The following is a 115,343-nucleotide window of genomic DNA, read 5'->3' as shown; positions in this document are numbered from 1 at the left end:
AGAAAGAAAGACACGCGTCCGGTAGAATCACCCCAATTCTTCAGTGGAAACGCCAACCCGCTGTTGGATTTCATTTTTGTGGCCGACCCGACATCGGTGGAATACAACGGAAGGCTCTATGTGTATGGAACCAATGACACCCAGCAACTGGACAGTGTGGGAAAATACGGCAAAAACACATACCAATACATCCCATTCACTGGTCATGCTGTCCACCGATGACATGGTAAATTGGACTTATCACGGACTGATTGACGTAAAGGCCCTCTCGCCATGGGGTATAGCCTCATGGGCGCCATCCATCGTATCGCGGGTGGAATCGGACGGTAAGACGTATGCTGGTGAGCCAGTTCACCCAAGGATTAGGCCACTGCAGGGCTCCTTTCGACCCGGGTGCCGTGATAGATGACGAAGGTACAGGATGGTTGTCATTCGGTGGAGGCGGAAAGGGGGAAGTCGGCACCGACTACATGCCCGAAGATGCCCGCATTGTCCGCTTGGGCAAAGACCTGATTAGTCTGGACAGCGAGATAGTAGAGATAAAAGCTCCCTATCGTACATGACTTCGCACACGCCGCTCGACACCGACAACTGGCAGTATGTGGACAACTATTTCAAGAATCCCGGAGACTATTCATATGATAAGCACTACGCATTCGACCATCACTACAGATTCTCTCTGAAAAAAGCATGCTCCGACTATGTAGTTTCCAATAAAAAATGTATCTTGCGGAGATTTATTAAATACGATATGAACATGAAACCCTATCTAATCCCCTTCTTTGCAACTGTTGCACTGACCGCAACCGCTCAACAAAAAAACGAGATTACCAGCGTCCTCGAAATACTGGATGTAACTAACGGTAACCGGACCGTCGTAAAAGAATTTCCCTACCGGATTGAAGCTCCCAATTGGACGCCCGACGGGCAATGGCTGCTATACAACAGCGAAGGAAAGCTTTACCGCCTTTCCCCCACCTCGCCTGCCGAACCGGAACTGATAAACACCGGATTTGCCCAAAACTGCAACAACGACCACGTCCTCTCGACCGACGGACAGCAGATAGCCATCAGCCACGGGACGAAAGAAGACTATAAATCGCGCATTTATACACTTCCCATCACGGGCGGCACTCCCCGTTTAATAACACCTATGGCTCCCAGCTACCTCCACGGTTGGAGCCCCGACGGCAAAGAGCTTGCCTATTGCGCCGAACGAAACGGCAACTATGACGTCTATACCATCCCGGCGGAAGGAGGTGAAGAAACCCGCCTGACCACTGCCGAAGGTCTGGATGACGGACCGGAATATTCCCCCTGCGGACAATACATCTGGTTCAATTCCGTACGCACCGGACTCATGCAAGTCTGGCGCATGAAGGCAGACGGCTCCGAACAGACCCAGATGACCTTTGACGAAACCCGTAACTCCTGGTTCCCCCACATCTCCCCTGACGGAAAATCCGTTGTATTCATCACCTACTACAAAGGTGACCTGGAACCGGGAGAGCACCTGGCAAACAAGAACGTAGAGCTGCGCCTAATGCCCGCAAACGGTGGAGAACCCAAGACATTGTTAAAGCTTTTCGGCGGACAAGGCACCATCAATGTCAACTCATGGGCACCGGACAGCAAACGCATAGCCTTTGTCAGCTATCGAATTAACTGATATGACTTGATGGTTTTCACTCCATTTTTTACTAACTTTGCCCGACTAAAGATGCAGTAAAACAAAATGGAAAAGAAGAAAATCATTATCGGAACATTCGTCGCACTGATTCTTATTGGAGCAGCTTGTGCAGGAACAGTATACTACTATCTGTTTGCCCCGCAATTCCATCCGAAAAAGACAGTCTATATCTATATAGACCGCGACGACACCGCCGACTCCATATATAATAAGGTGGAACAACAAGGCCATCCTCGAAGCTTCACCGGCTTCCGCTGGATGGCCCAATACAAGAAATATTCCGAAAATATACACACCGGACGCTACGCCATCCGGCCGGGGGAAAACGTATATCACGTATTCAGCCGTCTGTACCGCGGATATCAAGAACCTACGAACCTCACCGTCGGCAGCGTACGCACACTGGACCGGCTGGCACGCAGCGTAGGCAAACAGCTCATGATAGACTCCACCGAAATAGCCGGATTGATGAACGACTCCGCATTCCAACAAAAACTGGGATACAACAAAGAGACCCTGCCCTGCCTCTTCATCCCCGAAACCTACCAAGTCTATTGGGACATGAGTGCAGAAGAGTTCTTCGAAAGAATGCAAAAAGAGCACCAGAAGTTCTGGAACCAGGAACGCTTAGACAAAGCCACCGCCATCGGAATGACCCTGACGGAAGTCTGCACCCTCGCCTCCATCGTTGAGGAAGAGACAAACAACAATCCCGAAAAACCAATGGTGGCAGGGCTCTACATCAACCGCCTGCACACCGGCATGCCCCTGCAAGCCGACCCTACCATCAAATTTGCCTTGCAGGACTTCGGCTTGCGGAGAATTACGAATGCCCATCTGGCAGTAAAGTCACCCTACAACACCTACATCAATGCCGGACTACCTCCCGGTCCCATACGCATCCCCTCACCCATCGGGCTGGATGCTGTGCTGAATTATACGAAACACAACTACCTCTATATGTGTGCCAAAGAGGACTTCTCGGGCACCCATAACTTTGCATCCAATTATGCCGAGCACATGAAAAATGCAAGAAAATATTGGAATGCATTAAACGAAAGAAAGATTTTTAAGTAATTTGCTGATAAAATAAAAGCAAAATCCTATATTTGCGTCAAATATTAATCCATGACTAACACTTAAATATTCAGATATGAGCAAGCAACTCTTACTTGGCGATGAAGCCATTGCACAAGCTGCATTAGATGCCGGACTTTCGGGTGTATATGCCTATCCCGGCACTCCTTCTACGGAAATCACCGAATATATTCAGATGGCACCGATTACTGCCGAAAAGAACATCCATAACCGCTGGTGCTCTAACGAGAAAACTGCGATGGAGGCTGCCCTGGGCATGTCCTTTGCAGGCAAGCGTTCACTGGTGTGCATGAAGCACGTGGGTATGAACGTAGCTGCCGACTGTTTCATCAATTCCGCCATTACCGGAGTAAAAGGCGGTCTGATAGTCATTGCTGCCGACGACCCCAGTATGCACTCTTCACAGAATGAGCAGGACAGCCGTTTCTATGGCGACTTCTCCCTCATCCCGATGTACGAACCAAGCAACCAGCAAGAAGCATACGACATGGCGTACAACGGATTCAGCTTCTCCGAACAGACCGGCGAACCCATCCTGATGCGCATGGTTACGCGCCTGGCACACTCCCGTTCCGGCGTAGAGCGCAAGGAGCAACAACCGCAGAATGAGATTTCCTTCAGCGAAGACCCGCGTCAGTTCATCCTCCTGCCGGGTAATGCACGCAAACGTTACAAAGCATTGCTGCAACGCCAGGACGAATTTATCAAAGCTTCTGAAAACTCCGCTTACAACAAATATACCGACGGCCCCAACAAAAAGCTGGGTATCGTGGCATGTGGCATCGGCTACAACTACCTGATGGAGAACTATCCCGAAGGTTGCGAATATCCGGTACTGAAAATCGGACAATACCCGTTGCCCAAGAAACAGCTGATGCAGCTGGTAGAAGCATGTGACGAGATTCTGGTACTGGAAGACGGACAACCGTTCGTAGAAAAACAGCTGAAAGGCTATCTGGGCATCGGCATCAAAGTAAAAGGCCGTTTGGACGGCACTCTTTCACGAGACGGAGAGCTGAACCCGGACAGCGTGGCACGTGCCGTAGGCAAGGAGAACAAGGCTGAATTCAGCGTTCCTTCTCTGGTAGAGATGCGCCCGCCCGCTTTGTGCGAGGGTTGCGGCCATCGCGACATGTACACGGTGCTGACCCAAGTATTGAAAGAAGAATATCCCACTTATAAGGTGTTCAGCGACATTGGTTGCTACACGCTGGGAGCCAATGCCCCATTCAACGCCATTAACTCTTGCGTGGATATGGGCGCCTCCATCACCATGGCGAAGGGTGCTTCGGATGCCGGCCTGCATCCTGCCGTAGCCGTCATCGGCGACTCCACCTTCACCCACTCGGGCATGACGGGACTGCTGGATTGCGTCAACGAAAACGCCGACGTCACCATCGTCATCTCCGACAACGAAACCACCGCCATGACCGGAGGACAAGATTCTGCCGGCACCGGACGTCTGGAAGCCATCTGCGCCGGCATCGGTGTAGCTCCCGAACACATCCGCGTCGTAGTGCCCTTGAAGAAAAACTACGAAGAGATGAAGCAAATCATCCGGGAAGAAATCGAGCACCACGGCGTATCCGTCATCATCCCCCGCAGAGAATGTATCCAAACATTAGCACGCAAAAAAAGAAACAAGTAAAGCCATGAAAAAAGACATCATACTTTCCGGCGTAGGAGGACAAGGTATCCTCTCCATCGCCACCGTAATCGGCAAAGCAGCCCTCAAGGACGGACTCTACATGAAGCAGGCAGAAGTACACGGCATGAGCCAGCGAGGCGGCGACGTGCAGTCCAACCTGCGCATCAGCGACCAACCCATCGCTTCGGACCTCATTCCCACAGGAAAATGCGACCTCATCATCTCCCTGGAACCGATGGAAGCACTGCGCTACCTCCCCTACCTCAGCCCCGAAGGTTGGCTGGTGACCAATGAAGCCCCCTTCATCAACATTCCCAACTATCCGGCAGAAGAAGACATCAAGGCCGAAATCAACAAGCTGCCGCATAAAATCATGCTGAACGTAAACGAAGTGGCAAAAGAAGTCGGCTCTCCCCGCGTAGCGAACATCGTACTGCTGGGCGCCACCATCCCCTTCCTCGGCATCGACTACGCAAAGGTGCAAGACAGCATCCGCGAAATCTTCCAACGCAAGGGCGACGCCATTGTAGAGCTGAACCTCAAAGCGTTGGCTGCCGGCAAAGAGATTGCTGAAAAACTGATGTAAACTATAATTGACTCTAAATTTCAACATACCATGAATAACAAATACTGGGAAGAAGAGATTGAAACGATGCCCCGTGAGCAGTTGCGCGAACTGCAACTGCAACGGTTAAAAAAGACTGTCAGCATTGCCGCCAACTCTCCTTATTATAAAAAGGTATTCCAAGAGCATGGCATCACTGCCGACAGCATCCGGTCTATAGAAGACATACGTAAGATACCGTTTACTACCAAGGCCGATATGCGCGCCAATTATCCTTTTGGATTAGTAGCAGGCGATATGCGTGAGGACGGAGTACGTATCCATTCTTCCAGTGGCACTACGGGCACGCCGACGGTCATCGTACACTCCCAACACGATTTGGACTCTTGGGCTAACTTAGTGGCACGCTGCCTCTATATGGTAGGTATCCGTAAGACGGATGTTTTCCAAAACAGCTCCGGTTACGGCATGTTCACCGGAGGACTGGGCTTTCAGTATGGAGCCGAACGTCTGGGTGCGCTGACTGTTCCTGCCGCTGCCGGAAACAGCAAGCGTCAGATAAAGTTCATCACCGACTTCAAGACCACTGCCCTGCATGCCATTCCCAGCTATGCCATCCGCTTGGCAGAGGTATTCCAGGAAGAAGGGATGGACCCCGCCGGCACAAGTCTGAAAACGCTTGTTATCGGTGCCGAACCCCACACAGACGAGCAACGCAGAAAGATTGAACGCATGCTTGGCGTCAAAGCCTATAACAGCTTTGGTATGACTGAAATGAACGGTCCCGGCGTAGCCTTCGAGTGCACCGAACAAGACGGCATGCACTTCTGGGAAGATTGCTACCTGGTCGAAATCATTAACCCGGAAACCGGCGAACCCGTACCGGAAGGTGAAATCGGCGAACTGGTACTGACAACGCTGGACAGAGAGATGATGCCCCTCATCCGCTACCGTACACGCGACCTTACCCGCATCCTGCCCGGCAAGTGCCCTTGCGGACGTACCCACATCCGTATAGACCGCATCAAAGGCCGTAGCGACGATATGTTCATCATCAAGGGAGTCAATATCTTCCCCATGCAGGTGGAAAAGGTGCTGGTACAATTCCCCGAATTGGGCAGCAATTACCTCATCACGCTCGAAACGGTCAATAACCAGGATGAGATGATTGTGGAAGTTGAACTTAGCGACCTCTCTACTGACAATTACATCGAGCTGCAAAAGATTAGCAAAGCCATTACCCGCCAGCTGAAAGACGAGATTCTGGTAACTCCGAAGTTACGGTTGGTAAAGAAAGGTTCCTTGCCGCAGAGCGAAGGAAAAGCCGTCAGGGTAAAAGACTTACGGGACAACAAATAAACTTAAAAAAACTCTTTTCAAAACAGACCATCTGTTCACCCGATACAGATGGTCTGTCTTGTATAAACACATCATCTATCTTCCCTTGACACATCATCTGTTTCAGCATCACGTATCATCGTTTCACAATCACCCACATCCGCATAAAACGAAAGAGGAACGGTTATCCAAACAGATTACCGTTCCTCTTTTATAGAAAGCCGCACCGATGATGTGATGAAACTCCGTATGACATGATTTGAGTGCTCCTCCTCTTTGTAATCCACCGACTCAAGAGTTACCCCGAAGGGCGTGGCCCGCCATTGAGAAGCGAAGCTTGTCTCGGTATTTCATAAAAATTGATGAGTTTCCCGATCCAATCAATGCGGCTATTTTTTCTATAACAAAGGTAATGAGTTTCTATGAAAGAAACAAGTAAAAGCAGTAAATTGTTTCAAGTCCTTTTCAAGTTTTAACCCCTCCCCGGAGTATCAGAAAACAAAAAGTGCTGACTACCAAAAGAGTAATCAGCACCTCGTAATTTATCTGCTAACTGTTTTTATGCAGCCTTTGCTTTAGCAACGATAGCCTTGAAAGCTTCCGGATGGTTCATCGCTAAATCAGCCAACACTTTGCGGTTGATTTCGATACCAGCTTTGTGCAAAGCGCCCATCAGCTTAGAGTAAGACATACCTTCCAGACGAGCGGCAGCGTTGATACGCTGAATCCACAAAGCACGGAAGTTTCTCTTCTTGTTCTTACGGTCACGGAACGCATAGGTCAAACCTTTTTCCCAAGTATTCTTGGCAACAGTCCAAACGTTCTTTCTTGCACCAAAGTAACCTCTGGTCAATTTCAAAATTTTCTTTCTTCTTGCTTTAGAAGCAACATGATTTACTGATCTTGGCATAGTTTTACTTGTTTTTGAATGTTAGCGCCGTTACTTCACGCAGCGGACTTAAAGCTAATGCATTCGGTTAATAACTTTAATACTTTTGTACGCTTTTCAATTACTTCATTGCTAAGAGCTCTTTCACCTGGCTTACATCTGTTGTACTAACAAGTGTAGAGTAGCACAAGTTTCTTTTCTGCTTCTTAGTTTTCTTAGTCAGGATGTGACTATGAAAAGCGTGCTTTCTTTTGATTTTACCTGTTCCGGTAAGAGTAAATCTCTTTTTAGAACCGGAGTTAGTCTTCATCTTTGGCATCTTTTTTAAACTTTTTAATTATTAAATTATATGGCAACGCACTATACCTATGGCGTTACTCACTTCTTTATTCTTCTTCGGTTTCAGCCGACGCAGCCTTTGGCGCATCTTCTGCAGGCTTGGGAGCCGCGCTCTTCTTAGGTGCCGCCACTTTCTTCGGAGAGAGTTGGATTGTCATTCTCTTTCCTTCCAAAACCGGCATCTGGTCTACCTTCGCATAGTCTTCCAAATCATTGGCAAAACGGAGCAGCAACACTTCACCTTGCTCTTTGAACAAGATAGAACGGCCTTTAAAGAATACGTAGGCTTTCACCTTATCGCCATCTTCCAAAAAGCCTTTGGCATGCTTCAACTTGAAATTATAATCATGGTCATCAGTCTGAGGTCCAAAACGTATTTCCTTCACGTTCACCTTCACCTGCTTTGCCTTTTGTTCTTTCTGACGCTTCTTTAACTGATAAAGAAATTTAGAATAATCAATAATACGACAAACAGGGGGTTGTGCATTTGGAGAAATCTCCACGAGATCCGCTTCATGTTCTTCAGCAAGTCTTAAAGCCTGCGCTATCGGATACACTTTTGGTTCTACTTCATCGCCCACTATGCGGACTTCTTTGGCCCGGATTTGTTCGTTAATCCGATGTTGCCCTTTTAAGCTGTCATTCTTCATTAAATAACGTTTACTTCCAGTTTGTTTCTTATTTACTATTCCCAAATTAATGTTTTTGTTAAGTAAAAGCGAACTTTAGAACATCTAATATATGCTATGCTTCTACAATTGGGCGCAAAGTTACCATTTATTTATCATATTCTGAACTTCTTCGTTCATTTTTTTGGCAAATTCTTCAAATTTCATGGTTCCTTTATCACCTTCTCCCTGCTTGCGGACAGCAACTTCCTTGTTTTCAGCCTCCTTTTCACCTACAACCAGCATGTACGGAATACGCTTCATCTCATTGTCACGAATCTTACGACCAATCTTTTCATTGCGTTCATCCACAATGGCACGGATGTCATATCGCTTCAAATATTGTTTCACTTCATGCGCATAGTCGTTGAACTTCTCGCTGATAGGCAGGATGGCAACCTGGTCAGGAGTCAGCCACAACGGGAACTTACCGGCCGTATGCTCAATAAGCACAGCCACGAAGCGTTCCATGGAGCCGAACGGAGCACGGTGAACCATTACGGGACGGTGCTTCTGATTGTCGGCACCGGTATATTCCAGCTGGAAACGTTCCGGCAGGTTGTAGTCCACCTGGATGGTACCCAGCTGCCAACGGCGACCGATGGCATCCTTCACCATGAAGTCCAGTTTAGGACCATAGAAAGCGGCTTCTCCATATTCTATTTTTGCCTTCAGCCCCTTTTCTTCACAAGCTTCGATGATGGCGCGTTCTGCTTTTTCCCAGTTCTCGTCGCTACCGATGTATTTTTCGCGGTTCACCTTGTCACGCAAGGAAATCTGTGCCTCGAAGTTCTCGAAGTCCATAGATTCGAACACGATGGAGATAATGTCCATGACACGGAGGAACTCATCCTTCACCTGGTCCGGACGGCAGAAGATATGCGCATCATCCTGCGTAAAGCTACGTACACGTGTCAGACCGTGCAACTCGCCACTCTGCTCGTAACGGCAAACCGTACCGAACTCTGCCAAACGCAAAGGCAGGTCTTTGTAAGAACGGGGTGAGTTCTTGTAAATCATACAGTGGTGAGGGCAGTTCATCGGTTTCAAGAAGTACTCTTCCCCTTCTTCCGGCGTATGTATGGGCTGGAAGGAGTCCTTACCATATTTTGCATAATGGCCGGAAGTGATGTAAAGCAATTTGTTGCCGATGGGTGGACACATTACTTCCTGATAATCGTAACGGGCCTGGATGCGGCGCAAGAAATCCTGCAAGCGGATACGCAGTGCAGTACCTTTGGGAAGCCACATCGGCAATCCCTTACCTACGGTGTCAGAGAACATGAACAAGTCCATCTCCTTACCGATTTTACGGTGATCGCGCTTCTTGGCTTCTTCCAGCAGAACAAGATACTCATCCAGCATCTTCTTCTTCGGAAAGGTGATACCATAGATACGGGTCATCATCTTACGGTCTTCTTGTCCACGCCAATAAGCACCGGCAACGGAAGTCAGCTTAATAGCCTTGATAGGAGCTGTGGTCATCAAGTGAGGGCCACGGCACAAGTCGGTAAATGCACCCTGCGTATAAGTTGTGATGTGGCCGTCTTCCAATTCGGAAATCAGCTCGCATTTATAAGTTTCTCCACGGTCACCAAACATCTTCAAAGCATCTGCCTTGGCAATGTCTTGTCTGACAACCGCTTCTTTCTTAGCCACCAGTTCAGCCATCTTTTTCTCAATGGCCGGCAGGTCAGCTTCCTTGATAGTCGTTTCACCCGGGTCCACATCATAGTAGAAACCGTTTTCGATAGCAGGACCTATACCGAACTGGATGCCCGGATAGAGTTCCTGCAAAGCTTCGGCCAGCAGGTGGGCACTGGTATGCCAAAAGGCATGCTTACCCTGCTCATCCTCCCATTTATAAAGAACCACTTCAGCGTCTTGCATGATAGGACGCCCCAAATCATAAATTTCTCCGTTCACGCCACAAGCCAGCACATCTTGTGCCAATCGAGAACTGATGCTTTCTGCAATCTGCAGTCCCGTTACTCCTTCGTTATATTCACGAACAGAGCCGTCTGGAAATGTTATCTTTATCATAGTTTATATGTATATTTCATTTTTCAGAACGCAAAAATAGCTAATTCTTTTTGATATTCTATTTTTTAACAAAAAAATGTTATTCACGTGTATCTGTAAACCTCTTTATGATATTATAGGCCGACACAATACCCAACTCTCCTGCTTTACTCAAATCGGCAATACCTTGTTTGTTATTCCCCAGGAAGATGTGCGTCAATCCACGGTTAAAGTATGCTTCAGCAAAATCGGGGCTCAGCTCAATCGCCTTGTCATAATCCGCCAAGGCGGCACGATAATCCTTCAGCAACGAAGACACATTGCCACGGTTATAATAGCCATAGACAAAATCAGGAGCCAATTGGATAACGTGGTCCAGGTCATTCTTTACAACTTCATAATCGATGGCCATCACTTCTGGCTTCTTCATTTCCGTTGTACCCGAAGTGGCGCCTTCACTCATTGTGGCTTCGGCCTTTTTATATTCCAGTTGCTTATAACGCACCAAAGCACGCATAAAGTATGCCGGAAAGAAAGTGTCGTCCAACAAGATACTCTTTGTAAAGTCATCTATGGAACTGGCAAAATCCTGAACCAGATAGAAGTCCAGACCTCTCATGAAACGTTTCTTGGCGTTCTTCTCGTCAGCCACCACATCAGACGTATGAGCGTCTATCAAAGCAAAGTGGAAGCGTACTTGTTCCTCCGTCAGCGGAGCTTCCATATTGGTGATGCGCAGTGGCTTCGGGAACAGTTTCGAATGGTTCAGTTCCTCAATATACTTATGATAATGTACGATACGCTTCACATCGCTCAGTTTCTCATAATAAGTCAAAGCATACATCGGCTCGAGCTTGATGGTCACATTCCGGTCTTGTACACGTCCGCGATAATCGCTCTTATAACGCTGGTCAACTTCCGAATCGTCCGCTATTACAATTTTCCGATAATTTTCCATATTCTTGTCGGATTTCTTACGGGTCTTCCCGCCATCTCCATTGGAGTTCCCCGAAGAATTATCCGCAACATCCTTACTGTCGCCACCTTCCTTTTTGTCACCGGAAGAAACACCGTTACGCTTGTCTATCTGCATCTTCATGATTTTGAACTCATCCTGCTCGGCTCCTTTACAGTCGCCAATCTTTTTACGGGCTTCGGCACGCTGATAATAGCCGGCCATAAAGTTAGGATATTCTGCAATCACTTTGGAATAGTCACTGATAGCTCCCCGGTAATCCCCCGTCTGCGCACGTAACAAACCACGATTGAAAATGGCCATCATATTATCCGGTTCCATCTTCAACACAAAATCAAAATCCTCTATCGCCCGGTTGTCATCGCCTACCTGGGCACGCAGCAAACCGCGGTTGTAGTGCCCGAGAAAATTATTCGGATCAATATCCAAAGCCAAATCATAGTCACTCATGGCGCCTCTCAAATTATTCTGATGGAAACGCGCCAAGGCACGGTTGATATAGTTACCGGCATTCTTTGCACTCAGATGGATAGACTGGTCCAAATCAGCTTCAGCCTCTTTATATTTCCCCTGCTGGAGGCGTACAATGGCTCTTGCCCCCCATCCATCCGGGTCATAACGGTCCATATCGATGGCTTTGTCAAAATCACGCAAAGCTTGTATCGTATCATTCTGTTTCAGGGAGACTTCCCCGCGCATCAGATAGGCACGTGTATATCTGGGGGCAATTGTCAGAAGCGTACCCAAATCTTCCTTAGCCGCCTCATAATCTTCTTTCTGAATATGGCAAAGGGAAAGATTATGCCAAAGCACCACATTCTCCGGGTCGTATTTGATGGCAGTTTTATAATCTTCAATCGCCTCGTCAAACTTGTTCTGACGGATACGTGCCAATCCTCTGATTTGGTAAGCACCTACCACAAAAGGGTTCCGCTGAATCGCAGCATCACAATCACTCTCCGCTCCCTGATAGTCATCCAAATTGATTTTTGCCAGTCCACGGAAGAAATAAGGCTCATATAAATAAGGTTTCGCGTTGATTACCTGATTAAAATATTGGATAGAAAGCACGTAATCCTCAAAATACAATGCATTCCGAGCAATGGTCATCACCCGTTCCGTATTGATTTGTGCATACAACAATGTGGGTAACAGCAAAATAGCCGTCAGTATTTTTTTTATCATCTTGTTTTATAAATGCTTGTAAACGAAACAAAAGTAACGTTTTTCGTTTACTTGTCGGGATTAGCGGAACACTTTTTATATTTTTTGAGCCTTTTATACCATATTATATGGTTAAACTTATTTCTTTACGGTTTTCACCTTATAAGTGCAGTGTGCCTTGCCTTTCAACATGGCATTCAGTTTTCCTTTAATCATCTGCTTGCGTAACGGAGACAAATGGTCGATGAACATCTTTCCTTCCAGATGGTCGAACTCGTGCTGCATCACGCGTGCCAGGTAACCTTCGATAATCTCATCGTGCGGTTCCAAGTTCTCGTCCAGGTATTGCACGCGTATTTTGTTGCCACGCTTCACTGATTCATGAATTCCTGGAAGGCTCAAGCAACCCTCGTCCATAGAAACTTCCTCACCGGACACTTCCAGAATATGGGCATTGATATACGCCTTGCGGAAATCTTTATATTCTGGCAAATCATCAGACAAGACATCCAGATTAATGGTTACTACGCGGATAGGCAAACCTATTTGCGGTGCAGCAAGTCCCACACCTTCAGCATTGTCCATCGTTTCAAACATATTCTCAATAAGTTCTTTCAAATTCGGATAGTCCGGGGCAATATCCTCTGCTACCTTTCTCAATACGGGCTGGCCGTACACATAAATGGGTAAAATCATTTCCTTTACTACAAATTACTAATTACAAATTACTTTCTATACATTATAAAAAAGAGAAACGTTTGTTCTCTAAATAAGTTTGCAGAATAATAGTTGCACTGATTTCATCCACCAGTGCTTTATTTTGGCGATCCTTCTTTTTCAATCCGGCCTCAAGCATCGTCCGATGAGCCAGAACAGAAGTAAAACGCTCGTCTACATATTCAACCGGCATGTCAGGCAGTTTCTTCTTCAGCGAACGGACAAAAGGTTCGATATTCTTCATATTTTCCGAAGCCTCATTGTTCATCTGCTTAGGAAAGCCTACCAAGATACGCTCTACCGGCTCCTTAGCCACATAATCAAGAAGAAACTGCAACAATTGGTGTGTAGGCACAGTTGTCAGTCCATTCGCAATCATCTGCAATGTATCACTCACGGCTATTCCCGTGCGTTTCCGACCGTAGTCTATGGCTATTATTCTACTCATAATGGGCTACAAAATTACGATTAAAATTTGAATTCCGCCGTTAATCTTACATATATAATACAGAAAAGGGATGTCTGATAGTATCAAACATCCCCTCCTCTGATTTTTTCACTAATTATTTCAAATGAATTTTGTATGTCAACCCTCCACTGAAATATTTCATCCTCTGCATTTCCACCTGCACATGCAGATGCTTGAACAACAGATAAGTGGCTCCCAAGGCAAAGTCCTTGGAGTCATATTCCGCTATCATCCTTAACTGCGGATGAAAGGACGGATTGTAGGTGACACCCAGTGCAAAGCCATTCAGCTTGTACTCCTTGCGGTCATTATACAGATAGGAAAGATGCACGCCAACCTCCTCTTTACCCGCAACGGGTATCTGCTTGGAAGCGGCAATATAGAAACGGCTGTAATAGCCGTTACCTTCCGTAGTGCTAACTTGACCGCCGCCAGAGGAAGTGAACGGGTCAGATGTCCCCAGCACCACGGCCGGCATGTATTTCCAGAACTGCCCCTCCTTCAACACACGCAGACGGGCGGAAAAGTAACGGTCCTGGTTCGTGAATCCGCTGTACCCGTATGGCTTCAATCCTAACGCCTCTGCCTTGAAAAGTGTACACGTGTAGGCTATCTCCAGAAAGGGAAAGATAGTTACACTCAAGAAATAGTTGTAGGTATGATAGTACCAGGTGGGTGGTGTGAGCTCCTTGTTCAGGAAATTACCGCCGACCATGAAGGTCTTGTCACGCTGCATCTCCGCAGAGGGTGCATGCAACAGCCCAGTCGTACCATACGTCAACTGGGAAAAGGCTGAAAGGGAAAGGCTGCAAAAAAGAACGATAAAGAATAGCTTAAACTTCATCATCACATATAAATTCAGTCGCTGATAAAAAATGGATTGCTTTATAACATGCATCGGACATAGTACCAAAAAAGGCGTCTGAGTCCCAGACGCCTTCATTTTTAGAGTCTATTTGTCACTTGGAGTATATTATTCCAGGATAACTACGCGGTTCAGGAAGTTCTTGCCGAACATATTGGCAGTACCACCGAATCCAACGAGTTCGAGCTGGTCTTTGTCAACACCCTGAGCAATCAAAGCATCGTAAACAACCTGAGCACGCTTTTCAGACAGCTTCTGGTTCCAAGAAGTGCTACCGGTAGCCTTGTCAGCATAACCTGCAACCTTGTACTTCTTGTCCGGATTAGCCTTCAGAATCTTAGCAGCCAATTCGATGTTAACCTTACCATAGTCGTCCAGACGGGCGCTACCAATCTTGAAGAAGATAGCACGCGGCCCGGCAACTTCAACTTCCTTAGTCACTTCCTTAACTTCAGGTTTAGCGTTGGCCAGTGCATTCTTGCAGTTAGCCAGGTCAGCCTGAGCCTGAGCCAGTTCACTTCTATATCTGTTGATTTCTGCATTGACTGCGTCTTCGTCAATCTTAGAAACCGGAATAAACTTCTTACCACCGAAGATGTAGCTAACACCTGCAGTCAAAGTTCCAGTACCTTCAGCCTTGCGATGGCTGCTGATATTGCCGAATACAGACGGAGCGATAGCACCGCGAGCTTCTACGTCAATAGCCCACTTAGTGTTGATATTGAACTTCAAGCCCAAACCAGCAGAAGCGCCTACACGTGCTCTAGCCTTTTCATCCCCATCAGGAATCATTGTTCCATCGTTTTGAATCAGCACATTAGCTGACTTTGCAACAGTTACTTGAGGACCCAAAAATCCATAAACTTCGAAGAAACGGTTAGGATTAACGCCTGCGAACAATGTAGAAAGATTGATCATTGCATCAATGTTACCACCAAAGTACGTCTTATTATGTTCCCAATACGAGTTATCCAGACACAAGTGCTGAGTAACACCATTGAACTGAGCGCGTACACCCCATGTCGGAGTAATCAACTTACCAACTGATACGCTAAAATGCGGAGCCAATTTATTGAAACCATCATTGTTGATAGCGTGGACACCACCACCTACACTCACGAAAATATTATCGCTCCATTTCGGAGTGTAGTAGTTCGTTTTTTCTTGTGCATTCAGATTTGCTGCACAAGCGCCTGCTAATAATAAGGAGGCTATTACTAATTTACTTTTCATTATTCCTTTAGTTTAAAATTAAAATAATAACTAAAACGATTTTAGTAAGCTGTACCGTCACCATTACCACCACCAGCATTGTTTCCATTGCCATGACCGTGACCATGATCATGAGTAATTGAAACAATATCTTGTGTTGCAGTTGTATTAAGTGCAACCTTAATATTTACACCAGGAATATTATATACCACACCATCTACTGTTGCTGAAACATTATTTACAGAAGTCTGATAGTTTGTAGTAGCTTTCAAAGTAACAGTTGTATAAGGTGCAATTGTTACTTTTTCTGTTCTAACTACTGCAGTAAAACCGGTATTAAGACCTTCTACAGCAGCTTTCAACACAGCTTTCAGTTCTTCATTAGACAAAGCCTTAGTAGCAGGTATATTTGCATCAATCCAAGTTTTTACCTCATCAATGTTAGTAACTGTTTGACCGACATATGCTGTATATGACAATTCTTTGTCTTGAGGATTGGGGCCATCATTGGTATAACTTCCACCATCTACAACCTGACCTATTTCAGGCTTTATAGTCTCAGGATCAGGAGTAGGATATACATCCTTAGCGGCATCTGTTATTTTCTGCAAGAAAATGTTTACTGGAACAAAAGCGAATTGTCCTTTATTCAAAGCAGGAATCACAGCTTGTCCTTCGCCTGGTAAATAATCTTTTTTTGTAGCAGTAAACTTTCTTGTTTCAGGTGCAATTTTACCATCAGCACCAGCCTTCACTTCAGTGTCACCTGTAATATTAAGGCCTTCTGTTATGATAGAACGATCCCCCAAATCATATACAGTAACAGCAATGGTAGCACTTGCAGGATCCAATTCCACAGGTGCAACATTGAATTCTTCCTTTTCGCAGCTTGTGAACATCACACTCGTCAAAGCTACTGCAGCCAATGCTAATTTAGCATTTACGCCACTTAAAAAACTTTTCTTTTTCATCTCAATTAATTAATTAAAAATTTAACAATTCTGACTTAATAAAATATGGGTTAAAACTATTCTCTTCCATTATATTATCACTTGCCTCTGCCTTGTATTGCTTATAATAAGTCCTTTCATTACCCGCATTATATACAATGCCCATATGGGCAGAGGTATTTACACGCGGTATATACCCTCTTCTCTTATACTTATAAGGAGGCAATGATACCTGAAACCGGAATCCTCCATTCGCCTTGGCATGCTCTGCCTTCATGGCATAAAAGCCGATTGAGCAATAACGGAAATGACGAATCATATCGAATCTGACCCCCTTTTCCTTCATTAGATACTGTTCAGCCTTCAGTGTGAACTGTGTATTAAATCGCGGCCAATAGAAATTTCCCCCCAAAGACCACGTCACACGCCATAATGAAGGATCATATTGGAACTTAAATCCGTCCCAACGTCCAGCTCCCGTATATCCTATTCTTGCCAACAAAGAAAAGCGCTCATCATTAAAGGGTCGAAAGAAATCTACATCAGCACCATATCGGTTGCCACTAAAATAACCTACTGAGAATTTACCAAAAACGTTATAAGGCAATCGAAAACGTTGTGAAAGAGTCAGAAACCCCGGATGAACCTTTCCTTCCCGAGCTCCATATCCATCATTATAAATTGGTATCTTCACTTGTGCCGTTAGTTTCATTCCTTTCCATAACGAAATTTCTATTGCAGGACTCAAATCAAACAAGACCTGATAAATCTGCGTAATAATCACGTTCTTGAAAGAGAATTCCGGATACACCAATATATCAATCTTGAACAAAGAGCTATTTTTCAACTTTATTTTCCGTGCATTCTTCCAAGTATCACCCAATTCATAGCTTACATTCCAGTCATCACGTTCTGCTTGGAGCACCGAATCACCCTTTATAGGATGATAATAAAGAGAAATCTGGGGTACATTATTATCCAGAACTATTATGCGGCATGACTTTTCTTCCGGAATACACCTGCTAACAAATGGGCTTTTTATCTAAAACACAGACAATCCTTTGCTTCTCTCCCTTTGTTTGTCTGCTGTTGCATAGGGAATTAATGACGCCTAACGGCCATGAACAACTCTGCTAATGGTCGTCAAGCGATTGCTTTATGGTCGTAAGCAGGGTTGTTCATGGCTGTTAGGTGTCACTAACTCCAAGGCTTTTACGGATGAAGTACGTAGCCCGCATCTATTGTGGATAGGGCGCAAATGTATTGTACAACAACTTAAAGGATATTAGACGGCATTATTCATAGCCGTGAGTTAGGAATCATCCGCTTGAACGGCTCACTCTCCCGGTACTTTTCATAGCCTCTGCGGAATGCCGAACTGATTGATTTATGTAGCTCTTGCGTAATATTATGCTAGTAAACAGATTGTTACTACAAAACTCAGGCGTTTCAGACAAGTGGAAGCTAAATTTGCTTCCACCTTTTCGGATTGCTTCCACCACAGGGCAAATGCCGATGGATAGGGGGATACAGGAGGTGGGTGGAAGTGTGGAAGCAAAGTGATGGAAAATAAATTTCCAGAGAAAGTTTCCGCCGTCATAGCAATAGCCACACTCTTGATAGTTTAATTGTTTCTGGCTTATTATTATATTTGTTCTTTCAGTAACGTGGCGTTCTATACTGTAAATATTTGATAGCTAATAAGGTAATTATAAAAAAGACAAGAGTGATAGAACATGAAAACAATTTTTAGGATTGACTTTTGTTACTGTTTTGTTACTACTAATAATAAACTGTATGTTTTTATTTAAAGAATATGAAAAAACAATTGAATTTAAAAGAGCCAATAAAGGTGAGAACAAAAAAATTGGTTAATGGATGCCAATCCATATATCTGGATATTTATATGAATGGAAGGCGACAATACGAATTCTTAAAGTTGTATATTATCCCTGAACATAATCAAGCTGATAAAAAAAGAAATGCCGAGACGCTAAATTTGGCAAATGCGATAAAGGCTCAGAAGATTTTGGAAATATATAATCAAGCTTACGGATTTAATCATAGCAGATTGTCCAATATGAAGCTGACTGGCTATATGAAATTAATAGCAGAACAAAGTGTGAACAATAGAGTACGGAAAAGTGCCATACATGCTGTTGTATGCCATTTGGAAAGGTATACTCCGAATGGAATATTGCTAAGAAAGGTGGACAAGACTTATTTGTTGGGTTTTATAGATTACTTGAAGAAAACAAAACAAGAACATTGTAAGAAGGAAAAGACATTACATGTTAACACCCAATTCTATTATTTGAAAACGCTGCGATACTGCTTGAACAGGGCCGTATCTGAAGATTATATAACTGTTAATCCGATGAATAAAATAAAGAATGAGGACAAACCAAAACGTAATCGAACAGAAAGGGATTATCTTACTATAAAGGAATTGACCAGATTGGTTCATACTCCTTTTTATAATATCTTATTAAGGAAAGCATTTCTATTCAGCTGTTTTTGTGGATTGAGGCATTGTGATATTATTGCATTGAGATGGGAAGATATACGCTATGATGAAAATGGCAATGCACTATTGAGTATTATTCAGAAGAAGACGAAAGAAGCCATATCGCTTCCACTCTGTTCGGAAGCCATAAAACATCTGCCAGACAGAGGAAATGCACCAGAAACGGAAAAGGTATTTGCCGGATTGGTCTCACTGGGACGAAGTAATGTGATTTTACACAAATGGGTTGAACAAGCTGGGATATCAAAGCATGTAACATTTCACACAGCGCGCCACACACATGCAACAATGATGCTGACATTGGGAGTAGATTTATATACAGTCTCCAAACTATTGGGACATACCAATATACAGACAACACAAATTTATGCAAAGCTTGTAGATGAAAGTAAAAAGAAGGCTATCGATTTAATTCCTAATATATCATAGGGGTTGGTTAAATGCGAAGTGCAATTTGTCATTCTCTTTAATTCTTGCAGATATTTCTTCTATTTATCCTTTCTACAGAGATAAGTGAGTTAGCCAAAACTGCTAAAAATGACTATTTGGCACAAAAAACAACATTCTGTATAACAATTACGTACAACTATATTAAGGATTTCAAGATAGCTAATATACTTCATATAAACAATCTGAGTCTTTATTAGGGGCTTTTGAGGAAAAAACAACATTATTTCGTTTTTTCATATAAAAATCTTTGGTATTATTAAAAATGTGTCTATTTTTGCACCATATTTTGTGTTATACGGACACAAAAAATGGTTGAAAAAGATGAGGTATAAAAACTCTAACATAAGAAAGTGCCTAACAACTAAAACAATAGCACAATGTGCAGCGTTCTTTTTATACTGTTTGCTTCCTTTGAAAGGGATTTGCCAAACGGGGGAAAGTACTGTAAATGCTTTAGTGAAAATGGGATTTGAAAATGTTGGATGGACAGAAGATGGCAATGAACGTGTTTATGTTCTGCAGAACTCTGCATATCGTTTGCAAGGTGTAGGCATAGGCAAAGCGGTGGATGTTATCCAAAAGATGGGTTTACCGGAAGAAAAGTCATGCCGAATAATAGTTCTGGACAATAATGTACCCCAGATTTCTCTTTATTATCATCCTATAAAGGGTGATTCGGTGCTCCAAGCAGAACGTGATGACTGGAATGTAAGCTATGAATTGGGTGATACTTGGAAGAATGCACGGAAAATAAAGTTGAAAAATAGCTCTTTGTTCAAGATTGATGTATTGGTGTATCCTCAATTAGCTTTCAAGAATCTGGTGATTACACAGATTTATCAGGTCTTGTTTGATTTGAGCCCTGCGATAGAGGTTTCGTTATGGAAAGGAATGAAACTAACGGCACAAGTGAAAATACCGGTTTATAATGATGGGTATGGAAAATATGAAGGTAAGGTTCATCCGGGAAATTTGACTCTTTCACAACGCTTCAGGTTGCCGTATAATGTGTTTGGCAAAGTGACTGTCGGATATTTTAATGCGGATCAATATGGATTTGATGTGGATTTTTTTAGGCCTTTTAATGATGAGAGATTTTCTTTATTGGCTCGAATAGGATATACTGGAACCGGATATTGGAATGGATTTAAATTGCATTATGATCCTTCTACATGGGTTGCTACTTGGTCTTTGGGGGGTAGCTTTTATTGGCCGCAGTTCAATACCCAGTTCACGCTGAAAGCTGAACAGTATCTAATGAAGGAAAAGGGGGTCAGATTTGAAATGGTTCGTCATTTCCGTTATTGCTCAATCGGCTTTTATGCCATGAAGGCAGAGCATGCTAAAGCGAATGGAGGATTCCGGTTTCAGGTGGCATTGCCTCCTTATAAGTATAAAAGGAAAGGATATGTACCGCGTGTAAATACCTCTGCCCATATGGGCATTGTATATAATGCGGGTAATGAAAGGACTTATTATAAGCAATACAAGGCAGAGGCAAGTGATAATATAATGGAAGAGAATAGTTTTAACCCATATTTTATTAAGTCAGAATTGTTAAATTTTTAATTAATTAATTGAGATGAAAAAGATTAAATTCTTAAACGGCATAAATGCAGTGTTTGCACTTGCCGTAGTAGCTTTGGCTACAGCTTTCACTTCTTGTGAAAAAGAAGAGTTCAATGTAAATATTGAGCCTATCAATGCGCAAGCTACTATCAGTCCGATTGTACTTGCTGTAGAGAATGGCGTTACAACTGATGTAACAAGTGTTGCTACGGTCACTATCAGTCCGTCAGCTACGTTTACTGGTAATCCTACTTTGGCAGCAACTACAGCTACGGTTACCGCTTCTTATAATGATATGAGTGTAGAAGTTAAAGTTGCTGTTCCTGCATTGCAAGCTGGCCAGTTTGCTTCTTTAACTCCGACTATTATTCTTCAAAAAGAAACAGCAGAAACAAAAATCGTTGTAGATCCTCAAGAATCTACAAATACTGAGAATAAGGAGGGTTTTGAAGATAATACGACAGATTACTATTACTATACAACAGGAAAATATCTTAATAAGTCAGGAAATAAGGTATTGGAAGATACAAAGGTGATCAATACAACAGATTTACTTGAAATCGGAGCTATTAATTCTTTCTTTAGTACTCTTAAAGATACTTATAAAGAGGAAGAAGTTGAGATAGATAAGGAAATTCCGGTTTATGCTCACTCTCGTACGATAATTAATGTCGCTTATACTGTTGTAACTACTGATTATAAGATTGTTAAAAAAGCTGATGCTAATACAAAAGCAGGGGAAGAAATTTTAGCTTCTATGAAGGTTAAAAATTTTGCGACTGCTTTAGGAGACATCCTGGTTGATCAACAGATTCCTGGTCACAATCACGCTCCTGCAGGTCATGGTCATGGCCATGGTCATGGTGGAGATAATGCTGGTGGCGGTATTGTTGTTGCTGATTAACAGAACGTTTAGTTGTTATTTATCTTAAACTAAAGAGAAAATGAAAAGTAAATTAATGATAGCCTCCTTACTATTGGCAGGCGCTTGTGCAGCAAATCTAAGTGCACAAGAAAAAACGAACTACTACACTCCGAAATGGAGCGATAATATTTTCGTGAGTGTAGGTGGTGGTATCCACGCCATCAACAATGACGGTTTCAATAAGATTGCTCCGCATTTCAGCGTATCAGTTGGTAAGTTGATTACTCCGACGTGGGGTGTACGTGCTCAGGTAAACGGTATTACTCAGCATCTGTGTTTGGATGATGCTTATTGGGAACACAACAAGACTTATGTAGGTGGTAACATTGATGCAATGATCAATCTTTCTACATTGTTCGCAGGCGTTAATCCTAACCGTTTCTTCGAAGTTTACGGTTTCTTGGGACCTCAAATTTCTGTAGCAAAATCTCAAAATGTGGATGTTACAATTAGTGCTGACGGTACTTCGCAGTCTATGACTCCTGCCGGTGAAGCTGAAATGCGTGCACGTATCGGTGCTTCTGCCGGTTTGGGCTTGAAGTTCAATATCAACACCAAGTGGGCTATTGACGTAGAAGCTCGCGGTGCTATCGCCCCGTCCATTTTCGGTAACATCAGCAGCCATCGCAAGGCTGAAGGTACAGGCATGCTGACCGCAGGTGTTAGCTACATCTTCGGTGGCAAGAAATTTGTGAAGGCTTCCAATATCGACGAAGATGCTATCAATGCGGAAATCAACAGATATAGAAGCGAACTGGCTCAGGCTCAGGCTGACCTGGCTAACTGCAAGAATGCACTGGCCAACGCTAAACCTGAAGTTAAGGAAGTGACTAAGGAAGTTGAAGTTGCAGGTCCGCGTGCTATCTTCTTCAAGATTGGCAGCGCCCGTCTGGACGACTATGGCAAGGTTAACATCCAGTTGGCTGCCAAGATTCTGAAGGCTAATCCGGATAGGAAGTACAAAGTTGCCGGTTATTGCGATAAGGCTACCGGTAGCGCTTCTTGGAACCAGAAGCTGTCTGAAAAGCGTGCTCAGGTTGTTTACGATGCTTTGATTGCAGAAGGTGTAAGTAAAGACCAACTTGAGCTCGTAGGATTCGGAGGTACTGAAAACATGTTCGGCAAGAACTTCCTGAACCGTGTAGTTATCCTGGAATAATAACTCCAAGTGACAAATAGACTCTAAAAATGAAGGCGTCTGGGACTCAGACGCCTTTTTTGGTACTATGTCCGATGCATGTTATAAAGCAATCCATTTTTTATCAGCGACTGAATTTATATGTGATGATGAAGTTTAAGCTATTCTTTATCGTTCTGTTTTGCAGCCTTTCCCTTTCGGCCTTTTCCCAGTTGACGTATGGTACGACCGGGCTGTTGCATGCACCCTCTGCGGAGATGCAGCGTGACAAGACTTTCATGGTTGGCGGTAACTTCCTGAACAAGGAGCTCACACCACCCACCTGGTACTATCATACCTACAACTATTTCTTGAGTGTAACTATCTTTCCCTTTCTGGAGATAGCCTACACGTGTACACTTTTCAAGGCAGAGGCGTTAGGATTGAAGCCATACGGGTACAGCGGATTCACGAACCAGGACCGTTACTTTTCCGCCCGTCTGCGTGTGTTGAAGGAGGGGCAGTTCTGGAAATACATGCCGGCTGTCGTGCTGGGGACGTCCGACCCGTTCACTTCCTCCGGAGGGGGGCAAGTCGGCACCACGGAAGGTAACGGATATTACAGCCGTTTCTACATTGCCGCCTCCAAGCATATACCCGTTGTGGGTAAAGAGGAGATTGGTGTCCATCTTTCCTACCTTTACAACAACCGCAAGGAGTACAAGCTGAATGGCTTTGCACTGGGTGTCACCTACAATCCGTCCTTCCATCCGCAGCTGAGGGTGATAGCGGAATATGACTCCAAGGACTTTGCCTTGGGAGCCACCTATCTGTTGTTCAAGCATCTGCATGTGCAGGTGGAAATGCAGAGGATGAAATATTTCAGTGGAGGGCTAACATACAAAATTCATCTGAAATAAGAAATAAGAAGTAACCCAAAGTCTCAGTGACTCCATTAAAAAAGCAGCTAAAGTATGACATCCAACTTTAACTGCTTTTATTCTAATATACCAATTTTACATTGTCAATCCACAACGAATTACCGGGAGAACCTATGTAAGCACCGCCATGGCTGGAGGTAAACTGTAACAACAAATGAGTAGGCACATCATCTTCCGTTCCCCAGGCAACCTCCTTAATAGGTACGCTCTCTCCTTTACTATTAACTGCATAGCGTTCTTCAACCTGAAGACGCATCATGTGGGCCTTGTACGCAGGGTCACCGGTGATATCACCGTACATGATGGAATAAGTGGCATTATTATGCCAATCGGTAGTAGTATAATATCGTACGACCATCGTTCCTACACGCTTGGCATAGATATTCCCCTTCTCATCTTCCCAACGCTTTTGCAGAAACAGATTCACTTCCGGGAAGTCCTTTCCCTCAACATCTGTGATACGGCTAAAGCCCGTTGCACGGATACGCTTCTCGCGGTCGGACATCTTTACTTTATAATCAAACTGTATGGCGATAGGTTTCTTTGTGAACGGTATGCCGGAATTCAGCATTTTCTGCGGATTTTTAGTCCCCTTGATAGGTTCGTGCACCTCACCCAGAAACATAGAGCCGGCAGCCAGCACCGTGATATCCACTATTCCAAAAACTTTCACACTCTCCATACGGGTGTCCATACGGGCGCAGAAACCATTCCCTCTCTTTTCCGGGAAAACAGAAGTATTAGTTTTCGTGATACCGGCTACCCGCGCCATCACATTGGATGTCGCCCACGGCGAACCTCCCATATTCTTGTATGCCTTGGTTTCAGTGATAGTAGCAGTAGGCCCGATGGCATACACATTCTTCGTGGCACCGCCGATAATACCGGATTCCTTGATTTGGCGGTCAATCCATTGATCCATATTTCCGAAAGGAATCATCTCTACCTCGTGCTGCTGCGCAGAAACGACTCCGCAACAAAGCATGGCAGACAGCACTCCCAACATACGAATTTTCTTTTGAATCATTTCTCTCATTGATAATTGACAATCATTATAAATCGTACTTCCACTGTTCCAGCGCAAAATTCCAGTTATCCTGAACCAACTGCACTGTACGCTCATCATACTTGTATTTATTCTTCTTATATCCTTTCTTTCCACCTACATACTTCTCAATATCGACACGCGCCTCTACAAAGCCCGGAATGGACAAAGCCTTGTAGATATATTCAGTCATTCCCATTGCATCCGCTTCGAAGTCCTCAAACTTCACCTCTATCAAGTTTCCTTCAGGAATGCATGCCTTGTCCGCTTCGTACTTATGATACAGTTTGGCATAAATGGACAAAATATTCTTCTCAAGCTCCTCATGACTGATATCCTGCAGTTTCAACGGCTGAATGGTGTTAGTAAAGAAACTACGTGTGCTTTCGAAAACAGTATAAGGATTACGCATCAGATAGATAAACTTGGCATTGGGGAACATCTTGACAAGCTCTTTCACACGTCCCGTATGAGGCGGATTCTTACTAAGAAACTGGGTTCCGTTCGTATTCCAAAGAGAAATCTTTATCAGTTTGACGAAAGTCTCCTCAAATACTTTCAGCTCTTTCTCTGTGATGTCATCAAACAGCAGGTATTTATCGGCATACTCTTGCTGATATTCGGGCAGGAACCAGAAATTATAATAGGTGTAGGGCATCATATTTGCCAAAGCAAACTCCTCTTCTTGCGGAAGGTCAACGGCAAGTTCCATATTGTCCGTGGGACGTTTGTCCGGCATCAACCAACTCATGTTCTTCTTGAAGAAAGGCTGCCCCCACATCATAAGATGCGGAAATACAGTCTGGTATGTCGTGTTGTAGCCGAAATGCTTGTCGCAGGAGAAAACATTATGCACAAACGTAGTCCCGCTACGCCAGTGTCCCAAAATGAATACCGGATCATGCTCCAAGGGCTTATCTGCCAGGAGCTTTTCATAGCGTCTGTCCTGCAGAGGAGCCAAAGTGGACAGCAGGCGGCAGACGGCTTTTGTCAGCCGATACTTGCCTTTGTAGGCAGCACCGATGTCACGACCGCCCGTTATATCCTTGAATGTTTTCCAATCCGCACCTACCAGGGTGTTTATCGGAAGCTTATTGAATTCTAACAATCCCATTATTATCTTTATATTAATATGTTATGGTTTTCTTCCGGTGATACCGAGAGAGAACTGCAATACTTATAAAGAAGTACTGCGCTCTATCCGTACAGCCACGCCCTGGCGTTCCAGCTCTTTCACAGCCTTTTCTATAGCTTCGTAATGTTCGGGAGCTATACCCAGCTTAGGCAAATTCAGTATAGGCAGGTCCTCAGCTAAGTGCATGTCCTTATCCTCCACCCTATCGATAATCATACCTACAGCACTGGTATTGTTGGTTATCGGGTCTATCAAGATAAACGAACCGGTAGCCTTATTCTGCCGATAAGGGTCAAAGAAAAGCTCTTTGGCAGTGGTCAGCACCACGCGCGCAATCTGATTGAGCTGCATCGGCAATGTTTCCTTGCTCAACTTTCCGTTGTCAATGGAAAGATGCTCCATCGTATTGACATCCACTTTATACTTGATGCTGTCGATGCGGGTGCGGCTTATATTGGTGGTCTGTTTGATGAAGAATGATTTGTTGATATCCATCGGCTCTTCATCCATCCAAACCAGCATCGTTTCAAAATTGCGGTCCATGACGGGCAGGTTATCCGGATGTACCAGCATTTCCCCTCTCGACACATCTATTTCGTCCTCCAAAGTCAAGGTGACGGACTGGGGCGGAAAGGCGTAATCCAATTCGCCGTCGTATGTAACTATACTCTTGATATGCGACTTCTTACCGGAAGGCAATGCCATCACTTCATCTCCCTTACGAATAATACCCGAAGCCACCTTACCGCAAAAACCACGGAAATCGAGATTGGGACGCAAGACGTATTGAACCGGGAAACGAAAATCCTTCAAATTATGGTCGTTGTCAATATGTACCGTCTCCAGAAAGTCAAGAAGTGAAATACCCTCATACCAAGGAGTACGTTCCGATTTCTCCACCACATTGTCGCCATCCAAAGCTGACAGCGGAATGCAGTTTACGTCAGGAATACCCAATGGAGCTATAAACTTCCGATATTCATCGACTATCTCATTAAAACGTTCTTCGGAAAAATCCACCAGGTCCATCTTATTGACAGCAAGCACCACATGCTTGATGCCAAGCAACGACACCAGAAAAGTATGCCGGCGCGTCTGCGTAATGACACCCATACGTGCATCCACCAGAATAATTGCCAAGTTAGCTGTAGAGCCCCCGGTAATCATGTTGCGTGTGTACTGCTCGTGTCCCGGAGTATCGGCAATGATAAACTTACGGTTGTTGGTCGAGAAGTAGCGGTATGCCACGTCGATGGTGATGCCTTGTTCGCGCTCTGCCTTCAAGCCGTCCAGCAAAAGGGCGTAGTCAATGTGGTCGCCGGCATTTCCCATGCGCTTGCTGTCGCGTTCCAGTGCGTCCAGCTGATCCTCATATAGTTTCTTGCTGTCGAACAACAGACGGCCTATCAATGTGGATTTTCCGTCATCCACAGAACCGGCAGTCAGTAAGCGCAATAAGTCTTTCTGCTCATCCTTATCAAGAAAAGCCTTTATATCAAGTGTAGAATCGTTCATCCTTAATGATTTAATTTTTAATTCTTAATTTTTAATTCCTTTAGAAGTATCCCTCGCGCTTCTTCTGCTCCATGCTTGCGTCTTGGTCGAAGTCAATGACACGGGTCGTCCGTTCACTCTTGGTGGTGGTCATCATTTCCTCGACAATCTTCTCGATGGTATCGGCATCGCTTTCCACAGCACCGGTCAACGGCCAGCAACCCAGCGTACGGAAACGCACCATACGCATCTTTATCTGGTCGCGGTACTGTTCCGGCAAGCGGTCGTCATCCGCCATTATCAGATTTCCGTCAATCTCCACACAAGGACGTTCCTTGGCAAAATACAACGGCACAATAGGAATATTTTCCAAACGTATATATTGCCAGATGTCCAGCTCCGTCCAATTACTTAACGGAAATACTCGGATACTCTCTCCTTTATGTACCCGGGCATTATAAATATCCCACAATTCGGGACGCTGATTTTTGGGGTCCCATTGATGGAACTTGTCACGGAAGGAGAAAATACGCTCTTTGGCACGTGACTTCTCCTCGTCGCGACGAGCACCACCGAATGCCGCATCAAACTTATACTTATCCAATGCGTGGAGCAAAGCCTGCGTTTTCATCAGGTCCGTATGCACCTTGCTGCCATGCGTAAAAGGCCCGACACCTGCATTGAAAGCTTCCATATTGCTTTCCACTATCAGGTTCCAACCATACTTCTTGGCATACTCGTCACGGAACTGTATCATCTCCTTAAACTTCCACTTGGAATCGATGTGCATCAACGGGAACGGCACTTTGCCGGGAGCAAACGCCTTTTCGGCCAAGCGCACCATAACCGAAGAATCCTTGCCGATACTATACAGCATCACCGGATTTTCAAACTCCGCTGCCACTTCACGGATAATATGAATGGACTCTGCTTCGAGTTCCTTCAAATGGCTCAATTTATATTCTTCTTTCATTATATCTTATTTCTTCTGAATTCTTGGTAAAATGAGTTCCAACAGTTTATTGACCGATTCTTCCAGGCTGAGAACAGAGGTATCCAACGTCAGAGCCGGATGAGCCGGTTCCTCAAAAGGCGCGGAAATACCTGTAAAATTCTTGATTTCTCCCTTACGTGCCTTGGCATAAAGTCCCTTCACGTCACGGCGTTCACACTCTTCAAGCGGGGTACTGACATAAACTTCCAGAAAATCGTCTTGTCCGATAATATCAGCCGCCATTTCACGAATATCGTTATTAGGACTGATAAAAGCCGCGATTGTTATAACACCCGTATCAAGAAAGAGTTTGGAAACTTCGGCTATACGCCGGATATTCTCCACACGGTCGGCCTCCGTAAAACCGAGGTTATTGTTGATGCCACTGCGGATGTTGTCACCATCCAGGATACGGCAAAGCAATCCTCTTTTATGAAGTTCGCGCTCCAAGGCAATGGCTATCGTACTTTTGCCGGAGCCGCTCAAACCGGTAAACCAAACCATCACGCTGTGCTGCTTCAACAAGTCTTCTTTGTCTTTCCGCATCAGCATTTTGTCAAATATCGGATATATGTGGTTGTTTTCTTCCATATGTTATTATTTCTTCTTTTTTTAAAATGGCCAAATTAAAGGAATCAAGAAAATGGATATCAGGAAAGTAATGATATTCAAAGGTAACCCGATGCGTACAAAATCCGTGAACTTATAGTTACCGATACCTTGTACAATCAAATTAGTCTGATACCCTATAGGAGTGGAGAAGCTGGCAGAAGCCGCCATACAAATTACAACGAAGAAAGGCATCGGACTGACTCCCATCTGTGAAGAGATGGAAAGTGCCAACGGGAAAGCGAGTGCCGCGGCCGCATTGTTCGTAATCAGTTCTGTAAACAAGTTCGTTATGATAAACACAGCAGCCAGCAACACGTGGGGGCCATAATGATGGCTCATGCCTATAATGAAACGCGCCACAGCATCTGCCACTCCGGAATTCACCATCGCCTTGCTGATAGCAAAAGCACAAGCAATCGTTATCAGAATATCCCAAGATATATATTTGGTATACTTGCGGGCCGGAAATATCTTTGTCCAGGCCATAATGATAGTAGTAATGGAAACGAAGAAAAACATATCCAACTTGATTTCCGGAAAAGCTTCCTTGACAACCGGAAGTTCACCAACCGTTGCACCCACTATCATCAATATCAGCAAAACCAAGGCAAACCAGCGCTTTCCCTTTCCGGGCACCGGTTCCGTATCCTTGCCATTGGCCAGCAACACGAACACCGAAGATTCCCCCCAGGTCTTTACAAAAGAGTCATCAGCCATCACCACCAGCGTATCCCCTTCGCGGAGATATTCATTTTCCAGATTTCCGACAATGCTCTGACCGCTACGCTTAATCTCCTTCACTTCGGCCCCATAATGCCGCTTGAAGTTAAAATCACCAAGTTTCTTGTTGATACCGGGAAAACGGGCGCCGAGTACAGCTTCCACCCGATGTAAATCTCCATGCTCCTCCGGTTCCTCATCCAGCTTTACCGCATCCGTACGAACATCCGGCAAAAGCCTTGAGGAAAAAGCGAACAGATAAAGGATGCCTGCAATCGCGACGAAAATGCCCACTTTACCCAACTCGAACATAGTAAAGCCTTCATATCCGGCTTCCAATATCATACCATGCACCACCAGATTGGTCGACGTCCCTATCAGGGTGCAGATTCCGCCAAGTATCGTCACATAAGAAAGGGGTATAAGGAACTTGGTAGCAGGCAATTTTACAGATTCGGCCCAACGCTTGATAATGGGAGCAAAGATAACAACCACCGGAGTATTGTTTAGAAAAGCTGAAATAAAAGCAATGGTGGGCAACATACGGAACTGCGCTTTAAAGACCGTAGTCTTACCTTGGGGAAGCAGCTTCTTGATTACTTGCCCCAAAGCACCCGACTGCCTGATGCCTTCACTGACCAAAAACAGCATGGCAACAGTCATCATCCCCTTATTACTGAACCCTTCCAGCATCTCCTTAGGAGTGAGGATACCTGCACACAAGAACAATACTACGACAGAAAAGAGCACCATGCCCGGACGCATTTTATCCAGAACCAAGGCAATCACCATGCCCAACAATGCCAGCAGCACAAACAATATCTCAAATGTCATAAAGTCGTTATTTTATTTCAGTATGCTTGGGTTCTACGATAAACCACGGATTCAGCAAATCCTCCTTATTATATTGCAAAGGTTCTTCCTTCCCCGCCTGATAAATTTCCATTCCGGCAGCACGTGCAATAGCATGCCCAGCCGCCGTATCCCATTCCATCGTAGGGGCAAAACGAGGATATACATCAGCCTTGCCTTCAGCTACCAGACAAATCTTGATGGAACTTCCACTTGATATAAGCTCAACTTCCGCATGGCTGCATTTCATTTTCTCGATATAATCTTCTGTCTCGGGCGTCAGATGCGAACGGGAAGCCACAATTACAAACCGTTCGTGCACGCTTGTTTCCGGCAGCCGGACAGCTTTCACAAGCAGTTCATCCCACGACATTCCATCACGTGCAGTAATACCAGATAGCTTATAAGCACCCGAATCATGCACTCCAAAATAGAGCTCCTTTTTTACCGGCACATAAATGACTCCCATTACCGGTACTGAGTGATGCACCAAAGCTATATTCACTGTGAACTCACCGTTCCTCTTGATGAACTCCTTCGTACCGTCCAAAGGGTCTACAATCCATAAAGTTTCCCAACTCCGTCGTTCCGAAAAAGGCAAATGTTTGCCTTCCTCGCTTAGCAGAGGGAAAGGTGTATCAGCCAAAAAACGGCAGATAGTTTCATGAGCCTTACGGTCGGCAATAGTAAGAGGAGAATTATCCGCTTTTTTTTCTACCTGAAAATCCGATGCCGGATCATCGTAAATGGAAAGAATTTTCTCGCCAGCCTGCAAAGCGGCATCAATCGCATTCAGTATATATCGTCGTTCCATACTATATTCTTCTCAAAGATAAGGCACAAAATTAAAAACTTTTTCAGGTCTAAAAGTTTCCACCTCTTGTTTTATAACTTCTTTTAAACGAAAGAGAGAATATTATAAGCACTTTTCACAATCAGGAAAATCAATCCGGAGCAGAGAAAAATAGAGTGAAATATTCACGAAGGAAGAGGAACTAAAGAGACTGTGACAACATGAGTTTATCTGGGTCTTTTCTCAATTAGTCCGTTAGTTCACAGTACTGAACACTTTGTTTCACTGCTTAAAAACAAGTTGTTTCCTTTAATGAAACAAACTGTTCTGTTAAAGGAAACACTTTGTTTTGCCAAACCAAACACGCGACAGCGCCAGCCTTCACATTCTTTCGGCATATCATGAAAAAGGCAGTAACTTCGCAGTTACTGCCTCATCTTGAAAGGAAACATACATTCCTTTCTGTTATGAATTACCAAAAAGAATTCTATTAATTGACGCTATACAGCAACCATGCCTTCTGGAAGTCATCATTCGAAGGATGTTTAGCTTTGAAAGAGTCGCGCAGATTCTCGGCGGATGCTCTGTCATCGAATGTACCGATAACTACACGATACAGATTTCTTTCTGCATTGTAAACCACCATTGCAGTATAACCTTCATTCACCAATGCCTGCTTCACACCTTCCGCATTAGCTTTCACGCTATAAGCTCCGCAAACTACACTAAAGGTTTTCAAGCTGGTACCACCTGATACCACAGTCACCTTTTCCTGACGCATGCCGGCAGGTGCACTTTCCACCACCTTTACTTCTACTGGAGCGGTAACCACTGGAGCCACCTCTTCAGCAGGGACAGTTGTTTGCGGCTCGGCCAATTCCTGCTGTTTTGCCTTTTCATATGCTTTCTTATAAGCACTTTCACTTGATTTACAAGAAGAGAATGCCAGAGCTATGCATACTCCCATTCCCAATACGGCTAATTTTTTCATCTTTTCTATTGTTTTTATTAGTAAAATCGTCTATTCTTATTCTTTATCTCAAAATTTCCGAAAAATAGATTTCGTACCCTCATATTCCAAACGCAATGAAGAGTAGGACAAATCTTCTACTTTAAAGGTACATTTTCCTTCCGGCCACCCGAAATAAGTATCATAATTTTTATCGTTAACGCTTTCAGGCAACAAAATAATGGAAATTTCAGCACCTTTCAAAGAATAATTTCCAAAAAACGTAGTCAACCCTCCATCTTTCAACAAACATATGGCAGAAAAACTTCCTTTTTGAAAATTATAGAATACACTGTCCACCTTCTCTGATGTACCGTCGGCATATTGATACTGACGCAACTGCCACTTACCGGCCAAGTCACCCCCACCATTCATGCAAGCGGTCAAAGTACAAGCCACCAATACAATCCAAAGATATTTTAAATGCAATTTCATCATTTTTCCATGCCACTATCTAAATATGGAACAAAAGTACACCATAACATGCGATTATACCTCAGCATCCTTAGTTAAATATAATTAAACCCCTCCATAAAAAGAGATTTCCCGGAAGACTTGACGTATATTTGCCAAATATAAACAGGGCATGAGGCTCACTTAATTGATTACATGACATTTGAAAATTTGAATTTGATAGAACCTATATTGAAGGCTCTTCAAGAAGAGGGGTATTCCACCCCTACCCCAATCCAGGAAAAATCGATCCCTATATTACTTCAAGGAAAAGACTTATTAGGATGTGCTCAAACCGGAACAGGCAAAACCGCCGCATTTTCCATCCCTATCTTGCAAAAGTTATATAAAACGGATAATCGCAAAAGTATCAAAGCACTCATTCTGACGCCGACCCGCGAGTTGGCCATACAGATAGGAGAATCCTTCAGTGCATACGGTAAGTATACCGGACTGAGACATGCCGTCATCTTCGGCGGTGTAGGACAAAAGCCACAGACAGATGAACTGAAACGTGGAGTACAAATACTGGTTGCAACTCCCGGACGACTGCAAGACCTGGTCAACCAAGGTTTCATTAACCTAAAAGCACTCGAATTCTTCGTATTGGACGAAGCAGACCGGATGCTGGACATGGGATTCATACATGATATCCGACGCATATTAAAGCTATTGCCCGCAAAACGGCAGACTCTCTTCTTTTCGGCCACAATGCCTCCGGAAATAGAGACCTTGGCAAACTCCATGCTGACGCACCCCGAGAAAGTGGAAGTCACCCCTGCATCGTCTACGGTTGACACAATCTCCCAATCAGTCTATTTCGTTGAGAAAAAAGAGAAAAAAGACTTACTGATTCATCTGCTGAAGAATCCGGCTATCAAGTCCGTACTTATCTTCACCAGAACTAAATATGGAGCAGACAAACTTGCACGTACCCTTAGTAAGTCCGGAATAAGAGCCGAAGCCATACATGGAAACAAGTCGCAGAATGCCCGACAGCGAGCACTGACCGGCTTTAAGAACCATGAACTGCGTGTACTGATAGCAACCGATATTGCAGCACGAGGTATCGACGTGGACCAACTATCACACGTCATCAACTATGAGTTGCCCAACATTCCGGAAACATACGTGCACCGTATCGGACGAACCGGACGTGCCGGCCACGACGGTATTGCCCTCTCCTTTTGCGAATCGGAAGAACTGCCTTACCTGAAAGATATCCAAAAATTGATAGGGAAAAGTATCCCAGTAATAAAAGAACACCCATTTGTCACCGCCGATGGTTTAAAAGCCCAGAAAATCAAGACTGAAGAAATTAAGGCCAAAACCAAGGAAAACAAAATCTATCGCGGGAGCCGTACGAATGGAGACTTTTGGAGAAGAAAAAAGCAAACCTCGCAAAACAACACCCCAAAAGGAGTTGGAAGATAAAGACAATCATAAAAAAACTGATATTCCGAACAAAGTTTCAAAAAAATTTGTTAGTTTTGTCGTACGAACCTCAAAAAAGAAAGGAATATCATTATGAAAGGATTAAATGTTTTAGCAGCTTTCCTGGGTGGCGCCGCAGTAGGTGCAGCCCTCGGTATCTTATTTGCTCCTGAAAAAGGAGAAGACACCCGTAACAAAATCGCAGAAATTCTCCGTAAGAAAGGGATTCGTCTGAACCGAAGCGAAATGGAAGACTTGGTAGATGAAATTGCTGCGGAAATCAAAGGTGAGGTAACGGAATAAGGTAAAAAACAGAACCACTATGTTTGCAGACGACAAAAGTATAGAAAATATGCAGCAGCTCTTCATTGAATTCAAGAAATACCTGGAGCTGCAAAAAGAATATACCAAACTGGAAGTCACCGAAAAACTATCCAAACTGCTTTCTACACTTTTATTGGTGCTATTGGTCGTCATACTCGGCGTAGTGGTTCTGTTTCATCTGTCGTTTACGCTGGTCTATATCTTAGCTCCGCTGGTAGGCGGGCTAATGATGAGTTTTGCACTTATCACGTGCTTCCATATCCTACTCATCGTTCTGCTTGTCCTATTCCGCAAAAAGCTCATTATTGATCCGACAGTAAAACTTATCGCAGAATTATTCTTAGACAATTAATTCGAAATATTCATGGATAATACGACCAATACGACTCCCGTCACTTTAGAAAGCATCGCCCAGAAAAAAGCCATGCTGCTACAAGAAATACGACTCCAGAAAGAAATCATGACTGGGCTTACACAAGAAATTTTTGCTCCGCTGGAACCAGCTACCAACAAGGCAAATGCCATGATGAGAGCATTCAACACGGGTATGGCTGTTTTTGACGGTATAGTATTGGGGGTAAAGGTAATGAAGAAATTCAGAAAAATATTTGGAAGAAAGAGATAGAATATCGGATAAAAAAAGAGGGGATGGCCATAACAGTCATCCCCTCTTTTTTATCCGATATAGTCTGAGCACTTTTATACGTACGTCTCAAGCAACTTCACTGCTCCTTCAGGCACAATCGTCACTTCTTGGGTTGCAGCTGGCAGCAGGATTGTTTCGCCCGCTTGTACGGAAACTTCATTCTTCTCATTATCAATAATACGGCAAGAACCCTCCACACAAATAAAAATAACAAAAGAATCCAGTTCAGAATAGTCACAAGTGATTTCTTCCGTCATGTCATAGATGGAAGTCGTGAAATACGGGCTTGCCACCATTTCTACCGGTTCATTCTGAACCTGCTCGTACTCCGTACGAAAATCGTCCTGCACATCTGCAAAATTAATGGCATCAATGGCCTGGCTTGTATGCAGTTCTCTTGATTTACCATCCTTATCCTTACGATTGTAATCAAAAATACGGTAAGTGATATCCGACGTTTGCTGTATTTCTGCTACAAAAGCTCCCGCACCGATTCCATGTACCCGACCTGCAGGCACATAAAACACATCGCCCGGTTTAATGGCGCAAGTCTGCAGAACATCCGCAAACGTACCATTATACACTCGTTCCTTATATTCTTTCGGAGTAATCTGCTCTGCAAAACCGGAAATCAGCTTGGCACCCTGGTCAGCAGCAATAACATACCACATTTCATTTTTACCAAAACTGTTATGACGTTTCTTAGCCAACTCGTCACCCGGGTGTACCTGAATCGACAAGTCCAACTTGGCATCAATAAACTTTATCAATAAAGGAAACTTATTTCCGAAACGTGCATAGTTGGCTTCTCCTACCAGGTCTTCCTTATATTTTCTGACCATATCCGGCAGCGTCAATCCTTTGTCTGCACCATTGGCCACTATAGACTCACTGCCTTCTACTGCCGACACTTCCCAACTCTCGCCTACATTGGCAAGGGTATCATTCAAATGTTTGAATGGAATAATCTTGTCGCCTCCCCAAAGCGTCTGCTTCAGAATAGGCTCAAATTTTAGAGGATACATTCGTTGTTTTTATTAGAACTTTCTGTTAATGATGTGATTTTTTTAGATTCCGGGGGCAAACATACAAAAAATATCAATTTGTATTCCATTTGTTAAACGCTAAACTTTCCTAAAATGTTCTCCACATTTCCTTCCAATTACTTGGGGGAACAAAAGAATTTCTTTTTATTTGCAAGAAATTTAATTAATACCATGGATATGATAAACACTACTCCAACAGAAAGTAATTTGTCCGGTTTGAACCAAAAAGACTTTCAAAAGGATATAAATAACAAAAAGACAGATTTGTTTATCCTGAAGAATGCCCAGGGAATGGAAGTTGCAGTTACTAATTACGGCTGTGCAATACTTTCCATCATGGTACCCGACAAAAATGGCAAATATGCCAATGTTGTATTAGGACACGACAGTATTGAACATGTAATCAACAGCCCGGAACCTTTTCTAAACACTACCATCGGACGCTACGGTAACCGGATAGCTAAAGGAAAGTTTACTTTATACGGCGAAGAGCACCAATTGGCAATCAACAATGGTCCCAACTCACTGCATGGTGGTCCGACTGGTTTTCATACCCGTGTATGGGATGCTGTCCAGCCAGAGCCATCAACAGTCATCTTCAACTACACATCCGCTGACGGCGAAGAGGGCTTCCCCGGAAATCTCGAAGTAGAAATGACTTATCGCCTGGAGGATGAGACCAATGCTCTGGTCATCGAATACCGGGCTACTACCGATAAAGCCACCATCGTCAATCTGACCAATCACGGTTTCTTCAATCTTGCCGGTATAGCCAATCCCTCCCCTACAGTCTTAAACAATATCGTTACCATCAACGCAGATTTTTATGTACCCATCGATGAAGTATCCATTCCTACCGGAGAGATATTGAAGGTAGAAGGTACTCCTATGGATTTCCGTACTCCCCATACTCTTGGTGAACGAATTGATGAGAAACATACACAAATTGTGAATGGCGCAGGATATGACCATTGCTATGTACTGAACAAGACTGAAAGTGGAGAGCTGAGCCTTGCAGCCACCTGCATAGAGCCCAACAGCGGGCGAACGATGGAAGTATATACCACTGAAAATGGCGTCCAGCTCTACACAGGAAACTGGCTCGGGGGCTTTGAAGGTGCCCATGGAGCCACTTTCCCTGCAAGAAGTGCAGTCTGCTTTGAGGCCCAGTGTTTTCCCGATACGCCCAACAAGTCCCATTTTCCGTCGGCAGTATTGCTACCGGGTGATGAGTACCAGCAAGTGACAATCTACAAGTTTGGTGTACAAGAATGAAATAACTAATCCAATTTATAAACTTATTAATTTTACAAAACCATGACACAACAAAAACAGAATGGTAAACTCATCGCAATTATCACGATGATCTTCCTTTTTGGTATGATTTCATTTGTTACCAACCTTGCTGCCCCTATGGGAATCGTACTGAAAAATCAGTTTTCAGTATCCAACGCTTTAGGGATGTTGGGTAACTTTGGTAACTTTATTGCATATGCAGTGATGGGAATACCAAGCGGCATCTTACTACAACGGGTAGGGTATAAAAAAACGGCATTGATAGCAGTAGCTGTAGGCTTTATCGGTGTAGGTATCCAATATTTATCCGGTCATTCAAGCCCTGATATGGCTTTTGCCGTATATTTGATTGGCGCTTTCATCGCCGGTTTCTCCATGTGTTTGCTTAATACGGTAGTCAACCCGATGCTGAACAAGCTCGGCGGCGAAGGTAACAAAGGAAACCAGCTTATCCAAGTGGGTGGTTCTTTCAACTCCGTAATGGCCACCATTACTCCGATGTTCGTAGGTATCCTGATTGCCGGTTCCATTGAAAAAGCTACTATCTCTCAGATATTCCCTGTAATGTACACAGCAATGGCTGTATTTGCCATCGCGTTCTTCGTTCTTTTGATTGTGCCCATACCGGAACCCAATGCTGCAACTTCAACAGAACCTATCGGTAAGTTGATGTCAGGCGCTTTAAAATTCCGCCACTTCATTTTGGGAGCTATAGCAATCTTTGTATATGTAGGTGTCGAAGTTGGTGTACCGGGTACTCTGAACTTGTTCTTGACCGATCCGATTGAAAAGGGAGGAGCAGGCATTTCTTCCACCATTTCCGGTTTTGTTGTAGGTACATATTGGTTCCTCATGCTGATTGGACGTCTGGCCGGCGCTTCATTGGGTGCAAAAATCTCCAGTAAGGCAATGCTTACCTTTACTTCCGCATTAGGCTTACTTTTGGTATTCCTTGCCATCTTCTCATCTACCGGTTCGCTTGTCAATCTGCCGGTACTCCAACAAAGTGCTACGGGAGGTCTCTCTTTCGGATTTGCAGAAGTACCCATCAATGCAATGTATCTGGTACTGGTAGGTCTGTGTACTTCCATCATGTGGGGTGGTATCTTTAATTTGGCCGTAGAAGGATTGGGTAAATATCTGGCAGCGGCTTCCGGTCTGTTCATGGTATTGGTATGCGGCGGCGGCATCTTGCCCGTTATCCAAGGTTTGGTGGCCGACATTGCAGGTTTCATGCCGAGTTACTGGGTTATCATCGCAGCCCTTGGCTATCTGTTGTTCTACGGTTTGGTAGGCTGCAAAAATGTCAATAAGGACATCAAGGTCGATTAACAAGAAAATATAGGTAATTTATTTATTCACCTTATAAAATATAAATATCATGGATATAGAATACGTAAGAAGCCGTTTCATCAAGCACTTTGACGGAACAACGGGAGCTGTTTATGCTTCTCCGGGTCGCATCAACCTTATCGGTGAGCATACAGACTATAACGGTGGTTTTGTATTCCCCGGAGCAATCGATAAGGGAATGATTGCAGAAATAAAGCCCAACGGCACAAACACAGTAAAAGCTTATTCCATCGACCTGAAAGATTATGTGGAATTTGGCTTGAATGAAGAAGATGCACCCCGCGCAAGCTGGGCAAGATATATCTTTGGCGTGTGCCGGGAAATGATGAAACGCGGTGTAGATGTAAAAGGTTTCAATACCGCTTTTGCAGGCGATGTGCCTCTGGGTGCAGGAATGTCCTCGTCAGCAGCTTTGGAAAGTACCTATGCCTATGCTTTGAACGACTTGTTCGGTGACAACAAGATAGACAAATTTGAATTGGCAAAAGTGGGACAATCTACAGAACACAACTATTGTGGCGTAAACTGTGGTATCATGGACCAATTTGCTTCTGTATTCGGAAAGAAAGGAAGCCTCATCCGCCTGGATTGCCGTTCACTGGAATATCAGTATTTCCCATTCGACCCGCAAGGCTATCGTCTGGTTCTTGTAGATTCTGTAGTGAAACACGAACTTGCATCTTCAGCATACAACAAACGTCGTCAAAGCTGCGAAGCTGCTGTTGCCGCTGTTCAGAAGAAGCATCCACACGTAGAATTCCTGCGTGACGTTACCATGGGCATGCTGGAAGAAGCCAAAGCCGACATCAGCGCAGAAGACTATATGCGTGCAGAATATGTCATCGAAGAGATTCAACGCGTACTCGACGTTTGCGACGCCCTGGAAAAAGGCGATTATGAAACTGTAGGCCAAAAGATGTATGAAACACATCATGGCATGAGTAAGTTGTATGAAGTAAGCTGCGAAGAACTCGATTTTCTGAATGACCTTGCATTCGATTGTGGAGTTACCGGTTCACGTGTCATGGGCGGTGGATTCGGTGGATGTACAATCAATCTGGTAAAGGATGAATTGTACAGTACATTCATCGAAAAAGCAAAAGATGAATTCAAGAAGAAGTTCGGCAGAAGCCCAAAAGTATATGATGTAGTCATCAGCGACGGTGCCCGCAGATTAGAATAATAGACATCAGCATTCAAATAAAAGGCGTTTCCCAGTAATGGGAAGCGCCTTTTTCTTCTCCCCTATTCCACCGTTTTCCACTCTAAAAACAAAATCATCCGAGAAGTTTATTCCGAACACATCTATCTGTACAGCCAGTTGGCACAGATATGTTTCTTGACACTTATGTTGCATAACATATAAAAGTGTACAGCCTACACTAAAGAAAAGTGTTACTTTTACACCCAAAGAAAGATAATCATCTCATTTACATTAAATACAAAACCATGAAAAGACATGTTCTACTTGCAGGAATTGCCGCAATGATGCTAACTGCGTGCAATCAAAAGACAGAAACAACGCTTACGCTGTCCGGTCTTGATCCAGTAAAATTCCAAACAACAGTCAATGACGCCCAGACACAGCTTTATACGCTGAAGAATAAAGCGGGCATGGAAGTATGCATCACAAACTTTGGAGGACGTATTGTATCCATTATGGTACCCGACAAAAATGGAGTTATGCAGGATGTAGTATTGGGCTTTGACAGCATTGCCGATTACATCAACATTCCAAGTGACTTTGGTGCTTCTATCGGACGCTACGCCAACCGGATTAACCAAGGGAAAATCGTTCTTGACGGAGATACTATACAGTTACCACAGAACAATTTCGGACATTGCCTGCACGGTGGCCCCAAAGGATGGCAATACCAAGTATACAGTGCCAATCCCATTGACAGCACAACTCTGGAGCTCACCCGCATTTCACCGGATGGAGACGAGAATTTCCCAGGTAATGTTACGGCAAAAGTACTTTTCAAGTTAACGGATGACAATGCCATTGATATAAAATACAGTGCAACAACAGACCAAAAGACGGTTATCAATATGACTAACCATTCTTATTTCAATTTATCAGGTGACCCTTCAAAGGCAGCAACAGACCACATCTTATACATCAATGCAGACAACTATACTCCGGTAGACAGTACTTTCATGACAACGGGTGACATCATCTCCGTCAAAGAAACACCAATGGACTTTACCACTCCCAAGAGTGTGGCACAAGACATCAACCGGACGGACTTTGAACAAATAAAGAACGGAAACGGATATGACCACAATTGGGTACTGAATACTAAAGGTGACCTATCCCAAGTGGCAGCCAAACTGACATCGCCTATAAGCGGCATCACCCTGGAAGTTTATACCAATGAGCCAGGCATACAAGTATATACCGGGAATTTCCTGGACGGCACCGTAAAAGGTAAAAAAGGCATTACTTACAACCAGCGCGCTTCCGTATGCCTCGAGACACAACATTATCCGGATAGCCCCAACAAAGCCCAATGGCCTTCTGTCGTACTGGAACCCGGACAAATTTACAACAGTGAATGTGTTTTCAAATTTTCCGTAGAAAAATAACAATAACCTTATAAATCATTTATTATCGTGGAAACATTAGATTGGTTAGTCATTGGAATCTTTTTCCTGGCTTTAATTGGAATTATTGTCTGGGTTGTCAAACAGAAACAGAATGACTCAGCAGACTATTTTTTAGGTGGTCGTGATGCCACATGGCTCGCTATCGGTGCATCTATCTTTGCATCCAACATCGGTTCGGAACACTTAATCGGATTAGCCGGTGCCGGTGCTTCCAGCGGTATGGCGATGGCACATTGGGAAATACAAGGCTGGATGATCCTTATCTTAGGTTGGGTATTCGTACCGTTCTATTCGCGAAGTATGGTATTCACAATGCCTGAATTCCTAGAACGCCGCTATAATCCACAATCACGTACAATATTGTCTGTAATATCTTTAATCAGCTATGTACTGACAAAAGTTGCCGTGACGGTTTATGCAGGAGGATTGGTATTCCAACAAGTATTCGGTATAAAAGAACTTTGGGGAATCGACTTCTTTTGGATTGCCGCCATCGGTCTGGTTATACTGACTGCGCTCTACACAATCTTCGGAGGAATGAAGTCGGTACTTTATACCTCCATCCTGCAGACCCCCATCTTGCTGTTAGGTTCACTGATAATCCTTGTACTCGGCTTCAAAGAATTGGGAGGCTGGGATGAGATGATGAGAATCTGCGGTGCAGTCACAGTGAACGATTATGGCAACACAATGACAGAACTTATACGCAGTAATAACGACCCTAACTTCCCTTGGTTGGGTGCACTGATTGGTTCAGCCATTATCGGATTCTGGTATTGGTGTACAGACCAGTTCATCGTGCAACGCGTACTTTCCGGAAAGAATGAAAAGGAAGCACGGCGCGGTACCATCTTCGGAGCTTACCTGAAATTATTGCCCGTATTCTTATTCCTTATCCCAGGCATGATTGCTTTCGCATTACACCAAAAATATCTCGGAACCGGGGGAGAAGGTTTTCTACCTATGCTGGCAAACGGAAATGCCAATGCAGATGCTGCTTTCCCAACTCTAGTAGCAAAATTGCTTCCTGCAGGAGTCAAAGGTTTGGTTGTTTGCGGTATTCTTGCAGCATTGATGAGTTCTCTCGCATCTTTGTTCAACTCATCTGCTATGCTTTTCACCATTGACTTCTACAAACGTTTCAAGCCGAACACTTCTGAGAAAAAGCTGGTAGGAATTGGACAGATGGCAACTGTTGCGATTGTGATATTGGGTATACTCTGGATTCCCATTATGCGCAGTGTAGGCGATGTACTTTACACCTACTTACAAGATGTACAATCTGTATTAGCACCAGGCATTGCCGCAGCCTTCCTCTTGGGGATCTGCTGGAAACGCACCTCTGCACAAGGCGGTATGTGGGGACTGATTGCCGGAATGATTATCGGTTTAACCCGTCTGGGGGCAAAAGTATATTACAGCAATGTAGGAGATGTGTCAAGCAGTACCTTCAAGTATCTGTTCTATGATATGAACTGGCTGTTTTTCTGCGGATGGATGTTCTTGTTCTGCATCGTAGTGGTTATCGCAGTCAGCATGTTTACAGCTGCCCCAAGCGCTGAAAAGATTCAAGGGCTGGTATTCGGAACTTCAACTCCTGAACAAAAAGCAGCTACACGTGCGAGTTGGAATAAATGGGATATCATTCATACCCTTATCATCCTGGGTATTACTGCTGCTTTTTATTGGTATTTCTGGTAAATCGGTATGTTGCTATGATATATATCCATGCAGCATACCCCTTAAACAAAAATTAAGATATGAGTAATTACTATAGTTCAAATCCGAAACTTTATGTAGGTATCGACTGCATTATTTTCGGTTTCAATGAAGGAGAATTGAACCTGCTGTTGCTGAAGCGTAACTTCGAACCGGCAATGGGCGAATGGTCGCTGATGGGTGGATTCGTGCAGGAAGACGAAAGCGTGGATGATGCAGCCAAACGAGTCCTGAATGAACTAACCGGACTGGAAGATGTATATATGGAACAAGTCCAAGCTTTCGGAGCCATAGATCGTGACCCAGGAGAACGCGTAGTCTCCATTGTTTACTATGCGCTCATCAACATCAACGAATACGACAAAGAATCCGTACAGCAACACAATGCTTTCTGGGTAAATATCAATGAACTGCCAGCGCTAATCTTTGATCATCCGCAAATGGTGGAGAAAGCTCGGAAGTTGATGCAACAAAAAGCGTCCACCGAACCAATCGGCTTTAATCTACTACCTAAACTGTTCACGCTGTCACAACTGCAAAGCTTATACGAAGCTATATACGGCGAGAGCATTGACAAACGGAACTTCCGAAAACGCATAGCAGAAATGGACTATATAGAAAAAACTGACAAAATAGACAAAACGGGGTCCAAACGTGGAGCTGCTTTATATCAGTTTAATGAGAAGGCATACCGCAAAGCTCCGAAATTTAAGCTCTGAGAACCTAATATTCAACAACTTGTAATTAGTAATTTAAATAATATGCTGGAAGCACTGAAAGACAAAGTATTCCATGCTAACCTTGAACTGGTGAAGCACGGATTGGTTATCTTCACATGGGGCAATGTATCGGGCATTGACCGCGAATCTGGTCTGGTAGTCATCAAGCCCAGTGGGGTGAGTTACGATGAAATGAAAGCAGAGGATATGGTGGTAGTGAATCTTGACGGCAAGGTCGTGGAAGGACGGTTAAAGCCCTCTTCAGACACGCCGACCCACCTGGTTCTCTATAAAGCATTCCCCGAAATCGGCGGTGTGGTGCACACGCACTCTACTTACGCCACAGCCTGGGCACAAGCCGGATGTGACATACCGAATATCGGGACAACACATGCCGATTACTTCCACGACGCCATACCCTGCACAGCAGACATGACGAAGGAGGAAGTGGAAGGAGCGTATGAACTGGAAACGGGAAATGTCATCGTAAAACGCTTTGAGGGGCTGAACCCGGTACATACTCCCGGAGTATTGGTAAAGAACCACGGTCCTTTCTCGTGGGGAAAAGACGCACACGAGGCGGTACATAATGCCGTAGTGATGGAACAGGTGGCAAAAATGGCAAGTATAGCCTATGCCGTGAACCCCAATCTGACCATGAATCCGCTGCTGATAGAAAAACATTTCAGCCGCAAGCACGGTCCTAACGCTTATTATGGACAGAAATAACTATCATTCTTTAAATATAAACTATAAAAATAAATTGTATGAACACATTTGAACAATATGAAGTATGGTTCGTAACCGGAGCACAGCTCTTGTACGGAGGTGACGCAGTTATCGCAGTAGACGCACATAGTAATGAAATGGTGAAAGGTCTGAATGATTCCGGGAAACTGCCCGTAAAGGTAGTATATAAAGGTACGGTCAATTCATCCAAAGAAGTAACCGCTACCTTCAAAGCCGCCAACAACGACGATAAGTGTATCGGAGTCATCACCTGGATGCACACCTTCTCTCCTGCCAAAATGTGGATTCACGGTTTGCAGGAACTGAAGAAGCCATTACTACACTTCCATACACAGTTCAACAAGGAAATTCCCTGGGAGACGATGGACATGGATTTTATGAACCTAAACCAATCGGCTCACGGCGACCGCGAATTTGGACACATCGTGACACGTATGCGAAAGAACCGCAAAGTGGTAGTAGGCCACTGGCAGGACGAAAAAGCCCAAAACCAGATTGCCGCATGGATGCGCGTAGCTGCCGCATGGGCTGATGCGCAGGATATGCTCATCATCCGCTTCGGCGACCAGATGAACAACGTGGCTGTGACAGACGGTGACAAGGTCAGTGCCGAACAAGTATTGGGCTATCATGTGGACTACTATCCCATCAATGATGTGATGACACACTACAATGCTGTCAGCGACGAGGACGTGAAGGCACTCGTAGCAGAATACTTCAAGCTCTACGACCACGCTCCCGAACTGGAAGACGCACGTACGGAAGCCTACACCAAAGTATGGAACTCCGCCAAGGCCGAAATCGCCATTCGCCGCGTGCTGAAAGACACGGGTGCCAAAGGCTTCACCACCAACTTCAACGATTTGGGCGACTTTGACCAAATCCCCGGACTGGCCTCACAGCGACTGATGGCGGAAGGTTACGGCTTCGGTGCCGAAGGCGACTGGAAAACTGCGGCACTATACCGTACCACTTGGGTGATGAGTCAAGGCATGCCGAAGGGGTGCTCCTTCCTCGAAGACTATACGCTGAACTTCGACGGAGAAAAGAGCGCCATCCTGCAGGCACACATGTTGGAAGTCTGTCCACTGATTGCCGAACAGAAGCCGAAACTGGAAGTGCACCGTCTGAGCATCGGTATCGACAGCGAAACAGCCCGCCTGGTATTTACCAGCAAGCAAGGTGAAGGTGTAGCCGCTACCATCGTAGACCTGGGCAATCGCTTCCGCCTCATTGTGAACAAAGTAGAATGCATCAAGAGCAAGCCTCTGCCCAAGTTGCCCGTTGCCAGCGCACTGTGGATTCCAATGCCCAACCTCGAGGTGGGCGCTGCAGCCTGGATTCTGGCCGGAGGTACACATCATACCAGCTTCTCCTATGACCTGACGGTGGAATATTGGGAAGACTTTGCCGAAATGGCCGGCATCGAAATGGTAGTCATCGATGAAAATACCACCATCAGCGAGTTCAAAAAAGAACTGCGCATGAATGAAGTCTACTATATGCTGAACAAGGCACTTTGCTGATAATCATTACGGATTACCGATTGCGGACTACTAATTACACGTACCACAAACGTAACTAGTAGTTTGCAATTAGTAATCCGTTGTTTATAATCGTACTATAAATCCGTAAATTATCATTAATACCATGAAATTAGATGCAAAATCAACCATTGAGGCAGGCAAGGCCATCCTTGGTATAGAACTCGGTTCCACACGAATCAAGGCGGTTTTGATTGACCAGGAAAACAAACCCATCGCCCAGGGAAGCCATACTTGGGAGAATCAGTTAGTCGACGGACTGTGGACATATAGCGTCGAGGCTGTCTGGTATGGGTTGCAGGATTGCTACGCAGACCTTCGTACCAATGTAAAGAGCCTCTACGATACAGAGATAGAGACCTTGGCAGCTATCGGTGTCAGTGCCATGATGCACGGCTATATGGCATTCAATGAAAAAGAAGAAATCCTTGTACCCTTCCGTACCTGGAGAAATACTAATACCGGACAGGCTGCCGCAGCCCTATCCGAACTATTTGTCTACAACATCCCTCTGCGTTGGAGCATCTCCCACCTCTACCAAGCCATCCTGGATAATGAAGAGCACGTTCCATCCATCAATTACCTGACCACCCTTGCAGGTTTTGTCCACTGGCAAATAACCGGCCAAAAGGTACTGGGCATAGGAGATGCCTCCGGTATGCTCCCTATCGATCCCATCACCAAAAACTATTCTTCTGAAATGGTGGATAAGTTCGACAAACTTATTGCTCCGAAAGGATACGACTGGAAGCTTCGAGATATTCTGCCGAAGGTATTGTCGGCCGGTGAAAACGCAGGCTTCCTTACTCCCGAAGGAGCCAGTCGCCTCGACGTATCGGGACATCTGAAAGCAGGAATTCCCGTCTGTCCGCCCGAAGGTGACGCTGGAACCGGCATGGTTGCCACCAACGCCGTAAAGCAGCGCACTGGAAACGTATCGGCAGGCACCTCCTCTTTCTCAATGATTGTATTGGAGAAAGAATTGTCCAAGCCCTACGAAATGATTGACATGGTAACCACCCCCGACGGAAGCCTCGTAGCTATGGTGCATTGCAACAACTGCACTTCCGACCTCAATGCCTGGATCAATATTTTCAAAGAATACCAGGAACTGATGGGTATCCCCGTAGATATGGACGAAATCTACGGAAAGCTCTATAACCACGCCCTGACAGGCAATGCAGACTGCGGAGGCCTCATCTCATACAACTACATATCAGGCGAACCTATAACGGGACTGGCAGACGGACGTCCACTGTTTGTACGTTCGGCAAACGACAAGTTCAACCTTGCCAACTTCATGCGCACCCATTTGTATGCTTCAGTGGGAGTTCTCAAAATCGGCAACGACATCCTTTTCAATGAAGAGAAAATCAGAGTAGACAGAATCACCGGTCACGGAGGACTCTTCAAAACCAAAGGAGTAGGCCAGAGAATACTGGCAGCTGCCATCAATTCACCCATTTCCGTTATGGAAACAGCCGGCGAAGGTGGTGCCTGGGGTATTGCCCTCCTCGCTTCCTACCTTGCAAACAACGGAAACGACCAATCCCTTGCCGACTTCCTGGACAAGCATGTATTCACCGGAAATGCCGGTATTGAAATCTCACCGACAGCCGAAGATGTAAGCGGATTCAACACCTACATCGAAAGCTATAAAGCTGGTTTGCCCATCGAAGAAGCAGCAGTAAGATTCAAGAACTAAGTATTTAATAACACTAAAAAACTATGAACACAAAGTTATTTATCAGTAGCATATTTCTCTCCACCTCGTTGTCACTCTTCGCACAGAAAAGTGCCACTATCACTTTACACACAGACCAGAGCGAGCAAATCATTCCCAAAGAAATCTACGGCCAATTTGCAGAGCATTTGGGAACTTGTATCTATGGTGGACTTTGGGTAGGTGAAAACTCCGATATTCCCAACATCAACGGTTATCGCACCGACGTATTCAATGCACTGAAGGAGCTCCGTGTACCCGTCCTTCGCTGGCCGGGAGGCTGCTTTGCCGATGAATACCACTGGATGGACGGTATCGGCCCTAAAGAAAACCGCCCCAAAATGGTGAACAACAACTGGGGAGGCACTATCGAAGACAACAGTTTCGGAACCCATGAGTTCCTCAATCTCTGCGAAATGCTGGGATGTGAACCCTATATCAGTGGAAACGTAGGCAGTGGTACCGTAGAAGAACTTGCCAAATGGGTGGAATACATGACCTCCGAAGGAGACTCCCCCATGGCACGCCTGCGCCGCCAGAACGGTCGCGACAAAGCCTGGAAAGTAAAATACCTCGGCGTGGGTAACGAAAGCTGGGGTTGCGGTGGAAGCATGCGTCCCGAATATTATGCCGACCTCTACCGCCGCTATTCCACCTACTGCCGCAACTATGACGGCAATAGCCTTTTCAAGATAGCCAGCGGTGCCAGCGACTACGACTATAACTGGACCAAAGTGCTGATGGACCGCGTAGGCGGCCGTATGCACGGTCTTTCCTTGCACTACTATACCGTCAGCGGATGGAACGGCAGTAAAGGCGCCGCCACCCAATTCAGTAAAGACGACTATTACTGGACACTGGGCAAATGCCGCGAAATAGAAGATGTCATCAAGAAGCATTGCACCATTATGGATGAATACGACCCTCAAAAGAACGTGGCTCTTATGCTTGACGAATGGGGAACCTGGTGGGACACTGAACCGGGTACCAATCCCGGACATCTGTACCAACAGAATACATTGCGTGATGCTTTTGTCGCTTCCCTCAGCTTCGACATCTTCCATAAATATACCGACCGTCTGAAAATGGCAAACATTGCCCAAATCGTCAATGTATTGCAATCCATGATTCTGACCAGCGGAAAAAACATGGTACTCACCCCCACTTATTATGTATTCAAAATGTACAATGTACACCAGGATGCCACCTACATTCCTCTTGAGCTGAACTGCGACATGATGGATGTACGCGACAACCGCAGAATACCAATGGTCAGCGCTACCGCCTCCAAAGACCCAAACGGCAAGATACACATTTCCATGTCCAACGTAGATGCAGACAATGCACAGGAAGTGACCATCAATCTGTCTGGAACGAAAGCCAAGAAAGCAGTTGGTGAAATATTGACTTCCACCAATCTGACGGACTACAATTCATTTGAAAATCCCGACAATGTGAAACCCGTTCCGTTCAAAGAGGTAAAAATCAATAAAGATATTCTCAAGATTAAACTTCCGGCCAAATCAATCGTTACTATTGAGTTACAGTAAAACTACCGTGCACCGCACAAAATCAGCTAAATACGTTTAGTATCATTTTAGCAGCAAAAAGGCAGTAATACTGATAAAAAAGACACTCTTCGAGTGTTGTGAATTACGCATAAAGAGTTATCTTTGCCCTTGGAAAACCTACAAGGACCAAATAACCTATTGATAATATTCAAAATTAATTAGATTCAATATGAACGACAACAAACTTATGAACCGTGCGGCGGACAATATCCGTATCCTTGCTGCATCCATGGTTGAGAAAGCCAACTCCGGGCATCCGGGCGGTGCCATGGGTGGTGCTGACTTTGTAAATGTACTCTTCTCAGAGTTCCTGGTATATGACCCTGAAAATCCGGCTTGGGAAGGTCGTGACCGTTTCTTCCTCGACCCGGGACACATGTCACCGATGCTTTACTCTACATTGGCCCTGACCGGCAAGTTCACGCTGGACGAACTGAAAGAGTTCCGCCAATGGGGAAGCCCTACTCCGGGACATCCCGAACGTGACATCATGCGCGGCATCGAAAACACTTCCGGACCGCTCGGCCAGGGACACACATTTGCAGTCGGTGCAGCCATCGCAGCCAAGTTCATGAAGGCACGTTTCGAAGAAGTAATGCCACAGACCATCTACGCTTATATTTCTGACGGTGGCATCCAGGAAGAAATCTCCCAAGGCTCAGGCCGTATCGCCGGAGCATTAGGGTTGGATAATCTCATCATGTTCTATGATGCCAACGACATTCAGCTTTCTACCGAGACAAAGGATGTGACCATCGAAGATACCGGCAAGAAATACGAAGCTTGGGGCTGGAAAGTCATTAAAATCAATGGTAACGATCCCGATGCCATCCGCGGTGCACTGAACGAAGCCAAAGCTGAGAAAGAGTGTCCGACGCTGATTATCGGCCATACCGTAATGGGTAAAGGTGCCCGCAAGGCAGACGGCAGCAGCTACGAGGCTGATTGTGCCACGCACGGTGCTCCTCTGGGCGGCGACGCTTATATAAACACTATCAAGAATTTGGGTGGTGACCCGACAAATCCGTTTGTCATCTTCCCCGAAGTGGCCGAACTATATGCCAAGCGTGCAACTGAGCTGAAGAAAATCATGGCTGAAAAGTATGCAGCCAAAGCCGCATGGGCAAAAGCCAATCCGGAAAAGGCTGCCAAACTGGAAATGTTTTTCTCCGGCAAGGCTCCCGAAGTGAATTGGGCCGCCATCGAACAGAAAGCAGGCGTTGCCACCCGCGCAGCATCTGCCACTGTGCTCAGTGCTCTCGCCACTCAAGTAGAAAATATGATTGTTGCTTCTGCCGACCTTTCCAATTCCGACAAGACAGACGGATTCCTCAAGAAAACACATGCCTTCAAGAAAGGTGATTTCAGCGGTGCATTCTTCCAGGCCGGTGTTGCCGAGCTGACTATGGCATGTTGCTGTATCGGTATGGCACTGCATGGCGGTGTAATCCCCGCTTGCGGAACATTCTTCGTATTCTCCGACTACATGAAACCTGCCGTACGTATGGCAGCCTTGATGGAAGTTCCTGTGAAGTTCATCTGGACACACGATGCCTTCCGTGTAGGTGAAGACGGTCCTACCCATGAACCGGTAGAGCAGGAAGCCCAAATCCGCCTGATGGAAAAACTGAAAAACCACAAGGGACATAATTCCATGTTGGTACTCCGCCCGGCAGATGCAGAAGAAACAACTGTGGCATGGAAACTGGCAATGGAAAATACCACAACCCCAACCGGTTTGATTTTCTCCCGCCAGAACATCGCCAACCTGCCCGAAGGCAACGATTACGAACAAGCTGCCAAAGGCGCTTATATTGTAGCCGGCTCCGATGAAAATCCCAATATAATCCTCGTTGCTTCAGGCTCGGAAGTTGCCACATTGGTAGCCGGTACTGAATTGCTGCGCAAGGATGGCATCAAGGTGCGTATCGTGTCCGTTCCTTCCGAAGGTTTGTTCCGTAGCCAAGCTCCGGGATATCAAGAAGGCATTATCCCGTGTGGTGCCAAGGTATTCGGCCTGACAGCCGGTCTGCCCGTCACACTGCAAGGGCTGGTAGGTCCCCGCGGTAAAGTATGGGGATTGGAATCATTCGGATTCTCGGCACCTTATAAAGTGCTGGACGAAAAGCTCGGTTTCACCGCAGAGAACGTTTACAAGCAAGTAAAAGCAATGTTATAATCATTATCCGATGTGCTGATGTGCTGATTGCCCGCGCCCTACAAGCTGCAGGCATCAGCACATTGGCACATTAGTATATTAACTGACCATCATGAAAACAATAGGAATCTGTTCCGACCATGCAGGCTTCGAATTGAAGGAATATGTCCGCGGCTGGCTGGAAGCCAAAGGCTGGGCTTACAAGGACTTCGGGACCTACTCAACCGAGAGTTGCGACTATCCCGACTTTGCGCATCCGCTGGCTCTGGCCGTTGAAGCCGGAGAGTGCTATCCGGGTATTGCCATCTGCGGAAGCGGTGAAGGCATCAGTATAACGCTGAACAAGCATCAGGGTATCCGCGCAGCCCTCTGCTGGACAGCAGAAATAGCCCATTTGGCACGCCAGCACAATGATGCCAATGTGCTTGTCATGCCAGGGCGATTCATCAGTACCGAAGAAGCCGACATGATTATGAGGGAATTCTTCAGTACACCATTCGAAGGCGGACGCCACCAACGAAGAGTGGACAAGATACCGGTACACTTGTAAAGCAGTAGAATCACATTCTTTATGATATCCGCCCGAAGCTCTGACATTCTGATAGAATCGTGAGAAACTTCGGGCTTTTTATTTGCCCCTTTTTCTTATTTTTCACAGTGAAGATGCTCATTGTCTTCAAATAAAAACTATCTTTGTGGTTCGATAACCCGGATATTTTTTAGATATGGAACGACTGAATACCATAAAAGAGCTTATCAACCAGGGAAATGTAGAGCAAGCCATCCAGCAGCTTGACGAAATACTGCAAACAGACTTTCCCGGCAAAGACGAAGCTTACTACCTGCGGGGAAATGCCTATCGGAAACAAGGCAACTGGCAACAAGCACTGAACAACTATCAGTATGCCATCGACCTGAACCCCGAAAGCCCGGCACAACATGCCTATCAAATGGCTATGGACATCCTGAACTTCTACAACAAGGATATGTACAATCAATAAATAAAGAACGTAAATTATGGCAAAAATCAAAGGAGCAATCGTAGTAGACACCGAACGTTGCAAAGGCTGCAACTTGTGTGTGGTAGCGTGTCCGCTCAACGTAATAGCCCTCACCAAGGAGGTGAATGTGAAAGGGTATAACTATGCCCACCAAATATTGGAAGATACTTGTAACGGCTGCGCCTCGTGCGCCACAGTATGTCCGGACGGATGTATCTCAGTATATAAAATAAAAGTAGAATAAATCTGTAAATCAGTAGAATATGGCAGAAGAAGTTGTATTAATGAAAGGAAACGAAGCCATCGCCCACGCAGCCATCCGTTGCGGTGCAGACGGTTACTTCGGATATCCCATTACTCCGCAATCGGAGGTATTGGAAACTCTTGCCGAACTGAAACCCTGGGAGACGACCGGCATGGTGGTTCTTCAGGCAGAAAGTGAAGTGGCAGCTATCAATATGGTGTACGGCGGTGCCGGAAGTGGTAAAATGGTCATGACCTCCTCCTCCAGCCCCGGTGTCAGCCTAAAGCAGGAAGGTATCTCTTATCTGGCAGGTGCCGAGCTGCCTTGCTTGATTGTAAACGTTATGCGCGGCGGTCCCGGTCTGGGAACCATCCAACCGAGCCAGGCCGACTATTTCCAGACAGTAAAAGGAGGCGGCCACGGTGACTATCGTCTGATTGCCCTTGCTCCGGCTTCCGTACAAGAAATGGCAGATTTCGTAGGACTGGCATTCGAACTTGCCTTCAAATACCGTAATCCGGCAATCATCCTTGCCGACGGTGTCATCGGCCAGATGATGGAAAAAGTGGTGCTCCCGGTACAAAAGCCACGCCGCACCGATGCGGAAGTCATCGAACAATGCCCATGGGCCACTACCGGCAGAACCAATGGCCGCAAACCCAACGTCATCACCTCATTGGAACTGAAACCGGAAGAAATGGAAAAGAACAACATCCGTTTCCAGGCCAAATACAAGCAGATAGAAGAGAATGAGGTTCGCTTCGAGGAAATTCATTGCGATGATGCCGACTACCTGATTGTAGCCTTCGGCTCTATGGCACGCATCGGACAGAAAGCAATGGAGCTGGCACGCGAAGAAGGAATAAAGGTAGGTATGCTCCGCCCCATCACGTTGTGGCCGTTCCCGACCAAAGTCATTGCCGCGTATGCCGACAAGGTGAAAGGTATGCTCGTTACAGAATTGAATGCTGGACAGATGGTGGAAGATGTCCGCCTTGCCGTGAACGGTAAAGTGAAAGTGGAACATTTCGGACGCCTCGGCGGCATTGTTCCCGATCCGGATGAGATAGTAGATGCATTGAAAGAAAAACTGATTAAGAAATGAATCCTGATAAAATAAGAAACGTACTGAACATTCTCTTCATGGTACTTGCCCTGGCAGCTATCATTATATATTTTGCTGCAAAAGATGACTTCAAGCTGTTCATCTACGTCTGCGGCGCGGCGATATTCGTCAAGTTGATGGAGTTTTTCATACGGTTCACCAACAGATAGGAGAAGTGATTATGACAAAAGAAGATATTATAAAGCCCGAGAATCTGGTTGCCAAGAAACCGACTCTGATGAACGACAATCCCATGCACTACTGCCCGGGATGCAGTCACGGCGTAGTTCATAAACTCGTAGCCGAAGTTATCGAAGAAATGGGACTGGAAGACAAAGCAATAGGCATCTCCCCCGTGGGATGTGCCGTGTTCATCTATAATTATATAGACATCGACTGGCAGGAAGCCGCCCATGGACGTGCGCCCGCACTTGCCACTGCCATCAAGCGCCTTTGGCCAGACCGCCTGGTGTTCACTTACCAAGGAGACGGCGACCTGGCTTGTATCGGTACTGCCGAAACCATCCACGCCTTGAACCGCGGCGAAAACATCACCATCATCTTCATCAACAATGCCATCTATGGTATGACCGGGGGACAAATGGCTCCCACTACCCTTGTAGGCATGAAGACATCGACCAGCCCTTACGGACGTGACGTGCATCTGCACGGCTATCCGCTGAAGATGGCCGATATTGCTGCACAATTGGAAGGAACCGCTTACGTGACACGCCAAAGCGTACAGTCCGTTCCCGCCATCCGCAAAGCGAAAAAGGCTATCCGCAAAGCATTCGAGAACTCTATGGCAGGCAAAGGTTCCAACCTTGTGGAAATCGTTTCCACCTGTAACTCCGGCTGGAAGATGTCTCCTGCGAAATCCAATGAATGGATGGTAGAGAACATGTTCCCCTTCTATCCGCTGGGCGACCTGAAAGATAAATAATCATGCTAAAGACAGAAGAACAATGAAAGAAGAAATCATTATAGCAGGCTTCGGTGGACAAGGTGTATTGTCCATGGGAAAGATTTTGGCATATTCCGGATTGATGGAAGGCAAAGAGGTGACTTGGATGCCGGCTTACGGACCGGAACAACGTGGTGGTACAGCCAACGTAACAGTCATCGTAAGTGACGAGAAAATATCCTCACCCATCTTAAGCAAGTACGATGCCGCCATCATCCTGAACCAGCCGTCACTGGAGAAATTCGAAAGCAAGGTAAAACCCGGAGGCGTACTTATCTACGACGGTTACGGCATCATCAACCCGCCGACGCGTAAGGACATCCACGTTTACCGCATCAACGCCATGGATGCCGCCAATGAAATGAACAACGCCAAGGCATTCAACATGATTGTATTGGGTGGATTATTGAAAATCAAGCCGATGGTTACACTGGACAGTGTACTCAGAGGATTGAAGAAGACACTGCCCGAACGCCACCACCACTTGATACCGATGAACGAAGAAGCTATCAAGAAAGGAATGGAACTTATTCAGGAAATGAAATGAAAGGCTATGTAAAGCCACTCCCCATAAGAGGAGGAACTTTACGCCAGAATAAGAGATAAAGGAAAACGGATAAGCCCTTGTGATATTGATTTATTGCAAGGGCTTATTTCATTTCAAGCCGGAAAAAGTATGGATTCAAGGGCAGAGAACCGGAAGCAGTATAGAACAAAACAGAAAACAAGACAGTTTAAAAGAAGCAAAAAAGGCTGAATTCAGTAAGCAAATAATTTTTTATTGTATCTTTGCGCCTAATTATGAGACGAATTGTACTGACATATATATTTCTGTCCGTTATAGGGATATGGGGGGCTATGGCGCAAAACACCTTAAACCCGATGAACAATCGCGACCGGTTCGGTAACCAGATTGACCCGAATACCCAGCCGGACAATCTGGAAGACAGTACCAATACTGAGATTCAAAGTCTTCCACCCAAGCTTTACATGTGGAAACTAAGTGAGACACTGGGCAACCGTACCATCATACCTGCCGACACAGCCAGCCTCAACTTCCAGAGCACCAATCTGGTGGAAGGAATGTTCGGCCATTACAACTACTTGGGAAATTTAGGTTCTCCACGCCTCTCACGTCTGTTCTTCGAACGGGAGGAAAGCGAACCTACCATCTTCATGGCTCCCTTCTCCAGTTTTTTCACACGTCCCGACCAGGTGCTTTTCACCAACAGCAACGTGCCTTACACCAATCTTACCTACTACAAAGCCGGCAGCAAAGTGAACGGTGAAGAACGCTTCAAGTCCTACTTCTCCGTCAACGTCAACAAGCAGTTGGCATTTGGCTTTAACATCGACTATCTGTACGGACGCGGTTATTACCAGAACCAGTCCACCTCGCACTTCAATGCAGGTCTGTTCGGTAGCTATATCGGCGAGAAATACCAGGTACAAGCAGTCTACAACAACTTTTTCCTGAAGATGAACGAGAACGGCGGTATTGCAGACGACCAATACATCACCCGTCCCGAAAACATGTCCGGAGGAAAGAAAGAGTACGAGTCCACCACTATTCCGGTCAAATTGGAACAGAGTTCCAACCGTAACAAGGATTTTTATATCTATCTGACACAGCGCTATCGTCTTGGTTTTACGCGGAGAGTACGGAACACACAAGAAGGCAAACCGACGGTATCCGCACCCAAAGCCTCATCCTCCCCGTCCTCTGAAGCCGAAATATCCGCTTCGAACAACGACATAGCATTGCCAAACGACAGCATAGCATCAAAATCGGTCAGCACACTTGCAGCTGCCAATGACAGCCTGCCGTCTGTTTCTACCGCAGACAACGACTCACTTTTCGAAGAAGAGTTCGTCCCCGTCACCAGCTTTATCCATACCTTGAAAGTAGAGCGGTCGCGACACCAATTCCGTTCGGGAAGCGAGCCCGAAGGATTCTTCCCGGAAGACTACAAGCTTTACAAGAATTACAGCAACGACTCCACCACGGCATTCAGTGTAAAGAACGTGTTCGGAATAGCCTTGCTGGAAGGTTTCAACAAATACGCCAAAGCCGGACTTACGGCTTATATCTCCCACAAGTTCAGCCGGTACGACCTGATGAATACGGACACACTTACCGACATGCGCCGCATCCGCTACACCGAGCAGGAAATCTTCCTGGGTGGCGAACTCGCCAAGCGCGAAGGCAAACTGCTGCACTACAACGTAAACGGTGAAGTGGGGTTGGTAGACAAAGCCATCGGGCAGTTCCGCGTCAACGCCAATCTGGACCTGAACTTCCGTCTATGGAAAGATACGGTGAACTTCTACGCCCGCGGTTATGTGAGCAACACGCTTCCTTCCTTCTACATGCGCCATTACCACTCCAACCACTACAACTGGGACAACGACAACATGGACAAGGAATTCCGTACGCGTGTGGAAGGCGAGCTGAACATTTCCCGTTGGGGAACCAATCTCCGTGCCGGCGTAGAGAATATCAAGAACTACACCTACTTCAACCAAAGCGCCCTGCCCGAACAGAACGGAGGCAACATACAAGTGCTGTCCGCCACACTGAAACAAGACTTCCGCCTCGGTGTCTTCCACCTGGACAATGAGGTGACCTGGCAGAAGACGAGCAATGAAACAGTACTTCCATTGCCCCAACTCTCGCTCTACCATAACTTCTACATACTGGCTAAACTCGCCAAGAAGGTGCTGACCGTTCAGTTGGGTGCCGATGTCCGTTACTTCACCAAGTACAACGCACCTGCCTATGCACCCGGCGTCCAGCAGTTCCATCTGCAACCTACGGACGATTTGGTGGAAATAGGCGGTTACCCCATCGTAAACGTATATGCCAACCTGCACTTGAAGCGGACGCGTATCTTTGCCATGATGTATCACGTCAACGCGGGTATGGGAAGCGCCAATTCCTTCCTGGTGCCGCACTACCCCATCAATCCGCGCTTGTTCAAAATTGGCGTCTCATGGAATTTCTATGATTAACAGATGACTGTATGACGAAAAGCAGACTGCTCAAATACGCACTTCTGGGAATTGCAGCGGCTCTCATTGCCCACTATCTCATCGAGAAAGAAGAGAAACCGAAAGGTCATCCGCGCGATTATGCCGAGATAGCTGCCGAAGGCATCATACATGCTTCGACGGAATACAACTCCATCAGTTTCTATGTGGATGATGACACCTTGTCCGGTTTCCACTACGAGCTGATAGAAGCTTTTGCACGCGACCACGGGCTGCAAGCGGCCATATCACCGGAAATGAGCTTCAACAAGCGGCTGGAAGGCCTGGCCGACGGGCAATATGACGTGATTGCCTACGGCATCCTCGCCACCAGTGAGCTGAAAGACTCCTTGCTGCTTACCACCCCTATTGTGCTGAACAAGCAAGTGCTGGTGCAACGCAAGCTTGAGAATATTTCCGACTCGTCATTATTCATCAAAAGCCAACTGGACCTGGCTGGAAAGACACTGCACGTAGTGAAAGGCTCCCCTTCCATACTACGCATCCGCAACCTGGGAAATGAGATAGGCGACACCATCTACGTTGAGGAAATAGAGAAGTACGGTTCCGAACAACTGATTGCCTTGGTAGCCCATGGAGACATCGACTATGCCGTATGCGACGAAAGCATTGCCCGTACCGCAGCCGACAGCATTCCTCAAATAGACATCAATACCGCCATCAGCTTCACGCAATTCTATTCCTGGGGAGTAAGCAAACAGTCCCCTATCCTGCTGGACAGCCTCAACACATGGCTGGATAGTTTCAAAAAGGGAAAGGAATACAAAAAAATCTACAAACGATACTACGGGAAACGAAACTAAGCTGCACTTTTCCATACACGCAGCATATCCCTACTTTTACAACTAGTTATTAATCAACAGCTTATTACTGCAAAATGTATGCAGTGGCACTGCACACCGATATGCAGTACGACTGCAACAGTTATGCAGTGATACTGCAACACGTTTGCAGTCGCACTGCAAAATACATGCAGCAAGAATGCAAACAAGATGCAGTCATCAAATACCCATATCGATATTACGGAATACCCGAAGTAAAGAATTAGAGTCCTTCCACCTCCCTTAGCCACATCTCCGACGAAGCATCGCTCGGCATTCTCCAATCACCGCGCGGACTCAGAGAGATACTGCCCACCTTCGGACCATCCGGCAAACAGGAACGCTTGAACTGCTGGTTGAAGAAACGACGGCAGAAAGTCTGCAACCATTTTTTGATGGTTTCTTCATCATACATCCCCTTGAATGTGCGTGCTGCCAGGAAAAATATCTTGGAAGGACGGAAACCGCAGCGCAGGAAGTAATAAAGGAAGAAGTCGTGAAGCTCATACGGCCCCACCAAATCCTCGGTAATCTGCTGGATATTACCGTTCTCATCTGCCGGAATCAGTTCCGGGCTGATGGGAGTATCCACAATATCGAGCAAGGTAGCACGTGAAGCATCGTCCATATCATGCTCTGCCACCCATTTCACCAAGTGCTTCACCAGAGTCTTGGGGACGCTGGCATTCACACCGTACATCGACATGTGATCGCCGTTGTAAGTGGCCCATCCTAAAGCAAGTTCCGAAAGGTCGCCCGTACCGATAACCATTCCCCAGGTCTGGTTGGCAATATCCATCAAGATTTGGGTACGCTCCCGTGCCTGCGCATTCTCGTAAACCACGTCGTGCACATGGACATCATGGTCTATGTCTTTGAAATGCTGTATGCAGGCCTCCTTGATACTGACTTCGCGGACAGTCACACCGAGGGAGTTCATCAGGTCGATGGCATTCGTGTAAGTACGGTCGGTCGTTCCGAATCCCGGCATGGTGACACCGACAATACCCTGGCGGGACCATCCCAACTTATCGAAAGTCTTTACGCAAACCAGCAGCGCCAGCGTAGAATCCAGTCCACCCGAAATGCCGATAACGGCACTCTTCGCTTTAGTATGCACCAGACGTTGCGCCAGTCCGGACACCTGGATGGAGAATACCTCCTCACAGCGTTCGTCCAACGCTATCCCCTGCGGAACAAATGGATGCGGTTCAAAAGTACGTGTTAGGTTCAAATCCCTGCTGTTGACATACTCCGTAGAGATTCGTACCGGAAGGGCCGAAACACAATTTGCATGGCAAGCCGCGAAGGTCGTATTCACCCGGCGCTCCGTACGCAAGTGTTCCACATCAATTTCACTGATGACCACCTGCCCTTCGAAAGAGAAGCGTTCGTTTGCCGCCAGCAGAGTCCCGTTCTCATAAATCAGTCCGTTGCCGGCAAACACCACATCCGTAGTGGATTCTCCGAAACCGCATGAGCTGAATACATAACCGGCAATGCATCGTGCCGACTGCTGGCTGATGAGCGAGCGCAGATAATTGTGCTTGCCGATACCTTCATTGTCGGCCGAAAGATTGAACAAGATTTCCGCACCTTGCAGCGCCAGCGTGGAGCTGGGCGGTATGGGTGCCCACAAGTCCTCGCATATCTCCACTCCGAAAGTGGTATCCGCCGTTTCGAACAGCAGGTCTCTCCCCATCGGAATAATCTGCCCGCAAAGGCGCACACTGTTTTCTGCCACATCACATGCGGAAGTAAACCAGCGCTTCTCATAAAACTCCTTATAATTGGGAAGATAAGTCTTCGGGACAACGCCCAGCACTCTCCCCTTCTGAATGACAACCGCCGCATTCAGCAACACGCCGTTCAGTGCGACGGGCATGCCCAATATCGAGATAATATCCATCTGGCGCGTATTGTTCAGAATCTGTATCAATCCCATTTCTGCCTCTTCGAGCAGAAGTTGTTGGGCAAAGAGGTCGCCACAGGTATATCCGGTAATGCACAACTCGGGGAAAGCAATGATTTGCACACCTTTCCCGTCGGCTATAATAATCTCTTTTTCAATCTCTGAGGCATTGAACTTACAGTCAGCCACCTTGACACGGGGCACAGCCGCCGCTACTTTTACATATCCGTAATTCATAAGGATGCTATATTATTTATTCGGTGCAAAGATACGGCAAAATTCTGATTAAGAGAGATAAGAGAAAAACGTTTTCTCTATATCGGCACGAGAAACCGACTGAAGCCGGGTGCATCCTGCCTTCGCTTTTATGGCAAAAATACGGCAACCTGCCTACAAGAAGAGGAACATATATAAACAATTTTAATGACCGCAACTAAAAATTTTCCAAAAATCTTTTGGAGAATTATAGGAACTTCCTATCTTTGCAAGTGAATTAAAAATGTAATAATTACAAGTTTGAAACTTTAGATTATATGGATGTAGTAAAACGATTGCAGAATCATAATATCAAGCCTTCAGTACAGCGCATAGCCATCATGAATTACTTGATAGAGCATCGTACGCATCCCACGGTGGATGAAATCTATACGGCACTGTCTCCCTCCATACCGACACTGTCTAAAACAACGGTATACAATACCTTGAAACTACTGAGCGAGCAAGGTGCCGCACAAACCCTGACTATCGACGAGCGTAACACATGTTATGATGCCGATACCAGCCCGCACGGCCATTTCTTGTGCAAGCGTTGCGGAAAGATTTATGACTTGATGTGCAATAACAACGTCAAGAAGGTGGTCGACATGGATATGGACGGGCACGATGTGCAGGAAATCCACTACTATTATAAAGGAATCTGTAAACATTGCATAGAAGAAGAACGTTTAAGAACAACAAAGAATAACTAATTCAACTAATTAAAATCTGAGAGAAAATGAAAAAATTTAGATGTACTGTATGCGGTTACGTATACGAAGGAGATGCAGCTCCCGAAAAGTGCCCATTGTGTAAAGCTCCCGCAAGCAAGTTCGTAGAAGTTGAAGAAGCAACAGCTGACGGCCCGCTGGTATTTGCCGACGAACACGTAATCGGCGTAGCCAAAGGTTGCGACGACGAAATGATTAAAGACCTGAACAACCACTTCATGGGCGAATGTACAGAAGTTGGTATGTACTTGGCAATGAGCCGCCAGGCAGACCGTGAAGGCTATCCTGAAGTTGCAGAAGCTTTCAAGCGTTACGCTTGGGAAGAAGCAGAACACGCTGCTAAATTCGCTGAACTGCTGGGTGACTGCGTATGGGACACCAAGACAAACCTCGAAAAGAGAATGAACGCAGAATCAGGTGCATGCGAAGACAAGAAGCGTATCGCTACCCGTGCCAAAGCATTGAACCTCGACGCTATCCATGATACCGTTCACGAAATGGCTAAGGACGAAGCCCGTCACGGTAAAGGTTTCGAAGGTCTGTACAACCGCTATTTCAAGAAATAATCCTATACTTTTATAGTAATGTGAAGAAAAGGGACTGCTAATGTTAGTAAGTCCCTTTTTTTATTCCAACTTTTTTCACTTTACAATGTCACGTTTGTATTTCCCATTCGTCTTATCTGTGTAAATGGAACTCAAAGAATTCAAAATAACCGTTCTTCCACTCCGTGCCAAGCTGTTGAACTATGCACGGAAGTTGACCGACGAACCGGAGGATGCAGAAGATGCCGTCCAGGAGGTACTGCTCAAGCTATGGAACAAAAGGCTTGAACTGGAGCAATACCGGAGCATCGAAGCATTTGCCATGACGTTGACGCACAACATCTGTATAGATATGTGGCGCTGCAAACGCAACGACACCCTATCTCTCGACATAGTGCAGGCGGCATCCCCCACCGGAACACCGGAACGGCTGTTGGAAATCAAAGATGAAATCCGTCTGATGCACGAAATCATCGACTCGCTGCCCAATCTTCAACGCACCATCATGCGGATGAAGGACATCGAAGGATACGAAACGGACGAAATCGCCGAAATCACGGGATGCGGACCGGAAGCCATCCGCAGCAATCTGTCAAGAGCCCGGAAGAAAGTGAGAGACGTTTACCTGCGAACCATACAAGAAAGAAAAGAAAGGAGAAATGAGCCATGAAGATAGATGAACTGCTGGATAAATATTTCGAAGGGGAAACTTCCTGCGAAGAAGAGCGTGAACTGCGCCGTTTCTTTACCGAAGAGGAAGTGCCGGAGCACCTGCAAACGTACCGCCCGCTATTCGCTTATCTGAACCGGGAAGCAACTTCAATGGCAGAACCGACAGAGGAAAAATCCGTAACAACAGAATCGGCAAAGGAAGTACCCACACAGCGAAAGCCTTCCCGCCTCTATCGCACATTCTATGCTGTCAGCGGCATTGCCGCCGGATTGCTCCTGCTTCTCGGGGTAGCTAAGATTATATTTCCGCTTTCCGGTGTTCCCGAAAATTATGTCGTCATCGACGGCCAGCGGTATACAGACGAGAAACTGGTGGAAGCCAAAGCACTAGAAGCCCTGCAGAACGCCAGCTTCACGGATGAAGATTTAAGCAACTTACTGTTTCAACACTAATATAACAAGGTTATGAAAACATCTATACTGATTTGCATACGTAGTCTGTGCCTCTTTTCCCTGCTGATTTGCCTGCCAGCCTTTGTACATGCACAAGAGAGACTGCAAATAGCCGACCTATTCAGCAAGTATGGCGAGCAAAAGGACGTGACCAGGGTAGAACTGAACGGCAGTATCCTGAAATCTTACCGCATGACTACCTACAAGAGCCTTGTGTTCAAGAATGTATCCCCCTATCGCCGGGAAATTCAGCAGGCCATTGTACACGACAAGCAAGATAACGCAAAGAAGGCGCAGGAGGTAATGGAAAGCGGTGTGCTGCGCAGCGCTTATTACCAACTGAAAGAGGTGGAACGCAATGGAAAGAAGCTGAACCGCTACATCATTTTCAAGATAGGAAAAGACTCCATGGGCACTTTGATTTACATAGAGGGTCTGCTCAGTGAAAAGGAAATGATGGATATGCTTTACAAATCGGAATAACACTAAAAACAATATACGATATGAAAACCAGAATTATGATTTTGGCCTGCCTGCTTGCTGTGCCGGCCGGCCGCATGGCAGCACAACAACAGACTGACCCTGAACAGAAAGCTACAGTACAGACACAAGGCGACTCCATCATCATCCGGAAAGGAAAAGGAGACATGCGCATCAAGGTGTACGAAGAGCAGTTGGAAGACGGAGAAAAGAAAGAAGTACAAATTTATGAAGGAGTCTATCTCGAGAAAGTGGATGCAGACAAGCGCACTTTCCTCGACGCCCTGCCATTCATCCCCAAAAAGAGAAGATACAATGCTTACGAACCGCACTGTTCCGGTCTGTATATTGGCTACAGCCGGCTGGCTAACGACTTCCTTTCCTTCGGAGCAAGCGACAAGATGGGACTCGACTTATCCAAGTCATGGGAATTCGGCTTCAACATCCTCTCCGTATATCACAACTTCAAGAAGAACCCGCATTGGGGAATCAACCTGGGAGTCAGCTGGGGATACCGTTCTTTCAATATCGACGGTAACTATGCCTTGCTGAAGGAAAACGGAACCAGCATCTTCACCGCAGGCAACGAAGACACCAGTTACAATAAAAGCCGTCTGCGCCATTTCTTCTTCCGTGTACCCGTATTGATGGAATGGCAGCAAAGAGTGGGAAGAAACAAAGTGTTCTTCAATGCCGGTCCCGAATTTGAGATACGTCACAGCGTGAAGTCATTCTCACACATCAACGGAGGCAAGAAGAAAACCGTAGGCAAAGGTATGTATGTGCAGCCCGTCGGCATAAACCTGCTGGCACAAGCCGGTTATGGTAATATCGGCATTTACCTGCGCTACTCCACATACGGATTATTCCAGAAAGACAAGGGACCGGAAGTATCTCCCTATTCATTTGGCGTGGCATGGTATCTGTAATCCCTCCCCTATAACACAAGACTCCCCGAAATGTATTTGTACATTCCGGGGAGTTCTTTTATACCCTAAGGTATTGACAATGAAAGGTTATCTGCAATGAAAATTGTTCTTCTAAAAACGCATGCCCAATGTAAATAGCACTTTACTGCGAGTGTTGGTAACTTCCGTTGTTGGCGGTGTTACCAAGCCGTTTATATCATTATAAAACGGATAGAAATCAGATTTATAAGTATCGAATTTATAAGCCAAATCCGCATAAAACGAAGAAAAGCGATAACCGATACCTAAAGTGAAAGTATTCATCGATTTGCTATTGGCAAAATCCGTATCTGTATTTATAGAATTGGAAGGCAATGCCTTAATAGCATCCTTTTTATAGGCTGCAGTACTGTAATTGTAACCGGCACGCAGAGAGAAAGCAGGTATCGGCTTGTATTCTGCTCCTAAACGAAGCGTACTTACCCCCTTCATACAGAGGTCAGCCTCACCCGTTTCCCATGCCATCTCGTCACCTTCAGGATATTTGAACTTCATGCTTGAGTAGTCCTCATATTCATATTCAGCTCCCAAAGCCAGATTATTACCGACTGTATAGCCCAAACTTGCATTAAATACCCACGGGGTTTGCAGCTTAAAATCACGGTCCATATCTCTACCGCCTAATGCAGAATAAGTATCCACAGTGGTACGAGTAAGAGTTTCATCCCCAGCCTCATTCGGTAAAAACAAATCCGAAGTCAGCAACGCTCCCGTAGTATAAGTCAGTTTGTAATAAGTAGGAGTATGCACAGCCAAACCTATACGAAGCGGAGAATCCTCAATCGGCCGGAAGATGGCACCGAATTTGAAGTCGAAACCCGAACCGTGTATACGGTTAAAGCTCTCCAAAGAGTAGCCTTCCTCATAAATCTGCCCGTCGCCCTCCCATTTGTAGGCATACATTTCATTATAGAGAGAATATTTGTTGTAATCCACATCGTAAGCACCCAGAGTAACACCAAAGTAAAAACGGTCATTTATATTGAAGGAGATATTGAAATCATATTGGTCAATACCGCCACGCTCACGCGACAAGAAATAAGCATCCGCTTCGGAAGGAATATAAGGAAGATAAGTATTATAGTCCTCACTTTCTATATCCTCAAGAACAAGTGCACCTTGATACCCCATAGTCCCCAGCCATCCAGCATAATTATGTTGATAAATATCCTTGCGACCATAGTCCAAATAAGCTCCTTGATCCGGGTAATCATATTGAGGACGATGATAGAACGCATAAGCTGCATCCGTAGCCTGCTGCGCCATACTCCGCACTTGAGATACATATTGATTATCTATGCTTCCCATCACCCCCTGCATCGTCATATTCTTATAGAATGACTTTGATTTGTGGTAATTAAAACCAAAATTCACATACCGCAAAGGAGTATGATTGCCTATCTTCGAAGCTATCACAAAACCGGCATTATCAAAACTCCAGCGGTTCTTGTTCGTTTCAAATTTATTACCTACATAATTGCTTTCTGTGCCCGTCATTGAATAGCCAAAGGTAAGCATAGCATCATTGCTACGATAAATACCGATACCGGCAGGATTGGTTCCTATGGTAGAAATATCACCACCCAATGCTCCCATAGCTCCGCCCATTCCGACAAAACGGGCGGTTCCATTCAATTCCTTCTGTGCAATATTCGTTGCATCATATATTGTCTGTGCCCCTGCGCCTACAGCTGTAAACATAGCAAGGGCTATCATGGTTATCTTCTTCATAATTCTTAGTCTTGTTAGATTAAAACATACTTATACTTACCGTCTTCTGGAACCACCGCCGCCACTGGAACGACTGGCACCACCGCCACCACCACTGGAGTAACTGGAACGTGAGCTACTGCCTGAAGAGAAGCTGGAAGAAGAACGGGTGCTACTGGATGAACGTACTGGAGCAGAATATGAACGATTGCTGCTACGATTGTTGTCATTGGAGTAGCTGCGTGCCGGTGCGGCGCTTGAACCTCTGTTATAAGTCGATGAAGTCCTGCTACGAGTGGAAGTTCCAACAGAAGAGCGTACACCGGAAGAACGACTGCTACGAACTCCTTCTACGCTACTATTATATGAGCTACTACGCGTACTGCTTGGACGGGTGTAAGTGGAACGGCGGGTAGAAGCCGCACTCGAACGGTTTACACTTGAGCGAGTTGCAGAAGAACTTGAACGAACTGTAGACGAACTTCTTGTGCCTACCACCCGACGGGTTGACGTACCGGTACTGCTACGTCTCACTTGACCGGAAGTAGTACTGCTACGACGTACAGTCTGCCCTCCATTTACAGTAGAAGAACGGCGGGAAGTAGAGGACGATACTCTGTTTCCGGCATAAGAAGAACGGCTCGGACCATAAGAACGTCTATTGGTATATGCATTTCCCCAATGGCCGCCTCCCCAATGACCACCGCCACCGGGATAATATCCGGGATGATAGTGATGGTGATGATGATGTCCCCACCAGCCACCGCCGTACCAGCCGCCCCAGCCAAAGCTCCAGCTCGGACCGTACCAGCTGTTCCATCCCCAGCCATAGTAAGGATAGCCGCCCCAACCATAAGAGTTATAGCGCCAATCCCACCACAAGCGGTTGGTGAATGTAGGGAAAGCATATGCATATAATCCGTCGGTATACACGTTCCAATCCCAGGAATTCAAGCCATAGACCACATCCCAATATAGCGGGCTGCTGATGCTGATGGCATAACGGGGATTACGGAAACGGATGATACGGGTAGCATACTCGTAATCATCCTGCGAACCTTCAAATTCACCGTTCACCCATTCGCCGTCCAGGCCGTCATCTTCTTTTTCATTGATGTAAAGGGTATCGTTCTCCATCACGAAATCATTGTCGCGGGAGTCATAACGGCGGTTATATTCGTCCACATCGCGGGTGTTTCCCTTACGGTCTTTTACTACAACAGTAGTGCTTCCCGGCGATGAATAGACAGTGGTCGGTACATTCGACTTTACTACAATCTCTTCTACGGGAGCAGCGACTTTCTTCTCCTGCTTCACCTCTTCTTTTTTCTCTTCCTTATTCTTGGAAGGAGTGTAGTAAAGGTCGTCATCTATACTTTGTGCCACCAGTGTCCATGGGAGGCACAAGGCAAAAAGCGATAAAAAAACAATCTTTTTCATATTAGTTTGGTTTATGGATTTTACGTTTATCTATTTCTTCACGTCACAAAGATAACGCCGGATTTTATCCCATGCAGCAGATTTTCCCCAAAGATTTATAGGGAATTCCCTAAATACCCCGCCTTTTGACGAGGCAAGCGGCACTTCCGCATAAAAAATGAACAAGTTCATTTTATTCTGCCCTCGGTTTACATTACCTTTGCAGTGTGAAAACAAAGATACGCAGAAATAGATTTGTTCTTTAAAATCTTCTTCTGCATTTAACAAACAATCATATTCCGATGAAATATTTAGAATTTACATTCCGCACTGTTCCGTGCACAGAAATAGTCAACGATGTACTTTCCGGAGTCTTGGGTGAAGCTGGCTTTGAAAGTTTTGTTGAGCAGACCGACGGTATCACTGCCTATATACAGAAAGAGCTGTATAACGAATCTCTACTCAAAGAAGCACTTGCAGACTTCCCTCTGCCCGATACACAGATAGAATATAATTTCGTAGAAGCCGAAGACAAAGACTGGAACGAGGAATGGGAGAAGAACTTCTTCCAGCCCATCGTTATCGGAGACCGTTGTGTCATTCACAGCACTTTTCACAACGATGTCCCACAAGCAGAATATGACATCGTCATCAATCCGCAAATGGCATTCGGCACAGGGCACCACGAGACAACAAGCCTCATCATAGGCGAACTGCTGGATAGTGACCTGCAAGGCAAAGCATTGCTCGATATGGGTTGTGGGACTTCCATCCTTGCCATACTGGCACGCATGCGTGGAGCCTCCCCTTGTACAGCTATCGACATAGATGAATGGTGTGTGCGCAACTCCCTCGAAAATATAGAATTGAATGGAGTGGACAATATTGCCGTATCCCAAGGCGATGCCTCCTCTCTGGAAAGCAAAGGTCCTTTTGATATGGTTATCGCCAACATCAACCGCAATATCCTCCTGGCAGATATGAAGCACTACATAGCCCGCATGAATCCCGGAGCGGAATTGTTGATGAGCGGTTTCTACATAGATGACATTCCCGTCATCCGCGAAGAAGCCGAACGCAACGGGCTGCACTTTGTCCACCATCGTGAGAAGAACCGGTGGGCAGCAGTGAAATTCCAAAAATAATAAAGGTCAATACTAAAAAGCTAAAGGTCAATATCAGGAAGCTAAAGTTGACCTTTAGCGTTCTATACAAGGAGTTTTCAACGTAAGCTCCAAAAGTTCCTCCATTGTACCATTAAAGACGTTCAAATCCACCTCTTCTTCAATACCGGGCACAGTGCCTACATCCGTGTGCTGCCAAAAGTGCCACTTGCCCTCATAACGCACGGAATCTACATAATAATGGGCTATCCAATAAGGATAAGCATTGAAAATGGAATCGCTGAGATAGCGTTTCTTGAATTTATAGGAAGTATAAAGAATAGGCTTTACGCCGTAATGCGCCTCTACCCTATCCAGCCAAGTCTTGACTGCCGTTTTAAGTTCCTGCGGTGACTGCTTGCCGGTAGTCTCCACATCAAGTACGGGAGGCAGGTCTCCCTTTGCCAGCTGCACGGTACGGATAAAGAAATCGGCTTGCTTGCGGGCATCGGTCTTAGGGATAAAATAATGATAGGCACCACGGATAAAACCGTATTTACGCGCCTGGCCGAAGTTCTGCGTAAACGTATCGTCACCATGATCGCCGCCTTCGGTAGCTTTCAGAAAAATAAAGTGAATGGGAAATTGGGCTTCTCTATTATGTGTCAGGAGTTCCCAATCTATCTTTCCCTGATAGTGGGATATGTCTATGCCATGCACCTCATAGTTGCAAGGCATACATACACCGTAACCTTTCTGACCATAACAAGGCTTCCAGCGATAAGCATAAGGACGAATGAAAAACCAGTAAAAGCCGGTAGAAAAAACAAGAATGATACAGACCGCCAAAAGATTGCGCAACCATACGGGCATGGTACGTGGCTGCATTTTCTTCTTGCTCCGCGGAGAGGAAGAACGACGGGCGGCAGTAGTTTTACGCCGGATATTTGTGGAGGTCTTGGTTGCCATGAGCAAAGGAAAAGAAAGGGCGGAATGAACCGCCCCTCCGTTTTATTGTCAACTTGTTGATGCATCAACTTATTTAGCCTGCTCCAGCTGCAAAGTCTTCGTAGCCTGGTCGCAAACTTCTGTCGGACCGAAGTACTGGATAGGGCCTGGATAAACGTAGTCTGTTTCCATAGCCCAACGGTCACGCTGAGCAGCGAATGCCTTGAACGGAGCACCGTCCAGCTTCACCAGAGCCTTCTGGATAACTGGCTTCATTTCACCGTGGCGACGTTCCATGTTCATCATCATAGTGATGGGCACACCGCCTGCAATCCATTCTTCGGCAGGAGCAGTAGTGTTGCGTACAGAAGACATGTAACCGGTCTTTCCGTTAGCAATCAATGCAGATGCTGCATAACCCAAAGAGTAGCAGTAGTCAGCGTCGAAGTTAGACGGAGCAGCGCAACGTCCTTCGTAACCGAAGAAGTGGTGCTGTGCAGCAAACTTGCCTACGAACTTGCCCTCTTCTTTCCACTGAGCCAGCTTAGTGCCAACCATTTCGGACAGCAACTTTTCTGTTTCAATCAGAGATACCTGTACGTTTCCGTGCGGGTCGCGGTCCAGAGACAACTGGCGAGCCACGCCTTCGGGCAAGCTTGCGTAGATGACCGCATTCTCCGGAGAGAGTTTACGGATGATATAATCGCGTTGGTGAGATTTCTTAATTTGAGCAAACTCTTCTGCATTGGCAGCAAGGAAGTCGTTCAACTCAGCAATCAGACGCTTCATGGCCGGGATGAATTCAACCAATCCTTCGGGGATAAGAACCGTACCGAAGTTGTTACCCTGGGCTGCACGTTCAGCAACGACCTTGGCAATGCTGGTCACGATGTCGTCCAAAGACATATCCTTAGCTTCAACCTCTTCAGAGATGATACACATATTGGGTTGAACCTGCAATGCACATTCCAAAGCGATATGAGAAGCGGAACGTCCCATCAACTTGATGAAGTGCCAGTATTTACGAGCAGAGTTACAGTCACGTTGGATGTTGCCGATTACTTCAGAGTAAGTCTTGCAAGCAGTATCGAAACCGAAAGAAGTTTCAATCATATCATTCTTCAAGTCACCGTCGATGGTCTTGGGGCAACCTATTACCTGCACGCCATAATTCTTGGCAGCATAGTATTCAGCCAGTACGCAAGCATTAGTGTTGGAGTCATCGCCACCGATGATAACCAATGCCTTGATGCCGAGTTCTTTCAGGATTTCATAACCTTTCTCAAACTGTTCTTCCTTTTCCAGCTTGGTACGGCCCGAACCGATGATGTCAAAACCACCCGTATTGCGGTATTCATCAATGATGTCAGCAGTCAGTTCCATATAATTATGGTCAACCAAGCCGCCAGGACCCAGAATAAAGCCATACAATTTGCTGTCTTTGTTCAGCTTCTTGATACCGTCGAAAATACCGGAAATCACATTGTGACCGCCAGGAGCCTGTCCACCGGAAAGGATAACACCCACGTTCATTGCGGGGAAGTTAACCACCTCATCGGTAGTTTCAAACTTAATCAAAGGCATTCCGTACGTATTGGGGAACAATTTCTTGATTTCTTCCTGGTCAGCAACAGACTGAGTAGCTGCGCCTTCTGCAGCCTTAACAGTTCCTTTCAGCGCTTTCGGAAGTTTGGGCTGATAGGCAGCCCTTGCAATTTGCAATGCACTTTTAGTCATTTCTCTTAATTATTTAAAGGTGTTAGTAAAGTTCCGTTTAAAAGCGTCGCAAATTTCGCTTTTTTTCGTAAGATATGCAAACGAGAGGCCGAAATAATGTATAAAATGACATTTATCGTTTTTTATCCTAAAATAAAAAGGAGAAGAAAGCAATTAACTGATTTATTGTGTTATCTTTGCCGCAAAGTTTGAGTTACGAGTCGTTATCGCATTGTTCTTCTTTTAATATACAACTATTATTAGGCGGTCTCTTCCATAATTATTCTCCATACTCCAATTTAATAATTACAATTAATTAAAATTTCAAATGAACATTTACATTTCAGGTTTAAATTTCAGCACAACAGACGCTGACTTAAACGATTTATTTTCAGAGTACGGAGAAGTTTCTTCTGCAAGAATCATTACAGACAGAGAAACAAGAAGATCCAGAGGTTTCGGTTTCGTAGAAATGCCGGACGATGCAGCAGGCCAAAAAGCCATTGACGAATTGAACGGTGCTGAATTTGACCACAAACAAATCTCGGTAAACGTGGCACGCCCCCGCGAAGAAAGACCTTCCAATGGCGGCAATCGCGACAGAAGAGGCGGTTACAACTCTAGAAGATATTAATATTCTTAACTACTGACAAAAGCAGGAGGTGTTGTAGCAATACCCCCTGCTTTTTTTATAACTCAATAAATAAAAATACATGGCCAAATCCATCTCCGCAGACAAGCGTGAAAATGAAAAGAAAAGACTCGCCCGACGAGCTGAAAAACAAAAAAAGAAAGAAGAAAAAAAACTATCCAACAAAGCCAATAGCTTTGAAGATATGATTGCCTATGTTGACGAAAACGGCATGATAACCTCTACTCCTCCGGCAGAAAACACTCCCAAAGAAGAAATAAAGCTGGAAGAAATCGTCATATCAACTCCCAAAAAAGACAAGGAAGAACCGGTCATCCGCAGAGGACGTATCGAGTTTTTCAATGAATCGAAAGGCTTCGGCTTCATCAAGGACTTATCCGGGGTCGAAAAATACTTTTTCCACATTAATAATGTGCTGACAGATATAGCAGAAAACAATATTGTGACGTTCGACCTCGAACGTGGCCTTAAAGGCATGAATGCCGTAAACGTAGCTCTTGAAGTAGAAAAGGCAAAGGAAAAGAAAGAAAACAAGGAGACTCTAAATACAGAATCCTAGATGAAATAAGCCAATTATAGAACAAGGGCGTGTATATACCATCAAATATTTCGATACATACACGCCCTTGCTGTCTTCTTTAATCACACGTCATTCGGTTTGCCAGCCACCCCCCAATGCCTTATAGACATTTACCATGGCAATAAGTTCGTCGCGGATGGCATTGCTCACCCCTATTTGGGCATCGAAATAACCACGCTGGGCATCGAGCACATCCATATAATTGATGACGCCGTTGATGTATTGCAACTGTGCCAAATCCACATATCCCTTGGCAGAACGTTCAAGTTTGGCACGCAGTTGGTAGACCTCCTTTATCTTATTGAAATCCACAATGGCATTCTTCGCTTCCTTAAAAGCATTCAGCACTGTCTTTTCATAGCTATGCACTTCGGCTTCAAAAGAAGCCTTCTGTGCATTCAATGCAGCACGGTTCTTTCCCCAACCGAAAAGCGGTGCCAAGACCGCCCCATTCAATAAGGAATAGGGGGATTCCAGAAAATTGGACAACACATCACTTTCCAATCCAAATTGTCCGGTCAGGGCCAGACGGGGGAACATATTGGTATAAGCAACTTTCACTCTGGCATGTTCAGCCTTCAACTGCTGCTCTGCCGCACGGACATCGGGGCGACGTTCCAACAAATCCGAAGGCAGACCTACCGGTAAGGACTCCGGCACATCCAGTTCCTGCAGAAAATTGACACGCTTGATACGGGTAGGGAATTCCCCCACAAGGAAGGATATATCATTTTCTTTCAGAGAGATACGGCGTTCCAAATCCGGAACAAGAGTAGCCGTACGAGCCAACTCCACTTGAGCCTGTTGATAAGAGGTCTCCGAGGTCAGCCCTCCTTCAAAACGGATACGCGCCAAGCGCACTCCCTCTTCACGCGCCTTTTGTGTCTGGCGCACAATCTCCAGTTCCGTATCAAGGGCTACCAGCTCATAATAAGCCTGCGCCACTTCGGCAACGATGGTCATGCGCAACGCACGCTGCGCCTCCACACTTTGCAAATATTCGGCCACAGCAGCCACTTTTTTCCATCTCAAGTTTCCCCAAAGGTCCAGTTCCCAAGAGAGCAACGCCTTGGCTTCGTAAGTATTGCCTACATCACGGCTATGACCACCGTAAATCTCCACCTCGCGCTCAGCCTCCACCTTTCCGGTGAGCTGCGGCAGAAGGTTGGCAACACTGATACGTTTTTGGGCAGCCATCTCCTTGACACGGGAAGCTGCAATCAGCATGTCTTTGTTATATTCCAGAGCACGGTCTATCAAAGCACGCAGCGTGCTGTCCGTATAAACTGCCTGCCACTGTTCATCGGCTATGCTCATGCTATCCTGCTGCTGTGCCAGGCTATCCGGCAATGCCATCTCCGGACGCACATAGCTCTTGCCCACCTTGCATGAGGTAAGGGCAAACATACTCAGCAACAAAATAATATATATGTTCTTTCTTTTCATAAACGTTGTCTTTAAAATCAGTCTTTCTTAATCTTATGCTGCACTTTGGCTTTTGTCTTGTATACCAGGACAAAGAAGAACGGTACAAGCACAATACCGAATACAATGGCAAATATCATTCCGAAGAAAACACCCGTACCGATGGCCTGACGGCTCGCCGAGCCCGGTCCGCTTGCCAACACCATAGGAAGCATTCCCAATACAAAGGCGAGGGAAGTCATCAGGATAGGCCGGAAACGGAGTTGGGCAGCATGGATGGCAGACTGTATCAAGTCTCCTCCCTTGTCAACCTGCACCTTGGCAAACTCCACAATCAAAATGGCATTCTTTGCCGCAAGCCCCACCAGCATCACCAAGCCGATCTGGAAATAAATATCATTCTCCAATCCGCATATCACAACGCCCAGATAGGCACCCAAAGCGGCAACCGGCAGTGAAAGCAATACAGCGATAGGCACCGTCCAACTTTCATATTGCGCAGCCAAAAAGAGGAATACGAAAAGGAATACCAGCGTAAGCACAAGACCCGTCTGTCCTCCCGCCTTCTTTTCCTGATAGGAAAGGCCACTCCACTCCAGACCGATATTGTCCGGCAAGTGGTTACGTGCAATCTGCTCCATAATCTCCATTGCCTGGCCGGAACTGTAGCCTTGTGCCGCAGAACCGCGGATGACGGCAGTGGTAAACATATTGAAACGCTTGATACTGCCCGGACCGGTGGTATAAGAGGCATTTCCCAAGGAAGTAAGCGGCACCATCACTCCGTCTTTTGCCTTTACAAAGAACAAGTTGATATTGTCCTTATGCTCACGATAAGGAGCCTCGGCCTGGATATACACCTTATATATACGGTTGAACATATTGAAGTCATTCACATATACTGAACCGGTATAGGCCTTCATGGTAGAGAATACATCCGCCAGGGGCACACCCAGCATTTTCACCTTATCACGGTCCACATCAAAATAAAGTTGCGGTATTTCAGACTGCAAGGATGATGAAAGCCCCGTCAGCTCCTTATGCTTCTGGGCATAATACATCAGCGTATCTGCCGCCTGCACCAAGTTGTCAAACGTCGCCTCTCCACGCGCCTCAAGCTGCATTTCGAAACCTCCCGAGGTACCCAATCCCGGAATGACCGGAGGCGTGGAAAGATAGACCTTGCATTCGGGATATTCCTTCAAATCCTTCTCCACATTCTCCATTATCTTATCGATGGAAATCCCCTTACGCTCTTCCCACGGTTTCAGAATAACCGTCAGCTCACTGCGTGCCTGGTTGCTACCCACACGGGGGCTGCTACCCGTCACGTTCTGCACATAGGCCACATAGGGATTCTTCTCCAAGTATTGCACGGCACGGTCGGTCACCACACGGGTTCGCTCCAAAGTAGCACCTTCCGGCAACTCCAACTCTATCTTAAAATAGCCCTGGTCTTCTACCGGCAGGAAGCTGGTAGGCACCAACCGGTGGATAATGAAAATGGCAACCAGTACCAGGCCGAACGCACTCATCAAGCGGCGGGGATTCCTGATGACCCGGTTAATGACAGCCACGTATTTGTGATTGCCCAAGTTCAGCCATTCATTGATTTTGCGGAAAACTATGTTCTTTTTCTTTCCACTGTCGGGCTTCAATATGAGCGAACACATGACGGGACTAAGCGTCAGGGCCACTACCGTAGAAAGCAATACGGAAACGGCGATAGTAATGGTAAACTGACGGTATAACTGTCCGGTGATTCCGCTCAAGAAACTTACTGGCACAAACACGGCACAGAGCACCAACGATGTGGCAATCAAGGCACTTGCCAATCCGTTCATCGCCTTTTTGGTAGCTTCATACGGGCTCAATTTCTCCGTCTCCATAAGATGTTCTACATTCTCCACCACCACAATGGCATCATCCACCACAATACCGATGGCGAGAATCAATCCAAGCAAAGTCAGTATGTTCAGAGAGAAACCGAAAATAAGCATGAAACCGAAGGTACCAATCAGGGAAATAGGTACCGCAACAATCGGTATCACCGTCGCACGCCAACTTTGCAAGGATAGAAATACAACCAGCACCACCAGAATCAGCGCTTCGAACAACGTCTTGTACACTTCGTGAATGGATTCGGAAATATAAGTCGTCATGTCGAAGGGAATCTCATAACTCATCCCCTCAGGGAAATTTGCACTGATTTCCTCCATAGCAGCCTTTACGCTCTTTGCAACTTCCATTGCATTGGCCCCGGGAAGCATATAGATACCGAGAACGGCAGCATTCTCACCGTTGATGCCACTCTCTGTGCTATATGAAGATGCTTCCAATGAAACACGCGCCACATCGCGCAGACGGATAATGGAACCGTTGGCATTGGCACGGACCACAATGTCCTCAAACTGCTTTGCCGAACTTAAGCGTCCCTGGGTAGTGATAGGGATAGTAATGTCGAGTCCCTTCACCGGCTGTTGTCCCAAAACACCCGCAGCAGACTCACGGTTCTGGTCCTTCAGGGCATTCTGCAAATCCTGCACCGTCAGTCCGAAGTTGGCAAGTTTGTCGGGCAACGCCCATATCTGCATGGCATAGTAGCGACTGCCAATGTTGGAAACACGTCCAACACCGGGGATACGGCGCAACAAGTCGAGTACATTGATAGTAGCAAAGTTACTCAAATAAATTTCGTCGAACTTCGGGTCACTGGAAGTCAGACAGATGGTCATCAACTGGCTGGGAGCCTGCTTTTCCACAGAAATACCGTTCTGAATCACTTCGGCTGGCAAACGGCTCTCCGCCAGTTTCACACGGTTCTGTATTTCTACGGCAGCCAAATCCGGGTCGGCAGACACGTCGAAAGTGACCGTAGCTGAAAATCCTCCGGAATTAGAACTGTTGGACTCCATGTACAGCATACCGGGAGTACCGTTTATCTCTTGCTCGATAGGGGTTGCCACCGCCTGCGAAACAGTCAATGCACTGGCTCCCGGATAGGAAGCACTGATTTTCACTACGGGAGGCGTTATCTGCGGATATTGGTCTACCGGCAGCATGGTCAGGCCAATGATACCGACAATTACAATCACAATCGATATCACCGCCGAGAATACCGGGCGGTCTATAAAGAAACTTACTTTCATAACATCATTACTTTGAAGGGTTGTTGTCCTTTGATTTATTCTCAGTCGGAGTAGTCTGCTTCGTTTCGGAAACAACCTGCTTGTTCAGAGAATCACTCGTCTGTTCTTCCTCCTTTTTAGGAACGGCAACCTGGGCACGTACTTTCATACCCGGAGTCAGCTTGTGGAAACCTTCCGTCACAATTTGTTCTCCGGCAGCCAGACCACGTTCAACCACCCAATTGTTGCCAAATTCAGGTCCCAACTCAATGAAACGCTTTTCAACCGTAGAGTCCCGGCGCATCACAAAAATATATGCACCACCTTTCTCAATGGTAACTGCCTTTTGAGGAACGGCGACAGCACCCTCACGTACATCCAGCAACAGCTTCACCTTTGTAAACTGCCCCGGCAACAACACTCTGTCAGGATTCGGCATTTCTGCACGTACGGAGAATGTTCCGGTCTGAGGGTCCACCTGAGGTTCGGCAAAATCCACATAGCCCTTATAAGGATAGACGGTATTATCCGCCAAAGTAATCGTAATGTTCGGCTGCCAGGAACGTGTAGAGTCCTGACGCCCTATATCGATATTCCGTTCCTTGCTTTTCAGGTAATCCAATGCCGTCATGCTGAAATCTACCAGAACCGTATCACTTTTCACAACCGTAGCCAGCAAGGACTTGCCTCCCGGTCCGACCAATGTTCCCAAATCCACATTTCTTTCACTGATATGTCCCGATAGCGGAGAACGGACCAACGTATATCCCAATTCCAATTCAGCCTGGTCCAAATCGGCCTGGCTCATCGCTACTGAGGCTTCTGCAGTCTCGTAAGCAGCCTGGGCATTGTCCAAATCCAGCTGGCTGGCAGCGTTCTGCGCATAGAGGGGGCGGATACGCTCCAAATCGCGCTTTGCCTTCAATGCCTGCGCTTCATCCTTCTTTAACTGTGCACGAGCTTTGTCAGCCTTTGCCCTATACTGGTCCTGGTTTATCACAAAAAGTACCTGGTTCTTGGTGACATATGTTCCTTCTGCGAAAAGCATATTCTCCAAATACCCTTCCACACGCGCACGTACCTCTACAAACTGCTGAGCGCGAATACGTCCCACGTACTCGCCATATATCTCCACATCTCCTTTTTCCGCAGATTCCACAATCACGGTAGGAGCTTCCGATTCCACCTTCTTAGGCCAAGTCAGAATAACGTAACCTGCCAACAATACCGCCATGCAGGCAACCATCATCAGCAACCTCTTCTTCTTTAGTTTCAATTCTTTTTTCGTAAAAGACTGTCTCATGCTTGTTTGTATATTAAATTTAACCCTGTTTCTTTCTATTAAAGCAAATCCGATGCCAATCTATCACCATCTCATCCATTACGTCTAACAAACTATATATCAAGCAGAAAAGCAGACGGCAGTTCTTTATTCATGGTGGCATCCTCCATTTTTCCCTGTGGAATGTGTCCACAGTTTGTGGAATAATTCCACAAAACTACTAAATTAAAAACACATAAAAACCCTTTTTTGCTCTACACTAACAAAGAAAAACATTATCTTTACCGAAAATAATTCAGATTATTCATTTTAAACGTAAAGATTATGGCAAGTAGAAAAGAACTAAAGAAGAATATAAACTATATTGCAGGTGAATTGTTCACAGAGTGTCTTGTAAACAGCTTATATGTGCCTGGAACAGACAAACAAAAAGCCGATGAACTGATGGCTGAAATTCTGAAAATGCAAGATGAATTCATAAGCCGCATCAGCCACACCGAGCCAGGAAATGTAAAAGGTTTCTACAAAAAACTTCGTGCTGACTTCAATGCAAAAGTAGACGAAATTATTGACGCAATGGGCAAACTGAAATAAGATGAAGAAAGCCTTTTATAGCTTCATTTATTATCGCCTGCTGGGCTGGAAGACAAACGTGACGGTGCCCGACTACGACAAATGTGTAATTTGTGCGGCACCCCATACTTCCAATTGGGACTTATTTATCGGTAAATTGTTTTATGGTGCCATCGGCCGCAAGACCAGTTTCATGATGAAAAAGGAATGGTTCTTTTTTCCTCTGGGACTGATATTCAAAGCCGTTGGCGGCATTCCGGTGAACCGGGGACGTAAATCTTCCTTAGTGGACCAAATGACCGAAAAGTTTGCAAACAGCAAGCATTTCCACCTGGCTATTACACCGGAAGGAACCCGTAAAGCCAATCCCAACTGGAAGAAAGGTTTTTATTACATAGCACTTAAAGCACAAGTGCCCATCATGCTTATCGGGATTGATTATCCTTCCAAGACCATCTCCTCTACCAAGGCTGTCATGCCTACCGGAGACATCGAAAAGGATATGCGCGAGATAAAACTGTACTTCAAGAACTTTAAAGGAAAAAATCCCGAAAATTTTGATTTAGGAAATATCTAATCAGGTATTAAGCATTAATGCCATGCGAATAAGCATCTTGCAAACAGACATCGTCTGGGAAAATAAACAAGAAAATCTCCGTCGTCTCCGCGAGAAGTTAGAAACTCTTCGTGGAACAACGGAGATTGTTGTTTTACCGGAAACATTCTCCACCGGCTTTAGTATGGACACCGCCAGCTTGGCCGAACCCACAACGGGAGAAACCATCGCAACACTGCGCCAATGGTCCGAAGAGTACCGGCTTGCTCTTGCCGGCAGCTATATTGCCTGCGAAACAGCCTCGGAAGGCGGAAAGCCATCCTACTACAACCGCGCATTCTTCCTTACGCCCGAAGGCAATGCTTACTATTACGACAAACGCCACCTCTTCCGGATGGGGCACGAGACAGAACATTTCACCCCCGGCAACCGGCGTCCCATCATCCGATATCGCGGCTGGAATATACTGCTGCTTGTATGCTATGACCTTCGTTTCCCGGTCTGGAGCCGCAATACGAGCAATGAATACGACCTCCTGATTTACGTCGCCAACTGGCCCATTCCCCGCCGGAAAGTCTGGGACATCCTGCTGCAAGCGCGCGCGCTGGAAAACATCAGTTATGTCTGCGGTGTCAACCGTATCGGCAAGGACGGCAGAGACATTCCACACAGCGGAGGCAGTGTGGTCTACTCTCCGAAGGGGGAAGTGCTTGCCACTGTGCCCGACAACGAAGAGGCGATTGCCACCGCCTCCCTCAACCTTTCCTCCCTGCAGGAGTTCAGGCTAAAGTTTCCCGCTTGGAAAGATGCGGACGAGTTCGTTATTTCTTCAAATAATAGTTCACAGTAGTCACTACACGTACGCTTTTTATATAAGGAGTATAGGCATCGCGGTCACTTATGGAGAACTGCCCTTGCGAGGCATTGCGGATTTTCCCCAGTTCACTGTCCGAATCCTTGGCAAACTTCTCGGCTGCAGCACGAGCGTTCTTCGTGGCCTCCTCTATCATTCTGGGCTTCACTTCGTTGAGACCGGTGAATTCATAAGACACATTATATTTATAATCCCCTCCCGTGATGGCAATACCCTGCTTCAAGAGTTCAGCCTGCCCCGACATGAGCTTACGCACCCTATCCACATTCTTGGAAGTGACAGTGATGACAGACGTGGCATTATAACGATAGGCCACGTTGCGGTCAACGTAACGTTCGGCCTGCATGTCAATCACTTCGGGCGGTGCAATACTGATTTCCTCCTTCTCAATACCGTTGTTTTCAAGGAAACTCACGACGGCAGTGTTTTTCTTCTCCATATTGGCATAAAGCAGTGCAGGGTCATTACCTATGTCTTTGTAGACAAGAGGCCAGACTACCTTGTCGGCAGGCACTTCCATTTCGGCCAGCCCTTTCACACTGACCACACGGTCCTTATTCACAAAATTGTTGATACCGCCTTTTACCATGATTCCCAACAAAAGCAGCCCCACGGCTATGATGGCTGCTTCTACTTTCCAGCTTTTCATACATTGATATTTTAGAGTTTATAAACACACACAAATATAACAAACCCAAACGACAAAAAGTGCGATGAATGGTCTATTTTTATATGATTATCCTCACTTATACCCCAAACGAACGAGACATTATACAAAATGCACCAAATCCTCTTTTTTAGAGTATTTAATGAAAATACCCAAAAGAAGGAGTACATCTTCTCCAAAAAGTACCTATTTTTGTCCTTCGAAACAATGTCAAAGCGACAACATGATTAATTTAATAATTCTAACCCCTAAATCCTATGTTGACCCAACGTAAAATCCATACTCACGGTGGCGGTTGGCCGTGACTTTATGGAATGACCGAAGACACTTTCCGTACAACCGTCAAAACCCATATGAGATATGGGACGACCAGTATTTCTTAATTAATCTTCAGCAATATGCGGATGAACATTGTTTTTCGTATATTTGTTGATTGAAAGAACAGTTCAATACTTAATCATTTATTAATAATAAATTTTATGAAAACCAATCTAAGCTCTCAAATCACTCTCAACAGAGTCTCCCCCAGGTACTATAGACCTGAGAATGCATTTGAACGGTCGGTATTGACCCGACTGGAAAAAATCCCGACAGATATTTATGAGTCTGCGGAAGAAGGCGCCAACCAGATTGCCCTTGACATTGCACAGTTAATCCGTGACAAGCAAAAGGCGGGACGTTTCTGTGTCTTGGCACTGGCAGGCGGTAACTCTCCGCGCAATGTATATGCAGACTTGGTACGTATGCACCAGGAAGAGGGATTAAGTTTCCGCAACGTAGTCATATTCAACCTCTACGAATATTATCCATTAGCTCCCAATGCCATCAACAGCAACTTCAACGCATTGAAGGAAATGCTGATAGACCATGTGGACATTGACAAACAGAATGTTTTCACCCCCGACAGCACCATCGCCAAAGACGCCATCTTTGAATATTGCCGTCTTTACGAGCAGCGCATTGAAAGTTTCGGTGGCTTAGACATCGCTTTGCTGGGCATTGGCCGTGTAGGTAATATAGGTTTCAATGAACCGGGTTCACGCCTGAACTCTACCACTCGTCTGATATTGCTGGACAACGACTCCCGCAATGAAGCTTCCAAGATGTTCGGTAGCATTGAAAATACCCCCATCAGCTCCATCACCATGGGAGTAGCCACCATCCTCTCGGCAAAGAAAATATATCTGCTGGCATGGGGTGAGGAGAAAGCGCAAAAGGTGAAAGAATGCGTTGAAGGTCCGGTAACAGATACTATCCCTGCATCTTATCTGCAGACTCACAACAATGCACATGTAGCTATCGACTTGTCTGCCGCCGCCAATTTGACGCGTATCCAACGCCCCTGGCTGGTAACCTCCTGCGAATGGAACGACAAGCTCATCCGCAGTGCCATCGTCTGGTTGTGCCAACTCACCGGAAAACCCATTCTGAAACTGACCAACAAGGACTACAACGAAAACGGTCTGAGCGAACTGCTGGCATTGTTCGGCTCAGCCTATAACGTGAACATCAAGATATTCAATGACCTGCAACATACCATCACCGGATGGCCGGGCGGCAAGCCGAATGCTGACGACACCTATCGTCCTGAGCGTGCAAAGCCCTATCCAAAACGTGTGGTCGTATTTTCTCCGCATCCCGATGATGACGTTATCTCCATGGGAGGCACCATCCGTCGTCTGGTAGAGCAGAAACATGACGTGCATGTGGCTTACGAAACTTCCGGTAACATTGCCGTAGGCGATGAAGAAGTTATCCGCTTCCTGCACTTCATCAACGGGTTCAACCAAATCTTCAACAACAGCGAAGACCAGGTCATCAATGACAAATATACTGAAATCCGTAAATACTTGAAGGAGAAGAAAGACGGTGACATGGATACACGCGACATCTTGACCATCAAGGGACTGATTCGCCGTGGCGAGGCACGCACTGCATGTACATACAATAATATCCCTCTGGATCACTGTCATTTCCTTGACCTGCCATTCTACGAAACGGGCAAGATACAGAAGAATCCTATCAGCGAAGCAGACGTGGAAATTGTACGCAACCTATTGCGTGAAGTGAAACCCCATCAGATTTTCGTTGCCGGCGACCTGGCCGACCCGCACGGCACACACCGTGTTTGTACGGACGCCGTATTTGCCGCCATTGACTTGGAAAAAGAAGAAGGTGCCAAATGGTTGAAGGAATGCCGCATCTGGATGTACCGCGGTGCATGGGCCGAATGGGAAATCGAAAACATCGAGATGGCTGTGCCCATCAGCCCGGAAGAACTGCGTGCCAAGCGTAACTCTATCCTGAAGCATCAATCGCAGATGGAAAGCGCACCGTTCCTGGGCAATGACGAACGTCTGTTCTGGCAACGCAGCGAGGACCGTAACCGCGGAACAGCTGCCTTGTATGACAGCCTCGGACTTGCTTCCTATGAGGCGATGGAAGCCTTTGTGGAATACATTCCGCTATAAACGGATAAAATATTAACAATAGGATGAGATGTATTGCTCCGGCAATGCATCTCATTTTTTCATGTCTCAGCCTTCTTATATTCCCAAGGAATATTTGCAGATATAAAAACAATCAAATAATTTTGTTACTTATTTATCGAAACGACAAAACTTAAAAACAAACACCATTATGAAAAAGTATGCTATCAACATCCTTGTCATTTTATTCCTACTCACGCCATTTACATTGTTTGCAAATGGATACCATGCCAATAACGACACCATCAAAGTATTGGCAATAGGCAACAGCTTTTCACAAGATGCAGTAGAGCAATATTTGCACGAACTGGGAGAAGCTGAAGGTATCACCATGATTATCGGCAATATGTTTATCGGAGGATGTTCACTGGAACGGCACGTGCAAAACATACGCAACAACGCTCCGGCCTATGCCTATCGCAAAGTAGAGAAAGACGGGGAAAAAACAGAAACCCGGTCAATGACTATTGAGAAAGCACTGGCCGATGAGAAATGGGACTATATCAGTGTTCAGCAGGCCAGCCCTTTGTCTGGTATCTATGACAGCTACAAAGCTTCCCTACCTGAATTGGTTAACTATATCAGGGAACGAATTGGAAAGGAAACCGTATTAATGGTGCACCAGACATGGGCTTATGCTACCAATGCCAACCACACCGGATTCAAAAACTATGACCAGAACCAAATGAAAATGTACACCAGCATTGTGGATGCAGTAAAGAAAGCCGCCAACCTGGTGGGTATCAAGAAAATTATCCCTTCGGGAACCGCCATACAAAATGCACGTACCTCCTTTATCGGCGACCATATGAATAGGGACGGATACCACCTTGACTTAACCATAGGCAGATATACAGCTGCCTGCACATGGTTTGAGGCATTGACCCATCAGAATGTAACAGAAAACCCATATTCTCCCGAAGGAATGGACCCAATCCATAAGAAAGCAGCTCAAATGGCTGCGCACAACGCCATCCTCTATCCGGACAAAGTTACGGAACTGACAGAACTGAAAAAGATTGCCGATTAATGCTTTTTAATTCTTAAGACTTACTTATATGTCTGCAAAATAATAAAAAGAAAGTAACCCGCTCATCAGTGAAGCTTTCTTTTATGTACTTTTGCACGCACCACCGTCTGGTAAAAGCAGATATTGGCAACTTCAATATTTCATCAGTATGAAAAAACTTATCCTAACCGGCATATGGCTCTTGTGTGGATTCCTCCTTCCGGCACAAGAACTAGAGCAGAATGTGGAAGAACGCCTCCAGACATTCTTTAGGGAATACACCACCCATACGGCCAACATCGGTACCTGCAAGCTGGATAGTTTCCGCATTGACTTCCGGAAGAAGAAATTGCTTGTCTATACAAACGAGCGCTTTGCCTACCAGCCTCTACGGCCTGAAACCGTTGATGCCATTTACCGCCATCTGGGACAAATCCTGCCAGGACCGGTGAACTATTTCGACCTCACCGTCTTTGCTGACGGGAAGAGCATCGAAGAGCTTATCCCCAACCTCTACCGGAAAGGGAAGAAAGACAAGGCACGTCTGTTCAGCCACCTGGAATACAAAGGTACCCCCTGGGTAACCCGTACCTCGCGCCCCTACGACATCACCCGCGGACTGGAAGGACGCCACATCGCCCTTTGGCAAAGCCACGGGAAATATTATATCAATGACAAGGACAAATGGGGATGGCAACGCCCGAGGCTGTTCTGCACTACAGAAGACCAGTTCACCCAATCCTTCATCCTGCCCTACCTCCTGCCCATGCTAGAGAATGCAGGAGCCAATGTATTCACTCCCCGCGAAAGGGACACGCAGAAGCAGGAAGTCATCGTAGACAATGACGGTAGCCTGAGCGGACATGGAGGACAAGGTTCCCTTTATCTGGACGTGAAAAGCCGGAAAGCACGTTGGGAACAGACCTCCCGACCCGGATTTGCCCAACGGAAACGAGTCTATCAAGACAATGAAAACCCTTTCCTCTCCGGCACGGCACGCTTTGCCAAAACTGAAAAGAAGAAAGACAAGGCTTTTGCCGAATGGGTACCCGATATTCCGGAAACGGGAGAATATGCTGTATACGTATCTTACCAAACACTGCCGGGCAGCGTAAGCGATGCCAAATATCTTGTATTTCACAATGGAGGCGTCACGGAGTTCAAGGTGAACCAGCAAATAGGAAGCGGCACATGGGTGTACCTCGGCACATTCACTTTTGACAAAGGCCGGAACGACTACGGCATGGTGGTATTGAGCAACGAAAGCAAAGAGAAAGGCGTGGTCTGTGCCGATGCCGTCCGCTTTGGAGGGGGCATGGGCAACATTGCCCGCGGGGGACAAACCAGCGGCTTGCCCAGATACCTGGAAGGCGCACGCTACTTTGCCCAATGGGCAGGTATGCCCTATCCCGTCTATGGAGGCTATGAGGGAAAGAATGATATGAACGACGACATCAACGTACGTTCCCGTACAGTGAATTACCTTGCAGGAAAATCACTATCCAACCCAACGGAAGAAGGTTTGGGCATCCCCTTTGAAATGAGTATGGCCCTGCATAGCGATGCCGGTTTCAGTAAGGAAGATGAGATTATAGGCACTCTCGGCATTTATACCACCAACTTCAACAACGGCCGACTGCATGCCGGTACAGACCGCCATGCCTCCCGTGACCTTTCGGACATTCTGCTAACGCAGTTGCAGCGTGATATCCGCTCTACCTTCAACGTAGACTGGACACGCCGCAGCCTATGGAACCGCAACTACAGTGAAACACGCCTGCCCGCCGTCCCTTCCACCATCGTAGAACTGTTGTCGCACCAGAACTTCGCAGATATGCGCTTGGGACATGACCCTAACTTCAAGTTCACCGTCGGGCGTGCGCTCTATAAAGCCATTCTGCAATACATATGCAGCCAGCACGGCAAAGACTACGTTGTCCAACCCCTTCCCGTCAGCCACTTTGCCATCCGCTTCGGTCAAAAGAAGAATACTTTAGAGCTTTCCTGGCAAGGAGAGGAAGACCCGTTGGAGCCGACTGCCAAGCCACGTGAATACATTGTATATACACGTATCGGTCGTGGAGGATTTGACAATGGCGTACGCGTCAGCTCCCCATCCCATACCGTAAAAATAGAACCGGGCATCGTCTATTCCTTTAAAGTAACCGCTGTAAACCGGGGTGGCGAAAGCTTCCCTTCGGAAATTCTTGCCGCCTACAAGGCAAAGCGTGAAAAAGGACAGATACTTATCGTCAACGGATTCGACCGCATCAGCGGGCCTGCCGTTATAGACACCCCCGATGCGGCAGGCTTCGACCTGTCACAAGATCCCGGCGTACCCTATCTCTATGACATCTCCCTCTGCGGCGCCCAGCAGAATTTCAGCCGAAAGGAAGCAGGACGACGTCTGGGAGAGAGCAGTGACGAATACGAAGGCATGAAAATCATCGGAAACACTTTCGATTACCCCTTCGTACATGGCAAAGCCATCCAGGCAGCCGGAAATTACAGCTTCGTCTCATGCAGCGACGAGGCTGTGGAAAAGGGCATCCTCTCATTGGAGGATTATCCGATAGTGGACTATATCCTCGGACTTGAGAAAGAAGACAATTCCAGCAATCCGGCACGCAATACCTACTACAAAACATTCTCCTCGCCCATGCAGCGCATACTGACTTCCTATTGCCAGTCGGGAGGTCATCTCCTGGTCAGCGGTGCTTACGTAGGCACCGATATGGACAGCTCGCAGGGCAATAAAGAATTTATTCAGAATATCTTGAAGTACCGGCATGGCAACTCTCTGAAAACAGACGGGGACAAAATCGCTGTCCGGGGACTGGGGCATACCTTCACCCTTCCCCGCCTGCCGAATGAGCAAAGCTATCCGGTCACTTCCCCTGATTGCATCCTGCCCATGTCTCCCGCTTTTCCAGTCATGACCTATGCCATCGGCAACACACCCGCCGCCGTAGCCTATCAAGGCAGTGATTATCGCACTTTTGTCATGGGATTCCCTTTTGAAAGCATCCGGGAAGAAACATCCAGAAATGTAATTATGGCATCCATACTCCGCTTTCTCACCACAGATTACACAGATTAACACAGACAAAATAGCAATCCCTATAAATAATCTGTGAAAATCTGTGTAATCTGTAGTGAAAAAACTATCTTTGCTTCCATTAATCATTAAACATTAACCACTAAACATTAAACATCATGTACACTATACAAGCCAACCCCAGCGGAACCCGTAGTTTAGAAGTTTCTGAAGAGAATCTTGCCACCATCGAGAAATACGGCCTCTTCCGCCATCTCATCGACAGCAACGGTATTGTGGACGAAACCGTGCTCGACAAGTTGAAACTGAACATCCGCTCCCTCATCGCCTCGCAAGAGGAAGACAGCAAAGACCTGCTCGACCTCTGTATCGACGTTATCTATCACAACAACATGAAGGCCTTCGGACTACAACAGCTCATCAAGCTCTATCTGCAATGGCTTTCCCAACAAGACACCATAGAAGAAGAATAAATGAAAACCATCGACACCTGCGGACAACAGCATTACAGCCCTTTAATCCCTGCCATCAAAGCCATGTGCGAGGCCGGAAAAGGCGAGAAGCTGGAAATCATCATGGACGACGCTGCTGCCTTCAATGACATGAAAGAGTATCTTTCCGAGCAGCAGATAGGCTTCCGTGAGATTTACGACGGAGAACGGATGACATTACAGTTTTTAATGTGCAAATGAAAGAATATCGCCTTACAGACTGGCTTCCTACTACCAAGAAAGAAGTGGAACTGCGTGGTTGGGACGAATTGGATGTAATACTTTTCAGCGGTGACGCCTACGTGGATCACCCTTCTTTTGGAGCCGCCGTCATAGGCCGCATCCTCGAAGCAGAAGGATTGCGCGTAGCCATCATCCCCCAACCCAACTGGCGCGACGACTTGCGCGACTTCAAAAAACTGGGACGTCCCCGTCTGTTCTTCGGCATCAGTCCCGGCTGTATGGATTCGATGGTCAACAAATATACTGCCAACAAACGCTTGCGCAGTGATGACGCCTATACCCCGGATGCACGTCCGGATATGCGTCCGGAGTACCCTTCCATTGTATATACCCAGATATTAAAGAAGCTATTCCCCGATGTCCCCGTCGTACTGGGCGGCATCGAGGCAAGCATGCGCCGCCTGACGCACTATGACTATTGGCAGGACCGTGTACGCCCCAGCATCCTCCTCGACAGCGGAGCCGACTCACTCATCTACGGTATGGGAGAGAAACCGGTGGTGGAACTTGCGGAAAGGCTGAAACGCCAACAGACACAGATGGACGCCCCAAGCTTCAAAAAGCTCATCGCCGATATTCCCCAAATGGTTTACCTTGACAAGGAAGTAGTGGTACAAGAAGGGGATATCACCCTCTTTTCCCATGAAGAATGTCTGAAAGATAAAAAGAAAGAAGCTGCCAACTTCCGTCATATCGAGGAGGAAAGCAACAAATATACAGCATCCCGCATCTTGCAAAAGAGCGGCAAGCTGACGGTAGTAGTCAATCCTCCCTATCCCCCTTTGACGGAAGCTGAACTCGACCGTTCTTTCGACTTGCCATACACGCGCCTGCCCCATCCCAAATACAAGGGAAAACGTATTCCGGCATACGACATGATAAAGTTCTCCGTCAACCTGCATCGCGGATGTTTCGGAGGATGTGCCTTCTGCACCATCTCCGCACACCAGGGCAAATTCATCGTAAGCCGCAGCAAGGAGAGCATTCTGAAAGAGGTGAAAGCCATCACGGAGCTGCCAGACTTCAAGGGTTATTTGAGCGATTTGGGAGGCCCGTCGGCCAATATGTACCGCATGAAGGGACGGGATGAGGCCGTCTGCAGGAAATGCAAACGCCCGTCGTGCATCTACCCCAAGGTATGCCCCAACCTGAATACGGACCACCGTCCGCTGCTCGACATCTATCATGCCGTAGATGCCCTGCCCGGCATCAAGAAGTCCTTCATTGGCAGCGGTATACGCTATGACCTGCTGCTGCACCAGAGCAAGGACCCGAACACTAACAAAAGTACGCAGGAATATACCCGCGAACTCATTGCCCGCCATGTCAGCGGTCGCCTGAAGGTAGCACCGGAGCATACGTCAGACCGCGTGCTCAACATCATGCGCAAGCCTCCGTTCAGCCAGTTCGGTGAGTTTAAGAAGATATTCGACAGGATTAACCATGAAGAAGGACTACGCCAGCAGCTTATTCCTTATTTCATCAGCAGCCATCCCGGATGCAAGGAGGAAGATATGGCGGAACTTGCCGTCATCACCAAGCGACTGGACTTCCATCTGGAGCAAGTGCAAGACTTTACCCCTACTCCCATGACCGTTGCCACCGAAGCATGGTACACGGGCTTCCATCCTTATACGCTGGAACCGGTATTCAGTGCCAAAACGCAGCGCGAGAAACTGGCTCAACGCCAATTCTTCTTCTGGTACAAACCCGAAGAGCGCAGGAACATCATAAACGAACTGCGCCGGATAGGACGGACGGATTTGATAGACAAGCTATACGGGAAACGATAAAAATACGATATTTCCAAGAAACTCACAGCAACTGCATGAAACGATTCCTCCTCCTCTGCCTATCCCTACTCCCCATTGGAGCGACAGGTCTGCTGGCACAAAGCGAATGCCTGCCGCAAAATTACAGTATCATCTTCGGTGGCGGTGTATCCTTACCTCATGTAGAGGGAAACCGTAATGACTTCTTCAGCAAGAATGGCAACCGGGTGGGATATGACCTGATGACAGAAGGCCGCTACTACATCACGCCCCTATTTGCCGCAGGACTTCAATATGACTATCTACGCATGGCACGCCTGCCGGATAAGGCACATCTGCACTGCATACGCCCCAACATCACATACCGGCCCTTGTGGAGCAACGGGAATCAAGGACTGTTCCTCTCGTTCGGCATCGGGTATATGAACTATCAGGAACGGACATATAAACGCGGTGAACGGAACGGACACCTTTTCCATAAAGGATATTGTGGAATAACTTTCGCAGCAGGCTATGAGTTCCGCATCAGCCGTAAACTCTCGGGTATGATTCGCTGTGATTTCCTGACAGCAGACTGGTTTGCCAACCCCGATGCACGACTTTATAACACAGACGGGTATGATGACGGAGTAGACCATAGCTGGTTCAAAAACAACATCACTTTCTTCAATTTGGGATTCGCCTTGCAGTTCGGACGTTAGTGGCAGGAGTGGCAACAGTTACTCCTCCACCTGCATTGCCACTACCTCCTGCAACACACAGACAGCTTCTTCCACCGTCCTGACATCCTTCACCAGCATACTCCGTTTGTTGTTCTGTTCGCGCAGGTCACAACGCCGGGTGTACTTCATCATGTAGGCAATGACCTTGCCGAATGCCTGGCTCTGATAATACGGGCTATCCGGATTGGAGACGAAGAACAGGGACATGCGCCCACCTTTCAGAAAGACTTTTTCCACCCCGAGCCGAGCAGCCAGGCGGCGCAAGGGAACGATGCGCAGCAACTCTTCCGTTTCGGGAGGAATCGGACCGAAGCGGTCTTCGAGGCGGGTACGGAAAACATCCACATCCTTGTCGAGTGTCAATCCGTCCAACTCGCGATAAAGCAACATACGTTCGCTGCTGCCGGTCACGTAATCGGCAGGCAACAGAAGTTCGAGGTCACTTTCCACCTGGCATTCGTCGACAAACTGTTCTCCACTGATGACGCCTCCGTCTGCTTTCAGTTCTTCGGCATAAAGGTCGGCAAACTCGTCGGTCTTCAGTTCGTGCACAGCTTCGGAGAGAATCTTTTGATACGTCTCGTAGCCTAGGTCGGCAATGAAACCACTCTGTTCGGCACCGAGCATATTGCCTGCGCCACGGATGTCAAGGTCCTGCATGGCAATGTGGATGCCACTGCCCAGGTCGGAGAAGTTCTCGATGGCTTGCAGGCGTCGTTTTGCTTCGGGAGTAAGGGAGGACAAAGGCGGTGCCAGCAGGTAACAGAAAGCTTTTTTATTGCTCCGCCCCACACGTCCGCGCATCTGGTGCAAGTCACTGAGGCCGAAGTTCTGCGCCTGGTTGATGATAATGGTATTGGCATTGGGTATGTCGATGCCACTTTCGATGATGGTAGTGGCAAGCAGCACATCGTAATCGTAATTGACGAAATCAAAGATTATCTTCTCCAGTTCGGCAGGCTCCATCTGTCCGTGTCCGATACAGACACGGCAGTCGGGAATGTGCCGCTCTATCATGGCCTTCAACTCAACCAGATTGGAAATACGGTTATTCACGAAGAATACCTGCCCGTTACGGCTCATCTCAAAATTGACGGCGTCGGCAATGATTTCCTCGTTGAAGGTGTGCACTTCCGTCTGGATGGGATAGCGGTTAGGCGGCGGTGTCTGGATGACGCTCAAGTCGCGCGCACCCATCAGCGAAAACTGCAAGGTACGGGGAATGGGTGTAGCCGTCATGGTCAGCGTATCCACATTCACCTTCAATTGGCGGAGTTTCTCCTTGACGGAGACGCCGAACTTCTGCTCCTCATCAATAATCAACAAACCAAGGTCTTTGAACTTAACGTCTTTTCCCAGGATACGGTGGGTACCGATAAGAATATTCACTTCCCCTTCGGCAAGCCCTTTCACTACAGCCTTTGCCTGAACAGCGGTGCGGGCACGACTCAGATACTCCACCCGGCAAGGCAAGCCTTTCAAGCGCTCCTTGAAGGTCTGGAAATGCTGATAGGCAAGTACGGTAGTGGGCACCAGTACAGCCACCTGCTTATTGTCCGCCACAGCCTTGAAAGCGGCACGAACAGCCACCTCCGTCTTGCCGAAGCCCACGTCACCGCACACCAGGCGGTCCATCGGACGGGCACTCTCCATGTCGGCCTTCACGTCGGAAGTAGCCTTGCTTTGGTCGGGGGTATCCTCATAGATGAAGGAGGCTTCCAACTCCCGTTGCAGGAAGCTGTCGGAACTGTATTGGAACCCCTTCTCCTCGCGGCGTTGCGAGTAGAGTTTTATCAAGTCGCGGGCAATATCCTTTATCTTCGTCTTGGTGCGGTCTTTCAGCTTCTCCCAAGCTCCGGTGCCGAGCTTGTTGAGGCGGGGCGCTTCACCCTCCTTTCCCTTGTACTTGGAAACCTTGTGCAGAGAGTGGATGGAGACAAACACCACATCTTCGTTCTGATAGACAATCTTCATCACCTCCTGCGTGGTGTCACCGTTGGGGATACGTACCAGTCCGGCAAAACGCCCCACACCGTGGTCGGTATGCACCACATAGTCGCCGGGGGTGAATTGGTTCAGCTCCTTCAGGCTCAAGGCCACCTTGCCGCTGCGTGCCTTGTCGCTCTTCAAGTTATACTTGTGAAAGCGGTCGAACAGCTGATGGTCGGTAAAAATACAGATACGTAAAGTGTCGTCGGCAAAGCCTTCGTGCAGTGTCCGTTCCACGGCGGTAAAGGATATGTTGTCTCCACGGTCCTCAAAGATGGCACGGATGCGGTCGGTCTGTTTCAGGCTGTCGCTGCATATGTAGATGGTGTAGTGACGGGAGAGGTATTCGCGGAAACTCTCCGCCACCATGTCGAAGTTTTTATGGAAGATAGGCTGTACCGTAGTATGGAACGAGATGGTAGCATCCGGCGTTCCGGTGGGCTTGTTGCCGAACTCCATCCGGCGGAAATCGAGGGCGCGCAGGGTGAACTCGCCACCATCAATCAGCTTGCCTTCCAGCGTGATGGCTCCATTCTCCTCCGACTCACGGGCGGCGATGGCCTGTGGGGTAAGCGATTCGTCGTGCACGGTCTGGATGCGTTCGCGTAGCCAGAGAAAATCGCGCATGGCAAGCAAGCTGTCCGACGGAAGGAAATCGAGGAACGACACCATGCCGCCGCTTCCCTTTTTTTCCAGGCTATGGCTCAAGTCGGGAACTATCACGATGCTTTCTTTCTTCTCTTTCGAGAGCTGTGTTTCCACCTCGAAGGTACGGACGCTTTCCACCTCATCGCCGAAAAAGTCTATACGGAAGGGATATTCGGAAGAGAAGGAAAAGACGTCGATAATACTGCCACGAACGGCATACTGCCCCGGCTCGTAGACGTAGTCCACATATTCGAAACCGTAGCTGCGCAATACGTCCGTCACGAAGTTCATATCCACCCTCTCGCCTGCATGCAGTTTCAGTGTATTCTCTCCCAGTTCCTTACGAGAGACCACCTTTTCGGCCAGCGCATCCGGATAGGTCACCACGCAAAGCCCCTCTTCTCCTTTTTGCAGGCGACTCAGCACTTCTGTACGGAGTATTTCGTTTGCCGCATCCTTCTGCCCGTACTTGATGGCGCGGCGGAACGAAGAAGGAAAAAACAATACCTGCTCTGTCCCCAATATCTGCGTCAAATCATGATAGAAATAACCGGCTTCCTCCATATCGCCCAGAATGAAAACGAGCGGACAAGTAGCCCGCTGAACCAATACAGACGAAAACAAAGAAGCGGCAGAGGCATATAAACCTCCGCAATATAGGTGACGGACAGAGTTATCTTTCAGAAGCCTGCACACCCCCTCTACATTGGGATGGGAAGCATAAGATTGTTGCAGTTCAGTTATATTCATTGCTTTGCGCTTTTTCCCCCGGTATTGCCTCTCATAAGGTATCCTACCGAAATAAATTCGGTGCAAAAATACACAAATAATCTTTAGCTTTGACCTGTCGGCAACTATGTTCTCTGAAATAATCTTTCTGCTGTCAGCCTGCACATCCTTCACCTTTTTTCTGTATCGCCCTATTTATCGGGGAAGGCAATGAAACTTCTTTTCCTCCAATTATGAATAACACAGCCTGCACAATCCCTATTCAGGAGTTATGTTACACAAAGTTTATCCCCAGCCTGCGGACATGTATCCCAGGGGTTGGTCTGTCTATCCCAAGGCTTGGGATAGACAGACCAAGACTGAAGAGCACTTTTTCTCCCTATATCTACCCACTTTATCCTTTATACTTCGAAAGTTTTTCTTTAATAGTTTGAATGTTTTCTGTTAATGATTGAAACGGGAATAGCTAAAGATTGAGGCTAAAGTTCAAAGTCAAGCATATGGTTCTTTGATTTAACCTGCATTCCTTATAGTCAGGAGTTAGAAGGAGCTACATAAATGAAAGAGTCGTGGTGCCAGAACTTTGCAAAATCAAGATTTGTGTGAAAATGCTGCCAGATAAAAAAGAAATGTATTACATTTGTTCCCAGTTATAACCCCCATTACCTATAAGTATGCAAACATCAGACAGCATTGTCATCATCCCCACCTACAATGAACGGGAGAATATAGAAAATATCATCCGTGCCGTTTTTGCTCTGAAACATGGTTTTCACATCCTTGTCATTGAAGACGGTTCGCCCGACGGAACGGCTGCCATTGTAAAGACCTTGCAGCAGGAGTTTCCTGAACGCCTCTTCATGGTGGAGCGCAAAGGAAAGCTGGGATTGGGAACAGCCTATATAGCCGGCTTTAAGTGGGCATTGCAACGAGGTTATGAGTATATCTTCGAAATGGATGCCGACTTCAGCCACAATCCCCAAGACCTGCCGCGACTCTACCGCGCCTGCTCCGAAGAGGGTGCCGATGTAGCCATCGGTTCACGTTATGTGAGTGGTGTGAACGTAGTGAACTGGCCCATGGGACGTGTACTGATGTCTTATTTTGCCTCCAAGTATGTGCGCTTCATCACCGGGCTGCCCATCCACGACACTACAGCCGGATTTGTATGTTACCGCCGCCGGGTATTGGAGACCATCAATCTGGACGGTATCCGCTTCAAAGGATACGCCTTCCAGATAGAAATGAAATTCACCGCCTACAAATGTGGCTTCAAGGTAAAGGAAGTGCCTGTCATCTTCATTAATCGCGAACTGGGCACCTCCAAAATGAACAGCAGTATTTTTGGTGAAGCCGTATTCGGAGTGATTCGGTTGAAATGGAACAGTTGGTTCCATAAATATCCTACCGTAGATAAGGAGATGAAGTGATGGGTGATAGAGTGATAGGGGTTTACTACAAATATTAGGAAGATATGAAAAGAATATTGATACATAACGCTACGATTGTCAACGAAGGACAATCCGTGAAAGGTTCCATAGTGATAGAAGACGGGCGCATTGCAGAGGTACTGACCAACTGGAAACCGCTCTCCGCCCCTTGTGACGAGACCATAGATGCCACCGGATGCTATCTGTTGCCTGGCATCATCGACGACCATGTACATTTTCGCGATCCCGGGCTGACCCACAAAGCGGACATCCTCACCGAAAGCCGTGCGGCTGCCGCAGGTGGTGTGACCTCCATCATGGATATGCCCAATACAAATCCGGTGACCACTACGCTGGATGCCTTGAACGCCAAACTTGATTTGCTGAACGAGAAGTGTATCGTAAACCATTCTTGCTACTTCGGCGCAACAAACGACAATTACAGCGAATTCGGCAAGCTGGACAAGCACCGCGTCTGCGGTATCAAGCTATTCATGGGTTCCAGTACCGGAAACATGCTGGTAGACAAGATGAACAGCCTGCTGAACATCTTCAACGGTACAGACATGCTGATTGCCGCCCACTGCGAAGACCAGGAAACCATCAAGAACAATATTGCCAAGTATAAGGAAATGTTTGCCGGAGAGAATGATATTCCCATAGGCAAGCATCCCTACATCCGCTCCTCGGCAGCATGCTATGCATCTTCTGAGCTGGCAGTACGGCTGGCAAGGATTGCCGGTGCACGGCTGCATATTCTGCATGTGTCCACAGCCAAGGAACTGCAACTGTTCAATGACTATTCACTTTCCGAGAAGCATATCACCGCCGAAGCATGCGTTGCCCATCTCCTCTTCACGCTCAGTGACTATCGCACGTTGGGCACACGTATCAAGTGCAATCCTGCCATTAAGAAGCAAGCCGACCGCGATGCCCTGCGTGCAGCCGTCAACTCCGGCCTGATAGACGTTATAGCCACCGACCATGCGCCCCATCTGCTCTCCGAAAAAGAAGGAGGTGCCTTGAAGGCCATGTCCGGCATGCCGATGATACAGTTCTCACTTGTCAGCATGCTGCAACTGGTGGATGAGGGAGTATTCACACTCGAAACCATCGTTGAAAAAATGTGCCATGCTCCCGCACAAATTTACCGCATCAACGAGCGCGGCTATATCCGTGAAGGTTACCGGGCAGACCTTGTGCTGGTACGCCCCGATACCCCGTGGGAAGTGACAGCCGACAAAGTTTTGAGCAAATGCGGCTGGAGCCCATTGGAAGGACATACCTTCAACTGGAAAGTGGAAAGGACTTTTGCCAACGGACATCCCGTTTATAGCGACGGCATGGTGGACGATGCTTATCGTGGCGAGGAACTGAGATTTGGGGAGTGAAGGCTAGGAATTAAGGATTAGGGATTAAGGATTAAATGGGATGAAAAGGACAATACTGGCACCGGGGCATGAATTGCTTTCGTATCGGATTCATGAAGTAACCCCTTACATCAACTGGATTTATTTCTTCCATGCCTGGGGCTTCCAGCCTCGCTTTGCGGCTATTGCCAACATCCATGGCTGCGATTCCTGCCGTGCACTTTGGCTGACGACCTTTCCCGAGGAGGAACGTACCAAAGCTTCCGAAGCCATGCAGCTCTTCAAGGAAGCCAATAGAATGCTCGACCGACTGGACGAAACAATCTCCATCCATTGCATCTTCAGGCTTTGCCAGGCAAATGCAGACGGAGATAACCTCTTGATAGAAGGAACAACCTTCCCTCTGCTCCGACAGCAGACACCACAACCCGATGGCGGTCCATTTCTCTGTCTGAGTGATTTTGTACGTCCCCTCTCTTCAGGCACGCCCGACATCGTAGGGCTTTTCGCCTCTACCATCAGTGAAGAGGCCGAAGAGACTTACAAGAACGACCCTTACAAACATCTCCTTGTACAAACCTTGAACGACCGCCTCGCCGAAGCCGCCACAGAAAAGATGCACGAATATGTCCGCAAGGAGGCTTGGGGCTATGCCCCCGACGAATCCTTGTCCATTCCGGATTTGTTGGTCGAGAAGTACCAAGGCATCCGCCCCGCTGTGGGATACCCCTCCCTACCCGACCAATCCGTGAATTTCCTGCTGGACGAACTGCTCGGCATGAAACAGATAGGCATCACGCTGACTGAACATGGAGCCATGCATCCTCACTCCTCCGTCTGCGGCATGATGCTGGCACATCCCGCATCCCGATACTTTGCAGTGGGCAAGATTGGAGAAGACCAGCTGGACGACTACGCCCGCCGCCGGGGAATGCCAATAGGGGATATGCGGAAGTTTTTAGCCACTACAATATGAATAATGTGCTAATGTGCCTATATGCTAATGTGCCAATTGGCTGCGCTATATGTATATTGTGCTACCATGCCGCAGGTCATTGGCACATTAGCATATAGGCACATTAACACATTAAAATAATCCTTTTTGAACTGTGATTTATCGCCACACAATGCGACTAACAGTGCAAAAGCAATTCGAAAGAAGCTAAAAGATGGAAAATGCAGAACAAGAGTTTGTATCCGTGGTACGGGAGTATGAGCGCGTGATATATAAGGTGTGCTATCTGTACACCACGCCCAATGCTACCCTCAACGACCTGTATCAGGAAGTCGTGCTCAACTTATGGAAAGCATTTCCCAAGTTCCGGCGGGAGTGTAAGATTTCCACATGGATTTACCGCATCGCACTGAACACGTGTATCAGCTTTATCCGCAAAGAAAAGAACATCCCCGAAATCGTCACCCTCACCCAGGAAGCCGACCGGACTGAAGAAACCGACGAGACACAAGCCATGCTACGGCAACTCTACCGGATGATAAACCGGCTGGGACAATTGGAAAAATCCATCATCCTGCTCTATCTGGAAGAGAAAAGCTACGAAGAGATTGCCGAAATCACCGGGCTGACCCTGACTAATGTTGCCACCAAGCTCAGCCGCATCAAGGACAAATTGAAAAAAATGAATAAGGAGGAATAAATATATGGAACTGGATGAACTGAAGAAATCATGGAACGCACTGAATGAACAGTTGCAGAAAGAACCGATTGCTGACGAACAGCAGATTACCGAACTGATTGCCGGCTACAAGGCCAATACCCGCAAAAGTCTGGGACGACTCGTAGTCATACAGCGTTTCTCTATCGGAATGGGAGCGGTAGGTCTGGCAGCCCTTCTGCTTATATGGCTGTTGCTGCCCACCTTCGGCTTCAATGAGCAGCTGCAAGGCAAGATTGTCGCTTTACTGGGATTCATCGCTATAAGCATCCTCATAGGCATGTGGTGGGACTGGAAAACATACCGCTGGAACAAGGACACGCGTATTGATGAAATGGGGGTTGCCGAAGTCAGTCGCCGTATGACCACCTTCCGCCAATGGACCAGATATGAAGTGATGGGCATCTCCATTTGGATTATCCTTTTCAATATCCTCAACTATTGGGTGATGGAATATCATCTGGCACCAGCCAGCGTACAAGCCCTACTGATTACCCTTTTCGTAGTATTTGACGCGCTAATTATCTATATTCTCTACAAAAAAGTGATTTACAAACATCTGGACAATATTAAAAAGAACATTGAAGAATTGAAAGATATATGCACCGAGTAACTCTTGTTTTCATCCTTTTCCTTCTCATCCCCGACCTTTACATTTACTTGGTTTATGTAGTAAGAAAAACCAGAAAGGCAGTCCTTCACTGCCTTTATTGGCTTCCCACCTTGCTATTAGCGGCAGGCTATGTTTACTTCATGTTCCTTACGGGCGACAATGCGATGTCAAACCATACGCAGGCCATAGGCAGACTGGCAATTACCATCATGCTGTTTGTCTTTCCAAAAACCATATTCATGCTTTGCTCGCTGGTGGGAGTACTGGCGCACTTCATCATCCGTCGTTGTCCCCGCAGCCCGTTCACCGCTATAGGACTGGTTTTGGCTGTCGTCAGCTTCTTCAATATCCTTTACGGTACCCTGGCAGGCATCACCCGTTTCGATACAAAAGAAGTGGAATACCGTTCTGCAAATATTCCGGAAGGTTTCGACGGCTACCGCATCGTGCAAATATCGGACATACACATCGGCAGTTGGCAAGGCAATCCGGACCCCATCAAACAGCTGGTCGATTTAGTCAACGGACAAAAGCCGGACCTGATTGTCTTCACCGGTGACCTCGTGAACCAGCAGAGCCACGAACTGGATGGTTTCCAAGAAATACTCTCCCAACTATACGCACCGGACGGAGTATACTCCATCCTCGGCAACCATGACTATGGCTCATACTATCACTGGCAAAGCCCGAAAGCAGAAATCGCCAATCTGGACTATTTAATCCGGCAGCAGAAAGCAATGGGATGGAAACTGCTGAACAATGAGCATGACATCCTTCATCACAAAGGTGACAGCATAGCCCTCATCGGTGTGGAAAACGACGGGGAGCCTCCTTTCTCCCAATTTGCAGACTTGCCACAAGCCATGCAGGGCACGGAGGGAATGTTCCAAATATTGCTCAGCCATAACCCTACCCACTGGAGGCGCGAGGTACTGCCCCAATCGGATATTTCACTGATGCTTGCAGGACATACCCACGCCATGCAAGGCATCTTGTTCGGACACTCCCTTGCCGAACTTATCTATCCGGAATGGAGAGGAATGTACTACGAAGGCAAAAGGGCTTTGTACGTAAATATTGGCATCGGCTATGTGGGACTGCCGTTCCGGTTCGGGGCATGGCCGGAAATTACAGTACTAAAATTAGTAAGAGAGAAAGAGTGACGAAATAAGAAAAAGGTATATCTTTGTAGCAATAAAAAATCCGACACCTATGAAGATACTTTATATCACTTATCAGGTTTGCTTTGCGTTGCCTATTTTATTGGTACTGACTATCCTTACAGCATTGGTCACCATTATCGGTTCGCTGATAGGGGGGGCGCATACCTGGGGGTACTATCCCGGTAAAATCTGGTCACAGCTCATCTGCTATATACTGCTTATTCCGGTGGAGGTACATGGAAGGGAGAAAATACACAAACGTACTTCCTACGTGTTTGTGCCCAATCACCAAGGTGCCTTCGACATATTCCTGATATACGGATTCCTGGGACGGAACTTCAAATGGATGATGAAGAAGAGCCTGCGCAAAATCCCGTTTGTCGGCAAGGCATGCGAGAGCGCAGGACATATCTTCGTCGACCGTTCCAGCCCCAAGAAGGTGCTTGCCACCATGCGGCAGGCAGAATCATCTTTGAAAGACGGCGTGTCACTGGTAGTATTTCCCGAAGGGGCACGTACCTTCACGGGACACATGGGGTACTTCAAGAGAGGTGCTTTCCAGTTGGCAGATGAACTGCAACTGGAAGTGGTGCCCGTCACTATAGACGGCTCGTTCGAGATTCTTCCACGCACCGGAAAGTGGATACACCGTCACCGGATGATACTGACCATCCATGAACCTATTCCTCCCAAAGGGAAAGGGGCAGAAAACATCAAGGCAAGCATGAACGAGGCTTATGCGGCGGTGGAGAGTGCATTGCCGGAAAAGTATAAAGGGATGGTGAAGAACGAAGACCAGGACAGATAAAGACATAATGACAAACGGGAATGCCTGAATATCTTGATAGGATATTCAGGCATTCCCGTTTGTCATTATCAACTCATTCCTGTTTATTTCTGTCCTCCTACAGAAGCATTTTGCTTCATGCGCTTCTGCTCTTCAATCAGCTGCATGTTCTCCTTCGCCTTTGTAAGGAAATCCTTCACCAAAGTATTCTCTTTAAAAGACAAGGGAGCAGTCCTCATGATGTCCTCAATCTGCGGAGTCATCACCGGATAGGGCAGTGTGCTGCACATCATCATGAATACACTGGGGCCCAGCACATTCTCAAAGTTATCTACAATGAACTGCCGGACGTAGTCGTTCATCTCCTTCACAAGTGTTTCGCCTTCCTTTGCCAACTGCCCATGCACATCATCCAGATTGGCACCGTCCAGCACCATACGCGCCTCTTTCCGTTCCAGCTCCTCTATCTTCACTTCCAGGGAATTGCGCTTGTCTATGAACTCGTACAGTTTGTCATTCAAAGGAGTCCCTTTGGCAATCAACTGGGTATTGGAGATGGAAACCACGATTTTGCCGTCTTCCAGCACCAAAGGCATAATGCCCTCGTGGTCCATATAAAGAGTCACCATCATCACGGAATCGGCCCGGCCTTTCATCTTGAAATGCCCATGGATAACCTCTGCCGAGTCAACGTTCACCCATTGCCCGTCCCGAAGCGTCTTGAGGAACAACATCTTTCCGTCAAGGCTGGTTACCGAGGAACTGCCCTCTATCTTATACTTGCGGTTGCAAGAAGTAAAGAGCACAAGCAGGAGCAAAAAGGGTAAAATGCGGTTCACACTCATTCTAATCATGCAAGAAACGATTTTTGAATTACACCCAGCAAAGGTATTAATATTCCTTATAAACCGAATAGAAAGAAAGGATTTTTCATTCGGTTTACGTATTTTTGCACAATTATAAATCATAAAAATAGAGAAAATATACATGTCAACCTATGCACCTTTTGCCAAACCGCTCTATGTAATGCTGAAACCGGTAGGTGCGGTATGCAATCTGGCATGCGATTATTGCTATTATCTGGAGAAATCCAAACTATATAGAGACAACCCCAAGCATGTGATGAGCGAGGAACTGCTGGAAAAGTTCATCGAGGAGTACATCAACTCGCAGACCATGCCCCAGGTTCTGTTCACCTGGCATGGCGGAGAGACGCTGATGCGTCCGCTCTCTTTCTACAAACGTGCCATGGAGCTGCAAAAGAAATATGCCAACGGACGCACCATAGACAACTGCATACAGACCAACGGCACGTTGCTGACCGATGAATGGTGCCGGTTTTTCAAAGAAAACAACTGGCTGGTGGGTGTCTCCATAGACGGGCCTCAGGAGTTCCATGACGAATACCGGAAGAACAAGCAGGGCAAGCCCTCTTTCGTCAAGGTGATGCAGGGCATCAACCTGCTGAAAAAGCACGGTGTGGAATGGAACGGAATGGCAGTGGTCAATGACTACAACGCCGACTATCCGCTGGACTTCTATAATTTCTTCAAGGAGATAGGATGCCATTACATCCAGTTTGCCCCCATCGTGGAGCGCATTGCCCCTCATGGGGACGGACGCCATCTTGCCTCCCTGGCAGACAAGGAAAAGAGCACGCAGCTGGCAGACTTTTCCGTCACGCCGGAACAATGGGGAGACTTCCTATGCGCCTTGTTCGACGAATGGGTAAAGCAGGACGTGGGTACTTACTACATACAGTTATTCGACTCTACCCTTGCCAACTGGATAGGCGAACAACCGGGTGTATGTTCCATGGCAAAGACTTGCGGCCATGCAGGCGTCATGGAGTTCAACGGAGACGTATATGCGTGCGACCATTTTGTTTTCCCCGAATATAAACTGGGCAACATCCATCAGAATACACTGGTGGAGATGATGTACGGAGAACGGCAACAAGCCTTCGGACTGATGAAGCAACAATCTCTCCCCACCCAATGCAGGGAGTGCGAATGGCTGTTTGCCTGCAACGGCGAATGTCCAAAGAACCGTTTTGCACGTACAGCCGACGGAGAGCCGGGACTGAATTACCTTTGTGCAGGATATCATAAGTTCTTCAGTCACGCAGCCCCATACATGGACTTTATGAAGAACGAACTGATGAACCGGCGTCCGCCTGCAAACATTATGGAAGCAATAAGAAACAATGCCATAAAGCCATAAGCCCACAAGCGATGACAATGAAATTCAAAGACATTACTTAATAATTGATTATATGAAGATTACATTTAAGAAAGGTTTGCTTGCGGCCATTGCCGCACTGACAGTCTGCTCTGCGCGTGCAGACGAAGGAATGTGGTTGTTGCAACTGATGAAGCAGCAGAACTCCATCGACATGATGAAAAAGCAAGGACTGAAGCTGGAGGCTGACGACCTTTATAATCCCAACGGCGTGTCACTGAAAGATGCTGTAGGTATCTTTGGCGGTGGCTGTACCGGCGAAATCATCTCTCCGGAAGGACTGATTCTGACCAATCACCATTGCGGATACGGTGCCATACAGCAGCACAGCAGCGTGGAACACGATTATCTGACAGATGGTTTCTGGGCCATGAACCGCAGTGAAGAACTGCCCACCCCGGGATTGAAATTCCGTTTCGTGCACCGCATTGTAGACATCACCGACCTTGTCAACGCTAAAATAAAGGCAGGCGAAGTGACGGAAATCGATGCACTGACTTCCCCGTTCCTCAACAAACTGGCAAAAGAGGAACTGGAGAAGAGCGATTTGAAGGGTAAACCGGGCATTGAAGTGCGCGCACTCCCCTTCTATGCAGGAAACAAATTCTATATGTTCTATTATAAGGTATACAGCGACGTGCGTATGGTTGCCGCTCCTCCCTCCTCGGTAGGTAAGTTTGGTGGTGAGACCGACAACTGGATGTGGCCGCGCCACACGGGCGACTTCTCCATGTTCCGTATCTATGCCGATGCCAACGGAGAGCCGGCTGAATACAGTGAAAGCAACGTACCCCTGAAAACCCCGAAGTTCCTGCCCATCTCCATCAAAGGTCTGAACGAAGGTGACTACGCCATGATTATGGGCTTCCCCGGCAGCACAGAACGTTACCTCACCCAGAGCGAAGTGAAACAACGCATGAACGCCGTGAATCAGGCAATGATTGATATGCGCGGCGTACGCCTCGAAGTGCTGCGCAAGTATATGGATGCCAGTGACAAGACCCGCATCCAGTATGCCAGCAAGTTTGCCGGAAGCAGTAACTACTGGAAGAACTCCATCGGTATGAACAAGGCAATCATCGACAATGACGTGTTGGGCGCCAAAGCCGAAATCGAGAAAAAGTATGCCGCCTTTGCCCAAGGAAAACCCGAATACGAGGGTGTGGTAGAGAAAATTGATGCCATCATCGAGAAAAGCACCCCCACGCTGCGCCAGCTCTACTATACCAACGAAGCATTGCGCGGTGCTATCGAATTCGGCAGTACCTACCTTATCATGGATAACATAAAGAAAGCGCTCGAAGAGAAGAACGACTCATTGCTGCAAGCTTCGAAGAAGCAGTTGGAAAATGCATACGATGGTATCCACAATAAAGACTACGACCACGAAGTGGACCGCGCCGTAGCCAAAGCCATCCTGCCCGCCCTTGCCAAGGCACTGAACGCCGACGAGCTGCCCTCCTTCTACCAAACCATCAACGGAGAGTTCAAGGGCGACTACAACACATACGTAGACAACATTTACGACAACTCCATCCTCTCCAACCGCAAGAACCTGGATAAATTCCTGGCAAAGCCCACCGTGAAAGCCATCGAGAAAGACCCTGCTACGGCTTACTCGCGCTCCAAGAACGAAAAGCTGCAGGAACTCGGAAAGCAATACATGGAACTGGAAAGCGGAATGGAACTGCTCCACAAGGCCTACATCCGTGGCTTGGGTGAAATGAAACAGCCCGTCCCCTCCTATCCGGATGCCAACTTCACCATGCGTCTGACCTATGGTAATGTAAAATCATACAGCCCACGCGATGCCGTACACTACGACTACTATACCACTACCGACGGTATCCTTGAAAAAGAGAATCCCGAAGACCGTGAATTCGTGGTACCCGCCAAGCTGAAAGAACTGATTCAAAAGAAAGACTTCGGACGCTACGCCATGGCAGACGGCACCATGCCGGTTTGCTTCCTCACGACGAACGACATCACCGGCGGTAACTCCGGCAGCCCCGTCATCAATGGCGAAGGACAGCTCATCGGTACTGCTTTCGACGGCAACTGGGAATCTCTGAGCGGTGACATCAACTTCAACAATGACCTGCAGCGTTGCATTGCACTGGATATACGCTACGTGCTCTTCATCCTCGACAAACTGGGCAATTGCAGTCATCTGATAAAAGAAATGAACATTATAGAATAAATTAAAGCCTCTGAGAGATTACCTCCCATACTGAATGGCATTCAGTCGTATAGTGAATGCCATTCAGTCGTATACTTAACCCTATTCAGTCGTATACTGAATAGCCCCCCTCTCAGATGCTCTTCTAACGCACATCACCATGAAAAGAATCCTATTATCATTATTCATTACATCTTCTGTCCTTGCCGCACACGCCGACGAAGGTATGTGGATGCTCACCGACCTGCAAAAGCAGAACGAAGTAGCCATGACGGAACTCGGACTGCTCATCCCCACCAACCAAATCTACAATCCCGACGGCATTGCCCTGAAGGATGCCGTGGTGCATTTCGGCGGTGGCTGTACCGGCGAAGTCATCTCTGCCGAAGGCCTGGTACTGACCAACCACCACTGCGGCTATGGCGCCATACAGCAACACAGCTCGGTGGAACACGACTACCTGACCGACGGTTTCTGGGCTATGTCCCGCGAAGAGGAGCTTCCCTGCAAGGGACTCACCGTCACCTACATCGACCGGATACTGGACGTGACAGAGTACGTAAACGAACAACTGAAAACCGACGACGACCCGAACGGCACCAATTATCTGTCTCCCAAATACCTGAAGACAGTAGCCGACCGCTTCGCCAAGTCCGAAGGCATCGCCCTGACACCTGGCCGCAAACTGGAACTGAAAGCCTTCTACGGTGGAAACAGATACTATCTGTTCGTAAAGACCACCTATAGCGACATCCGCATGGTAGGCGCTCCCCCCTCCTCCATCGGCAAGTTCGGCGCAGACACCGACAACTGGATGTGGCCCCGCCACACGGGAGATTTCTCCATGTTCCGCATCTATGCCGACAAAGACGGGAAACCCGCCGCTTACAGCAAAGACAACGTTCCCCTGAAAGTGAAGAAACATCTCACCATCAGCCTTGACGGCTATCGCGAGGGCGACTTTACCTTCGTCATGGGATTCCCCGGACGCAACTGGCGCTACATGATTTCCGACGAGGTGGAAGAGCGTATGCAAACCACCAACTTCATGCGCCACCACGTGCGCGATGTCCGCCAGAAAGCTCTGATGAAACAAATGTTGCAAGACGATGCCGTACGCATCCACTATGCCAGCAAGTATGCATCTTCTGCCAACTACTGGAAAAATGCCATCGGTATGAACGAAGGTCTCGTCCGTCTGAAAGTATTGGACACTAAACGTGCACAGCAAGAGGCACTTCTGGCACGCGGACGCTCGCTGAACGACAATAGCTATCAGCAAGCATTCGACCAGATACGCGCCATCGTAAAGCAACGCCGTCCAGCCCTCTACCACCAGCAAGCCATTCAAGAAGCACTGGTGACGGGACTCGATTTCATGCGTATCCCCAGCACTGCAGGACTGGTATCTGCCTTGAAGAACAAGGACAAGAAACAGATTGCAGCAGCTAAAGACAGCCTTCAGAAGGCAGCCGACCGCTACTTTGCCTCTGTCCCCTTCCCCGAAGTGGAACGTATTGTTGGCAAGGAAATGCTGAAAATCTACATGAAGTATATCCCTGCCGAACAACGCATCGGTATTTTCCAAATCATAGACAAGCGTTTCAAGGGCAACAGCGACGCTTTCATCGACGCCTGCTTTGAACATTCCATCTTCGGCAACAAGGAGAACTTTGCCAAGTTCATCCGCAAGCCCAGCCTCTACAAGATTAATACAGACTGGATGGTCTTGCTGAAATATTCCATCACGGACGGCCTGCTTCAGACCTCCATTGCCATGATGGATGCCAATAAAAACTACAATGCCGCCCACAAGGTATGGGTAAAGGGCATGATGGACATGAAACTTGCCAATGGTCAGCCCATCTATCCGGATGCCAACTCCACCTTGCGCCTGACCTACGGTCAAGTGCTCCCCTACGCTCCGGCAGACGGTGTGAAATATGATTACTACACCACTCTGAAAGGAGCTATGGAGAAGGAAGATCCCGACAATTGGGAGTTTGTAGTCCCCGCCAAACTGAAACAGCTGTATCAGGCAAAGGATTTCGGACGTTATGCCATGCCGAACGGCGAAATGCCCATCTGCTTCATTGTCAACACAGACAATACCGGTGGAAACTCCGGCAGCCCAGTGTTCAATGCCAAAGGAGAACTGATAGGTACCGGCTTTGACCGCAATTACGAAGGTTTGACTGGCGACATTGCCTTCCGTCCGTCCTCCCAACGAGCAGCATGTGTAGACATCCGCTACACCTTGTTCATCATCGACAAATACGCGGGAGCTTCGCATCTCATTGAAGAGATGACGATTAAATAATGATTTAGCGAACAAATCCTCCTCCTATTTTGTTATCATTACAAATAAATAAAAACAGAAAGGAAAAAATTATGGAAAAGTTTGAAGAATTGATACAATCAGAAAAGCCCGTTTTAGTTGATTTCTTTGCAACCTGGTGTGGCCCGTGCAAGGCGATGCATCCGGTACTGGAAGAACTCAAAAACGAAATAGGAGATGCTGCCCGTATCGCCAAAATAGATGTAGACCAGCACGAAGAACTTGCTGCCCGCTACCGTATACAAGCAGTACCGACATTTATCGTATTTAAGAAAGGCGAAGCCGTATGGCGCCACTCGGGTGTCATCAGCGGTAAGGATTTGAAAGCCGTTATAGAACAAAACTCTTAACAAGAAGAAATGAAGAAGATTATAGCAATGGTTGCCCTCGTGTTTTCTTGCATGCTGGCCTATGCTCAAACAAACGGAGAAGTTATCGTCATGAACAAAGCCATGTTCATCAAGGATGTGTTCGACTATGAGAAATCCCAGGACTGGAAATACAAGGGAAACAAGCCTGCCATCATAGACTTATATGCCGACTGGTGCGGACCTTGCCGCATGGTGGCTCCCATTATGAAGGAACTGGCCAAAGAGTATGCCGATAAAATCGTTGTCTACAAAGTCAATGTGGATAAGGAAAAGGAACTGGCAGCGTTGTTCAATGCAACAAGCATCCCTCTTTTTGTATTCATCCCTATGAATGGAGAGCCTCAGCTCTTCCGCGGAGCAGCCGATAAGGCTACCTACAAAAAGGCGATTGACGACTTTTTACTGAAAACAGAATAGTTCATAATAGAAAGAAAAAACTCCTGACTACCTTTACAAAAAGGCAAGTCAGGAGTTTTTGTATCCTATTCACTCAAAACACGATAGGCATCTCTTTCCATTCTCCTCCGTGTAGTTCCATCACCGATTCATACCCAGCCTTCCTCAAGGCACGCAAGGCTTCGGGACGTCCGTTGCTTATCCGTTCCGGATAGTGTGAATCACTGTTTACCTGCACACGTACACCCAAATCATGCAGGTAGGAGAAGTACCGCTCATTGGGGTAAAAAGTACCCAGGTCATGATAGGCTTTGGTATTGACCTCTACCTGATAGCCACGACGGGCAATATCTGCGAAATACGCCCTAACCAGCTCATCATACCAAGGCTCGTCCAGCAATCCCGGGCGATAGCATGCCGCATTGTAGTGCATCTTATCGGCATGGCCCACAATATCGAAACCACCCAGCTCGAGCATCCTCGTCAACCTACCATAATAGAGACGGACCACATGCTCCAAATCACTGCAGAAATGTCCGTCTACAATGGTCTTAAAGGTATCCGCAGATACATCTACATCCACCACTTCCCCTTTGTCATTGTAGAGAAGATGTACAGAACCAATACGGTAGTCCAACGGCAACTCCCTGAAACGGGCGATGGACGGATTACTCGCTTCATTCAGATAATCAATCTCCAGACCGATATACAGTTCGATACGTCCGGCATACTTCTCCTTCAGACGATGGAATTCAGATAGATAGTCGTCCATGATATCCCACTCCATAGTCCATGCCGTAGAAAAAGGCAATGGAGCATGCGATGAAAAGCCATAAGATGTAAAACCTTCACTCAATGCAAAACGCACAAAGTCCTCCATGCCGGCACGCCCGTCACAATAAAGGCTATGGCTATGATAATTCGTCAGATTTCCCACTTTCTCAGTTCTAATTTTTAATTCTTAATTTTCAATTTCGAACTTCAGTTCGATTCTATCTCACTCAGCTCCAGCCAGCGCAATGTTTTTTCGTCAATCAAGTCCGACAATTCCGGCAAACGTTTCGACTTCTCCGTCAGTTCGTCCACAGACAAAGTACCGCTGCACAAAGCCTCTTCAATTGCATTCTTTTCGGTTTCCAGGTCAGCTATCTCCTGCTCCAATTGTTCAAACTCGCGTTTTTCCTTAAAAGACATGCGCCGCTTTTCGTTCAGACGCACCTTCGCCGTCTTGTCCTCCTGAGCCTTGGCGGCTTCTTTCTCTTTCTCCTTTTCTTGATGGACTTTCGCATCTTTCCAGTCGCGATATTGTGTATAGTTGCCGGGAAAGTCGCGGATGTCCCCTTGTCCGTTGAACACTAACAGATGGTCTACCACTTTGTCCATGAAATAACGGTCGTGGCTCACCACAATCACGCATCCTTTGAAATTCTGCAAATACTCTTCCAGCACATTCAGCGTCACAATATCGAGGTCATTGGTCGGCTCATCCAGCACCAGGAAGTTGGGATTGCGCATCAGGACCGTACACAGATAGAGGCGGCGGCGTTCTCCCCCACTCAGCTTGTAGACATAGCTGTGCTGTGTCTCGGGAGTAAACAGGAAATGTTGCAGGAATTGCGATGCCGTCAGCTTCTTGCCGTTGCCCAGTTCTATGACTTCGGCAATGTCCTGCACTACATCAATCACTTTCATCTGCTCGTCAAACTGCAAGCCGTCCTGCGAGTAGTAACCGAAGCGGACCGTCTCGCCAATGTCCAGCGTACCGCTGTCTGCCTGCTCCAACCCCATCAGTATCTTGATGAAGGTCGACTTGCCCGTACCGTTATTCCCTACGATACCCATCTTTTCGTAACGGGAGAAGATGTAGGAGAAATCATCCAGAATCTTCAAGTCACCAAAGGATTTGTACAGATGGTCTGCCTCGAATATCTTACTGCCTATATAAGAAGCCTTAACGTCCAGCTTTACATTGTCGTTGTTGAAACGCTGCTTAGCCACCTTCTCCAACTCGTAAAAGGCATCCTCCCGATAGCGTGCCTTGTGCCCGCGGGCTTGCGGCATGCGGCGCATCCATTCCAGCTCTGTGCGGTAGAGGTTATTGGCACGTTCTATCTCCACAGTCTTGGCCTCGATACGCTCTTGGCGCTTCTCCAGATAATAACTGTAATTGCCTTTATACTGATAAATCTGCCGGTTGTCTATCTCTACGATTTCGGAGCATACCCGGTCGAGGAAATAACGGTCGTGCGTCACCATCAGCAAGCTGAGGTTGTTCCGGCGGAGATATTCCTCCAGCCACTCCGTCATATCGAGGTCGAGGTGGTTGGTAGGCTCGTCCAGTATCAGCAAATCGGGTTCAGTGATAAGGGTATTGGCAAGTGCCACACGCTTCAACTGCCCGCCGGACAGATGTTTTACGTGCTGACTGAAATCACGTATTTTAAGTTGAGACAGAATCTGTTTCGCCTTCTGCTCGTACTCCCAAGCTTTTTCATGGTCCATACGCACCAGAATTTCGTCCAAGCCGGGATGCCCCTCCGTTTCCATGCAACGTTCATATTCCTTGATTAACTCGACAGTACTGTTGCCATGATGGAAGCACGCTTCGAGCACGGTCAGCTCTTCGGGATATTGCGGGTCTTGTTCCAGATAACCCACACGCAAATCACGACGGAAGGAAATGGTGCCATTGTCATACCCTTCCTTGCCGGAAAGGATATTGAGCAATGTCGTCTTGCCACTGCCGTTCTTGGCTATCAACCCGACACGCTGTCCCTCGGACAAGCCCAAAGAAATATTTTCGAATAGTACCAAGTCACCGAACGACTTGGTCAAGTTTTCCACCTGAAGAATTGAATTTACTGCTGCCAATGCTTTAATAGTTGAAAAATGAAAATTGAAAGTTGAAAATCACAGTACCGAGATGACCGGACCTTAGAACAAGGAGCTGTATATCTCCAGCAGATTCACTTTACCTCCTGCCTTTACTTTGCTCCAAACCAGCTTCATGGGGTCTATCCATTCACCGGTAGACGTGTTCAGCAATATGGGCGCTTCCCGGTTTCCGTCCACCAAGGTACGCCATTCCATACCGTCCACTTCATTGGCGAAAATAACACAAAGCACAATGCCAAAAGCCAGCCACGCATCTTTCTTTTTAGGGCTGATGTTGCTTTCTTCCATCATCTGCTGCATCTTGGCAATGTCTTCCTCGGCTCCCTGGAAATCCTTCTTCAACAATTCCTTTATAGTAGTATCCACCCACTCGTATGCTTCATTAATCTGGTAGATTTCCGAAAGGCGCACCGGAATTATCTCCGCTGGATACTTCACTCCATCCTTCCGCGTTTCCAGCGAAGCGATAATCTTCTCCGCTTCTGCAACTGGCTCTCCTTTCTTCACCGTAAACGAACATTCAAAGGCAACTTCATCCGCGCCCGTTATCCATAAATGGGAAGTATAGTACGCACCTTCTTCCTCGAACATTTCCTTACTATATGCACATTCCATCCGGCCTATCCTAACCGGAATGGCAGAGGAGTTTTCCCGTAACTCTTGCTTCACGGAGTCCTTGCCATATGTAGCATTCCCTTTGAAAGCCGAAATGCGAAAATTACCGGTCCACTCATTGGGGTTATAAAAAAGGAAAGAGCCTTCCCCGTCCTCGAATTCATTCCAGTCTGCCGGATAAGTCATGGAGAACCATGCCCCCGGAGAGATAAATTTCTTGCTTTGTTCCATATATAGACTAATCTTTGCAAAGACAGTTCCTACCATCTCAGCTATTTCTCGCAAAGATAGTACAAACCGAATGCAAAATAAAATGAACTTGTCCATTTTTTATGCTGAGGTGCAGCCTATCTTCGGTTTTAGGGCAAAAGTAACATATTACCGCCGTTGATATGCAAACAAACGAAACAAAAAAACAGCCGATTCTCACGAACCGGCTGTTCCAATCATCATCTATGAATGAAGACCATTAGAGCCTTCAATATCTTAACTATATCTTAAAATCCACATTTTGGGCGTAAAGATAATGAATTTGTATCACAAAATAAAATGCAATGAAAAATTAGTTTTGGGCACTGTCCCACCATACGGGTAAAGTCCATACGTCCTCGGCAGCATTCCAAAGTGCAATTGAAGTATCAGCTCCCGGAACAGTGGCACCGATAGCTTGCAGATTGGCCGTATTGTAGTTGAGCTCATGACTGCATTGCTGCCAACGACGGAACTGTTTACCCTGCGGAATATTCTTTTGGGCAGTAGCATCAACGCCATAGCGTGCAGGAATACCCCAGCCTAAGAAAAGCTCCGGATTAAAATCGTAGCGACGCATATCGTTCCAAATTTCCATGGAAAAATGCAATGCCAAACGCTTTTGAGTAAGAATCTTGCCCAAAGTAATATTCTCTTCAGTGCCGATACCATTGTTCAAATAGTTGTCAATGTCGGTTTGCGTCATAGGAGAGAATGAAGGACATGCTTCCAAATTGGCATCTTCACGGCACCACACTTTCAATTTATCGTTCATACCGTCGATACTGGCTGCAATACCTTTCTTATAAGCATTAAAAGCCGCTCCTTTATTACCTTGGTTAAAGAGTACTTCAGCACGTATGAAACAAGCTTCGGCATAGGTTCCAATATAGGTGGGAGAAGACACGCGAGTATAGAAAGTTCCCGATTCGCGAGAGGCATCAGTACCATCGCGACGATAAAGTAAATCAGGACGTCCTTGATAAGCTTTACACTGACTGGTACACTCTACATAAATAGTGTCCCCCTTACGGGTAGAAGATTCACTGTCAATCCACCAACCTTTGGCTGCCGAGAAGTTCGAGCGCAACGGTCCGCCGGTAAGGCTGGGACTATCATTGCCAATCATGTCTACACCCATAGAACGACGCCAACCGTTTTTGAACTTCACCTCTGCGGGTGAATTACTTGATTGCTTCGAATATGCCCAAGGTAAAATCTTATCGGCACGCGGATCTTCTATTCCACTTCCGGCAAAATTTGTCAGATTATCGTAAAGCATCTTGGTAGGCATATAGCCGGCATTCATGCCACATACAGAAAAGAGCGGTGAATAATCAACCGGTTCGTCCCATCCCAATACATCATGCGAATTATTGGCATCAATATGATTGAATACGGTATTGTCGGCATTGCTTTGCTGAGCCTTGTCAAGACAAGCCAAGATTTCTGCGGCATCGTATTTCCCTTCAAGATAACTGCCTTCACCCTTTTTAATAAGCTTGTTAATGTAACGTGCTTTAAGTAAATATGCCAATTTAAGCCACTTGTCTACACTACCACCATTCCAAATATCGCCTACAGCCAACGAAGCTGTCGCAGACCCTTGCTCTTTTTGGAACATCTCGATAGCGGTGTCAAGATCGGCCAAACAGCCCAAATAGATTGTTTTTCCGTCATTATAGGTAGGAGTAACACCGGCTTCAGCCTCACTCGACTTGTAAGGCATTTCTCCATAAAGGTCTGTCATAAGCATAAAACCATAGGCACGAATTACGCGAGCTGCACCCACATAATGCCAAGCCTCGGCTGCCGTAGCCTTGTCAATCAAAAATGGAATATTTACAGCAGCTCCACAGAACCACCATTGGTAGGGAGTGGTAACGGCACCGGTCTGAG

Annotated in this window: 102 protein-coding genes and 1 pseudogene (2 of these 103 cut by a window edge); 67 read left to right on the top strand and 36 right to left on the bottom strand. The window is 46.7% G+C overall.

All coding sequences use genetic code 11. From position 1 onward, the window contains the following. From DXD78_RS02570 to DXD78_RS02545, 7 genes are all read left to right on the top strand, one after another. Positions 1-222 carry the 3' portion of a hypothetical protein gene (locus DXD78_RS02570; protein ID WP_009036850.1) on the top strand. Its footprint begins 84 nt before the window's first position, so only the last 222 of its 306 coding nucleotides appear in the window; its start codon lies off the left edge, out of view; it ends in the stop codon at positions 220-222. Positions 223-335: 113 nt separating this feature from the next. After that, positions 336-563 carry a hypothetical protein gene (locus DXD78_RS21135; protein WP_009036849.1) on the top strand — a complete coding sequence of 76 codons (228 nt, stop codon included), beginning with the start codon at positions 336-338 and terminating at the stop codon, positions 561-563. A gap of 194 nt (positions 564-757) precedes the next feature. After that, positions 758-1,669, top strand: coding sequence for a TolB family protein (locus tag DXD78_RS02565; RefSeq protein WP_034525590.1), 912 nt, complete (start codon positions 758-760; stop codon positions 1,667-1,669). 66 nt (positions 1,670-1,735) lie between these two features. Next, positions 1,736-2,767 carry an endolytic transglycosylase MltG gene (mltG, locus tag DXD78_RS02560; protein WP_009036848.1) on the top strand — a complete coding sequence of 344 codons (1,032 nt, stop codon included), beginning with the start codon at positions 1,736-1,738 and terminating at the stop codon, positions 2,765-2,767. 76 nt (positions 2,768-2,843) lie between these two features. Further along, entirely contained in the window at positions 2,844-4,436 is a 1,593-nt protein-coding gene (locus DXD78_RS02555) for a thiamine pyrophosphate-dependent enzyme (RefSeq protein ID WP_009036847.1), read from the top strand. 4 nt (positions 4,437-4,440) lie between these two features. Next, positions 4,441-5,022: an indolepyruvate oxidoreductase subunit beta gene (locus DXD78_RS02550; protein WP_009036846.1), complete on the top strand. Its 582-nt coding sequence runs from the start codon at positions 4,441-4,443 to the stop codon at positions 5,020-5,022. Between the two features lie 30 nt (positions 5,023-5,052). Further along, the gene (locus DXD78_RS02545) at positions 5,053-6,360 is read left to right on the top strand and encodes a phenylacetate--CoA ligase (RefSeq protein ID WP_005827882.1); all 1,308 of its coding nucleotides are present in this window, start codon (positions 5,053-5,055) and stop codon (positions 6,358-6,360) included. Positions 6,361-6,898: 538 nt separating this feature from the next. Here DXD78_RS02545 and rplT read toward each other — a convergent pair. From rplT to DXD78_RS02490, 11 genes and pseudogenes are all read right to left on the bottom strand, one after another. Further along, on the bottom strand, positions 6,899-7,249 hold the full coding sequence (gene rplT, locus DXD78_RS02540; RefSeq protein ID WP_004289896.1) for a 50S ribosomal protein L20: 351 nt from the start codon (positions 7,247-7,249) through the stop codon (positions 6,899-6,901). Positions 7,250-7,349: 100 nt separating this feature from the next. Then, positions 7,350-7,547, bottom strand: a complete 198-nt coding sequence (gene rpmI / locus DXD78_RS02535; protein WP_005827880.1) for a 50S ribosomal protein L35 — start codon at positions 7,545-7,547, stop codon at positions 7,350-7,352. A 67-nt stretch (positions 7,548-7,614) separates the two neighbouring features. Continuing rightward, positions 7,615-8,217: a translation initiation factor IF-3 gene (gene infC, locus DXD78_RS02530; protein ID WP_005827878.1), complete on the bottom strand. Its 603-nt coding sequence runs from the start codon at positions 8,215-8,217 to the stop codon at positions 7,615-7,617. A gap of 120 nt (positions 8,218-8,337) precedes the next feature. Continuing rightward, complete coding sequence (thrS, locus tag DXD78_RS02525; protein WP_005836068.1) at positions 8,338-10,278, bottom strand: threonine--tRNA ligase; 1,941 nt, start codon at positions 10,276-10,278, stop codon at positions 8,338-8,340. Between the two features lie 79 nt (positions 10,279-10,357). Then, the gene (locus DXD78_RS02520) at positions 10,358-12,418 is read right to left on the bottom strand and encodes a tetratricopeptide repeat protein (RefSeq protein ID WP_034528688.1); all 2,061 of its coding nucleotides are present in this window, start codon (positions 12,416-12,418) and stop codon (positions 10,358-10,360) included. A 117-nt stretch (positions 12,419-12,535) separates the two neighbouring features. Continuing rightward, complete coding sequence (def, locus tag DXD78_RS02515; protein ID WP_005827872.1) at positions 12,536-13,093, bottom strand: peptide deformylase; 558 nt, start codon at positions 13,091-13,093, stop codon at positions 12,536-12,538. Between the two features lie 43 nt (positions 13,094-13,136). Beyond that, positions 13,137-13,562, bottom strand: coding sequence for a Holliday junction resolvase RuvX (ruvX, locus tag DXD78_RS02510; RefSeq protein ID WP_005836066.1), 426 nt, complete (start codon positions 13,560-13,562; stop codon positions 13,137-13,139). Between the two features lie 115 nt (positions 13,563-13,677). Further along, positions 13,678-14,430: a YjbH domain-containing protein gene (locus tag DXD78_RS02505; protein WP_035448038.1), complete on the bottom strand. Its 753-nt coding sequence runs from the start codon at positions 14,428-14,430 to the stop codon at positions 13,678-13,680. Positions 14,431-14,556: 126 nt separating this feature from the next. After that, positions 14,557-15,681, bottom strand: coding sequence for an OmpA family protein (locus DXD78_RS02500; RefSeq protein WP_034528679.1), 1,125 nt, complete (start codon positions 15,679-15,681; stop codon positions 14,557-14,559). A gap of 41 nt (positions 15,682-15,722) precedes the next feature. Beyond that, positions 15,723-16,631, bottom strand: coding sequence for a DUF3869 domain-containing protein (locus DXD78_RS02495; RefSeq protein WP_009036841.1), 909 nt, complete (start codon positions 16,629-16,631; stop codon positions 15,723-15,725). A gap of 13 nt (positions 16,632-16,644) precedes the next feature. After that, positions 16,645-17,625, bottom strand: a pseudogene (locus tag DXD78_RS02490) (hypothetical protein); the annotation flags it as partial. An 801-nt stretch (positions 17,626-18,426) separates the two neighbouring features. Between DXD78_RS02490 and DXD78_RS02480 the strand changes: the two are divergent. From DXD78_RS02480 to DXD78_RS02460, 5 genes are all read left to right on the top strand, one after another. Beyond that, entirely contained in the window at positions 18,427-19,566 is a 1,140-nt protein-coding gene (locus DXD78_RS02480) for a site-specific integrase (protein ID WP_009036838.1), read from the top strand. A 342-nt stretch (positions 19,567-19,908) separates the two neighbouring features. Further along, complete coding sequence (locus DXD78_RS02475; protein ID WP_117652475.1) at positions 19,909-21,156, top strand: hypothetical protein; 1,248 nt, start codon at positions 19,909-19,911, stop codon at positions 21,154-21,156. 13 nt (positions 21,157-21,169) lie between these two features. Next, on the top strand, positions 21,170-22,060 hold the full coding sequence (locus tag DXD78_RS02470) for a DUF3869 domain-containing protein (RefSeq protein WP_009036836.1): 891 nt from the start codon (positions 21,170-21,172) through the stop codon (positions 22,058-22,060). A 40-nt stretch (positions 22,061-22,100) separates the two neighbouring features. Beyond that, a complete protein-coding gene (locus DXD78_RS02465; protein WP_034528676.1) occupies positions 22,101-23,240 on the top strand; it encodes an OmpA family protein in 1,140 nt (379 codons plus the stop codon). Between the two features lie 125 nt (positions 23,241-23,365). Continuing rightward, complete coding sequence (locus DXD78_RS02460; RefSeq protein ID WP_035448036.1) at positions 23,366-24,118, top strand: YjbH domain-containing protein; 753 nt, start codon at positions 23,366-23,368, stop codon at positions 24,116-24,118. Between the two features lie 82 nt (positions 24,119-24,200). On the opposite strand, the gene DXD78_RS02455 is transcribed toward DXD78_RS02460, so the two are convergent. From DXD78_RS02455 to DXD78_RS02415, 9 genes are all read right to left on the bottom strand, one after another. Further along, positions 24,201-25,166 carry a PCMD domain-containing protein gene (locus DXD78_RS02455; RefSeq protein WP_034528670.1) on the bottom strand — a complete coding sequence of 322 codons (966 nt, stop codon included), beginning with the start codon at positions 25,164-25,166 and terminating at the stop codon, positions 24,201-24,203. Between the two features lie 25 nt (positions 25,167-25,191). Next, positions 25,192-26,298 carry a sulfotransferase gene (locus tag DXD78_RS02450; RefSeq protein ID WP_009036831.1) on the bottom strand — a complete coding sequence of 369 codons (1,107 nt, stop codon included), beginning with the start codon at positions 26,296-26,298 and terminating at the stop codon, positions 25,192-25,194. Positions 26,299-26,361: 63 nt separating this feature from the next. After that, positions 26,362-27,834, bottom strand: coding sequence for a sulfate adenylyltransferase subunit CysN (gene cysN, locus DXD78_RS02445; protein ID WP_005826555.1), 1,473 nt, complete (start codon positions 27,832-27,834; stop codon positions 26,362-26,364). 40 nt (positions 27,835-27,874) lie between these two features. After that, positions 27,875-28,786, bottom strand: a complete 912-nt coding sequence (gene cysD / locus DXD78_RS02440) for a sulfate adenylyltransferase subunit CysD (RefSeq protein WP_005826557.1) — start codon at positions 28,784-28,786, stop codon at positions 27,875-27,877. A gap of 6 nt (positions 28,787-28,792) precedes the next feature. Then, on the bottom strand, positions 28,793-29,398 hold the full coding sequence (gene cysC, locus DXD78_RS02435) for an adenylyl-sulfate kinase (RefSeq protein ID WP_005836053.1): 606 nt from the start codon (positions 29,396-29,398) through the stop codon (positions 28,793-28,795). Between the two features lie 21 nt (positions 29,399-29,419). Beyond that, on the bottom strand, positions 29,420-30,973 hold the full coding sequence (locus tag DXD78_RS02430; RefSeq protein WP_005826561.1) for an SLC13 family permease: 1,554 nt from the start codon (positions 30,971-30,973) through the stop codon (positions 29,420-29,422). A gap of 7 nt (positions 30,974-30,980) precedes the next feature. After that, entirely contained in the window at positions 30,981-31,805 is an 825-nt protein-coding gene (cysQ, locus tag DXD78_RS02425) for a 3'(2'),5'-bisphosphate nucleotidase CysQ (RefSeq protein ID WP_005836050.1), read from the bottom strand. 469 nt (positions 31,806-32,274) lie between these two features. Beyond that, on the bottom strand, positions 32,275-32,775 hold the full coding sequence (locus tag DXD78_RS02420; protein WP_009036830.1) for an SPOR domain-containing protein: 501 nt from the start codon (positions 32,773-32,775) through the stop codon (positions 32,275-32,277). A 48-nt stretch (positions 32,776-32,823) separates the two neighbouring features. After that, entirely contained in the window at positions 32,824-33,228 is a 405-nt protein-coding gene (locus DXD78_RS02415) for a lipocalin-like domain-containing protein (protein ID WP_172685027.1), read from the bottom strand. Between the two features lie 174 nt (positions 33,229-33,402). On the opposite strand from DXD78_RS02415, the gene DXD78_RS02410 reads away from it, so the two are divergent. The 4 genes from DXD78_RS02410 to DXD78_RS02395 all read left to right on the top strand — a co-directional run bounded on the left by DXD78_RS02410 (position 33,403) and on the right by DXD78_RS02395 (position 35,629). After that, on the top strand, positions 33,403-34,680 hold the full coding sequence (locus DXD78_RS02410; protein WP_005826566.1) for a DEAD/DEAH box helicase: 1,278 nt from the start codon (positions 33,403-33,405) through the stop codon (positions 34,678-34,680). Between the two features lie 93 nt (positions 34,681-34,773). Continuing rightward, positions 34,774-34,983 (top strand): YtxH domain-containing protein, encoded by a 210-nt coding sequence (locus DXD78_RS02405; protein ID WP_005826568.1) that lies wholly within the window; start codon positions 34,774-34,776, stop codon positions 34,981-34,983. Positions 34,984-35,002: 19 nt separating this feature from the next. Continuing rightward, positions 35,003-35,356, top strand: coding sequence for a phage holin family protein (locus tag DXD78_RS02400; protein WP_005826569.1), 354 nt, complete (start codon positions 35,003-35,005; stop codon positions 35,354-35,356). Positions 35,357-35,368: 12 nt separating this feature from the next. Continuing rightward, a complete protein-coding gene (locus DXD78_RS02395; RefSeq protein ID WP_005826570.1) occupies positions 35,369-35,629 on the top strand; it encodes a hypothetical protein in 261 nt (86 codons plus the stop codon). 74 nt (positions 35,630-35,703) lie between these two features. Here the strand turns inward: DXD78_RS02395 and DXD78_RS02390 are convergent, their stop codons facing one another. Further along, on the bottom strand, positions 35,704-36,675 hold the full coding sequence (locus tag DXD78_RS02390; protein ID WP_005836045.1) for a type I phosphomannose isomerase catalytic subunit: 972 nt from the start codon (positions 36,673-36,675) through the stop codon (positions 35,704-35,706). A 198-nt stretch (positions 36,676-36,873) separates the two neighbouring features. Here DXD78_RS02390 and DXD78_RS02385 point away from each other — a divergent pair, with 198 nt between their 5' ends. The 20 genes from DXD78_RS02385 (at position 36,874) to DXD78_RS02285 (ending at position 59,307) form a co-directional block, all read left to right on the top strand. Next, positions 36,874-37,971, top strand: coding sequence for an aldose epimerase family protein (locus tag DXD78_RS02385; protein ID WP_034528954.1), 1,098 nt, complete (start codon positions 36,874-36,876; stop codon positions 37,969-37,971). A 42-nt stretch (positions 37,972-38,013) separates the two neighbouring features. Next, positions 38,014-39,324, top strand: a complete 1,311-nt coding sequence (locus DXD78_RS02380; RefSeq protein WP_005826573.1) for a sugar MFS transporter — start codon at positions 38,014-38,016, stop codon at positions 39,322-39,324. 49 nt (positions 39,325-39,373) lie between these two features. Further along, positions 39,374-40,528, top strand: a complete 1,155-nt coding sequence (gene galK, locus DXD78_RS02375) for a galactokinase (RefSeq protein WP_005826576.1) — start codon at positions 39,374-39,376, stop codon at positions 40,526-40,528. 266 nt (positions 40,529-40,794) lie between these two features. Then, complete coding sequence (locus DXD78_RS02365; RefSeq protein WP_009036829.1) at positions 40,795-41,934, top strand: aldose epimerase family protein; 1,140 nt, start codon at positions 40,795-40,797, stop codon at positions 41,932-41,934. 27 nt (positions 41,935-41,961) lie between these two features. Then, complete coding sequence (locus DXD78_RS02360) at positions 41,962-43,656, top strand: sodium:solute symporter (RefSeq protein WP_005826581.1); 1,695 nt, start codon at positions 41,962-41,964, stop codon at positions 43,654-43,656. Positions 43,657-43,715: 59 nt separating this feature from the next. Next, entirely contained in the window at positions 43,716-44,393 is a 678-nt protein-coding gene (locus DXD78_RS02355) for an NUDIX domain-containing protein (protein ID WP_005826583.1), read from the top strand. A 42-nt stretch (positions 44,394-44,435) separates the two neighbouring features. Then, positions 44,436-45,122, top strand: coding sequence for an L-ribulose-5-phosphate 4-epimerase (locus DXD78_RS02350; RefSeq protein ID WP_005826585.1), 687 nt, complete (start codon positions 44,436-44,438; stop codon positions 45,120-45,122). 38 nt (positions 45,123-45,160) lie between these two features. Next, positions 45,161-46,669: an L-arabinose isomerase gene (araA, locus tag DXD78_RS02345; protein WP_005836040.1), complete on the top strand. Its 1,509-nt coding sequence runs from the start codon at positions 45,161-45,163 to the stop codon at positions 46,667-46,669. A 124-nt stretch (positions 46,670-46,793) separates the two neighbouring features. Further along, positions 46,794-48,392: a xylulokinase gene (locus tag DXD78_RS02340; RefSeq protein WP_009036828.1), complete on the top strand. Its 1,599-nt coding sequence runs from the start codon at positions 46,794-46,796 to the stop codon at positions 48,390-48,392. Between the two features lie 23 nt (positions 48,393-48,415). After that, positions 48,416-49,960: an alpha-N-arabinofuranosidase gene (locus DXD78_RS02335; protein WP_009036827.1), complete on the top strand. Its 1,545-nt coding sequence runs from the start codon at positions 48,416-48,418 to the stop codon at positions 49,958-49,960. A gap of 190 nt (positions 49,961-50,150) precedes the next feature. Beyond that, complete coding sequence (locus DXD78_RS02330) at positions 50,151-52,160, top strand: transketolase (protein ID WP_009036826.1); 2,010 nt, start codon at positions 50,151-50,153, stop codon at positions 52,158-52,160. Between the two features lie 91 nt (positions 52,161-52,251). Next, entirely contained in the window at positions 52,252-52,689 is a 438-nt protein-coding gene (gene rpiB / locus DXD78_RS02325; RefSeq protein ID WP_005826596.1) for a ribose 5-phosphate isomerase B, read from the top strand. Between the two features lie 175 nt (positions 52,690-52,864). Next, the gene (locus DXD78_RS02320) at positions 52,865-53,140 is read left to right on the top strand and encodes a tetratricopeptide repeat protein (protein WP_005826598.1); all 276 of its coding nucleotides are present in this window, start codon (positions 52,865-52,867) and stop codon (positions 53,138-53,140) included. A 16-nt stretch (positions 53,141-53,156) separates the two neighbouring features. Then, positions 53,157-53,384 (top strand): ferredoxin family protein, encoded by a 228-nt coding sequence (locus tag DXD78_RS02315; RefSeq protein ID WP_005826600.1) that lies wholly within the window; start codon positions 53,157-53,159, stop codon positions 53,382-53,384. Positions 53,385-53,403: 19 nt separating this feature from the next. Next, positions 53,404-54,489, top strand: coding sequence for a 3-methyl-2-oxobutanoate dehydrogenase subunit VorB (locus DXD78_RS02310; protein WP_005826601.1), 1,086 nt, complete (start codon positions 53,404-53,406; stop codon positions 54,487-54,489). After that, on the top strand, positions 54,486-54,659 hold the full coding sequence (locus tag DXD78_RS02305; protein WP_005826603.1) for a hypothetical protein: 174 nt from the start codon (positions 54,486-54,488) through the stop codon (positions 54,657-54,659). Before DXD78_RS02310 ends, DXD78_RS02305 begins: the two co-directional genes overlap by 4 nt. An 11-nt stretch (positions 54,660-54,670) precedes the next feature. After that, positions 54,671-55,432: a thiamine pyrophosphate-dependent enzyme gene (locus DXD78_RS02300; RefSeq protein WP_005826605.1), complete on the top strand. Its 762-nt coding sequence runs from the start codon at positions 54,671-54,673 to the stop codon at positions 55,430-55,432. Positions 55,433-55,454: 22 nt separating this feature from the next. Further along, complete coding sequence (locus DXD78_RS02295) at positions 55,455-56,000, top strand: 2-oxoacid:acceptor oxidoreductase family protein (protein ID WP_005826606.1); 546 nt, start codon at positions 55,455-55,457, stop codon at positions 55,998-56,000. 254 nt (positions 56,001-56,254) lie between these two features. Then, complete coding sequence (locus DXD78_RS02290) at positions 56,255-58,465, top strand: putative porin (RefSeq protein ID WP_005826610.1); 2,211 nt, start codon at positions 56,255-56,257, stop codon at positions 58,463-58,465. A gap of 11 nt (positions 58,466-58,476) precedes the next feature. Further along, a complete protein-coding gene (locus DXD78_RS02285) occupies positions 58,477-59,307 on the top strand; it encodes a transporter substrate-binding domain-containing protein (RefSeq protein WP_005826612.1) in 831 nt (276 codons plus the stop codon). Between the two features lie 241 nt (positions 59,308-59,548). Here DXD78_RS02285 and DXD78_RS02280 read toward each other — a convergent pair whose 3' ends face one another. Next, positions 59,549-61,474, bottom strand: coding sequence for an NAD(+) synthase (locus DXD78_RS02280; protein WP_005826617.1), 1,926 nt, complete (start codon positions 61,472-61,474; stop codon positions 59,549-59,551). A gap of 296 nt (positions 61,475-61,770) precedes the next feature. Here DXD78_RS02280 and DXD78_RS02275 point away from each other — a divergent pair, with 296 nt between their 5' ends. From DXD78_RS02275 to DXD78_RS02250, 6 genes are all read left to right on the top strand, one after another. Continuing rightward, a complete protein-coding gene (locus tag DXD78_RS02275) occupies positions 61,771-62,205 on the top strand; it encodes a Fur family transcriptional regulator (RefSeq protein ID WP_008663677.1) in 435 nt (144 codons plus the stop codon). Between the two features lie 26 nt (positions 62,206-62,231). Continuing rightward, positions 62,232-62,789 (top strand): NADH peroxidase, encoded by a 558-nt coding sequence (locus tag DXD78_RS02270; RefSeq protein WP_005836026.1) that lies wholly within the window; start codon positions 62,232-62,234, stop codon positions 62,787-62,789. Positions 62,790-62,913: 124 nt separating this feature from the next. After that, entirely contained in the window at positions 62,914-63,438 is a 525-nt protein-coding gene (locus tag DXD78_RS02265; protein ID WP_005836025.1) for an RNA polymerase sigma factor, read from the top strand. Next, positions 63,435-63,893 (top strand): hypothetical protein, encoded by a 459-nt coding sequence (locus tag DXD78_RS02260; RefSeq protein ID WP_009036822.1) that lies wholly within the window; start codon positions 63,435-63,437, stop codon positions 63,891-63,893. Before DXD78_RS02265 ends, DXD78_RS02260 begins: the two co-directional genes overlap by 4 nt. Positions 63,894-63,905: 12 nt before the next feature. Then, positions 63,906-64,376 (top strand): DUF4252 domain-containing protein, encoded by a 471-nt coding sequence (locus DXD78_RS02255; RefSeq protein WP_005826627.1) that lies wholly within the window; start codon positions 63,906-63,908, stop codon positions 64,374-64,376. Positions 64,377-64,396: 20 nt separating this feature from the next. Next, on the top strand, positions 64,397-65,302 hold the full coding sequence (locus tag DXD78_RS02250) for an outer membrane beta-barrel protein (RefSeq protein WP_005826629.1): 906 nt from the start codon (positions 64,397-64,399) through the stop codon (positions 65,300-65,302). A gap of 111 nt (positions 65,303-65,413) precedes the next feature. Here the strand turns inward: DXD78_RS02250 and DXD78_RS02245 are convergent, their stop codons facing one another. Next, a complete protein-coding gene (locus tag DXD78_RS02245; protein WP_009036820.1) occupies positions 65,414-67,072 on the bottom strand; it encodes an OmpP1/FadL family transporter in 1,659 nt (552 codons plus the stop codon). Between the two features lie 36 nt (positions 67,073-67,108). Continuing rightward, entirely contained in the window at positions 67,109-68,491 is a 1,383-nt protein-coding gene (locus DXD78_RS02240) for a hypothetical protein (protein ID WP_009036819.1), read from the bottom strand. A 281-nt stretch (positions 68,492-68,772) separates the two neighbouring features. Here DXD78_RS02240 and prmA point away from each other — a divergent pair, with 281 nt between their 5' ends. After that, on the top strand, positions 68,773-69,615 hold the full coding sequence (gene prmA, locus DXD78_RS02230) for a 50S ribosomal protein L11 methyltransferase (protein ID WP_005836023.1): 843 nt from the start codon (positions 68,773-68,775) through the stop codon (positions 69,613-69,615). Positions 69,616-69,669: 54 nt separating this feature from the next. Here the strand turns inward: prmA and DXD78_RS02225 are convergent, their stop codons facing one another. Together DXD78_RS02225 and DXD78_RS02220 are read right to left on the bottom strand one after the other, a co-directional pair. Then, the gene (locus tag DXD78_RS02225; RefSeq protein ID WP_005836022.1) at positions 69,670-70,542 is read right to left on the bottom strand and encodes a glycoside hydrolase family 25 protein; all 873 of its coding nucleotides are present in this window, start codon (positions 70,540-70,542) and stop codon (positions 69,670-69,672) included. A gap of 69 nt (positions 70,543-70,611) precedes the next feature. Further along, on the bottom strand, positions 70,612-72,258 hold the full coding sequence (locus DXD78_RS02220) for a diphosphate--fructose-6-phosphate 1-phosphotransferase (protein ID WP_117652474.1): 1,647 nt from the start codon (positions 72,256-72,258) through the stop codon (positions 70,612-70,614). Positions 72,259-72,565: 307 nt separating this feature from the next. Between DXD78_RS02220 and DXD78_RS02215 the strand changes: the two genes are divergently transcribed. Further along, the gene (locus DXD78_RS02215; RefSeq protein WP_005826648.1) at positions 72,566-72,871 is read left to right on the top strand and encodes an RNA-binding protein; all 306 of its coding nucleotides are present in this window, start codon (positions 72,566-72,568) and stop codon (positions 72,869-72,871) included. Between the two features lie 79 nt (positions 72,872-72,950). Beyond that, positions 72,951-73,448: a cold-shock protein gene (locus tag DXD78_RS02210; RefSeq protein ID WP_005826650.1), complete on the top strand. Its 498-nt coding sequence runs from the start codon at positions 72,951-72,953 to the stop codon at positions 73,446-73,448. A gap of 90 nt (positions 73,449-73,538) precedes the next feature. On the opposite strand, the gene DXD78_RS02205 is transcribed toward DXD78_RS02210, so the two are convergent. Genes DXD78_RS02205 through DXD78_RS02195 form a run of 3 tightly spaced genes read right to left on the bottom strand, consistent with a single transcriptional unit; the run spans position 73,539 to position 79,325 of the window. Beyond that, positions 73,539-74,915 (bottom strand): efflux transporter outer membrane subunit, encoded by a 1,377-nt coding sequence (locus DXD78_RS02205; protein ID WP_009036816.1) that lies wholly within the window; start codon positions 74,913-74,915, stop codon positions 73,539-73,541. Between the two features lie 17 nt (positions 74,916-74,932). After that, positions 74,933-78,043, bottom strand: coding sequence for an efflux RND transporter permease subunit (locus DXD78_RS02200; protein ID WP_005826654.1), 3,111 nt, complete (start codon positions 78,041-78,043; stop codon positions 74,933-74,935). A gap of 7 nt (positions 78,044-78,050) precedes the next feature. Then, on the bottom strand, positions 78,051-79,325 hold the full coding sequence (locus DXD78_RS02195) for an efflux RND transporter periplasmic adaptor subunit (protein ID WP_009036815.1): 1,275 nt from the start codon (positions 79,323-79,325) through the stop codon (positions 78,051-78,053). 303 nt (positions 79,326-79,628) lie between these two features. Between DXD78_RS02195 and DXD78_RS02190 the strand changes: the two genes are divergently transcribed. From DXD78_RS02190 to DXD78_RS02180, 3 genes are read left to right on the top strand one after another with little or no spacing between them, the layout of a single operon-like run. Next, the gene (locus DXD78_RS02190; RefSeq protein WP_005826660.1) at positions 79,629-79,898 is read left to right on the top strand and encodes a hypothetical protein; all 270 of its coding nucleotides are present in this window, start codon (positions 79,629-79,631) and stop codon (positions 79,896-79,898) included. A gap of 1 nt (position 79,899) precedes the next feature. Then, positions 79,900-80,454 (top strand): 1-acyl-sn-glycerol-3-phosphate acyltransferase, encoded by a 555-nt coding sequence (locus DXD78_RS02185; RefSeq protein WP_005826663.1) that lies wholly within the window; start codon positions 79,900-79,902, stop codon positions 80,452-80,454. 22 nt (positions 80,455-80,476) lie between these two features. After that, positions 80,477-81,283: an amidohydrolase gene (locus tag DXD78_RS02180; protein ID WP_009036814.1), complete on the top strand. Its 807-nt coding sequence runs from the start codon at positions 80,477-80,479 to the stop codon at positions 81,281-81,283. Here DXD78_RS02180 and DXD78_RS02175 read toward each other — a convergent pair. Continuing rightward, entirely contained in the window at positions 81,255-81,956 is a 702-nt protein-coding gene (locus tag DXD78_RS02175; RefSeq protein ID WP_009036813.1) for an SIMPL domain-containing protein, read from the bottom strand. The two genes, DXD78_RS02180 and DXD78_RS02175, sit on opposite strands and share 29 nt — an antisense overlap. A gap of 497 nt (positions 81,957-82,453) precedes the next feature. Between DXD78_RS02175 and DXD78_RS02170 the strand changes: the two genes are divergently transcribed. The 7 genes from DXD78_RS02170 to DXD78_RS02140 all read left to right on the top strand — a co-directional run bounded on the left by DXD78_RS02170 (position 82,454) and on the right by DXD78_RS02140 (position 91,737). Further along, the gene (locus DXD78_RS02170; RefSeq protein ID WP_005826674.1) at positions 82,454-84,445 is read left to right on the top strand and encodes a glucosamine-6-phosphate deaminase; all 1,992 of its coding nucleotides are present in this window, start codon (positions 82,454-82,456) and stop codon (positions 84,443-84,445) included. A 169-nt stretch (positions 84,446-84,614) separates the two neighbouring features. Continuing rightward, the gene (locus DXD78_RS02165) at positions 84,615-85,493 is read left to right on the top strand and encodes a DUF4886 domain-containing protein (protein ID WP_009036812.1); all 879 of its coding nucleotides are present in this window, start codon (positions 84,615-84,617) and stop codon (positions 85,491-85,493) included. A 148-nt stretch (positions 85,494-85,641) separates the two neighbouring features. Continuing rightward, entirely contained in the window at positions 85,642-88,572 is a 2,931-nt protein-coding gene (locus tag DXD78_RS02160) for a xanthan lyase (protein WP_009036811.1), read from the top strand. 116 nt (positions 88,573-88,688) lie between these two features. Then, positions 88,689-89,003, top strand: coding sequence for a hypothetical protein (locus DXD78_RS02155; protein WP_009036810.1), 315 nt, complete (start codon positions 88,689-88,691; stop codon positions 89,001-89,003). Further along, on the top strand, positions 89,004-89,222 hold the full coding sequence (locus tag DXD78_RS02150) for a sulfurtransferase TusA family protein (RefSeq protein WP_005826683.1): 219 nt from the start codon (positions 89,004-89,006) through the stop codon (positions 89,220-89,222). Then, the gene (locus DXD78_RS02145) at positions 89,219-91,057 is read left to right on the top strand and encodes a YgiQ family radical SAM protein (protein ID WP_009036809.1); all 1,839 of its coding nucleotides are present in this window, start codon (positions 89,219-89,221) and stop codon (positions 91,055-91,057) included. The genes DXD78_RS02150 and DXD78_RS02145 overlap by 4 nt, the downstream gene beginning before the upstream one ends. A gap of 35 nt (positions 91,058-91,092) precedes the next feature. After that, complete coding sequence (locus DXD78_RS02140; RefSeq protein ID WP_005826687.1) at positions 91,093-91,737, top strand: hypothetical protein; 645 nt, start codon at positions 91,093-91,095, stop codon at positions 91,735-91,737. A gap of 18 nt (positions 91,738-91,755) precedes the next feature. Here the strand turns inward: DXD78_RS02140 and mfd are convergent, their stop codons facing one another. Further along, on the bottom strand, positions 91,756-95,145 hold the full coding sequence (gene mfd, locus DXD78_RS02135) for a transcription-repair coupling factor (protein WP_009036808.1): 3,390 nt from the start codon (positions 95,143-95,145) through the stop codon (positions 91,756-91,758). 653 nt (positions 95,146-95,798) lie between these two features. Here mfd and DXD78_RS02130 point away from each other — a divergent pair. The 7 genes from DXD78_RS02130 to DXD78_RS02100 all read left to right on the top strand — a co-directional run bounded on the left by DXD78_RS02130 (position 95,799) and on the right by DXD78_RS02100 (position 102,181). Further along, the gene (locus DXD78_RS02130; protein ID WP_005826694.1) at positions 95,799-96,554 is read left to right on the top strand and encodes a polyprenol monophosphomannose synthase; all 756 of its coding nucleotides are present in this window, start codon (positions 95,799-95,801) and stop codon (positions 96,552-96,554) included. 44 nt (positions 96,555-96,598) lie between these two features. Further along, positions 96,599-97,945 (top strand): dihydroorotase, encoded by a 1,347-nt coding sequence (locus DXD78_RS02125; RefSeq protein ID WP_009036807.1) that lies wholly within the window; start codon positions 96,599-96,601, stop codon positions 97,943-97,945. Between the two features lie 40 nt (positions 97,946-97,985). Beyond that, a complete protein-coding gene (locus DXD78_RS02120) occupies positions 97,986-98,900 on the top strand; it encodes a vitamin B12 dependent-methionine synthase activation domain-containing protein (RefSeq protein WP_009036806.1) in 915 nt (304 codons plus the stop codon). Between the two features lie 193 nt (positions 98,901-99,093). Continuing rightward, positions 99,094-99,579, top strand: a complete 486-nt coding sequence (locus tag DXD78_RS02115; RefSeq protein WP_005826701.1) for an RNA polymerase sigma factor — start codon at positions 99,094-99,096, stop codon at positions 99,577-99,579. 4 nt (positions 99,580-99,583) lie between these two features. Then, positions 99,584-100,210, top strand: coding sequence for a hypothetical protein (locus tag DXD78_RS02110; RefSeq protein WP_005826703.1), 627 nt, complete (start codon positions 99,584-99,586; stop codon positions 100,208-100,210). After that, a complete protein-coding gene (locus tag DXD78_RS02105) occupies positions 100,198-101,373 on the top strand; it encodes a metallophosphoesterase (protein ID WP_009036805.1) in 1,176 nt (391 codons plus the stop codon). Before DXD78_RS02110 ends, DXD78_RS02105 begins: the two co-directional genes overlap by 13 nt. Positions 101,374-101,422: 49 nt before the next feature. Next, positions 101,423-102,181 carry a 1-acyl-sn-glycerol-3-phosphate acyltransferase gene (locus DXD78_RS02100; protein ID WP_009036804.1) on the top strand — a complete coding sequence of 253 codons (759 nt, stop codon included), beginning with the start codon at positions 101,423-101,425 and terminating at the stop codon, positions 102,179-102,181. Between the two features lie 83 nt (positions 102,182-102,264). Here DXD78_RS02100 and DXD78_RS02095 read toward each other — a convergent pair whose 3' ends face one another. Then, complete coding sequence (locus DXD78_RS02095; RefSeq protein ID WP_005836000.1) at positions 102,265-103,014, bottom strand: DUF4369 domain-containing protein; 750 nt, start codon at positions 103,012-103,014, stop codon at positions 102,265-102,267. A gap of 133 nt (positions 103,015-103,147) precedes the next feature. Here DXD78_RS02095 and DXD78_RS02090 point away from each other — a divergent pair, with 133 nt between their 5' ends. The 5 genes from DXD78_RS02090 to DXD78_RS02070 all read left to right on the top strand — a co-directional run bounded on the left by DXD78_RS02090 (position 103,148) and on the right by DXD78_RS02070 (position 109,706). Beyond that, complete coding sequence (locus DXD78_RS02090) at positions 103,148-104,383, top strand: anaerobic sulfatase-maturation protein (RefSeq protein WP_005826708.1); 1,236 nt, start codon at positions 103,148-103,150, stop codon at positions 104,381-104,383. Positions 104,384-104,435: 52 nt separating this feature from the next. Continuing rightward, positions 104,436-106,601, top strand: coding sequence for a S46 family peptidase (locus DXD78_RS02085; RefSeq protein WP_005826709.1), 2,166 nt, complete (start codon positions 104,436-104,438; stop codon positions 106,599-106,601). 139 nt (positions 106,602-106,740) lie between these two features. Next, positions 106,741-108,900, top strand: coding sequence for a S46 family peptidase (locus DXD78_RS02080; protein ID WP_009036803.1), 2,160 nt, complete (start codon positions 106,741-106,743; stop codon positions 108,898-108,900). A 71-nt stretch (positions 108,901-108,971) separates the two neighbouring features. Then, positions 108,972-109,268 (top strand): thioredoxin, encoded by a 297-nt coding sequence (gene trxA, locus DXD78_RS02075; protein ID WP_005826711.1) that lies wholly within the window; start codon positions 108,972-108,974, stop codon positions 109,266-109,268. Between the two features lie 9 nt (positions 109,269-109,277). Next, on the top strand, positions 109,278-109,706 hold the full coding sequence (locus DXD78_RS02070; RefSeq protein WP_005826712.1) for a co-chaperone YbbN: 429 nt from the start codon (positions 109,278-109,280) through the stop codon (positions 109,704-109,706). Between the two features lie 73 nt (positions 109,707-109,779). Here the strand turns inward: DXD78_RS02070 and DXD78_RS02065 are convergent, their stop codons facing one another. From DXD78_RS02065 to DXD78_RS02050, 4 genes are all read right to left on the bottom strand, one after another. Then, positions 109,780-110,622 carry a histidinol-phosphatase gene (locus DXD78_RS02065; RefSeq protein ID WP_009036801.1) on the bottom strand — a complete coding sequence of 281 codons (843 nt, stop codon included), beginning with the start codon at positions 110,620-110,622 and terminating at the stop codon, positions 109,780-109,782. Positions 110,623-110,666: 44 nt separating this feature from the next. Then, positions 110,667-112,556 carry an ABC-F family ATP-binding cassette domain-containing protein gene (locus tag DXD78_RS02060; RefSeq protein ID WP_005826716.1) on the bottom strand — a complete coding sequence of 630 codons (1,890 nt, stop codon included), beginning with the start codon at positions 112,554-112,556 and terminating at the stop codon, positions 110,667-110,669. A 63-nt stretch (positions 112,557-112,619) separates the two neighbouring features. Then, positions 112,620-113,426 carry a DUF3805 domain-containing protein gene (locus DXD78_RS02055; RefSeq protein WP_034528663.1) on the bottom strand — a complete coding sequence of 269 codons (807 nt, stop codon included), beginning with the start codon at positions 113,424-113,426 and terminating at the stop codon, positions 112,620-112,622. Between the two features lie 331 nt (positions 113,427-113,757). Continuing rightward, positions 113,758-115,343, bottom strand: the 3' portion of a protein-coding gene (locus DXD78_RS02050; RefSeq protein ID WP_005826719.1) for a SusD/RagB family nutrient-binding outer membrane lipoprotein. 262 nt of this gene lie beyond the right edge of the window; the window shows 1,586 of its 1,848 coding nt (coding positions 263-1,848); its start codon lies beyond the right edge, outside the window — the gene reads right to left on this strand; it ends in the stop codon at positions 113,758-113,760.

It is taken from the genome of Bacteroides sp. D20 (genome assembly GCF_003436255.1).
Lineage (GTDB): Bacteria > Bacteroidota > Bacteroidia > Bacteroidales > Bacteroidaceae > Bacteroides > Bacteroides uniformis.
The sequence above is the reverse complement of the archived record's forward strand: the minus strand, read 5'-3'. Positions and strand labels throughout refer to the sequence as shown.

Coding starts and splice junctions, on each gene's coding strand:
- DXD78_RS21135 (WP_009036849.1), top strand. CDS start 336: ATGCTGGTGAGCCAGTTCACCCAAGGATTAGGCCACTGCAGGGCTCCT.
- DXD78_RS02565 (WP_034525590.1), top strand. CDS start 758: ATGAAACCCTATCTAATCCCCTTCTTTGCAACTGTTGCACTGACCGCA.
- mltG (WP_009036848.1), top strand. CDS start 1,736: ATGGAAAAGAAGAAAATCATTATCGGAACATTCGTCGCACTGATTCTT.
- DXD78_RS02555 (WP_009036847.1), top strand. CDS start 2,844: ATGAGCAAGCAACTCTTACTTGGCGATGAAGCCATTGCACAAGCTGCA.
- DXD78_RS02550 (WP_009036846.1), top strand. CDS start 4,441: ATGAAAAAAGACATCATACTTTCCGGCGTAGGAGGACAAGGTATCCTC.
- DXD78_RS02545 (WP_005827882.1), top strand. CDS start 5,053: ATGAATAACAAATACTGGGAAGAAGAGATTGAAACGATGCCCCGTGAG.
- rplT (WP_004289896.1), bottom strand. CDS start 7,249: ATGCCAAGATCAGTAAATCATGTTGCTTCTAAAGCAAGAAGAAAGAAA.
- rpmI (WP_005827880.1), bottom strand. CDS start 7,547: ATGCCAAAGATGAAGACTAACTCCGGTTCTAAAAAGAGATTTACTCTT.
- infC (WP_005827878.1), bottom strand. CDS start 8,217: ATGAAGAATGACAGCTTAAAAGGGCAACATCGGATTAACGAACAAATC.
- thrS (WP_005836068.1), bottom strand. CDS start 10,278: ATGATAAAGATAACATTTCCAGACGGCTCTGTTCGTGAATATAACGAA.
- DXD78_RS02520 (WP_034528688.1), bottom strand. CDS start 12,418: ATGATAAAAAAAATACTGACGGCTATTTTGCTGTTACCCACATTGTTG.
- def (WP_005827872.1), bottom strand. CDS start 13,093: ATGATTTTACCCATTTATGTGTACGGCCAGCCCGTATTGAGAAAGGTA.
- ruvX (WP_005836066.1), bottom strand. CDS start 13,562: ATGAGTAGAATAATAGCCATAGACTACGGTCGGAAACGCACGGGAATA.
- DXD78_RS02505 (WP_035448038.1), bottom strand. CDS start 14,430: ATGATGAAGTTTAAGCTATTCTTTATCGTTCTTTTTTGCAGCCTTTCC.
- DXD78_RS02500 (WP_034528679.1), bottom strand. CDS start 15,681: ATGAAAAGTAAATTAGTAATAGCCTCCTTATTATTAGCAGGCGCTTGT.
- DXD78_RS02495 (WP_009036841.1), bottom strand. CDS start 16,631: ATGAAAAAGAAAAGTTTTTTAAGTGGCGTAAATGCTAAATTAGCATTG.
- DXD78_RS02480 (WP_009036838.1), top strand. CDS start 18,427: ATGAAAAAACAATTGAATTTAAAAGAGCCAATAAAGGTGAGAACAAAA.
- DXD78_RS02475 (WP_117652475.1), top strand. CDS start 19,909: ATGAGGTATAAAAACTCTAACATAAGAAAGTGCCTAACAACTAAAACA.
- DXD78_RS02470 (WP_009036836.1), top strand. CDS start 21,170: ATGAAAAAGATTAAATTCTTAAACGGCATAAATGCAGTGTTTGCACTT.
- DXD78_RS02465 (WP_034528676.1), top strand. CDS start 22,101: ATGAAAAGTAAATTAATGATAGCCTCCTTACTATTGGCAGGCGCTTGT.
- DXD78_RS02460 (WP_035448036.1), top strand. CDS start 23,366: ATGATGAAGTTTAAGCTATTCTTTATCGTTCTGTTTTGCAGCCTTTCC.
- DXD78_RS02455 (WP_034528670.1), bottom strand. CDS start 25,166: ATGATTCAAAAGAAAATTCGTATGTTGGGAGTGCTGTCTGCCATGCTT.
- DXD78_RS02450 (WP_009036831.1), bottom strand. CDS start 26,298: ATGGGATTGTTAGAATTCAATAAGCTTCCGATAAACACCCTGGTAGGT.
- cysN (WP_005826555.1), bottom strand. CDS start 27,834: ATGAACGATTCTACACTTGATATAAAGGCTTTTCTTGATAAGGATGAG.
- cysD (WP_005826557.1), bottom strand. CDS start 28,786: ATGAAAGAAGAATATAAATTGAGCCATTTGAAGGAACTCGAAGCAGAG.
- cysC (WP_005836053.1), bottom strand. CDS start 29,398: ATGGAAGAAAACAACCACATATATCCGATATTTGACAAAATGCTGATG.
- DXD78_RS02430 (WP_005826561.1), bottom strand. CDS start 30,973: ATGACATTTGAGATATTGTTTGTGCTGCTGGCATTGTTGGGCATGGTG.
- cysQ (WP_005836050.1), bottom strand. CDS start 31,805: ATGGAACGACGATATATACTGAATGCGATTGATGCCGCTTTGCAGGCT.
- DXD78_RS02420 (WP_009036830.1), bottom strand. CDS start 32,775: ATGAAAAAATTAGCCGTATTGGGAATGGGAGTATGCATAGCTCTGGCA.
- DXD78_RS02415 (WP_172685027.1), bottom strand. CDS start 33,228: ATGAAATTGCATTTAAAATATCTTTGGATTGTATTGGTGGCTTGTACT.
- DXD78_RS02410 (WP_005826566.1), top strand. CDS start 33,403: ATGACATTTGAAAATTTGAATTTGATAGAACCTATATTGAAGGCTCTT.
- DXD78_RS02405 (WP_005826568.1), top strand. CDS start 34,774: ATGAAAGGATTAAATGTTTTAGCAGCTTTCCTGGGTGGCGCCGCAGTA.
- DXD78_RS02400 (WP_005826569.1), top strand. CDS start 35,003: ATGTTTGCAGACGACAAAAGTATAGAAAATATGCAGCAGCTCTTCATT.
- DXD78_RS02395 (WP_005826570.1), top strand. CDS start 35,369: ATGGATAATACGACCAATACGACTCCCGTCACTTTAGAAAGCATCGCC.
- DXD78_RS02390 (WP_005836045.1), bottom strand. CDS start 36,675: ATGTATCCTCTAAAATTTGAGCCTATTCTGAAGCAGACGCTTTGGGGA.
- DXD78_RS02385 (WP_034528954.1), top strand. CDS start 36,874: ATGATAAACACTACTCCAACAGAAAGTAATTTGTCCGGTTTGAACCAA.
- DXD78_RS02380 (WP_005826573.1), top strand. CDS start 38,014: ATGACACAACAAAAACAGAATGGTAAACTCATCGCAATTATCACGATG.
- galK (WP_005826576.1), top strand. CDS start 39,374: ATGGATATAGAATACGTAAGAAGCCGTTTCATCAAGCACTTTGACGGA.
- DXD78_RS02365 (WP_009036829.1), top strand. CDS start 40,795: ATGAAAAGACATGTTCTACTTGCAGGAATTGCCGCAATGATGCTAACT.
- DXD78_RS02355 (WP_005826583.1), top strand. CDS start 43,716: ATGAGTAATTACTATAGTTCAAATCCGAAACTTTATGTAGGTATCGAC.
- DXD78_RS02350 (WP_005826585.1), top strand. CDS start 44,436: ATGCTGGAAGCACTGAAAGACAAAGTATTCCATGCTAACCTTGAACTG.
- araA (WP_005836040.1), top strand. CDS start 45,161: ATGAACACATTTGAACAATATGAAGTATGGTTCGTAACCGGAGCACAG.
- DXD78_RS02340 (WP_009036828.1), top strand. CDS start 46,794: ATGAAATTAGATGCAAAATCAACCATTGAGGCAGGCAAGGCCATCCTT.
- DXD78_RS02335 (WP_009036827.1), top strand. CDS start 48,416: ATGAACACAAAGTTATTTATCAGTAGCATATTTCTCTCCACCTCGTTG.
- DXD78_RS02330 (WP_009036826.1), top strand. CDS start 50,151: ATGAACGACAACAAACTTATGAACCGTGCGGCGGACAATATCCGTATC.
- rpiB (WP_005826596.1), top strand. CDS start 52,252: ATGAAAACAATAGGAATCTGTTCCGACCATGCAGGCTTCGAATTGAAG.
- DXD78_RS02320 (WP_005826598.1), top strand. CDS start 52,865: ATGGAACGACTGAATACCATAAAAGAGCTTATCAACCAGGGAAATGTA.
- DXD78_RS02315 (WP_005826600.1), top strand. CDS start 53,157: ATGGCAAAAATCAAAGGAGCAATCGTAGTAGACACCGAACGTTGCAAA.
- DXD78_RS02310 (WP_005826601.1), top strand. CDS start 53,404: ATGGCAGAAGAAGTTGTATTAATGAAAGGAAACGAAGCCATCGCCCAC.
- DXD78_RS02305 (WP_005826603.1), top strand. CDS start 54,486: ATGAATCCTGATAAAATAAGAAACGTACTGAACATTCTCTTCATGGTA.
- DXD78_RS02300 (WP_005826605.1), top strand. CDS start 54,671: ATGACAAAAGAAGATATTATAAAGCCCGAGAATCTGGTTGCCAAGAAA.
- DXD78_RS02295 (WP_005826606.1), top strand. CDS start 55,455: ATGAAAGAAGAAATCATTATAGCAGGCTTCGGTGGACAAGGTGTATTG.
- DXD78_RS02290 (WP_005826610.1), top strand. CDS start 56,255: ATGAGACGAATTGTACTGACATATATATTTCTGTCCGTTATAGGGATA.
- DXD78_RS02285 (WP_005826612.1), top strand. CDS start 58,477: ATGACGAAAAGCAGACTGCTCAAATACGCACTTCTGGGAATTGCAGCG.
- DXD78_RS02280 (WP_005826617.1), bottom strand. CDS start 61,474: ATGAATTACGGATATGTAAAAGTAGCGGCGGCTGTGCCCCGTGTCAAG.
- DXD78_RS02275 (WP_008663677.1), top strand. CDS start 61,771: ATGGATGTAGTAAAACGATTGCAGAATCATAATATCAAGCCTTCAGTA.
- DXD78_RS02270 (WP_005836026.1), top strand. CDS start 62,232: ATGAAAAAATTTAGATGTACTGTATGCGGTTACGTATACGAAGGAGAT.
- DXD78_RS02265 (WP_005836025.1), top strand. CDS start 62,914: ATGGAACTCAAAGAATTCAAAATAACCGTTCTTCCACTCCGTGCCAAG.
- DXD78_RS02260 (WP_009036822.1), top strand. CDS start 63,435: ATGAAGATAGATGAACTGCTGGATAAATATTTCGAAGGGGAAACTTCC.
- DXD78_RS02255 (WP_005826627.1), top strand. CDS start 63,906: ATGAAAACATCTATACTGATTTGCATACGTAGTCTGTGCCTCTTTTCC.
- DXD78_RS02250 (WP_005826629.1), top strand. CDS start 64,397: ATGAAAACCAGAATTATGATTTTGGCCTGCCTGCTTGCTGTGCCGGCC.
- DXD78_RS02245 (WP_009036820.1), bottom strand. CDS start 67,072: ATGAAGAAGATAACCATGATAGCCCTTGCTATGTTTACAGCTGTAGGC.
- DXD78_RS02240 (WP_009036819.1), bottom strand. CDS start 68,491: ATGAAAAAGATTGTTTTTTTATCGCTTTTTGCCTTGTGCCTCCCATGG.
- prmA (WP_005836023.1), top strand. CDS start 68,773: ATGAAATATTTAGAATTTACATTCCGCACTGTTCCGTGCACAGAAATA.
- DXD78_RS02225 (WP_005836022.1), bottom strand. CDS start 70,542: ATGGCAACCAAGACCTCCACAAATATCCGGCGTAAAACTACTGCCGCC.
- DXD78_RS02220 (WP_117652474.1), bottom strand. CDS start 72,258: ATGACTAAAAGTGCATTGCAAATTGCAAGGGCTGCCTATCAGCCCAAA.
- DXD78_RS02215 (WP_005826648.1), top strand. CDS start 72,566: ATGAACATTTACATTTCAGGTTTAAATTTCAGCACAACAGACGCTGAC.
- DXD78_RS02210 (WP_005826650.1), top strand. CDS start 72,951: ATGGCCAAATCCATCTCCGCAGACAAGCGTGAAAATGAAAAGAAAAGA.
- DXD78_RS02205 (WP_009036816.1), bottom strand. CDS start 74,915: ATGAAAAGAAAGAACATATATATTATTTTGTTGCTGAGTATGTTTGCC.
- DXD78_RS02200 (WP_005826654.1), bottom strand. CDS start 78,043: ATGAAAGTAAGTTTCTTTATAGACCGCCCGGTATTCTCGGCGGTGATA.
- DXD78_RS02195 (WP_009036815.1), bottom strand. CDS start 79,325: ATGAGACAGTCTTTTACGAAAAAAGAATTGAAACTAAAGAAGAAGAGG.
- DXD78_RS02190 (WP_005826660.1), top strand. CDS start 79,629: ATGGCAAGTAGAAAAGAACTAAAGAAGAATATAAACTATATTGCAGGT.
- DXD78_RS02185 (WP_005826663.1), top strand. CDS start 79,900: ATGAAGAAAGCCTTTTATAGCTTCATTTATTATCGCCTGCTGGGCTGG.
- DXD78_RS02180 (WP_009036814.1), top strand. CDS start 80,477: ATGCGAATAAGCATCTTGCAAACAGACATCGTCTGGGAAAATAAACAA.
- DXD78_RS02175 (WP_009036813.1), bottom strand. CDS start 81,956: ATGAAAAGCTGGAAAGTAGAAGCAGCCATCATAGCCGTGGGGCTGCTT.
- DXD78_RS02170 (WP_005826674.1), top strand. CDS start 82,454: ATGAAAACCAATCTAAGCTCTCAAATCACTCTCAACAGAGTCTCCCCC.
- DXD78_RS02165 (WP_009036812.1), top strand. CDS start 84,615: ATGAAAAAGTATGCTATCAACATCCTTGTCATTTTATTCCTACTCACG.
- DXD78_RS02160 (WP_009036811.1), top strand. CDS start 85,642: ATGAAAAAACTTATCCTAACCGGCATATGGCTCTTGTGTGGATTCCTC.
- DXD78_RS02155 (WP_009036810.1), top strand. CDS start 88,689: ATGTACACTATACAAGCCAACCCCAGCGGAACCCGTAGTTTAGAAGTT.
- DXD78_RS02150 (WP_005826683.1), top strand. CDS start 89,004: ATGAAAACCATCGACACCTGCGGACAACAGCATTACAGCCCTTTAATC.
- DXD78_RS02145 (WP_009036809.1), top strand. CDS start 89,219: ATGAAAGAATATCGCCTTACAGACTGGCTTCCTACTACCAAGAAAGAA.
- DXD78_RS02140 (WP_005826687.1), top strand. CDS start 91,093: ATGAAACGATTCCTCCTCCTCTGCCTATCCCTACTCCCCATTGGAGCG.
- mfd (WP_009036808.1), bottom strand. CDS start 95,145: ATGAATATAACTGAACTGCAACAATCTTATGCTTCCCATCCCAATGTA.
- DXD78_RS02130 (WP_005826694.1), top strand. CDS start 95,799: ATGCAAACATCAGACAGCATTGTCATCATCCCCACCTACAATGAACGG.
- DXD78_RS02125 (WP_009036807.1), top strand. CDS start 96,599: ATGAAAAGAATATTGATACATAACGCTACGATTGTCAACGAAGGACAA.
- DXD78_RS02120 (WP_009036806.1), top strand. CDS start 97,986: ATGAAAAGGACAATACTGGCACCGGGGCATGAATTGCTTTCGTATCGG.
- DXD78_RS02115 (WP_005826701.1), top strand. CDS start 99,094: ATGGAAAATGCAGAACAAGAGTTTGTATCCGTGGTACGGGAGTATGAG.
- DXD78_RS02110 (WP_005826703.1), top strand. CDS start 99,584: ATGGAACTGGATGAACTGAAGAAATCATGGAACGCACTGAATGAACAG.
- DXD78_RS02105 (WP_009036805.1), top strand. CDS start 100,198: ATGCACCGAGTAACTCTTGTTTTCATCCTTTTCCTTCTCATCCCCGAC.
- DXD78_RS02100 (WP_009036804.1), top strand. CDS start 101,423: ATGAAGATACTTTATATCACTTATCAGGTTTGCTTTGCGTTGCCTATT.
- DXD78_RS02095 (WP_005836000.1), bottom strand. CDS start 103,014: ATGATTAGAATGAGTGTGAACCGCATTTTACCCTTTTTGCTCCTGCTT.
- DXD78_RS02090 (WP_005826708.1), top strand. CDS start 103,148: ATGTCAACCTATGCACCTTTTGCCAAACCGCTCTATGTAATGCTGAAA.
- DXD78_RS02085 (WP_005826709.1), top strand. CDS start 104,436: ATGAAGATTACATTTAAGAAAGGTTTGCTTGCGGCCATTGCCGCACTG.
- DXD78_RS02080 (WP_009036803.1), top strand. CDS start 106,741: ATGAAAAGAATCCTATTATCATTATTCATTACATCTTCTGTCCTTGCC.
- trxA (WP_005826711.1), top strand. CDS start 108,972: ATGGAAAAGTTTGAAGAATTGATACAATCAGAAAAGCCCGTTTTAGTT.
- DXD78_RS02070 (WP_005826712.1), top strand. CDS start 109,278: ATGAAGAAGATTATAGCAATGGTTGCCCTCGTGTTTTCTTGCATGCTG.
- DXD78_RS02055 (WP_034528663.1), bottom strand. CDS start 113,426: ATGGAACAAAGCAAGAAATTTATCTCTCCGGGGGCATGGTTCTCCATG.